General features: G+C 43.2%; 94 protein-coding genes (2 of these 94 cut by a window edge). 34 read left to right on the plus strand and 60 right to left on the minus strand.

Annotation, left to right across the window (positions count from 1 at the left end):
• The 3 genes in view from ilvN to ilvA are tightly spaced (at most 43 nt apart) and all read left to right on the plus strand, a layout consistent with a single transcriptional unit that may run on beyond the window.
• Positions 1 to 246: the end of an acetolactate synthase small subunit gene (gene ilvN / locus M3P07_RS04805; RefSeq protein WP_249968755.1), read on the plus strand. Its footprint begins 282 nt before the window's first position; the window shows 246 of its 528 coding nt (coding positions 283–528); its start codon lies beyond the left edge, outside the window; its stop codon occupies positions 244 to 246.
• Between the two features lie 25 nt (positions 247 to 271).
• Positions 272 to 1,747 carry a ketol-acid reductoisomerase gene (gene ilvC, locus M3P07_RS04810; protein ID WP_249968756.1) on the plus strand — a complete coding sequence of 492 codons (1,476 nt, stop codon included), beginning with the start codon at positions 272 to 274 and terminating at the stop codon, positions 1,745 to 1,747.
• Positions 1,748 to 1,790: 43 nt separating this feature from the next.
• Complete coding sequence (gene ilvA / locus M3P07_RS04815; protein WP_249968757.1) at positions 1,791 to 3,089, plus strand: threonine ammonia-lyase; 1,299 nt, start codon at positions 1,791 to 1,793, stop codon at positions 3,087 to 3,089.
• Between the two features lie 9 nt (positions 3,090 to 3,098).
• Here ilvA and fucP read toward each other — a convergent pair whose 3' ends face one another.
• The gene (gene fucP / locus M3P07_RS04820; protein ID WP_249968758.1) at positions 3,099 to 4,397 is read right to left on the minus strand and encodes an L-fucose:H+ symporter permease; all 1,299 of its coding nucleotides are present in this window, start codon (positions 4,395 to 4,397) and stop codon (positions 3,099 to 3,101) included.
• Between the two features lie 349 nt (positions 4,398 to 4,746).
• On the opposite strand from fucP, the gene M3P07_RS04825 reads away from it, so the two are divergent.
• Positions 4,747 to 6,336, plus strand: coding sequence for an NADP-dependent glyceraldehyde-3-phosphate dehydrogenase (locus M3P07_RS04825; RefSeq protein ID WP_249968759.1), 1,590 nt, complete (start codon positions 4,747 to 4,749; stop codon positions 6,334 to 6,336).
• Positions 6,337 to 6,473: 137 nt separating this feature from the next.
• Here M3P07_RS04825 and M3P07_RS04830 read toward each other — a convergent pair whose 3' ends face one another.
• The 5 genes from M3P07_RS04830 to leuC all read right to left on the minus strand — a co-directional run bounded on the left by M3P07_RS04830 (position 6,474) and on the right by leuC (position 12,469).
• Complete coding sequence (locus M3P07_RS04830) at positions 6,474 to 7,268, minus strand: methyltransferase (protein WP_249968760.1); 795 nt, start codon at positions 7,266 to 7,268, stop codon at positions 6,474 to 6,476.
• A 409-nt stretch (positions 7,269 to 7,677) separates the two neighbouring features.
• Positions 7,678 to 8,733: a 3-isopropylmalate dehydrogenase gene (gene leuB / locus M3P07_RS04835; RefSeq protein ID WP_249968761.1), complete on the minus strand. Its 1,056-nt coding sequence runs from the start codon at positions 8,731 to 8,733 to the stop codon at positions 7,678 to 7,680.
• A 99-nt stretch (positions 8,734 to 8,832) separates the two neighbouring features.
• On the minus strand, positions 8,833 to 10,350 hold the full coding sequence (locus M3P07_RS04840; protein WP_249968762.1) for an alpha-isopropylmalate synthase regulatory domain-containing protein: 1,518 nt from the start codon (positions 10,348 to 10,350) through the stop codon (positions 8,833 to 8,835).
• 69 nt (positions 10,351 to 10,419) lie between these two features.
• A complete protein-coding gene (gene leuD, locus M3P07_RS04845) occupies positions 10,420 to 11,016 on the minus strand; it encodes a 3-isopropylmalate dehydratase small subunit (RefSeq protein WP_249968763.1) in 597 nt (198 codons plus the stop codon).
• 43 nt (positions 11,017 to 11,059) lie between these two features.
• A complete protein-coding gene (gene leuC / locus M3P07_RS04850) occupies positions 11,060 to 12,469 on the minus strand; it encodes a 3-isopropylmalate dehydratase large subunit (RefSeq protein WP_249968764.1) in 1,410 nt (469 codons plus the stop codon).
• 412 nt (positions 12,470 to 12,881) lie between these two features.
• On the opposite strand from leuC, the gene M3P07_RS04855 reads away from it, so the two are divergent.
• Positions 12,882 to 13,994: a DUF2911 domain-containing protein gene (locus tag M3P07_RS04855; protein WP_249968765.1), complete on the plus strand. Its 1,113-nt coding sequence runs from the start codon at positions 12,882 to 12,884 to the stop codon at positions 13,992 to 13,994.
• Positions 13,995 to 14,046: 52 nt separating this feature from the next.
• Here M3P07_RS04855 and recG read toward each other — a convergent pair whose 3' ends face one another.
• A complete protein-coding gene (gene recG, locus M3P07_RS04860) occupies positions 14,047 to 16,152 on the minus strand; it encodes an ATP-dependent DNA helicase RecG (protein WP_249968766.1) in 2,106 nt (701 codons plus the stop codon).
• Here recG and M3P07_RS04865 point away from each other — a divergent pair.
• Positions 16,064 to 18,286, plus strand: a complete 2,223-nt coding sequence (locus tag M3P07_RS04865) for a M1 family metallopeptidase (protein WP_249968767.1) — start codon at positions 16,064 to 16,066, stop codon at positions 18,284 to 18,286. The two genes, recG and M3P07_RS04865, sit on opposite strands and share 89 nt — an antisense overlap.
• The gene (locus M3P07_RS04870; protein ID WP_249968768.1) at positions 18,283 to 19,197 is read left to right on the plus strand and encodes a patatin-like phospholipase family protein; all 915 of its coding nucleotides are present in this window, start codon (positions 18,283 to 18,285) and stop codon (positions 19,195 to 19,197) included. Before M3P07_RS04865 ends, M3P07_RS04870 begins: the two co-directional genes overlap by 4 nt.
• A 1-nt stretch (position 19,198) precedes the next feature.
• On the opposite strand, the gene M3P07_RS04875 is transcribed toward M3P07_RS04870, so the two are convergent.
• The 8 genes from M3P07_RS04875 to M3P07_RS04910 all read right to left on the minus strand — a co-directional run bounded on the left by M3P07_RS04875 (position 19,199) and on the right by M3P07_RS04910 (position 27,513).
• A complete protein-coding gene (locus M3P07_RS04875) occupies positions 19,199 to 19,717 on the minus strand; it encodes a DUF7935 family protein (protein ID WP_249968769.1) in 519 nt (172 codons plus the stop codon).
• A 77-nt stretch (positions 19,718 to 19,794) separates the two neighbouring features.
• Positions 19,795 to 22,056 (minus strand): GH92 family glycosyl hydrolase, encoded by a 2,262-nt coding sequence (locus M3P07_RS04880; RefSeq protein ID WP_249968770.1) that lies wholly within the window; start codon positions 22,054 to 22,056, stop codon positions 19,795 to 19,797.
• A gap of 185 nt (positions 22,057 to 22,241) precedes the next feature.
• Positions 22,242 to 22,892, minus strand: a complete 651-nt coding sequence (locus M3P07_RS04885; RefSeq protein WP_249968771.1) for a peroxiredoxin family protein — start codon at positions 22,890 to 22,892, stop codon at positions 22,242 to 22,244.
• Between the two features lie 74 nt (positions 22,893 to 22,966).
• Positions 22,967 to 23,740 (minus strand): hypothetical protein, encoded by a 774-nt coding sequence (locus M3P07_RS04890; protein ID WP_249968772.1) that lies wholly within the window; start codon positions 23,738 to 23,740, stop codon positions 22,967 to 22,969.
• 37 nt (positions 23,741 to 23,777) lie between these two features.
• The gene (locus M3P07_RS04895; protein ID WP_249968773.1) at positions 23,778 to 25,352 is read right to left on the minus strand and encodes an FMN-binding glutamate synthase family protein; all 1,575 of its coding nucleotides are present in this window, start codon (positions 25,350 to 25,352) and stop codon (positions 23,778 to 23,780) included.
• A gap of 5 nt (positions 25,353 to 25,357) precedes the next feature.
• Complete coding sequence (locus M3P07_RS04900) at positions 25,358 to 25,687, minus strand: hypothetical protein (protein ID WP_249968774.1); 330 nt, start codon at positions 25,685 to 25,687, stop codon at positions 25,358 to 25,360.
• A 1-nt stretch (position 25,688) separates the two neighbouring features.
• Entirely contained in the window at positions 25,689 to 26,963 is a 1,275-nt protein-coding gene (locus tag M3P07_RS04905; protein WP_249968775.1) for an amidohydrolase, read from the minus strand.
• A gap of 10 nt (positions 26,964 to 26,973) precedes the next feature.
• Positions 26,974 to 27,513, minus strand: a complete 540-nt coding sequence (locus M3P07_RS04910) for a DsrE family protein (protein ID WP_249968776.1) — start codon at positions 27,511 to 27,513, stop codon at positions 26,974 to 26,976.
• Positions 27,514 to 27,648: 135 nt separating this feature from the next.
• Here M3P07_RS04910 and M3P07_RS04915 point away from each other — a divergent pair, with 135 nt between their 5' ends.
• Positions 27,649 to 29,973 (plus strand): ATP-dependent helicase, encoded by a 2,325-nt coding sequence (locus M3P07_RS04915; RefSeq protein ID WP_249968777.1) that lies wholly within the window; start codon positions 27,649 to 27,651, stop codon positions 29,971 to 29,973.
• Positions 29,974 to 29,995: 22 nt separating this feature from the next.
• Here M3P07_RS04915 and M3P07_RS04920 read toward each other — a convergent pair whose 3' ends face one another.
• Positions 29,996 to 31,315 (minus strand): hypothetical protein, encoded by a 1,320-nt coding sequence (locus M3P07_RS04920; RefSeq protein WP_249968778.1) that lies wholly within the window; start codon positions 31,313 to 31,315, stop codon positions 29,996 to 29,998.
• A gap of 153 nt (positions 31,316 to 31,468) precedes the next feature.
• Here M3P07_RS04920 and M3P07_RS04925 point away from each other — a divergent pair, with 153 nt between their 5' ends.
• On the plus strand, positions 31,469 to 32,089 hold the full coding sequence (locus M3P07_RS04925; protein WP_249968779.1) for an L-threonylcarbamoyladenylate synthase: 621 nt from the start codon (positions 31,469 to 31,471) through the stop codon (positions 32,087 to 32,089).
• 54 nt (positions 32,090 to 32,143) lie between these two features.
• On the opposite strand, the gene M3P07_RS04930 is transcribed toward M3P07_RS04925, so the two are convergent.
• The 3 genes from M3P07_RS04930 to M3P07_RS04940 all read right to left on the minus strand — a co-directional run bounded on the left by M3P07_RS04930 (position 32,144) and on the right by M3P07_RS04940 (position 34,572).
• Positions 32,144 to 33,016 carry an OmpA/MotB family protein gene (locus M3P07_RS04930; RefSeq protein ID WP_249968780.1) on the minus strand — a complete coding sequence of 291 codons (873 nt, stop codon included), beginning with the start codon at positions 33,014 to 33,016 and terminating at the stop codon, positions 32,144 to 32,146.
• Between the two features lie 95 nt (positions 33,017 to 33,111).
• Positions 33,112 to 34,113 carry a glycosyltransferase family 2 protein gene (locus M3P07_RS04935; RefSeq protein WP_249968781.1) on the minus strand — a complete coding sequence of 334 codons (1,002 nt, stop codon included), beginning with the start codon at positions 34,111 to 34,113 and terminating at the stop codon, positions 33,112 to 33,114.
• Between the two features lie 12 nt (positions 34,114 to 34,125).
• Positions 34,126 to 34,572, minus strand: coding sequence for a type I restriction enzyme HsdR N-terminal domain-containing protein (locus M3P07_RS04940; protein ID WP_249968782.1), 447 nt, complete (start codon positions 34,570 to 34,572; stop codon positions 34,126 to 34,128).
• A 26-nt stretch (positions 34,573 to 34,598) separates the two neighbouring features.
• Here M3P07_RS04940 and holA point away from each other — a divergent pair, with 26 nt between their 5' ends.
• Entirely contained in the window at positions 34,599 to 35,600 is a 1,002-nt protein-coding gene (gene holA, locus M3P07_RS04945) for a DNA polymerase III subunit delta (RefSeq protein WP_249968783.1), read from the plus strand.
• Position 35,601: 1 nt separating this feature from the next.
• Here the strand turns inward: holA and M3P07_RS04950 are convergent, their stop codons facing one another.
• Entirely contained in the window at positions 35,602 to 35,979 is a 378-nt protein-coding gene (locus M3P07_RS04950) for a DoxX family protein (protein ID WP_249968784.1), read from the minus strand.
• A gap of 187 nt (positions 35,980 to 36,166) precedes the next feature.
• Between M3P07_RS04950 and M3P07_RS04955 the strand changes: the two genes are divergently transcribed.
• The gene (locus M3P07_RS04955; protein ID WP_249968785.1) at positions 36,167 to 38,947 is read left to right on the plus strand and encodes a M16 family metallopeptidase; all 2,781 of its coding nucleotides are present in this window, start codon (positions 36,167 to 36,169) and stop codon (positions 38,945 to 38,947) included.
• A gap of 30 nt (positions 38,948 to 38,977) precedes the next feature.
• Here M3P07_RS04955 and M3P07_RS04960 read toward each other — a convergent pair whose 3' ends face one another.
• From M3P07_RS04960 to uvrA, 4 genes are all read right to left on the minus strand, one after another.
• Positions 38,978 to 41,389, minus strand: coding sequence for an alpha-ketoacid dehydrogenase subunit alpha/beta (locus M3P07_RS04960; protein WP_249968786.1), 2,412 nt, complete (start codon positions 41,387 to 41,389; stop codon positions 38,978 to 38,980).
• Between the two features lie 158 nt (positions 41,390 to 41,547).
• Positions 41,548 to 44,343, minus strand: coding sequence for a gluzincin family metallopeptidase (locus M3P07_RS04965; protein ID WP_319946562.1), 2,796 nt, complete (start codon positions 44,341 to 44,343; stop codon positions 41,548 to 41,550).
• 50 nt (positions 44,344 to 44,393) lie between these two features.
• Entirely contained in the window at positions 44,394 to 45,080 is a 687-nt protein-coding gene (locus M3P07_RS04970; protein ID WP_249968787.1) for an LOG family protein, read from the minus strand.
• Between the two features lie 15 nt (positions 45,081 to 45,095).
• A complete protein-coding gene (gene uvrA / locus M3P07_RS04975; protein WP_249968788.1) occupies positions 45,096 to 47,957 on the minus strand; it encodes an excinuclease ABC subunit UvrA in 2,862 nt (953 codons plus the stop codon).
• A 104-nt stretch (positions 47,958 to 48,061) separates the two neighbouring features.
• Here uvrA and M3P07_RS04980 point away from each other — a divergent pair, with 104 nt between their 5' ends.
• The gene (locus M3P07_RS04980; RefSeq protein WP_249968789.1) at positions 48,062 to 48,586 is read left to right on the plus strand and encodes a hypothetical protein; all 525 of its coding nucleotides are present in this window, start codon (positions 48,062 to 48,064) and stop codon (positions 48,584 to 48,586) included.
• A gap of 2 nt (positions 48,587 to 48,588) precedes the next feature.
• On the opposite strand, the gene M3P07_RS04985 is transcribed toward M3P07_RS04980, so the two are convergent.
• On the minus strand, positions 48,589 to 49,371 hold the full coding sequence (locus M3P07_RS04985) for a DNA alkylation repair protein (protein WP_249968790.1): 783 nt from the start codon (positions 49,369 to 49,371) through the stop codon (positions 48,589 to 48,591).
• Positions 49,372 to 49,396: 25 nt separating this feature from the next.
• Positions 49,397 to 49,999, minus strand: coding sequence for a DUF4130 domain-containing protein (locus M3P07_RS04990; protein WP_249968791.1), 603 nt, complete (start codon positions 49,997 to 49,999; stop codon positions 49,397 to 49,399).
• Positions 50,000 to 50,102: 103 nt separating this feature from the next.
• On the opposite strand from M3P07_RS04990, the gene M3P07_RS04995 reads away from it, so the two are divergent.
• Positions 50,103 to 50,867, plus strand: coding sequence for an XRE family transcriptional regulator (locus M3P07_RS04995; RefSeq protein ID WP_249968792.1), 765 nt, complete (start codon positions 50,103 to 50,105; stop codon positions 50,865 to 50,867).
• Here the strand turns inward: M3P07_RS04995 and M3P07_RS05000 are convergent.
• Positions 50,864 to 51,772 (minus strand): DUF1338 domain-containing protein, encoded by a 909-nt coding sequence (locus M3P07_RS05000; RefSeq protein WP_249968793.1) that lies wholly within the window; start codon positions 51,770 to 51,772, stop codon positions 50,864 to 50,866. The genes M3P07_RS04995 and M3P07_RS05000 overlap by 4 nt on opposite strands.
• 85 nt (positions 51,773 to 51,857) lie before the next feature.
• Here M3P07_RS05000 and M3P07_RS05005 point away from each other — a divergent pair, with 85 nt between their 5' ends.
• Entirely contained in the window at positions 51,858 to 52,742 is an 885-nt protein-coding gene (locus M3P07_RS05005; protein ID WP_249968794.1) for a LysR family transcriptional regulator, read from the plus strand.
• Positions 52,743 to 52,749: 7 nt separating this feature from the next.
• On the opposite strand, the gene M3P07_RS05010 is transcribed toward M3P07_RS05005, so the two are convergent.
• From M3P07_RS05010 to M3P07_RS05020, 3 genes are read right to left on the minus strand one after another with little or no spacing between them, the layout of a single operon-like run.
• Complete coding sequence (locus M3P07_RS05010) at positions 52,750 to 53,664, minus strand: ATP-grasp domain-containing protein (protein ID WP_249968795.1); 915 nt, start codon at positions 53,662 to 53,664, stop codon at positions 52,750 to 52,752.
• A 7-nt stretch (positions 53,665 to 53,671) separates the two neighbouring features.
• Entirely contained in the window at positions 53,672 to 55,354 is a 1,683-nt protein-coding gene (ggt, locus tag M3P07_RS05015) for a gamma-glutamyltransferase (protein WP_249968796.1), read from the minus strand.
• On the minus strand, positions 55,342 to 55,935 hold the full coding sequence (locus M3P07_RS05020; RefSeq protein ID WP_249968797.1) for an acyl carrier protein phosphodiesterase: 594 nt from the start codon (positions 55,933 to 55,935) through the stop codon (positions 55,342 to 55,344). Before M3P07_RS05020 ends, ggt begins: the two co-directional genes overlap by 13 nt.
• Positions 55,936 to 56,007: 72 nt before the next feature.
• Between M3P07_RS05020 and glmM the strand changes: the two genes are divergently transcribed.
• Positions 56,008 to 57,399, plus strand: a complete 1,392-nt coding sequence (gene glmM / locus M3P07_RS05025; protein ID WP_249968798.1) for a phosphoglucosamine mutase — start codon at positions 56,008 to 56,010, stop codon at positions 57,397 to 57,399.
• On the opposite strand, the gene M3P07_RS05030 is transcribed toward glmM, so the two are convergent.
• The 3 genes from M3P07_RS05030 to M3P07_RS05040 form a co-directional block, all read right to left on the minus strand.
• The gene (locus M3P07_RS05030; protein ID WP_249968799.1) at positions 57,396 to 57,935 is read right to left on the minus strand and encodes a YybH family protein; all 540 of its coding nucleotides are present in this window, start codon (positions 57,933 to 57,935) and stop codon (positions 57,396 to 57,398) included. The genes glmM and M3P07_RS05030 overlap by 4 nt on opposite strands.
• Before the next feature lie 74 nt (positions 57,936 to 58,009).
• A complete protein-coding gene (locus M3P07_RS05035) occupies positions 58,010 to 58,993 on the minus strand; it encodes a sterol desaturase family protein (RefSeq protein WP_249968800.1) in 984 nt (327 codons plus the stop codon).
• Between the two features lie 105 nt (positions 58,994 to 59,098).
• Positions 59,099 to 59,995: a lysophospholipid acyltransferase family protein gene (locus tag M3P07_RS05040; RefSeq protein WP_249968801.1), complete on the minus strand. Its 897-nt coding sequence runs from the start codon at positions 59,993 to 59,995 to the stop codon at positions 59,099 to 59,101.
• Positions 59,996 to 60,049: 54 nt separating this feature from the next.
• On the opposite strand from M3P07_RS05040, the gene M3P07_RS05045 reads away from it, so the two are divergent.
• Positions 60,050 to 60,700 (plus strand): rhomboid family intramembrane serine protease, encoded by a 651-nt coding sequence (locus M3P07_RS05045; protein WP_249968802.1) that lies wholly within the window; start codon positions 60,050 to 60,052, stop codon positions 60,698 to 60,700.
• Between the two features lie 64 nt (positions 60,701 to 60,764).
• Here M3P07_RS05045 and M3P07_RS05050 read toward each other — a convergent pair whose 3' ends face one another.
• Together M3P07_RS05050 and M3P07_RS05055 are read right to left on the minus strand one after the other, a co-directional pair.
• A complete protein-coding gene (locus M3P07_RS05050; protein WP_249968803.1) occupies positions 60,765 to 61,874 on the minus strand; it encodes a TlpA disulfide reductase family protein in 1,110 nt (369 codons plus the stop codon).
• 99 nt (positions 61,875 to 61,973) lie between these two features.
• Positions 61,974 to 62,468, minus strand: coding sequence for a hypothetical protein (locus M3P07_RS05055; protein ID WP_249968804.1), 495 nt, complete (start codon positions 62,466 to 62,468; stop codon positions 61,974 to 61,976).
• An 87-nt stretch (positions 62,469 to 62,555) separates the two neighbouring features.
• Here M3P07_RS05055 and M3P07_RS05060 point away from each other — a divergent pair, with 87 nt between their 5' ends.
• The 7 genes from M3P07_RS05060 to M3P07_RS05090 all read left to right on the plus strand — a co-directional run bounded on the left by M3P07_RS05060 (position 62,556) and on the right by M3P07_RS05090 (position 73,307).
• Positions 62,556 to 65,468: an FAD-binding and (Fe-S)-binding domain-containing protein gene (locus M3P07_RS05060; RefSeq protein ID WP_249968805.1), complete on the plus strand. Its 2,913-nt coding sequence runs from the start codon at positions 62,556 to 62,558 to the stop codon at positions 65,466 to 65,468.
• Between the two features lie 410 nt (positions 65,469 to 65,878).
• Positions 65,879 to 66,943, plus strand: a complete 1,065-nt coding sequence (gene aroC, locus M3P07_RS05065) for a chorismate synthase (protein WP_249968806.1) — start codon at positions 65,879 to 65,881, stop codon at positions 66,941 to 66,943.
• Between the two features lie 57 nt (positions 66,944 to 67,000).
• Positions 67,001 to 68,329: a dicarboxylate/amino acid:cation symporter gene (locus M3P07_RS05070; RefSeq protein ID WP_249968807.1), complete on the plus strand. Its 1,329-nt coding sequence runs from the start codon at positions 67,001 to 67,003 to the stop codon at positions 68,327 to 68,329.
• A 19-nt stretch (positions 68,330 to 68,348) separates the two neighbouring features.
• Positions 68,349 to 69,380, plus strand: a complete 1,032-nt coding sequence (gene gshB, locus M3P07_RS05075) for a glutathione synthase (protein WP_249968808.1) — start codon at positions 68,349 to 68,351, stop codon at positions 69,378 to 69,380.
• Complete coding sequence (locus tag M3P07_RS05080; RefSeq protein WP_249968809.1) at positions 69,373 to 70,200, plus strand: N-formylglutamate amidohydrolase; 828 nt, start codon at positions 69,373 to 69,375, stop codon at positions 70,198 to 70,200. Before gshB ends, M3P07_RS05080 begins: the two co-directional genes overlap by 8 nt.
• Positions 70,197 to 71,369, plus strand: a complete 1,173-nt coding sequence (locus M3P07_RS05085; RefSeq protein ID WP_249968810.1) for a flavohemoglobin expression-modulating QEGLA motif protein — start codon at positions 70,197 to 70,199, stop codon at positions 71,367 to 71,369. The genes M3P07_RS05080 and M3P07_RS05085 overlap by 4 nt, the downstream gene beginning before the upstream one ends.
• A 96-nt stretch (positions 71,370 to 71,465) precedes the next feature.
• On the plus strand, positions 71,466 to 73,307 hold the full coding sequence (locus M3P07_RS05090; RefSeq protein ID WP_249968811.1) for a type II CAAX endopeptidase family protein: 1,842 nt from the start codon (positions 71,466 to 71,468) through the stop codon (positions 73,305 to 73,307).
• Here the strand turns inward: M3P07_RS05090 and M3P07_RS05095 are convergent.
• Entirely contained in the window at positions 73,288 to 73,713 is a 426-nt protein-coding gene (locus M3P07_RS05095; protein WP_249968812.1) for a hypothetical protein, read from the minus strand. The genes M3P07_RS05090 and M3P07_RS05095 overlap by 20 nt on opposite strands.
• 394 nt (positions 73,714 to 74,107) lie before the next feature.
• Between M3P07_RS05095 and M3P07_RS05100 the strand changes: the two genes are divergently transcribed.
• Positions 74,108 to 77,566, plus strand: coding sequence for a DUF1592 domain-containing protein (locus M3P07_RS05100; protein ID WP_249968813.1), 3,459 nt, complete (start codon positions 74,108 to 74,110; stop codon positions 77,564 to 77,566).
• A 10-nt stretch (positions 77,567 to 77,576) separates the two neighbouring features.
• The gene (locus M3P07_RS05105; protein ID WP_249968814.1) at positions 77,577 to 78,929 is read left to right on the plus strand and encodes a DUF1552 domain-containing protein; all 1,353 of its coding nucleotides are present in this window, start codon (positions 77,577 to 77,579) and stop codon (positions 78,927 to 78,929) included.
• Positions 78,930 to 78,979: 50 nt separating this feature from the next.
• On the opposite strand, the gene M3P07_RS05110 is transcribed toward M3P07_RS05105, so the two are convergent.
• The 10 genes from M3P07_RS05110 to M3P07_RS05155 all read right to left on the minus strand — a co-directional run bounded on the left by M3P07_RS05110 (position 78,980) and on the right by M3P07_RS05155 (position 88,691).
• Positions 78,980 to 79,387, minus strand: a complete 408-nt coding sequence (locus tag M3P07_RS05110; protein ID WP_249968815.1) for a thiol-disulfide oxidoreductase DCC family protein — start codon at positions 79,385 to 79,387, stop codon at positions 78,980 to 78,982.
• 32 nt (positions 79,388 to 79,419) lie between these two features.
• A complete protein-coding gene (locus tag M3P07_RS05115) occupies positions 79,420 to 80,448 on the minus strand; it encodes a TolB family protein (RefSeq protein WP_249968816.1) in 1,029 nt (342 codons plus the stop codon).
• A 259-nt stretch (positions 80,449 to 80,707) separates the two neighbouring features.
• The gene (locus M3P07_RS05120; protein WP_249968817.1) at positions 80,708 to 82,297 is read right to left on the minus strand and encodes a sulfatase; all 1,590 of its coding nucleotides are present in this window, start codon (positions 82,295 to 82,297) and stop codon (positions 80,708 to 80,710) included.
• A 255-nt stretch (positions 82,298 to 82,552) separates the two neighbouring features.
• Positions 82,553 to 83,338 carry an alpha/beta hydrolase gene (locus tag M3P07_RS05125; protein ID WP_249968818.1) on the minus strand — a complete coding sequence of 262 codons (786 nt, stop codon included), beginning with the start codon at positions 83,336 to 83,338 and terminating at the stop codon, positions 82,553 to 82,555.
• An 87-nt stretch (positions 83,339 to 83,425) separates the two neighbouring features.
• Complete coding sequence (locus M3P07_RS05130; protein ID WP_249968819.1) at positions 83,426 to 83,806, minus strand: DUF1428 domain-containing protein; 381 nt, start codon at positions 83,804 to 83,806, stop codon at positions 83,426 to 83,428.
• Between the two features lie 187 nt (positions 83,807 to 83,993).
• The gene (locus M3P07_RS05135; protein WP_249968820.1) at positions 83,994 to 84,854 is read right to left on the minus strand and encodes an alpha/beta fold hydrolase; all 861 of its coding nucleotides are present in this window, start codon (positions 84,852 to 84,854) and stop codon (positions 83,994 to 83,996) included.
• A gap of 170 nt (positions 84,855 to 85,024) precedes the next feature.
• Complete coding sequence (locus M3P07_RS05140; protein ID WP_249968821.1) at positions 85,025 to 85,888, minus strand: Nif3-like dinuclear metal center hexameric protein; 864 nt, start codon at positions 85,886 to 85,888, stop codon at positions 85,025 to 85,027.
• 273 nt (positions 85,889 to 86,161) lie between these two features.
• The gene (locus M3P07_RS05145) at positions 86,162 to 87,253 is read right to left on the minus strand and encodes a putative porin (protein ID WP_249968822.1); all 1,092 of its coding nucleotides are present in this window, start codon (positions 87,251 to 87,253) and stop codon (positions 86,162 to 86,164) included.
• Positions 87,254 to 87,400: 147 nt separating this feature from the next.
• Positions 87,401 to 87,907: a hypothetical protein gene (locus M3P07_RS05150; RefSeq protein WP_249968823.1), complete on the minus strand. Its 507-nt coding sequence runs from the start codon at positions 87,905 to 87,907 to the stop codon at positions 87,401 to 87,403.
• Between the two features lie 85 nt (positions 87,908 to 87,992).
• Positions 87,993 to 88,691: a hypothetical protein gene (locus M3P07_RS05155; RefSeq protein WP_249968824.1), complete on the minus strand. Its 699-nt coding sequence runs from the start codon at positions 88,689 to 88,691 to the stop codon at positions 87,993 to 87,995.
• A 220-nt stretch (positions 88,692 to 88,911) separates the two neighbouring features.
• On the opposite strand from M3P07_RS05155, the gene M3P07_RS05160 reads away from it, so the two are divergent.
• Both M3P07_RS05160 and M3P07_RS05165 read left to right on the plus strand, forming a co-directional pair.
• Positions 88,912 to 89,085, plus strand: a complete 174-nt coding sequence (locus M3P07_RS05160) for a hypothetical protein (protein ID WP_249968825.1) — start codon at positions 88,912 to 88,914, stop codon at positions 89,083 to 89,085.
• 135 nt (positions 89,086 to 89,220) lie between these two features.
• Positions 89,221 to 90,228: a glycosyl hydrolase family 18 protein gene (locus M3P07_RS05165; protein WP_249968826.1), complete on the plus strand. Its 1,008-nt coding sequence runs from the start codon at positions 89,221 to 89,223 to the stop codon at positions 90,226 to 90,228.
• Between the two features lie 261 nt (positions 90,229 to 90,489).
• Here M3P07_RS05165 and M3P07_RS05170 read toward each other — a convergent pair whose 3' ends face one another.
• From M3P07_RS05170 to M3P07_RS05190, 5 genes are all read right to left on the minus strand, one after another.
• Positions 90,490 to 91,989 (minus strand): S10 family peptidase, encoded by a 1,500-nt coding sequence (locus M3P07_RS05170; RefSeq protein WP_249968827.1) that lies wholly within the window; start codon positions 91,987 to 91,989, stop codon positions 90,490 to 90,492.
• A gap of 157 nt (positions 91,990 to 92,146) precedes the next feature.
• Positions 92,147 to 93,226 carry a serine hydrolase domain-containing protein gene (locus M3P07_RS05175; protein ID WP_249968828.1) on the minus strand — a complete coding sequence of 360 codons (1,080 nt, stop codon included), beginning with the start codon at positions 93,224 to 93,226 and terminating at the stop codon, positions 92,147 to 92,149.
• Between the two features lie 72 nt (positions 93,227 to 93,298).
• The gene (locus tag M3P07_RS05180; protein ID WP_249968829.1) at positions 93,299 to 94,102 is read right to left on the minus strand and encodes an AraC family transcriptional regulator; all 804 of its coding nucleotides are present in this window, start codon (positions 94,100 to 94,102) and stop codon (positions 93,299 to 93,301) included.
• 143 nt (positions 94,103 to 94,245) lie between these two features.
• Positions 94,246 to 96,153, minus strand: coding sequence for a tetratricopeptide repeat protein (locus M3P07_RS05185; protein ID WP_249968830.1), 1,908 nt, complete (start codon positions 96,151 to 96,153; stop codon positions 94,246 to 94,248).
• Positions 96,150 to 98,036: a tetratricopeptide repeat protein gene (locus tag M3P07_RS05190; protein WP_249968831.1), complete on the minus strand. Its 1,887-nt coding sequence runs from the start codon at positions 98,034 to 98,036 to the stop codon at positions 96,150 to 96,152. The genes M3P07_RS05185 and M3P07_RS05190 overlap by 4 nt, the downstream gene beginning before the upstream one ends.
• 309 nt (positions 98,037 to 98,345) lie before the next feature.
• On the opposite strand from M3P07_RS05190, the gene M3P07_RS05195 reads away from it, so the two are divergent.
• Entirely contained in the window at positions 98,346 to 99,968 is a 1,623-nt protein-coding gene (locus M3P07_RS05195; protein ID WP_249968832.1) for a thiol-activated cytolysin family protein, read from the plus strand.
• Between the two features lie 116 nt (positions 99,969 to 100,084).
• Here the strand turns inward: M3P07_RS05195 and M3P07_RS05200 are convergent, their stop codons facing one another.
• The 4 genes from M3P07_RS05200 to M3P07_RS05215 form a co-directional block, all read right to left on the minus strand.
• Positions 100,085 to 102,259, minus strand: coding sequence for an endonuclease MutS2 (locus tag M3P07_RS05200; RefSeq protein WP_249968833.1), 2,175 nt, complete (start codon positions 102,257 to 102,259; stop codon positions 100,085 to 100,087).
• Between the two features lie 61 nt (positions 102,260 to 102,320).
• Positions 102,321 to 103,520: a cytochrome-c peroxidase gene (locus M3P07_RS05205; protein ID WP_249968834.1), complete on the minus strand. Its 1,200-nt coding sequence runs from the start codon at positions 103,518 to 103,520 to the stop codon at positions 102,321 to 102,323.
• Positions 103,521 to 103,582: 62 nt separating this feature from the next.
• Positions 103,583 to 104,224: a short chain dehydrogenase gene (locus M3P07_RS05210; protein WP_319946563.1), complete on the minus strand. Its 642-nt coding sequence runs from the start codon at positions 104,222 to 104,224 to the stop codon at positions 103,583 to 103,585.
• On the minus strand, positions 104,211 to 105,716 hold the full coding sequence (locus M3P07_RS05215) for a YfcC family protein (RefSeq protein WP_249968835.1): 1,506 nt from the start codon (positions 105,714 to 105,716) through the stop codon (positions 104,211 to 104,213). Before M3P07_RS05215 ends, M3P07_RS05210 begins: the two co-directional genes overlap by 14 nt.
• 69 nt (positions 105,717 to 105,785) lie before the next feature.
• On the opposite strand from M3P07_RS05215, the gene M3P07_RS05220 reads away from it, so the two are divergent.
• The gene (locus tag M3P07_RS05220) at positions 105,786 to 106,451 is read left to right on the plus strand and encodes a uracil-DNA glycosylase (protein WP_249968836.1); all 666 of its coding nucleotides are present in this window, start codon (positions 105,786 to 105,788) and stop codon (positions 106,449 to 106,451) included.
• Positions 106,452 to 106,536: 85 nt separating this feature from the next.
• Entirely contained in the window at positions 106,537 to 106,941 is a 405-nt protein-coding gene (locus M3P07_RS05225) for a response regulator (protein WP_249968837.1), read from the plus strand.
• On the opposite strand, the gene M3P07_RS05230 is transcribed toward M3P07_RS05225, so the two are convergent.
• The 5 genes from M3P07_RS05230 to M3P07_RS05250 all read right to left on the minus strand — a co-directional run bounded on the left by M3P07_RS05230 (position 106,942) and on the right by M3P07_RS05250 (position 111,089).
• Positions 106,942 to 107,790 carry a substrate-binding domain-containing protein gene (locus M3P07_RS05230; protein WP_249968838.1) on the minus strand — a complete coding sequence of 283 codons (849 nt, stop codon included), beginning with the start codon at positions 107,788 to 107,790 and terminating at the stop codon, positions 106,942 to 106,944.
• A 63-nt stretch (positions 107,791 to 107,853) separates the two neighbouring features.
• Positions 107,854 to 108,723 carry a nucleoside phosphorylase gene (locus tag M3P07_RS05235; RefSeq protein WP_249968839.1) on the minus strand — a complete coding sequence of 290 codons (870 nt, stop codon included), beginning with the start codon at positions 108,721 to 108,723 and terminating at the stop codon, positions 107,854 to 107,856.
• Positions 108,724 to 108,726: 3 nt separating this feature from the next.
• Complete coding sequence (locus tag M3P07_RS05240; RefSeq protein ID WP_249968840.1) at positions 108,727 to 109,659, minus strand: DUF1835 domain-containing protein; 933 nt, start codon at positions 109,657 to 109,659, stop codon at positions 108,727 to 108,729.
• Positions 109,660 to 109,806: 147 nt separating this feature from the next.
• Positions 109,807 to 110,136, minus strand: a complete 330-nt coding sequence (locus M3P07_RS05245; protein ID WP_249968841.1) for a translation initiation factor — start codon at positions 110,134 to 110,136, stop codon at positions 109,807 to 109,809.
• 2 nt (positions 110,137 to 110,138) lie between these two features.
• Positions 110,139 to 111,089: an isopenicillin N synthase family dioxygenase gene (locus M3P07_RS05250; RefSeq protein WP_249968842.1), complete on the minus strand. Its 951-nt coding sequence runs from the start codon at positions 111,087 to 111,089 to the stop codon at positions 110,139 to 110,141.
• A 113-nt stretch (positions 111,090 to 111,202) separates the two neighbouring features.
• On the opposite strand from M3P07_RS05250, the gene M3P07_RS05255 reads away from it, so the two are divergent.
• From M3P07_RS05255 to M3P07_RS05270, 4 genes are all read left to right on the plus strand, one after another.
• Positions 111,203 to 113,179, plus strand: coding sequence for an alpha-ketoacid dehydrogenase subunit alpha/beta (locus tag M3P07_RS05255; RefSeq protein WP_249968843.1), 1,977 nt, complete (start codon positions 111,203 to 111,205; stop codon positions 113,177 to 113,179).
• An 89-nt stretch (positions 113,180 to 113,268) separates the two neighbouring features.
• Complete coding sequence (locus M3P07_RS05260) at positions 113,269 to 113,754, plus strand: lipocalin family protein (RefSeq protein ID WP_249968844.1); 486 nt, start codon at positions 113,269 to 113,271, stop codon at positions 113,752 to 113,754.
• Between the two features lie 4 nt (positions 113,755 to 113,758).
• Positions 113,759 to 114,454: a YiaD family glycine zipper/OmpA-like lipoprotein gene (locus M3P07_RS05265; protein ID WP_249968845.1), complete on the plus strand. Its 696-nt coding sequence runs from the start codon at positions 113,759 to 113,761 to the stop codon at positions 114,452 to 114,454.
• Between the two features lie 72 nt (positions 114,455 to 114,526).
• Positions 114,527 to 115,343: the 5' portion of an NAD(P)/FAD-dependent oxidoreductase gene (locus tag M3P07_RS05270; protein WP_249968846.1), read on the plus strand. The gene runs 311 nt beyond the window's last position; only the first 817 of its 1,128 coding nucleotides appear in the window; its start codon is at positions 114,527 to 114,529; its stop codon lies off the right edge, out of view.

The raw sequence follows: 115,343 nt of genomic DNA on the forward strand, positions 1-115,343 counted from the left end.
GCTTCCCATTTGTTGTTCGATGAAAGGCAGATCCAAAATATCATCAAAGAGAGTAATTCACAGATCGTAACGGTGGCACGTGACTTTTTTGTCTTGGCAAAAACTGGAAGGAGACATGAAATAGATGAAATGCACGATGCTCTGGAGCCCTATGGCATAATGCAATTTGTCCGTACTGGTAGAATTGCCGTGACCAAGGCAACCATGCCCATTACCGAAATCTTGGAAGAATTTCATAATCAATAAAATAGCACTAAATAAAAAACCAAAAATGACAAATTATTTTAATACACTGTCGCTACGGGATCAGTTAACACAATTAGGAAAATGTAGGTTTATGGAAGCCGGTGAATTTGCCGATGGAGTAACCGCATTGAAAGGTAAGAAGATTGTGATTGTGGGCTGTGGAGCGCAAGGACTTAACCAAGGTCTCAATATGAGGGATTCCGGATTGGACATCTCCTATGCATTGCGGGAAGCGGCCATCAAAGAACAAAGACAGTCTTTCAAAAATGCCAAGGAAAACAATTTTACTGTAGGCACCTATGAGGAACTGATTCCATCCGCCGACTTGGTGATCAACCTTACCCCGGACAAACAGCACACCAACGTGGTTAGTGCCGTTATGCCTCTGATGAAACAAGGTGCCACGCTTTCTTATTCCCACGGGTTCAATATTGTAGAAGAAGGTATGCAGGTTAGGGAGGATTTGACTGTGATCATGGTGGCTCCTAAAAGTCCAGGTTCGGAAGTACGTGAGGAATACAAAAGAGGTTTCGGGGTACCGACCTTGATTGCCGTTCACCCAGAAAACGACCCTGAGGGTAAAGGATTGGAGCAGGCCAAGGCGTATGCAGCGGGAACAGGTGGACACAGAGCGGGAGTTTTGGAATCTTCTTTTGTTGCCGAAGTAAAATCGGATTTGATGGGAGAGCAAACCATTCTGTGCGGTTTGTTGCAAACTGGTTCCATCCTGTCTTTCAATAAAATGTTGGAAAAAGGAGTGGACGCCGGTTACGCGTCCAAATTGATTCAATTTGGTTGGGAAACCATTACCGAAGGATTGAAACATGGTGGCGTTACCAACATGATGGATCGTTTGTCCAATCCTGCCAAGATTAAGGCGTACGATTTGGCCGAGGAGCTTAAGGATATTATGCGTCCCTTGTTCCAAAAACACCAAGATGATATTATGAGCGGACATTTCTCCAAAACCATGATGGAAGATTGGGCCAATGGGGATAAAAACCTATTGACTTGGAGAGCCGCTACTGGAGAAACCGCATTTGAAAAGACTCCTGCCGGAGATTTTGAGATTTCCGAGCAAGAATACTATGACAATGGTGTGTTGATGGTCGCTTTTGTAAAATCAGGGGTAGAGTTGGCCTATGAAACCATGACTGAATCTGGAATTATTGGAGAGTCTGCTTATTACGAATCCTTGCATGAGACGCCATTGATTGCGAACACCATTGCCAGAAAGAAATTGTTTGAAATGAACCGAGTGATTTCTGATACGGCCGAATACGGATGTTATCTGTTTGATCATGCCTGTAAGCCTCTTTTGGAGGATTTCATGAAGGGCATCGACACCGATGTTATTGGAACCCATTATGGAAAAGGGAAGGACAATGGTGTTGACAATGTGAAGCTGATTGCCGTGAACAAGGCTTTGCGCGAGCACCCTGTAGAGATTGTAGGGACAAGATTGCGTGAATCCATGACCGCCATGAAGCCAATCGTTTAATGGAATACTCCACTATGGAGTAATGTAATAAGGGTGTTTTTCTATGAAAAGCAGCACAAGGACAAATAGAACAAAGGGGGCGCAGGATGTGCCCCCTTACTTTCCTCAGCTAGAAGATATTCAGCGGGCTGCCAAGGTTATTGAGCCGGTTGCCGGAGAAACCCCATTGCAACCAAGTATCCGACTATCCAAACAACTTGGGGCCAACATCCTGCTAAAACGGGAGGATTTGCAACGGGTGCGCAGCTATAAAATTAGGGGTGCCTTTAATAAAATCAGTGCGCTGACCAAACAAGAGTTGGACAATGGTGTGGTTTGTGCCAGCGCGGGAAACCATGCCCAAGGCGTGGCCTTTGCATGTCATCATTTGGGAGTACGGGGCACTATTTTTATGCCAGTAGTGACCCCAAAACAGAAGATTGACCAAACCAAAATGTTTGGAGGGGATTGGGTCGAAGTTGTTTTGGAAGGAGATACCTTTGATGACTCCTACAAGGCCTCCAGGGAATTTTGCGAGATGGAAAAGAAGGTTTTTGTCCACCCGTTTGATGACCCCAAAACCATTGAGGGGCAGGCTACCATTGGTTTGGAACTCCTTAAACAAACCCAAGAACCCATAGATTATGTTTTTGTGGCCGTGGGCGGAGGAGGATTGGCTTCTGGTTTGTGTGCCGTGTTTAAGCAGCTTTCCTCGCAGACCAAGATTATTGGGATTGAGCCCGAAGGCGCACCCTCCATGCGAAAATCCATAGAAAAAGGAGCGCTTGTTGAACTCTCTAACATTGACAAGTTTATAGACGGAGCCGCTGTGCAGAAGGTTGGTGCATATACCTTTCCAATTTGCCGAGATCATTTATACAAAATGGAAACTGTCCCTGAGGGCAAGGTCTGCCAGTCCATTCTGGAACTGTACAACCGCGACGCCATTGTGGTGGAGCCTGCCGGGGCCTTGACCATAGCTGCCTTGGAAAATTTCAGGGATGAAATAACAGGTAAAAATGTGGTCTGTGTGATCAGTGGCAGTAACAACGACATAACCCGTACTGCAGAAATAAAAGAAAGGGCATTGCTCTATGGAAACCTAAAGCATTATTTCATTGTTCGGTTCCCGCAACGCCCAGGCGCACTAAAGGAATTTGTGGCGGATATTTTAGGACCAACGGACGACATCACACATTTTGAGTATTCCAAAAAATCCAGCCGCGAAAATGCACCTGCAGTGGTGGGGATTGAGCTGAAATCCCCAGAAGACCTTGATCCATTGATAGCACGAATGAAGGCCAATAACTTCTTTGGGGACTATCTAAACGATAAACCTGACCTTTTCCAATATTTGGTATAGCTTACCAAATTATGCTTCCGCTTTGTTGAAGTGCTTGTTGATAACCGCTCCGTAACCGACGAGCAGGGCAAAGGCGACCGCCACGCAGATATAAGATATGTTCACGCTAGCCAAATCCACGATAAGGCCTTGAATAGGATTCATTATGCCAATGGCAATAATGGCCATGATCAGTCCAGAAGCTCCCACCTTGGCTTCTTCCTCCGAAAGTCCTTCGAGACCAAGACCGTAAATCGTTGGAAAAAGGAGTCCGGCACACCCACACATTACCACAAGCATATACCCCCCAAAATTACCGGGGAACACAACGGCAATTGTCGTGGCAATCGTCGCTATGAACGCCAAAATGGCCAATAGATTGGCAGGTTTGATGACCTTCATAAGCCCGGTGCAAACAAATCGCATTATGGCAAAAACGATGACCCCGTAAAACAAAATGTCACCCGCATCACCAGTACCGATTAAACTTCCATCATCCAACTTGTAATTTTCCTTTAGATAGGGAATAGTAAAGGCAAAGGTTCCGAATTGGGCGCACATGGCGGCGAAAAGGGCGGCAACCGATAGTATGTACCTCTTCTTTTTAAGGATTCGTCTATAAATGGCAAAAAAGTCCTCCTGGGATTCATTTTCACTTGCTTGAAAACGCGGCATTTTGTTCAGCATGAAAACAACAAAAAAGATGGCGGCGATAATGGCAATATATATGTAGGGTTTTGCTAGAATGGCCAGCTCCTGGGTTTGCAAATTAGCCAATTCCTGTGTGCCCATGCTAGCCTTTTCTGCATCATCCGCTAGGTTTTTCAGAATGAAGTTGGTCGCAATAAAAGTTCCTGTCAATTGGCCAATAGGGTTGAAGGACTGTGCCAAATTAAGACGTCGAACTGAGGTTGCTTCGTCCCCCATAGCGATGATATAGGGATTGGCCGCTGTCTCCAAAAATGAAAGCCCGGCGGCCAACGTGAACAATGCGGTTAAAAAGAACCAATATTGCTGCTTGATACTTGCCGGGAAAAAGAGGAACGACCCTGCTGCAAACAGAAAAATGCCCACCAATAAGGTGGTTTTATAGCTTGTTTTTTTGACCAGCAAGGCCGCCGGTATGGCCCATACGAAGTAGGACCCATAGAATGCGGACTGTACCAACGAAGCCTGAAAAGTGGACATATCCGTAAAAATGTCCTTAAAAGCAGCAATTAGGGGTTCGGTCATGTTATTGGGAACTCCCCAGGCAAAAAATAATACGGTGACTAAGATAAAGGGCAGGATGGGGGTGTTGGACAAAATGCCCGATGCTTGTTTTTGCATAAGAGGTTTTTTTGGTTGGTTGGTTTGATTGATTTGGATGAAAAAATAATAAAAATAAACGATGGGGCGAAGCTTCCGGAAAAAGAAAAACAGTTTAGGAGTGTGGCATTAAATTTCCATATCGGAAATAAAATGCAAAAGTGTCATTATTGGGAATTCATTGTAAGCTTTGAGATGCAATATTTATGTTTTTTGGAACCTTTCTTACAACAATATGTGCTTTGTTTTTGATAATTGTGTCTACGTAAACGTTTTCGTTGTTATCCCTTTGTAAACTAGGCGTTTTCCTAGCAATTTTGTTATAGATTTGTTGTTTGTTTCGCTAACGAAACTAACTTAAATCGAAGTCATGGCATCAAAAAAAGCAATACCAGAAGCACTACAGATAACATCGGAAATACATCAAAAAACATATTTGGTAAATGGGGAACTCCGCGAATGGAAGGGTGAAAACTCCCAGGTGATTTCCACCATCTCGTCTACCGATGAATACGCCCACACAATTTTGGGGAGCATCCCGGATATGGGGGAGAAAGAAGCCATAGAAGCATTGGATGCTGCCTTGGGTGCTTACAATCAAGGTCAGGGCATTTGGCCAACCATGAAGGTAAAGGACCGGATTGAATGTATGGAAACCTTCGTGAAAAAAATGGAGGAAAAACGAGAGGAAGTGGTAAAGCTGTTGATGTGGGAAATTGGCAAGTCCATGCCGGACTCCTACAAGGAATTTGACCGGACGGTGGAGTATATTTATGACACTATAGAGGATTACAAACAGCTGGATAGGAACTCGGCCAAGTTTTCCAAACACGATGGGGTCTACGCGCATATTCGCCGAGGGCCTTTGGGCGTGGTGTTGTGTTTGGGACCCTACAACTATCCGTTGAATGAAACTTTCGCGCTATTGATTCCCGCCATTATTATGGGGAATACCACCATATTTAAACCGGCCAAGCATGGGGTGCTACTGATAACCCCGTTGTTGGAGGCATTTCAGAGCAGTTTTCCGAAAGGGGTGGTGAACATTCTTTTTGGAAGGGGCAGGGCAGTAGCGGCACCTATCATGAAAACAGGCAAGGTCGATGTCCTGGCTTTGATCGGCAATAGTAAATCGGCCAATGCACTCCAGGATCAACACCCAAAAAGTAACCGATTGCGATTGGTATTGGGTCTGGAAGCCAAAAACCCTGCGATTATCCTACCGGATGCCGATTTGGATTTAACCATAAACGAATGCATTGCCGGGACACTTTCCTTTAACGGACAGCGTTGTACCGCCTTGAAAGTGGTGTATGTACATGAGGATGTAAAGGACCAATTTTTAAAACGATTCTCGGAGAAAGTGGACGCTTTAAAATTTGGTAACCCATGGGATGAGGGGGCTAAGTTGACCCCGCTTCCGGAACCAGGTAAACCGGATTACATTCAAGAGTTGTTGGATGATGCCAAAGCCAAAGGAGCCAAAGTAAAGAACAAAAAGGGAGGGAAGCGTTCCGATAATTATATCTGGCCCGCGGTACTTTATCCAGTGACCAAGGATATGCGGGTGTATGAAGAAGAACAGTTTGGCCCAATAATTCCGGTGGTATCCTTTATGGATATTGAAGAGCCCTTGAACGATATGGCAGAGTCCAACTACGGGCAGCAGGTAAGTTTATTTGGGAAAGATGTATATACGCTCTCTCCGCTTATTGACACTTTAGCCAATTTGGTATGTCGCGTAAACTTGAATAGTTCCTGCCAACGAGGCCCGGATGTGTATCCCTTTACCGGAAGAAAAGATTCGGCCCAATCGACCTTAAGCGTTCATGATGCCCTAAGATCTTTCTCTGTGCGGACTTTCGTGGCCTTTAAGGACAATGAGTTGAACAACGAGACTATTGAGCAATTGTTGGAAGCGAAGGTCAGCAATTTCTTGAGTACGGATTATATTCTTTAGACATTAGACATTAGACATTAGATGTGAGATGCCTGATGTCAGATGTTGGATGTTGGATGTTTGGATTGGACTTGATGGGTAAAAGGTAAATGGTATGCGGGGTTGATTTTGATTTTTGAGTTTGAACTCGAGTTTAATCACCTGTTTTCTTCATCCAAAACCGTGGTGTTTCTTTTTAGATAGGTCAGAACCAAGAAACATAGGCCTGATACCACAAACGTAAAAAGAAAGAAGTAGTTAAAAACATATTTTTGGTTCGTCAATTCTCCGATAATATCAAAAAGAGAAAATATGAGGAACAAGGCGAAAAAGCCATTTTTCTCTTGTTTCAATACTTTTTTCCAACTAAATGGCATCACAGGTTTTTGATATGCCCTGAAATCTGGAACAAAGGCCGGTACTTTTCTTGCCCAATACAGATAGGCAGTTCCAAACTTCTTTCTTAAAAATTGCTCTTCTGCAAACATGATGCGTTCGTAGTACACCCAAAAAAAGAAGCAAAATGCCACCACAAACCAAAAGTTTCCTGTAAGAAGGGCTGGACCCAACCACATAAAAAAGTTTCCTAGGTATAAGGGGTGCCGGATCAAGGAGTAAAGCCCGGAGGTATTCAACCTATCGGCAATTTGACCCTTAACGTTTCTGCCGGACGTGTTCTTGGCGGAGTAACCGATGGTGTATACTCGTATGAAAAGACCAAAGAGTCCGACCAAAAGGCAACAAATCTCGTAGTAAAACTCATAAACTGTGCCCCTAAGGAAGAATGTTTCGGGGTAGATTTCAGAATACAAATAGAGGGTCATCCCTACCAACAAAATTAGTAGCGGTAAAAAACCCCTGCGCTGAAACAACCAAATCCCCTGTTTTTCAAATTCCTCTTGTAATGCCATTTTTTTCTTTTGACCCAAGTTGGTGTGGATGTAAACTTTCACCCATTTATGTTTGTCAAAGTAAGGTGGCCCTTGATTAAGAAGTACTGTCAATTGACAGATGCCCCTTTTGAATTGACGGATAGGTTGTTAGACTTGAGATATGAGATTTAAGATTTAAGATGTCAGATTTAGGATGCAAGATGAGGGATATTAGATGCCGCGTCGTCGATGTTTAGATTTTTTGGATTGTTAGATGCTAGATGTTGGATGCCGCGTACTAGATGGTTGGATTATTGGATTGTTTGATAATTAGTCTTGAATCTTGATTCTTGTTTCATTGTTCTTGGCGTCTATTATAACACTTGAACTTGAACTTGAACTTGAGTTTTAAGTTTGAGCTTCTCGTCTATTTTCAAAATAAAAAAGCCCCAGGGAATCCCCAGGGCTTAAAATAGTAGAAGAATTTTATCTAAATATTGGCAGCCAACCAATCTCCAACTTCACTGGTTTTGTAGGCTTTTCCCCCATCGGCCAAGTCTTCGGTGACCACACCTTCGGCCAACGATTTGTTCACAACATCCCGAATGGCCTGAGCCTCCTCTGCAAGATTCATGTCCTCAAACATCATGGCTGCAGAAAGTACGGTGGCCAATGGATTGGCAATGTCTTTACCTGCTGCTTGCGGATATGATCCATGGATAGGCTCGTAAAGGGATACTTCACTTCCTACGGATGAAGAAGGCATTAATCCCATTGAACCTGATATAACTGAAGCTTCGTCGGTTAGAATATCTCCAAATAGGTTGGCGGTAATGATTACGTCGTAGCCTTTGGGCCATTGAATTAATCGCATGGCAACAGCGTCCACAAATTCATAGGAAACTTCGACATCCGGATATTCCTTTTCCAATGCCTGAACGGTTTCCCTCCAAAGTCTTGAGGCCTCCAGGACGTTGGCCTTATCCACACAGCAAAGTTTCTTGCCTCGTTTTAACGCCATTTCAAATCCTTTGCGCGCCAATCGCTCCACTTCAAAGCGCTGGTAGGTCATGGTGTCAAAAGCAGTATCGCCATTGTCTTTTCTTCCGCGTTCGCCAAAATAGACACCTCCGGTCAATTCCCTGAGGATAATGAGGTCAGTCCCCTCAATACGGTCTCTTTTTAATGGAGATTTATCAATAAGGGATGGGAAGGTAAAAGTCGGCCTCACGTTGGCAAACAGTCCCAATTTTTGACGCATTTTTAGCAATCCTTGCTCTGGGCGAACCTTGGCCGATGGGTCATTGTCGAATCTCGGATGACCGATGGCACCAAAAAGTACAGCATCAGCGTTGGCGCAGACATCGTGGGTTTTATCGGGATAGGGTTCACCTACGGCGTCAATCGCCGCTGCTCCGGTCAATGCTGGGGTCCAGCTAATTTCATGGTTGAATTTTTTCGCAATTGCATCGGATACTTTTACAGCTTGGTCAATCACTTCGGGACCTATTCCATCTCCGGCTAAAAGGGCAATATTCAGTTTCATATATTGATTCTTGGTTTTCAGCTAACAGCTAAAAGCTAGCAGTTATTGGTTACTCAAATATTTTTGTCTTGATTCCTGCATCTCTTGGTCTTGACTCTATTAAAAGAGATTTAGCATTTTTTCCGTGGCCTTGATGGCGGATACTGTTTGGTCCGAATCCAAACCACGGGTGGTAAAATCCTTTTCCTCCGTTTGCCAGGTGATTATGGTCTCGCAAAGCGCATCGGAATTACTTCCCGGAGGTATACGAACCATATAATCCACTAATTTGGGAAGTTCTACCTTTTCTTTTTGATAAACTTTTTTCAAAGCATTGATAAAAGCGTCAAATTGCCCATCCCCTTGTGCGTTTTCTTCATAGGTCTTGCCGTCAATCTCAATGGCTAGGGTAGTGGAGGGTTTTAAACCTTTGGAGTGGGTCAGTACGTACGACTTAACAAACACACGTTGTTGGAGATGTCCTGAGTCCAAAACATCGGAAATGATGTAGGGAAGATCATCCTTGGTCACCCTTTCTTTTTTATCCCCCAGTTCAATGATGCGTTCAGTGACCTTTTTCAACTCTTCGTCATTCAAGGTCAGTCCCAATTCTTGCAGGTTCTTCTGAATATTGGCTTTACCGGAGGTTTTGCCAAGGGCATATTTGCGTTTTCTTCCAAATCGCTCTGGCAATAAATCATTAAAGTATAAGTTCTTTTTACTATCTCCATCTGCATGTATACCAGCAGTTTGAGTAAATACATTGTCACCAACGATTGGTTTGTTATCTGGAATGCCAAAACCGGTAAATGTACTCACCAACTTGCTCACTTGGTATAAGGAGGATTCTTTGACACCGATAGAAATCTCCGGCATAAAATCGTTGATTACGGCCACTACGCTGGCCAAGGGGGCATTGCCTGCTCGTTCTCCCATTCCATTTACGGTAAGATGAAGTCCGTGGCAACCTGCTTTTAAGGCCTCCATAACGTTGGCGACGCTAAGGTCATAATCATTATGTCCATGAAAATCGAAGTGGGAATCCGGGTATTTATTGACGATTTGACTTAAAAAATCAAAGGCTTCCTGGTGCGTTAACACCCCTAAGGTGTCCGGAAGCAAGATTCTCTTTACGGGTTGTGTCACCAAAAAATCCAAATACTGGAACACATATTCTGGAGAATTGCGCATGCCATTGCTCCAATCTTCTAGATAAACATTGGTGGTAATACCTAGGGATTCGGCTTTGGCAATAACCTCCTCAATATCCTTAAAATGCTGTTCGGGTGTTTTCTTAAGTTGATGGGTGAGGTGGTTTAAAGAACCTTTGGTAAGCAAGTTCTGTACTTTGGCACCCGTTTGCACCATCCAATCGAGCGAAACGCCTTTATCTACGAAAGTCAGGACTTCAACGCGCGACAAATGCCCTTCAGATTCGGCCCATTCGGTGATGTTTTTAACGGCATCGAATTCCCCGTCCGAAACCCTAGCGGAAGCAACCTCAATGCGGTCCACTTGCAATTCTTCCAATAAAAGCTTGGCAAGCGTCAGCTTCTCCGAAGAGGAAAAGGATACCCCGGAGGTCTGCTCACCATCCCGAAGGGTGGTGTCCATAATTTCAACGGTCCTTTGGGCCATAGGTACCTTTCTTATTATAGTTTGAAACAAATTTCACAGAAGGACGCCAATTTCACGAATTAAAAGAATTTAAAGTGGTGTATTTTGAGCGAATTTCTCAATGTTGCTTTTGATGTTCAACAAATAGTCAATATCATCAAACCCGTTCGAAAGGTTTCCTTTTTTGTAGTCGTTGATGGCAAAGTTCTCCTGTTCCCCAGATTCCACTAGCGTAATGGTCTGCTTCGGTAAATTTACCTCCAATTGGGTATTGGGGTCAGCCTCAATGGCCTTGAAGATTTTGTCCAAAAACTCTGGGCTCACCTGCACGGGAAGCACCCCAATATTAAGGCAGTTGTTTCGGAAAATATCCGCGAAGAAACTGGAGACCACACAGCGGAAACCATAGTCGTAGACCGCCCAGGCCGCATGTTCCCGCGAAGAACCGGAACCGAAGTTTTTACCGCCCACCAAGATTTTTCCACTGTAGATGGGGTTGTTCAGGACAAATTGTTCTTTTGGGGTATTGTCCGGGTTGTACCTCCAATCCCTAAAAAGATTGTCTCCAAACCCTTTTCGTTCCGTGGCTTTTAGGAACCTTGCTGGTATAATTTGGTCCGTGTCCACATTCTCTATGGGAAGCGGGACGGCTGAACTTGTTAGTATGTCGAATTTATCGTATGCCATTATTTTTCAATTTTCGATGACCAATAATCAATGGTCGAATGGGTTATGCTTCTTGTAGTTCCAATAATTCCCTAGGGTCGGTTACCTTACCCGTAACTGCAGCTGCGGCCGCAACCAATGGACTTGCCAATAGGGTGCGAGCACCAGGACCTTGTCTTCCTTCAAAGTTCCGGTTGGAGGTACTCACAGCATATTTCCCTGCTGGAATCTTATCGTCGTTCATCGCCAAACAGGCTGAACATCCGGGTTCGCGCAACTCGAATCCGGCATCTTGCAAAATTTCCAAAATACCTTCTTCCTTAATGGCTTCTTCCACCTTGTGGGAACCAGGAACCAACCAAGCCGTTACATTGTCGGCTTTTCTTCTTCCTTTTATGATGGAGGCAAATGCCCTAAAATCCTCAATTCTTCCGTTGGTACAGCTACCAAGGAAAACAAAATCGATGGGTTTTCCAATCATGGAGTCACCTTCATTGAATTCCATATAGGCCAAGGATTTTTTATAGGTGGCGGCACCGCCTTCCACGGCTTCCGCCAAAGGAATATCGTTTTGGATTCCCATGCCCATCCCTGGATTGGTACCATAGGTAATCATGGGCTCTATTTCTGCAGCACTAAAGGTAAGTTCCTTGTCAAAGCTTGCATCATCATCCGTATACAGTGTTTCCCAATACGTCATTGCCTTGTTCCAATCGGCACCTTTCGGAGCAAATTCCCTTCCTTGTACATAGTCAAAAGTCTGCTGGTCTGGAGCTATCATACCTCCACGGGCACCCATTTCTATACTCAGGTTACACACAGTCATCCTTCCTTCCATGGACATATTTTGGAACACATCCCCGGCATACTCCACAAAATAACCCGTTGCGCCGGAGGTGGTCAACTTGGAAATGATGAACAAAGCCACATCTTTTGGGGTAACGGCCTTGCTCAATTCCCCATTAATGTTGATCCGCATGCTCTTTGGCTTGGGCTGCATAATACATTGGGTGGAAAGTACCATTTCTACCTCGCTGGTTCCAATACCAAAAGCAATGGCTCCAAAAGCACCGTGAGTAGAAGTGTGGGAATCCCCGCAAACAATGGTAGCTCCAGGAACTGTGATTCCGTTCTCCGGCCCGATTACGTGTACAATCCCATTTTTCTCATGCCCAAGGCCCCAATAAGGAATATTATGTGCCTTGGAATTCTCTTCCAACGCTTTTAATTGGTTGGCCGATAATTCATCCTTTACCGGTAAATGTTGGTTAATGGTTGGCGTGTTATGGTCCGCTGTGGCAAATGTGCGTTCTGGATAAAGCACGTTTATACCTCGGTTCTTTAATCCTAGAAAGGCTACTGGACTGGTTACTTCATGCACCAAATGCCTATCAATGAACAATACATCGGGACCATTTTCAATGCGTTGTACGACATGCGAGTCCCATACTTTGTCAAATAGTGTTTTACCCATCGTAAACTTCAATAATTTTAAGCTTGTAAATTTAAAATATGAAATACAAAAGCTTGATTTTTACTTCGGAAAATTACGATGTTCAAGCTTAGTTTTGGGCAAACAATCCAAAGGATTAAGGATGAGTTTTGTTTTGAAACAAAAACCAGTTCGAATGTTGATCTAGGCCTAATAAAAATCCGAATATTCCTGCAAAACACAAAAGGTAAAGGGGGTTCCCGACCTTGCGTTACCTTTAATTGCCCATGTAAAAACTGCTATGGATTGGCAATGAGTGAATTAGGGTAAACATCTGAAATTTAACACGTTTGCACGTATTTTAACAAAGCTGTAACGCTATAGGAGCGATGAGCTTTCTACTTTAGGGACTCAACCTAAAAAGTTTATTCATTAACACATCAAAGACGAACAAATGAAAAAAAGTTACACGGCCATTTCGGCCTTATTTCTCGTTGCTGCATTTTGTATTTCCACGAGTAGCTATGCACAGCTTACCTTTCTTCCACGTGGTAGCCAGATGGCCAAGGTGTCACAGCGAATCGGGACTACAGATGTTTCCGTTGTTTATTCCAGACCCAGTGTCAACGACCGGGAAATTTGGGGTGCCTTGGTACCCTACGGTATGAACAATTTGGGTTTTGGCACTGCTTCCGAGTCACCTTGGAGGGCCGGAGCCAATGAAAATACCATATTCAAGACTACCCACGATCTCACCATTGGCGGCAAAACCTTGGCTGCTGGTAAATATGGTCTGCACATGATTGTCAATGAGGACAACACCTCCACCATTATCTTTTCCAAAAACCATGGAGCATGGGGAAGTTATTTTTACGAGCCTTCGGAAGATGCCCTTCGCGTGGACGTGGAAACCAAAGAAGTTGCACACGTGGAACAGCTTACCTTCAACTTTAACGAGGTGGATGCGACATCTGCCGTTGTAGCATTGAGTTGGGCAAAAAAGCAGATTCCGTTTAAAGTAGAGGTCAAGGTCACCGACAATGTACTGGCTAGAATCCGACAAGAATTACAGACTTCACCTGGATTTACAAGGCAATCCTGGGAGCAAGCTGCGAATTATGCCCAAAATAATGGAGGAGATCTTGACGAAGCCCTAGGTTGGGTGGATGCCGCCATTGCAGGACAGTTCTTTAGCCAAAAGACCTTTAACAATCTGAGCATCAAATCACAGATTTTAACCAAGCAAGGCAAAACAGGCGAGGCCAAAGCTTTGATGGATGAAGCGCTGCCTTTGGGCACCGTGTTCCAAGTTCATGGCTATGGAAGACAGCTTATCGGGCAAGGTAAGACCGCCGAAGCACTTGAGGTATTCAAATGGAATGCTAAAAATCACAAAGGCACATGGCCAGTGCACTACGGACTGGCAAGAGGTTATTCTGCTTTAGGAGATAATAAATCCACAGTGAAGCATTTGAAAATGGCTTTGGAAAATGCACCCGCCCAAGTAAACAGGGATAGGGTACAGGCCAATTTGGACAAAGCAGAAAAAGGAGAGGGAATCAACTAGACCTGTTTTATATATTGGAGTTAAATTGGAATGCCCGGCGAAAGTCGGGCATTTAACTTATATATTCCCACAGGTCGTTTCCTTTTGACATAACGGAATAAGCTGTCCGGATGGGCAGATTTTCCGGTTTTTCAAGACCTGGGTCATTTTTTAAGAGTTGGATAGCGTGGAACCTTGCCGTCTGAAGCACCTGATTGTCTTTTACAATATCCGCGATCTTTAAATTCAGAAGTCCACTTTGTTGGGTACCCATCAAATCTCCTGGCCCTCGAAGTTTTAGGTCGACCTCCGCGATTTCAAACCCATCATTGGTTCTGGTCATGGTATGCAATCTGGTTTTTGCATCTTCGGAAAGCTTATTGCCGGTCATAAGAATACAGTAACTCTGCTCCGCACCCCTACCTACGCGACCACGCAATTGATGCAACTGGGAAAGCCCAAATCGTTCAGCACTTTCAATGATCATTACTGAGGCATTGGGAACGTTGACCCCCACCTCGATTACCGTAGTGGCCACCATTATGTGGGTCTCTCCGCGAACAAAGCGGTCCATTTCATAATCCTTATCTGCAGGTTTCATTTTTCCGTGGACGATGGAAATTTGATATTCAGGAAGGGGAAAATCCCGGGCGATGCTTTCATATCCATCCATTAGATCCTTATAATCCAATGCCTCGGATTCCTTTATCAGCGGATAAACAATATATACCTGCCTCCCTTTTTTGATTTCATCTTTGATGAACTGAAATACTTTGAGCCGATTGCCATCGAACCGATGGACCGTTTTAACGGGCTTTCTGCCCGGAGGTAACTCGTCTATCACCGACACATCCAAATCTCCATAAAGACTCATGGCCAAGGTACGCGGAATTGGGGTAGCGGTCATGACCAATACATGGGGTGGAATTTCATTTTTATGCCAAAGCTTGGAGCGTTGGGCCACTCCAAATCTATGCTGTTCATCTATTATGGCCAGACCCAGGTTCTTGAACTGAACTTTGTCCTCCAAAACGGCATGGGTACCTACCAAAATTTTAAGATTCCCATTTTCTAGCTGATTATGCAATAAAGTACGTTCCGATTTTTTGGTGGAGCCGGTCAGTAACGCAATGCGTATATCCATTTTCCCCAGCAATTCCTTAAGTCCATTATAATGTTGATTGGCCAAGATTTCGGTTGGGGCCATCAAACAGGCTTGATAGCCATTGTCAATGGCCAAAAGTGCAGTCATTAAGGCAACTATGGTTTTACCAGAACCGACATCACCCTGGAGCAAACGGTTCATTTGGGCTTTACTGCCCAAATCGTTGCGAATTTCCTTAATGACCTTTTTTTGGGCGTTGGTCAATTCAAATGGAAGATGATTGCTAAAAAACGAATTGAAGTTATCCCCGACCTGATCAAAGGGCAATCCTTTTATTTTATGCTTCCTGATTATCTTTTTGGAAATCAATCTGAGCTGAACGAAAAACAACTCTTCAAACTTGAGTCGAAATTGGGCCTTGGCCAACAAATCTTGACTTTTTGGAAAATGAATGTTCAGTAGAGCATCACTTTTAGAAATCAGCCGTAAATCATCTAGCAGCGTAGGGGAGAGTGATTCTTGAAACATGCCTTTGGAATCCAACAATAGTTGCTGCACCATTTTACTGACCACGCGATTGGTTATCCCTTTTGCACTGAGTTTTTCGGTGGATGGATAAATAGGTTGCATGGCAATTTTAAGACCGCGCTGGTGCTCGGTCAACAATTCCATTTCGGGGTGTGGCATGGAAAAAGTACTGCCATACCGATTGGTACGCCCAAAAACCACGTAGGTCTCATTGAGTTTTAGATTTTCCCGAATCCACTTATGGCCCCGGAACCACACCAGCTCCATTTCGCCAGTATCATCCATAAAACGGGCCACTAACCGCTTACCCCTTTTTTGCTCCACGGTTTTTATATGGACGATCTTCCCTATTACCTGAACATCGGCACCGCTGGATTGTAATTGGGCGATTTTGTAGTACTGGGTTCTGTCCAGGTACCGGTTGGGAAACAAATGCAGTAAATCCTTATAAGTTTCAATGCCTAGCTCCGTTCTCAATGTTTCAGCCCTGTTGGGGCCAACACCTTTGAGATATGGTATTGGAGTTTGGAGAAAATTGGGATTCATCAAACTAAAATATGTATTTTGGAAAGACTTTTGTGATACCCTTGCTATGAAGTCCACAGTTGTCCTTGTTTTTTTCTTTTTAGCTTTTTCCTGCCTGGGGGTAATGGGGCAATCCGGGATTGATTTCACAAGCTTGAGTGTGGAGATAATCCCCGTTCCTGAACGCAATGAAATCCATGGCCAAGGGGTTTACACTTTTGACGTTCAGAAAAATGTGGATTCTGTTATTTTGGATGCCAAAAAAATGACCTTTTCCAAATTTACTTTGAATGGAAAAGGAATACCCTATAATAATTCCGGGAGCAAGGTGTCTTTTAAGGCACCCAAGAAGATGGGCGAATATAATCTAAGCTTTCATTATGTGGCCAATCCAGGTCAGACGGTCTACTTTTTGGGCTGGAAGGACAGTTTGGACGGAAACGAACAAATTTGGACACAAGGGCAAGGGAAATACACCAGTCATTGGCTACCCAGTTTCGATGACATGACTGAAAAGGTGGAGTTTGACCTCAATTTTGTTTTTGATAAGGATTATGAGGTCATAGCCAACGGCAAATTGGTTCAGAAATCAATTTTGTCCAATGGTCAAGCACATTGGTCCTTTGATATGCAAAATCCCATGAGCAGTTATTTGATTGGTTTTGCCATAGGAAAGTTCAAGAAAGACGGATTTTATTCGAATTCCAATGTCCTAAACGAAAACTACTATCACTACAAAGACAGTCTCAAAGCAGAACCCACATATCGCTATTCAAAACAGATTTTCGACTTCTTGGAAGAGGAAATTGGAGTACCCTATCCCTGGCAAAATTACAAACAGATTCCGGTGCAGGACTTTCTGTATGCAGGCATGGAAAATACGGGAGCCACCATCTTTTCCAACACTTTTGTGGTAGATTCCATTGCTTTTGTAGACAGGAATTATGTAAATGTCAATGCCCATGAAATGGCTCATCAGTGGTTTGGGAATTTGGTTACCGAGCAAAGTGGGAAACACCATTGGTTGCACGAGGGCTTCGCCACCTACTACGCCTATCTGGCGGAAAAAGAAATTTTTGGAGAAGATTATTTTTATTGGCGCCTACTGGAAACGGCTAAAGCACTGGATAATTTTTCTGGGGATGGCAATGGTGAGGCGTTGACCAACGCAAGTGCAGGCAGCCTTACCTTTTATGAAAAGGGGGCATGGGCCTTGGTCATGTTACGGAATAGAGTGGGGGATGAAGCTTTTAAGGATGGAATCAAAAACTACCTGAACAAATTTGCATACCAAAATGTGACCATACCCGATTTTATGTGGGAAATGGAGAAGGTTTCGGGGATGAAGCTTTCAGGTTTTGAGGAGCAATGGTTGCAGGAATCCGAATTCCCGTTTGAAGTGGTTAAAGGCTATTTAAGAGCAAAGAGTCCAAGCATCAAAACGTATTTTGAAATTAAGGATTTGATTGCAAAAGAGACTGTAGGAGTCCAGCAAGCTATTGAAAGTAAATGGGATACCTTATTATCCGAACGCTTGAAGCAGCAATTAATTCTTGATTATGGGGATAAATTATCCGCTGCTTTTTTGGGGAAATTGTTAAATGAAGAAAAGCTAAAAGTGCGACAAGCGGCGGCGCTTTCCATGAAGAGAATACCCGAAGAAATACAAAGCGATTTTGAATCCTTGTTAGCGGACAAGAGTTACAAGACCATTGAAGCCGCATTATTTAGATTATGGACCGATTTCCCAGAAAATCAGAAAAAATATCTGGACCAAACCCGTACCATAATCGGCTTTCCCAATAAAAATGTGCGGATTCTTTGGTTGACCTTGGCCTTGGTAACCCCTGATTACGAAGCCGGGTCTAAGCGAGGGTTTTTCGAGGAGTTGAGTGGATACACGGGCACGGAGTATCATTTTGAAACTAGGATGCTAGCTTTCCAATTTCTAAAGAGCATTGGGGCATTCAACGATGCAACGCTCAAGAACCTGATTCAGGCCTGTAACCATCATGTCTGGCACTTTAAAAAATCATCTCGAAAAATGCTCAAGGAATTTTTAAAAGGAGAGGGAAACAACGCCCGGGTCAGGGCTTTATACCCGACCTTGAATGTGGAACAACAGCAATATTTGGATAAAACATTGGGCAAATGAGAGCATTGGTGATTTCAGGTGGCGGTAGTAAGGGAGCCTTTGCAGGTGGGGTGGCCCAGTTTCTCATTGAGGAGGCCAATCATCGATACGACCTGTTTGTGGGGACTTCTACCGGGAGCCTGTTGATTTCCCATCTGGCCTTGAACAAATTGGATAAAATCAAGACCATTTATTCCTCCGTGAACCAAGACAGTATCTTCAACAACTGTCCCTTCATTATAAAAAAAAAGCATGGGGTAGAGCTTATATCCATTAACCACTGGAACGTTCTCAAGAATTTTATCCGTGGAAAAAAAACCTTTGGGGAAAGTGAAAACTTACGGGAACTTATTCGGGAGTCCATTACCCTAGAGGAGTTCGAGGAGTTAAAGCAAGGCAATACCGATGTAGTGGTAACCGTTTCCAACCTTTCGCTCAATCAAGTGGAGTACAAATCCATTAACGATTGCACCTACGAGGAATTCTGCGATTGGATTTGGATTTCATCCAACTACGCTCCCTTCATGAGCATTGCCCGGCGAAATGGATGTGAATATGCTGATGGAGGTTTGGGCTCCTTGGTCCCTATAGAGGCTGCCTTGAAACGGGGCGCCACTGAAGTAGACGTTGTGGTATTACATACCGAGGTCAACTATTTGAACCGTATGCCGGCCCGGAATCCCTTTGAACTGATTACCACCATCTTCAGTTTTATGTTGGACAGGATTGAAAACCAAAACATCCGAATTGGAAAGCTCGTGGCCAATCAAAAGGATGCCATCATCAATTTTTATTACACACCAACTGTGCTCACTACAAACTCCTTGATTTTTAATAAGGAGCGAATGACCCTTTGGTGGAAAAGAGGCTATTTATATGCCAAAAACAAAAACGAGGAAACCAGCCCTATAGATCCAGACCGCCAAGAGTAGGCTACCAAAGATCGCTCACTTCATTTTTTATAAAGGCGAGTGCCGTTGCAGAAGGGGATTGTTTGTCCATGGTCTGGTTTAAAATGTCTTCCCGCAGCTTGTCAGGAGAATCCGTTTCGCTCATTCCTGCAGATCTAATAATCTGGATGGTAGCGTTTTTAGCTGCTTTAATAATGTTCCAACATTCATCCGACATATAAATTTGCTGGGACAGATTGTGCTCAAATTCGGTCTCTATCTGCTTAATGAGTAGATTTTCGTAGTCACTCTTGTTTTTGCCCTTGGGTGCCACACGGACCACTAAGCTATTGATGGAAATGCGCTCCAAAAACAGCACCATGCGCTCATAAGCTTGAAGTCTAATGGGCAAGGTGTCCTTTTGGGAATCTTTATGAAGCAAAAAGCGCCTGCGTCCATCTTCATTGCGGGTATGCAAACGGAAAAAGTAGAAAGCCACGGCTCCTGTTACTACAGCAGGAAGCAAAAAGCCGAAAAGTTGAAAAATGTCGTCTCCAGTCATGAGATAGTTTGGTTTTGGATATTATGCTTTGGAAGATAACGCATTTAATTTCCAAAAAGTATGTTCGTCCAAACCACTTATTTTTTTGGTTCAGGTCCCATCACAATCGACAATGTGCCCCCATTTTTGATATCGGAATGAGAGAAGAACAAGCTTGTGAGTTCCACATCGTTTAAGGTGGCAGATTGTACATACTTGTTTTTAGGGCTATTGTTTTGGGTCACAATCGTGAAGATATTTCCATTTTCCAATGGAATTTTCACCTTGTCGAAAAGAGGCCTGCTTATCACATATTTCGGATTTCCTGGGGCAACTTGATAAAAACCCATGGCATTGAGGACATACCAAGCAGACATTTGACCACAATCTTCGTTACCAATTATACCATCGGGTTGGGTGGTATAGAACTCCTTCAAAATTTTGTCCACCAATTCTTGTGTTTTCCAAGCTTGGTCCGCGTAGGTATACATGTGGGCGATGTGGTGACTTGGCTCGTTTCCGTGGGCATATTGGCCAATCAATCCAGTGATGTCGCCGCTAACGTTTTCCCCTTCAATTACAGAGGATGTTGTGAATAAACTATCCAGCTTTATCGCGAACTGTTTCTTCCCCCCGTAGAGTTGTGCAAAGCCATCGATATCGTGTGGCACAAACCAAGTCCACTGCCATGCATTGCCCTCCACATAATCGGAATGATCATGATCTGAATGTCTTGGGCTAAAGGGTTCACGCCAGGTTCCATCGGCATTTTTTCCGCGCATAAAACCGGTTTGTGGGTCAAAATAGTGTTGATAGTTTAGCCCCCGTTGCTGGAATTCCCCTGCTACGGAATCCTTGCCGACTGCTTGGGCAATTTGAGCGACACACCAGTCGTAATAGGCATTTTCAAGCCCATAGGAAACAGAATTGGCAATTTCATCAGAAGGAATATGCCGCCCTTCATTGATGTATTTGTTGTGTAATGACATGACTCGTTCTTTTCGAGGCTCATCCGTACTCTTGACCAGGTCGGGGCGGTACGATGCACTGGTGATGGCCGCTTGCAAAGCCAATTCTTGATCAATACCAGGAAGATTTTTTGATAGGGCATCGGCAATGTTGGCAACAGCTGGATATCCTACCATGGTGCCGGTGTAATTCGAGGCCAATGGCCATTTGGGCAGCAATCCGCCTTCCTCATACTTCAGTAATAAATTGTTGACATAGTCAATGGATTTGGGTTCATCAATGATGGTCATTAATGGATGTAATGCCCTAAATGTATCCCATAAAGAGTAGACGGTATAGTTGGTCTCGCCATTTTTGGCTTGATGGATTTCCTTGTCCATGCCCCTATATCTTCCATCCACATCTTGATGTATGGCGGGAGCGATCATGCTGTGGTACAGGGAAGTATAAAAAGTGGTGAGTACATTTTTATCGGCCGTTTGTACTTGGATTCGTTCCAACTCCCTTTTCCATCGATCCTTGGTTTTGGAAACCACGGCATCGAAATCCCAATCAGACAATTCAGTTTCCAAATTGGTCTGGCCCCCGTGTGCATCAACCGCTGATATTCCCACCTTGATCATTAGCGGTTCATCATTGGCAAGTGCGGGAAACTCCAATATGGAATATATATTCTTTCCGTTGTAGCTCGTTGCGCTGTTCTCTGTGGTTTCTCCATCAATGATGACCTCATCAAGTGAAAAAGGACTGGAGAATTTAGCGTAGAAATATACCTTGTGGTCGAAAGCCCAACCCTGGGAATGCTTTAGCCCTCGAATGGTGCTGTCGTTAACAATTTCCATGGTGTTGACAACATTGCTATGTCCCCAGGTTTCTTGGAGAATATGCCCAATATCAAGCAAAAGCCTCTTTTTTTGGTTTGCACCATAATGGTATTTGTGCAAGCCCGCGCGGTCCGTTACCGCTAAATGGGCCTCCACATCATAGTTGCTAAATTTGACGGAATAGGTACCAACCTCTGCCTGTTCATCCGACTTGTTGAAATAAGCCACGGGTTTTGCTGCTGTTTCCCCGGTAAAGGGAAGCATCAATACATCGCCCATATCACCAATGCCCGTACCGCTTAGGTGGGTGTGGGAGAATCCGTAAATGGTACTGTCCCCAAAGTGGTATCCACTGGAGGCATCCCATCCATTCAATTTTGTGTCTGGGCCTAGTTGCATCATTCCATGGGGGTTGACCGGACCTGGAAAGGTATGCCCGTGAAATCCAGTGCCGATAAATGGATCTACATAGCTCAAAACATTGATTGCATTTTCGTCTTTCTGTTTTTGAACCGAATTGCAGCCATAAAGAATTGAAAACAGAATAAATAAAGAAATACGCTTCATGAAAGTGTAGTTTGACGGATAGGTAAAGTGATTAGGTCAAGATAATCTTGATTTCCCGGAGTTTTCCATTTAAATCGACCAATGACGTATTAGAGCTAACCAGTACAGAGGTTGGATAGGTTTAAAAATGGGGTTCGAAAGCGATTATTGCGGTTTCCAACCCTTTTATCAATATGGAATTCGGGCTAATTTTTACTGTTTTGCAACAAGTCTAGGTCAATATCCTCGGAATAATTAAAGTATCCCATTAATGTTCCATCTGGACCTATAACCAGCGTTTTCGGGTACCTTAAAATTTTAAATTTACTGCCAAATCGATGGGCATTTGCGACAACCTTAAAATTGGAATTGGGAACTGAGAATACTCGTTGGGCCCTGTCTTTATCCCAATAAAAAAGGGCAACAGCCTCTACCGCTTCTCCCTTGCTTTTAAAGGCATTGATTTTTTCATCCAATTCCAGGAGTTCATGCTTTTTGAACATAAAATCCTCCGGGTATCCCTCAAAACGCAGGATTATCCATTTTCCTCTTAATTTTTCGGAAGCGATTTCCGTTCCTGTTGTCGTTTTGAAAACGAATTCTGGGAATATACCTCCTGTTGGGGTGCGTCCCATGGTGGTCGCTGGCCCCATATTTTTATTTGGATTGAACCAAAAACTCTCAAGCTTCCCATATTTGTCATATACGTGTTCTACATGTACATTGGGATTTGAGCGAATCAATTGGTTCAACTCTTCTTGACTCATCGGTTCCCCTGTCAAGATGTTAAATGAATTTTCTGAAGTCACCGGGTAATTTTCCCCATCTACCTTGATAAATCGAGTCTTGGAAAGCATTTTTTGCCCCAACATCGGGACAACGGTCAAGCTAAAAACAACCAAGCAAATGACTAAGATAGTCGGTCCTCGATTCATTGCATACTTTTCAGATCGGACTTTGCCTTGTCGTAAAACCCTTTGTAGTCAGGTTGAAGACTAAGGGAGATACCTTCCTTAAAATTGCCATCCTTGACAGAAATTGCCACCTTCTCCAGCGGGATACCATGGGTAGTGACCATGTCTTTGGCAATAACTGTGGCTTGATCGTAGGTGATACCGAACTCCCCGGTAATATTCAGTCCTTCCACTTGGGCCGTTAGCCCGGGACTGGCTAAAAGTACCTTGGAAACCTGGGCGACCCAAGTTTTGCCTTCATCAGTCAATTCCAAACCAGTATCAGAGCCGAACAATTTGGACAAACTCATGGAAAGGATAACAGCACCCTCCGATACATTGGCATTGGCATTTTCTCCCATGGTTTGCTTAATACGGGTCAGCAAAACAATGGAGGTAGAATCACTGGAGGCTATCATATCAGATATGTTGCTCAATTGCTTCTCCTTTCGCTCAAGGGCAGCCAGGGTTTTGTTTACGTTCTCGCTATTCTTTTTGGAAAGCTCGGAGAAACTGCTCAAGTTTTTGAGAAGGGTGGCATTGGCATCCCTAAGGCCAACGTTTTCAGTTTCCAAGGCTTCCGCTTTGGCATTCGTGGATGAAATATTCCTTTTGGCTTCCAGCAGTTGTTGCTGTACATCACCAAGTTGGGTCTCCAAATCGTCAATTTGTTCAAATAGCTCGCTCTTTTTTTGGGAAAACCCAGTGGCGGTAACAATCAAACATAACAAAAGAAGTAATTGTTTCTTCATAAGTAAGAGGTGTTGGTTAAATCTAATGGGGCCAAAATTAGGATGTTTTTTCCAAAACTCCCTTACCTCCCAGATAAACACAGTCATAAAGTTCCTGCATATTGTTAAATGGAACCTCGGTTTTCTGATAGGAATATACGGCTTCAAGGTCGCTGCTGAGGTAGTCGTCGTCCACGTTTACTTGGATGTCGTTCATGGAAAATTGGCAAGGATGTTCGTAACCGGCGGCATGGGTAATTTCCAAAAACTCCTTACGGAAGGTTTTGAAATACTGCGCCAATCTATCAGATTTCAAGGGGATATTGATACCGTTCTGCAGCCATTTGCTCTGTGTGGCCACCCCGGAGGGACAGCGATTGGTGTGGCAGATTTGGGCCTGAATACAACCGATGCTCATCATTGCCTCACGGGCCACATTTATGCAATCTACCCCCATGGCAAAGGCCATTGCGGCTTTTGCAGGAAACCCTAATTTTCCACTACCGATGAAAACCACCCGTTCGGTGAGTCCGTGGTTTTTAAAAATCCTGTATACCGAAGAAAACCCATAAACCCAAGGCAGGGAAACATGATCGGCAAAGCTGGGTGGGGCCGCTCCTGTTCCGCCCTCACCACCATCAATGGTTATAAAATCGGGTCCATTGCCCGTGTTTTTCATGAGTTTCGCCAGTTCTTCCCATTGGTCCAACTTGCCAATGGCCCCTTTTATGCCCACAGGAAGCCCGGTTTCTTCCGCGATGTTTTCAATAAGCTCAACCAGTTCCGAGATGTTGCTGAATGCTTTGTGTGTGGCAGGGGATAAGACATCTTTCCCTACTTCAACGCCTCTTATGTTTGCAATCTCCGGTGAGATTTTGGCCCCGGGAAGCACACCTCCTTTCCCTGGTTTCGCGCCTTGTGATAATTTTATTTCGATGGCTTTGATGCAAGGATTTTCATCGACTAAAATTTTCATTTTCTCCATGGAAAAGTTCCCTTCTCGGGAACGTACACCAAAATAACCGGTACCAAAATGAAACATTACATCCCCACCTGTCTTGTGATATGGGGATAAGCCACCTTCGCCAGTATTGTGATAAGCCTGGGATTTTCCAACCCCATGATTAAGGGATTCCACCGCCCTTGCCGACAAGGAGCCAAAACTCATGGCCGAAACATTGATCACCGAAGCTGGGCGGTAGGGTTTCTTTCGTTTGTTGTAGGCTCCAATGACCTTGGCACAGGGCAAAAAGTTGGGGTTTTCGGCATTCGGATGCCCCTTTGGAGCTTGATAACCGATCATTGCGTTCTTCACAAATATGTGCTGATGGGCATAAATATCCCGGTCGGTTCCAAACCCCTCATAATTGTTTTCCTTTTTGGCCGACGCATAAATCCAACCCCGTTCTATTCGATTAAAAGGAAGTTCTTCGCGGTTGTTGGCCACAAAATACTGCCGCATTTCGGGGCCAATACTCTCCAACCAGTACCTTAGATGGCCTATCACGGGAAAGTTATGGCTTATGGTATGTGCCTTTTGGAAAAAGATATCCCTAAGGGCAACCAAGACTATAAAAAAGAGCACCCAGGCCCACCAGGGGATGCCTCCCAAAACGTTCAATACGGATTCCATAGCATTCAAAAATTTAAATCATTTATCAAGCCAATCGCCTTATAAATTACATAAACAAGGATTAGGGTCAAGGAGATATAAGCCAGTATTTTCCGAATAGGATGCAGATGCTTTAGCTCCGTTTGGACATTTTGCTTATCGATTTTCTCCTTGATTTCAAAAGCTCTTTTATAATCTGAATTTTGGATAAAAAAAACGTGCCATTGTACCCCTGCTTCGACAGCGGTCCTAGGAAATTGCTTAAACCGGATTCCTTCGGAGGTCAATTCTTGTTCAAAAAGTTTTGATGGAAAAGGATATTCAAATTCTGCAATTTGCACGTTGAACCCATCCATGCTACATATTCAGATAATCCAAGGCCAATTGGGTCATACTCTTTACTCCGAGAAGCAATCCACTGTCATCAATTTTAAAATCAGGGGTATGGTGCGGAAAGGACTCCGTAGTTCCTGGTGTCATTCCCCCTAGAAAGAAATAGAACCCAGGTACTTTTTCCTGAAAATAACTAAAGTCTTCGGCACCCGTAATTGCCTTATGAATGCTGACGTTCTCTTTGCCGGCAACTTTTTCCAAGGTCGGGGCCATTTTGGCTGTTAAATCAAGATCATTGAAGGTAATGGACGTAGTGGTCTCAATGGTGCAGGTGGCTTCCCCTCCATACGCTTTGGCGATGGCCGGAACCATTTCCTCCATCCGCTTGTTAATGAACTTTTGCATGTCATAATCGAGAGTCCTGATAGTTCCTATCATTTCTGCACTTTCCGGGATGATATTGAAACGAACCCCACTGGTTATTTTCCCCACTGAGATGACTGCCGCCTCGTTGGTGAGTTCCGATTCCCGACTAATGATCGTCTGGAGCCCATCAACAATTTTCGCACTGATCAAAATGGGGTCGATTCCCCCCCATGGTTGGGAACCGTGGGTTTGTTTTCCCTTTACATTGATCACAAATCGCTGTGCCGCAGCCATGGCGCCACCAGGCTTGTATTTAACTGTCCCTGTTGGAGTTTGGGAATTTATGTGCAAGCCAAAAATGGCATCCACTTTGGGATTCTCCAAAACCCCTTCCTTCACCATTAAAAGGGCTCCCCCTTCTTCCCCAGGAGGTGCACCTTCCTCTGCAGGCTGAAAAATAAACTTGACAGTGCCTTTAATTTTATCCTTGTTTTTGGCCAGCACTTCGGCAACACCCATTAAAATGGCCGTATGCGTATCGTGACCACAAGCATGCATCACTCCGACCTTTTTTCCTAAAAATTCTGACGTGACCGTGGATTTAAAAGGGAGGTCGTTTCGTTCCGTAACGGGCAAGGCATCAATATCAGCTCGTAAAGCCACTACCTTTCCAGGTTGGTCACCCTTTAAAATTCCCACGACTCCAGATATGGCTACTCCGGTTTGCACTTCAATCCCAAGGGATTTTAGATGTTTTGCAATTTTTTCGGCGGTTTTAAACTCGCGATTGCTTAGCTCTGGATTTTGATGGATGTCCCTTCGCCATTCGATTACTTTGTCTTCAACATCCGCAAAGTCTTTTTCCAGATTTGGACCTTGTGCCCAAAGGGAAACAGTGGCCAATAGCAATAGTAGTGTGTTCAATTTTCGCATATAGTCAGTTTTAGAATTTTATGAGATGATATCCTTGATTTTGTAATTGAAGCAATGCCGTCATTGCCGAAAGTGCGATTTGCGCATCGGGTATAAGGTCTTCCTTGGGAATGTTCCTGGAATAGGAGGATTGTCCGCAGAGAATTACTTGTGCCCCGGAATCCAATAGGGACTTGACCAGGTCGAAATTTGGATTTTTTACACCATATCTTTTTAAATAGGCCTGTTGGTCAATAATATCTTTCGAAGCCTTATGGTGCACCACAAGTGCAACATGCAACTGGGAAACAGGAACCCCGCTCTGGGCGTGCATATTGTAAAATCGCGCTGCTGTCTCAATGGTTTTGTTCAATGTTGTATGGGACTCCGGCGTATCAGCAATCTCAAAGACCACCTTGAACTCGGCTTTTGTATCCGTCTCAAAACCAGGATTTTCAACAGCCCATACCGGGCCAAATTCTTCAATGACCGGGCCGGCTTTTTTTTCTTGGGAATTCATGTAGATACAGGTAAAACAGAATATCAGGACAGCAAGGGGGTTGTACTTCATTAGAAGGAGCTATTAATCCCTAAATATATCAAATTAGAACCAAAAAAAATGCTGTTTATAAGTATTGACAGGATGATTTTAGCATGAGGGCATTATTGGCTATTTTCACCTTTACTTTTAAAACTGCTTTTGGGTTTGGAGAATTTTTTGGAGGAATTGAATGATGCGCAACGTGCACCCGTATTACACAAGGATGGCCCGTTAATGGTGATTGCCGGTGCCGGTTCCGGAAAAACCAGGGTGTTGACGTATAGGATCGCCCATTTGATGGAGCAGGGGGTGGACTCGTTCAATATTCTTGCCTTGACCTTTACCAACAAAGCGGCCCGTGAGATGAAAAAACGGATTGCGACGATTGTTGGAAATTCCGAGGCCAAAAACCTCTGGATGGGAACCTTCCACTCGGTTTTTGCCAAACTTCTCCGCTTTGATGGCGACAAATTGGGCTACCCTAGCAACTTTACCATTTACGATACCCAAGATTCCCAAAGATTGATTGCCTCCATTATCAAGGAAATGGGGCTGGACAAGGATATCTACAAATACAAACAGATCCAGAACCGGATATCATCTTATAAGAACAGTTTAATTACGGTCAAGGCCTATTTTCAAAACCCTGAGTTGGTTGAAGCTGATGCTATGGCGAAAAGACCAAGATTGGGGGAGATCTACCAAAACTATGTGGACCGTTGCTTTAAGGCAGGGGCCATGGATTTTGATGACCTTTTGCTCAGGACCAATGAATTGCTGACCCGCTTTCCGGAAGTATTGATGAAATACCAGGACCGCTTCCGGTATATTTTGGTGGATGAGTACCAAGATACCAACCACTCCCAGTACTTGATCGTGAAGGCCTTGTCGGATCGTTATCAAAATATCTGTGTCGTGGGCGACGATGCCCAGAGTATCTACTCCTTTAGGGGGGCGAATATCAGTAATATCCTGAACTTTCAAAAAGATTACGACGATGTGGCGGTATACCGACTGGAGCAGAACTACCGTTCGACCAAGAACATTGTCAATGCGGCCAATTCCATCATAGCCAAGAACAAAAACCAATTGGAAAAGGTGGTTTGGACTTCCAATGATGAGGGGAACAAGATAAAAGTGCACCGAAGTGTAACCGATGCGGAAGAAGGCCGGTATGTAGCAGGTTCCATTTTTGAGAACAAGATGCAAAACCAGCTTCAAAATGGCGAGTTTGCTGTCCTGTATCGCACCAACTCCCAATCTAGGGCCATTGAGGATGCGCTTAGAAAACGGGATATTCCATATCGGATTTATGGCGGACTTTCGTTTTACCAGCGCAAAGAAATCAAGGATGTTCTGGCCTATTTGAGGCTCATAATCAATCCTAAGGATGAAGAAGCGCTGAAAAGGGTCATTAATTTTCCGGCCAGGGGTATCGGGCAGACCACGGTGGACAAGCTTACCGTTGCGGCCAACCACTATGGGCGCTCCATTTTTGAAGTGATGGACAATTTGTCCAAACTGGAGTTGAAAATCAATGCGGGAACGCAGCGAAAGCTCGAGGATTTTGTGACCATGATCAAGAGTTTTCAAATCATGAATGCAGGTTCTGATGCGTTTACCTTGGCCGAACATGTATCTAAGAAAACTGGATTGCTTCTGGAGTTCAAAAAGGATGGAACACCGGAAGGGATTGCCCGCATGGAGAATATCGAAGAGTTGTTGAATGGAATCAAGGATTTTGTTGAGGGTCAAAAGGAACTTGCGGATTCCACAGGTAGCCTAACTGAATTTTTGGAGGATGTGGCCCTTGCGACGGACATGGACAAGGATACAGGCGATGATGACCGGGTGGCCCTAATGACCATCCACCTGGCCAAGGGTCTCGAGTTCCCATATGTGTACATTGTAGGGATGGAGGAGGACCTGTTCCCTTCCGCGATGAGCATGAATACTCGAAGCGAATTGGAAGAGGAACGAAGACTTTTCTATGTGGCCCTAACACGAGCAGAGAAGCAGGCCTATCTGACCTATACCCAAAACAGGTACCGCTGGGGAAAACTCATTGATGCCGAACCGAGTCGATTTTTGGAGGAAATAGAGGAGGAGTACGTGGAAAACCTAACCCCTGTGAACGACGGGTATCGGTACAAATCCATGATCAATGCCGATATTTTTGGAGAAGTGGACAAGAGCAAATTACGTCAAGTAAAACCTAAAAATGGGAATCCGCCAAGTGTTCAGCGTCCCAATGAAAACCAACTCAGAAAATTACGAAAGCTCAAGCCACAGTTGTCCACACCCGATGCCAGTCCAATGGATCCCAACCTTATTGAAGGTTGTACGGTTAACCATACCCGGTTTGGAAGGGGCAAAGTGCTAAAAATTGAAGGTGTTGGCAACGACAAAAAGGCAGAAATCCGGTTTGAACGCGGAGATATTAAAAAGCTACTACTTCGATTTGCTAAATTGGAAGTATTGGACAAATGACCTGCTGCACAAGATTGAAAAATTACAGTTTGGCTAAGCGGCTATATTTGGTACTTCCACAAAAAATCTGATTGGTATATTCCACAATAGGAGTTGGCTCCCTATACTTTACGGCATACACTTTATAATACGTTTTGTTTATTCCTAACCCAGAATCACATTCAATTTTACGGTTGTGGGGTAGATAATAAGGTTCAATACTTTCTGTAAAGACCACCGAGTCTTCCGTGAGAAATGCTTGGGGCATTGGGTATGTCCAGCGTATTTCCCTTTTGTCGATATCGTAAAGGTGCAAATTGTCCTGTTTGCCATCTTTTGCATTGGAAAAAAACAGGTAATTACCCATTTTACCGACTAGGGATGCTTCTCCCCTGAAGGGAAGTTGAATCTTATCATTTTGTGGCGTACTTAGCATGGCCAATGAACTGTCCTTTGTAGCATCATAAGTGAGATTTACTATTAGTTGGTCGTCAAACACAAAGGTATTTTTTGAGAAATTTTGATGATTCGTTGGTAGTTCCGAGCCATTGAGAAAATTCCAAGAATTGGTAATTTTAAACTGCTGAGGGCCAATCATGTTGTCCAATTTGGTTAATGCTTCAACGAAGTCACTCTTTTCATGATTTGTGGAAAGTTCCAAAGGGCGATATGCTGTATGTGAACCCCATTTTTCCGCCTTTAGGATAAAGGAAGCGTCCATCTCTACATCAAAATCCAGAGCAGATGTAAGAGAGCTATTTCGATTTGGAAATACAGCCAACTGTTCCAATCCATTGTTATTGATGGTATAAGCATCTATTCTAAAACTTTGCTTTTGATTTGATTCAGTGCTTCCGTGGAATAGATACAATGGCTTATTATCAATTTCAACTGTATGAATTTGATAAAGGTTTAGGGGATTCCCATATAAGGAGGTCGGCACAACCTTATTATCTTCTGAGGCATACAGGGCAATGTTTCTTATCCTCAGGGTCGACTCCTCCATTCTTGAATGCCATGTAAAGGCTGCAACTTTACCATCCTCTGAGAGTGTGAATAGATATTCATGTTTAGCAAGGGAATAGGATTTATTCACTTCCTTAAGGAGCTCTAAGGAATTTATGCCTTCTATAGTCTTTCGGATTCGAACGTTGATATCGGTTACGGTTTTTATATAATCAGCCGTATTTTTTTCTAGGTTATCCAACATCGAAAAACAATGGTCTAAATAGGTGATTACTTCCTGACCTTTTTTAAATTTTTGGGGAATAGGAATTTTATTCGAATAATTGTGATTGCCACAACGGGTCAATGCGAACAAAACAGTACAAAGCAGCGGAATTGCAATTCTTTTTATCTCCATGATTTCCAAAGTGTATGGGTTGAACAACCCTAAATTTGAGAGTTTCACGGGTGATTTGGACACCTTAATTGATGAATGCCCCGTATGAATTGACGGATGAGGCATTTGGAGCTATCTTTGTTGTTCTGAAAGACGAATTGCTAGGATATTATCATGGCCGAACTTATTAAACTTTTTGAAGAAAACCCTAACCCAAGGCAAGTGGAAAAAATTGGGAATGTGCTACGCAAGGGTGGGTTGGTCATTTATCCAACGGATACCGTCTACGGTCTTGGCTGTGACATCACCAATTCCAAAGCATTGCAGCGTATAGCCCGTATTAAAGGCATAAAATTGGAGAAGGCCAACTGGTCCTTTGTCTGTGCAGACCTCAGCAATCTATCCGATTTTGTTCGGCAGATAGACACCTCCACTTTTAAACTGCTGAAAAGGGCGTTGCCTGGTCCCTATACCTTTATTCTACCTGGAAACAATAATCTTCCCAAGGACTTTAAAAAGAAGAAAACTGTGGGAATCCGGGTGCCGGACAATGAGATTGCCAAAGCACTTGTTCGGGAATTGGGGAACCCCATCGTCTCAACTTCCATTTACGATGAAGATGATATATTGGAATATACCACAGACCCAGAGTTGATTCATGAGAAATGGTTTGACCTCGTGGATATTGTAATCGATGGGGGCTATGGAGGGAACGTGGCCTCTACCGTGGTAGACCTTTCCACAGGATACCCCGAAGTAGTTCGGGAGGGAAAAGGAGATTTGGATATTCTATAAATAAAAAAAAGCGACCCGTTAGGGTCGCCTTTTCTGGTTTTTTTATCGTAAGGCTTAGTTGCCAGAACCTCCAATGGCAGGATCTTTCATTCCTTCTTCGATCATGCTATAGAACTGATCAATTTTTGGAAGTACAACAATTCGAGTCCTTCTATTTTTGGCGCGATCTCCAGCTGAATCATTGGAAGCCACTGGTACGTAGTAGCTTCTTCCAGCAGCGGTCATACGCTTGGGATCTACACTAAAGTCGTTTTGTAGGGTTCTAACGATGGTAGTTGCACGCTTGGCACTCAAATCCCAGTTGTCAACTAGAACTCCGCTAGAGTAGGATCTGTTGTCGGTATGTCCTTCAACCATAAATTCGAAATCTGGTTTGTTGTTCACCACTTTGGCTACTTTCCCCAAAACCTCTCTGGCCGCATTGGTAATGTTGTAGCTACCGCTTCTGAACAACAATTTGTCAGAAATAGAAACGAATACTACACCTTTTTCAACGCTAACCTCAATATCTTCATCGTCAAGGTTCCCCAAAACACCTTTAAGGCTCTGAACCAAGGCAAGGTTTACAGAATCCCTACGAGTAACGGCATCTTGTAATTTTCTAATGGTCAAATCTTTTTCGCGTAGACTTTCCAAAGACTTTTCAAGGTTCTCGGCACCTTTGGTTGTAAGGGTAGTAAGATTACCCATGTTGTTGATCAACTCTTGGTTGTTGGCCTTTAGGAAGGCATTTTGATCTTCAAGAGTCTTCAATCGTGAGGAAGTGGTGGCACTTTCTTCGAGGCAATCGTTAAGTTTTACGGTTGCTGAGTTCAATAGATCTTGGGTCTCTTTGTGCTTGGCCTCAAGATCGGCATACTTTTTTTGTGATACACAAGATGACAATAGAATTGCCATGGACAAGGTTCCTAGGAAAACTTTTTTCATAGTACTGGGTATAAATTAAGAATTGTTAGATATTTCACTGCTTAAACTGTCCGCCAAAATTAGAGAAAATGCATAGTTGCCCCTTTTTGGCATCGTTAATCTTTTACTAAAATGTTAAATCTTTTCACTTGATGTACGAAATGAGACCAAACTATGGATGTTGCTGAATAATATTTTAATAAAAAATTGGCTTTTTCCCTCTTTTTGTAAAGTTTTCTAAAGTTACTATAAAAACTGAGATGGGCACGGATTATGGCTAGACAATGGCCAAATTTAAATAGGAGTATAAATCGTGCTCCTGCAATTCCATCCAACAGTAATCTGAAAAAGATAATGGTAAAAGCAACTTTACCTGGCAGGTTTTTAGTAATCGAATACAGGGAATTCCTAAAATTGAGGAAGGTTTTTTTGGGGTTCATGTTTTTTAGGGTGGACCCTCCAAGGTGGAATACATGGCTGTGACCCACGTACAAAACACCATACCCTTTGTTCTTCGCACGCCAACAAAGATCTATTTCTTCTTGATGGGCAAAGTAGTCCTCATCAAATCCGCCCAATTCCTGATACACCCCACTTTTGATGAACATACAGGCCCCGGTGGCCCAGAATACTTCCTTAATATCGTTGTATTGTCCGATGTCTTTTTCCAATGCCTGGAAAATTCTTCCCCTACAAAATGGATAACCGAGACGATCTATAAAACCTCCCGCGGCACCGGCATACTCAAAGTATTCCCTTCGCTTTATATCCAAAATTTTTGGTTGAATAATGGCGGCCTCTGGGTGATTTTCAAATGCATCCAACACTGGTCCCAACCAATTGGGAGTGACTTCCACATCTGAATTCAACAGACAAAAAATATCGGCGTCTATTTGCTTAAGCCCATCGTTATAGCCTTTGGCAAAACCACCATTGGAAGCATTAACGATAACATTGACATGGGGATAGGTATTTTTTAGGAATTCGACCGAGTCGTCCTCGCTGGCATTATCAACCACATGAATACTTGCGCCTTCGGAATGGGCAACAACAGCGGGGAGAAACTTCTCGAGCAAGGTTTTTCCATTCCAATTCAGTATGACGACCGCGACTTTCAAAACGGCAGCAAATTAACGGCTAAAATCAGGAATTTCCTTCAAAAACTTATATTTTTCGTTCGCGGGGTCCATTTCGCAATAGTAATGGTGGAGTCCGTTGGTAACCATCAGGTAGTCCGATTTCAGCAGTAGGTTGTATCGGGCAATTTGGTCAAAGGTCTCTTGGCTTATCTGTATTTCAGGGGCTTTGCATTCCACCAATAATGCAATGGTGCCGTCAGATTTGTACACCACCACGTCATATCTTTTTTTCAGATTGTTTACCACCAATTGCTTCTCCACATTGATTAGGCTTTTTGGGTATTTTTTTGAGTTTATTAAAAAATGGACCACATGCTGGCGGACCCATTCCTCGGGTTGGAGCAACACAAATTTTTTGCGAATGATATCGAAGATTTGGAGTCCTTTTTCGCTACTTTTGAGACGGAACGGGTATGGTGGAAAGTCCAAGGCCTGCATGGAACAAAATTGATGATTTTTTCTTAATGGAAAGGGTAAAGGAAATAGTTTCTGACATAAAACAAGGGAATCCCAAGCCCATTTATTTTTTGATGGGGGAGGAGCCCTACTACATCGACCGGATTTCACAATACATCGCGGACAATGTACTTACCGAGGATGAAAAAGGATTCAATCAGATGGTGTTGTATGGCAGGGATACCAGCGTGGAGGATGTTGTTGCCAATGCCAAACGCTTTCCCATGATGGCACAGCACCAGGTGGTGATCGTAAAAGAGGCCCAGCATCTCTCCAGGAACATAGAAAAATTCACGGCCTACGCCGAAAACCCCCAGCCCACCACCATTTTGGTGATTTGTTACAAGTACAAAAAGTTGGACAAGCGAAAAAAGTTGTACAAATCCATCAAGCAAATTGGGGAACTTTTTGAGAGCAAAAAGCTATATGAAAACCAAGTAGCGGAATGGGTACGGCGAACTTTGGCGGGTAAGAAATACAAAATTTCCCCGAAAGCTTGTATTATGTTGGTGGAATTCTTGGGAACGGACTTGAGTAAAATCAGCAACGAACTGGATAAACTCATGTTGATTGTTCCTGCCGATGTGGAGATTATTCCCGAATTGGTGGAACAGCATATTGGAATCAGTAAGGACTTCAACAATTTTGAGCTAAAGAAAGCGATTGGGGAACGCAATGTGCGCAAGGCAGCGCGAATCGTGGATTACTTTGCCCAAAACCCCAAAGACAATCCTTTTGTGGTCACCATAACACTCCTGAATACATTTTTTACCCAGCTGCTGCAATACCATGGCTTAAAGGACCATTCGCCAGGAAATGTGGCCAAGGTATTGGGGGTTAATCCCTATTTTGTGAACGAGTTTGCCATTGCTGCAAAAAACTATCCTATGAAACGTGTGAGCTCCATTATTTCCAAACTGCGCCAACTCGATTTAAAAGGAAAAGGAGTAGGAGCAAGCAACATGGCCCAAGGCGATCTTCTGAAGGAAATGCTTGCGGCGGTCGTTTAGGCTATTTTTTGTCCAAACTATATTTCCCAGGCCCTAAAAGAAATACCACGATAAATATTACGGCGAAGAGCAATGCCTTTTCTTTGGTTCCAAAGGGGTCGGCTGCATGAACACGAATTGCCGCTACCAACATTACAATGGTTGTTGGAATGGCCGCCCAGCGGGTTTTAAGACCAATAATCATCAATATGGGGCAAATAAATTCCCCAAGCACGGCCAAAAACAAGGAGGGGCCTTGACCAATTCCAATGGGATTGGCAAACTCCATATTACCGCTGATCAATTTCTGAAACTTGGGATACCCGTGGGTAAGCATGAAAGCAGATGGAACTACCCTTAATATAGCCAGTCCCAAATGGATCAATAGATTATTTTTCATTGGTGGGGGATTTAGTTTTGGTGAAAGTATAAATTATGTTTCAACAAAAGAAGCATAGCTGGTCAAATTTCAGGTTGCAGTCGAACGAAACGGGAAAAACAGCAGGGATGCCGTAGTAAGGGGTGCCAAAAATTTAGTACCTTGTGCAGTACAGTTAACATCAATCACATAACGAAATTTTATTGTCATGAAGAGACTATTTAGCTTGCTTGTCATGGTTCTGTTTTGTGTGCAATCACAAATGGGACAAAACTTCCAGTTTAAGGCGGATCAAATTGAAATACCCCACCATCGGTACGAATTACCGAATGGACTTACGCTTTTGGTCCATGAAGATCATAAGGCTCCCATAGTAGCCGTAAACGTCTGGTACCACGTGGGTTCCAAAAATGAAAAACCCGGTAAAAGTGGGTTCGCACATTTATTTGAACATTTAATGTTCAACGGGAGTGAGAACTACAACAAGGACTATTTCCAAGCCCTGGAAAGTATCGGGGCCACGGACCTCAATGGAACCACCAATACCGATAGGACCAATTATTTCCAAAATGTTCCTGTATCAGCTTTGGATCAAGTACTTTTTCTCGAGTCCGATAGAATGGGCCATCTATTGGGTGCTATTGATCAGGAAAGATTGGATGAACAACGAGGCGTTGTTCAAAATGAAAAGAGACAGGGTGAAAATCAACCCTATGGGAAGCAATGGAATTATTTGACGAAGTCGATGTATCCCAAAGGCCATCCGTACTCTTGGACCGTTATTGGGGAAATGGAGGATTTGAACGCCGCTTCTCTTGAAGATGTACAGGAGTGGTTCAAATCGTACTATGGTGCTGCAAATGCCGTGGTAGCCGTGGCTGGGGATATAGACCCCGATGATGTCCACAAACGTGTTTTGAAATATTTCGGGGATATTCCTGCAGGCCCCACCATTGAACGACAGGAAGTGAACATCCCTGAGCGTAATTACGATACCTATCAAGTATATGAAGACCGGGTTCCCGAAACCAGGGTGCTATTTGCTTGGCATTCTCCCCAATTTGGAGCCAAAGAGGACCTTCATTTCGATTTAATTTCAGCTATCCTTACTAGTGGCAAGAATTCAAGGCTGTTCAAAAAATTTGTGTATGAGGACCAAACGGCTAGCCAGGCAGTTTCCTTTCAAGCCTCCAGCGAATTGTCGAGCAGATTCATCACCTGGCTCAATGTAAAACCGGGTCAGGATGGGGACAAACTCAAAATGCAATTGGAGGATGAAATTCAAAAGTTTCTGACGGAAGGACCTACTGAGGCAGAACTGCAGCGGGTGAAAGCAGCGTATTTTGCCAACTTCATCAAAGGTTTGGAAAGAATCGGTGGTTTCGGAGGGGTTTCTGATATTTTGGCCTCCAATGAAACTTATTTTGGTGATGCCTCTTATTACAAAGCCATGCTAAAATTTGTTGAGGATGCGACAGTTGAAGACATCAAGAAAACAGCAAACAAATGGTTGAGCAAAGGAAAGCATGTTCTTGTTTGCAATCCTTTTCCAGAGTACAGTGTGGAACAATCCACGGTGGACCGTTCCAAACTTCCAGCGCTGACTGCGCAAAAAAGTTCGAAGTTTCCAAATATGGAAAAAACCACCCTTTCCAATGGGCTAAATGTTGTTCTTGCGAAAAGAACTGGGGTGCCTACCGTTGTCGTCAATCTTGTTATGGACGCGGGCTACAAAACGGATTATTTGTCAAGTCCTGGCACTGCACAATTGGCCATGAATCTTATGGATGAGGGAACCAAGAACATGAACGCCTTGGAGATCAATGAAAAATCTCAATTATTGGGAGCTAGTCTCAATACTTTTTCCAATCAGGATCAATCCAATGTTTACATGACGACCCTTAAGCAAAGTTTTGATGCCAGTATGGATCTATTCTCGGATGTTGTACTGAATCCGATGTTCCCACAAGCCGAGTTCGACCGTCTTAAGAATGAGCAGATAAACAACATCAAAAATGAGAAATCCCAGCCCATAACCATGGCGCTAAGGGTAATGAACAAGTATATGTACGGAGAAGGACATCCGTATAGCAATCCATATACTGGAACGGGATATGAGGACACCGTTGGGAAACTTACCCGGGACGATGTGGTCAAGTTTTACGACACTTGGGTAAAACCCAACAATGCCACCATCATCGTTACTGGCGACATCGAAATGTCTGATTTAAAGTCCAAGTTGGAAAAATCATTGGGAAAATGGAAAAAAGGGGAGGTGCCCACCGTGGTCTTTAACGAACCCCAGGTTAATTCCAAGAATACCCTGTATTTGATGAACAGGCCGGAATCGCAACAATCTGTTATTATAGCCGGGCATTTGACCGAAAAGTATGGAGACCTTCCTGAAATCGCCTTGGAGCAAATGGTAAGTATTTTGGGTGGCGACTTCACTTCCAGAATCAATATGAACCTTAGGGAAGACAAACACTGGTCCTATGGTGCCGGAGGATTTGTCTTAGGCTCCAAGGAAAAACGCCCTTTCATTGTTTATGCCCCGGTCCAAACGGACAAGACGTCGGAATCCGTGACCGAATTGCGCAAGGAAATTTCAGAATTCGTTTCGACCCGACCCGCGACCCAAGAGGAATTGGATAAGGTGAAAACCAACCAGGTTTTGAAACTACCCGGACAATGGGAGACCAATGCCTCGGTAAATGCATCCATCCGAAATTTAATCCGATATGATTTGCCGGACAACTATTACCAAACGTACGATCAGAATGTACGCAACTTGGCTTTGGACGATTTGCATGCGGTAAGCAAGCAGGTGGTAAAACCTGAAGCTGTCAACTGGTTTATGGTAGGGGACAGGGCAAAAATTGCCAGCAAACTGGACGAATTGGGCTTCGATAACATCATTGAAATAGATGCCGATGGTAATCCTTTGGTGCCGGCCTTACAGCAACCGGAAACAGAATTGAAGAATTAAAAAAAAAGCCCCTGAAATCAGGGGCTTTTTTTATCGAAGTTTTGGAAAGGACACTGGGTCCGTTTCGTGCATGATACTGTAGACTTTTTCGAAAATGTCTTCGGCATTGGGTTTGGAAAAATAATCCCCATCCGAAGCATAGGCCGGTCTGTGCGCCTTGGCCGTTAGGGTTTGTGGTGCGCTGTCCAAATATTTGTAACCCTCTTGGTTTTCTAGGATTTCCTGCAACAAGTAGGCAGAACATCCACCGGGAACATCTTCATCGATGACCAAGAGTCGGTTGGTCTTCTGTAAACTTTTCACCACGTCGTGCTCCAAATCGAATGGAAGCAAGGATTGCGCATCTATTACTTCGGCATCAATACCCACTTCCAGCAACTCCGTGGCCACTTGTTGTACGATTCTCAAAGTGGAGCCGTAAGAGAGTAAGGTAATGTCCTCACCCTTCTTTAAAGTCTCCACTTTGCCTATAGGAGTGCAGAACTCCCCCAAGTTCGCAGGTTTCTTTTCTTTAAGCCTGTAACCGTTCAAACTTTCAATAACAATGGCGGGCTCATCACTCTTCATCAACGTATTGTAAAAACCGGCTGCTTGGGTCATGTTTCTAGGAACAAGGATGTACATCCCCCTAAGCAAATGGATCAACCCACCCATGGGAGAGCCCGAATGCCATATTCCTTCAAGTCTATGCCCCCGGGTTCTAACAATTAGCGGAGCCTTTTGTTTTCCAACAGTACGATACATTAGACTGGCAAGGTCATCGCTAAGAGTTTGGATACCATACAGGATATAGTCCAGATATTGGATCTCCGCGATGGGTCGCAACCCGCGTAGTGCCAGGCCAATTCCTTGACCAATTATGGTAGTTTCCCTAATCCCGGTATCCGCAATGCGTAAAGGGCCATATTTTTTCTGAAGGCCTTCCAGTCCCTGGTTAACGTCACCGATATTACCTGTGTCCTCACCGAAGACCAAAGCTTCAGGGTATTTGGAGAAAAGCGCATCAAAATTGTCACGGATGATTATTCTTCCGTCCACTTCTTCTGAATTCTTGTCGTACTCAGGATCCAGTGAAGAAATGTCTGTGGCCTTGTTGTCCAGTTCGTTGTACAAGTGCGAACTGTATTTGGGTTGGCTAGTGGCAAGGAAGTTTTCAATCCACTGTTGAAGCGCCGACCGCTCTGGGTTGTTTTCGCCAAGAAGATAGCGCAGGGCCCTTCGTGCCTTGGATGCCAAATCTTTTTTGATGGGCTCCTCTATGGCGATCAGGTCGTTCTTTACTTTATTGATAAAACTGCGGTTAGGACTTTTGGCCGCCGCATTTTCCAGAAGCTGTACCAGTTGTTTTTTCGCTTGGAGATGGGGCTGGAGGAACTCGGCCCATGCCTCTTTTTTAGCCGCACGCACTTTGAGTTTTATTTCCCTCTCCAGAAGTTTCAGTTCCTCTTCGGTTTTGATGCCGTTTTCCAAGATCCACTCACGAAATCTCTTATTGCAGTCGTTTTTACGCTCCCATTCCAATCGTTCCGTGGATTTGTAGCGCTCATGTGAACCAGAGGTGGAATGTCCTTGGGGTTGTGTCAATTCGGTTACATGGATCATCACTGGGACATGGTTGTCCCTTGCGATATCCGATGCATTTTCAAAGGCGTGTATCAAAGCGGTGTAGTCCCAACCTTTAACCTTTAGAATTTCGTATCCAGCATGCTCCTCATCCCTTTGTAGACCAGATAGTGCCTCAGAAATATCTCCTTTTGTGGTATGGAATTCGGCAGGCACGGAGATGCCGTAGTGGTCATCCCAAATACAAATAACCATAGGTACTTGCATTACACCCGCTGCATTGATGGTCTCAAAGAAATGTCCTTCACTGGTACTAGCATTTCCAATGGTTCCCCATGCCACTTCATTTCCGTTATTGGAAAAGTTGCTTTGATTAATATCATTGAGGTTCCTATACAATTTGGAAGCTTGGGCCAGACCCAATAGACGCGGCATCTGTCCTGCAGTGCACGAAATATCCGCACTGCTGTTCTTTTGTTTGGTCAAATCTTTCCAGGTACCATCCTCGTTAAGGCTGTGGGTAACAAAATGCCCTCCCATTTGCCTTCCGGCACTCATGGGTTCCTTTACAATATCGGTAGTGGCGTATAATCCGTGAAAGAATTCCTTGGGATTTAGATAGTTTAAAGCCATCATAAAGGTCTGGTCCCTATAATATCCGCTTCTAAAATCCCCATCTTGAAAAGCGCGGGCCATGGCGAGCTGTGGAAGCTCCTTTCCATCCCCGAAAATTCCAAATTTGGCTTTTCCGGAAAGCACCTCCCTTCTTCCCAACAAGCTACATTCCCGACTTGTGACCGCAACTTCATAATCCTTAAGGATTTGGCTTTGGAAGTCATCAAAAGAAATGTCGTTACTTGTCTTGGAATGGGGTTTCATTGGCTAAGCAGAATTTCCGCAAAAATACTAAATAACAGGGAATTTGACAACCGATATTCTTGTTAAAAAAGTGATAATCTGTTATGAAAATATCAATTTACAAGAAAAAAATTCAATTAATGAAGAAATAGGAGCGCCTTTTTTGAGAATAAAGCAATTTAAAACCACTTGCGTGTAAAGAGCCCAATCAGTGTTTTAGGGCTTATGGTCACCACAAAACGAATACGTTCATTATAGTTCCTTTCGGCAATTTCCCAGCCTCGGTTGGAATAAACAGGGAAGTACAGCTCAAAATAATCCGTGACCAAATTCAGTCGAATTCCGGAGTCATATACAAAGCGCGCATTTTCGCCCTTACTGCGGATATATCCCAAATCTCCGTAGGCTTCAATCCATCTCCAGATATTGGTACTTGCATTGGTGGTTACGATCCAATCGTTGGCAAAGGGGTTTTCGAGTTTAGACTTAAAACCTCCCTCTGCGATTATGATTTGCTGACTGTAGATACCGGAATCTTCAGAACGTCCCAAATAATTAAGGTCAAACATATAGTCCGTGGGTCTATCCAATGCAAAGCTGAAGAAATCGGAATCCGTATTGTTTCGCAAAAACTTACCAGCATACAGCCTAAAATTTAACTGTCTGTTGCTTTCAAACAATTTTCGATATTCCAGTTCAAAGGCCAGTTTGGTGAAATCACTGGAATGTTGGGCATCCAGGAACCAAGAAGTATAATTGAGAATATTATTGTCCACATCCAAAAAACGAAGGTTGAGCACCCCGTAATCTGGTTCTGTGTCCAGTTCGTCAACCAAACTCTCGTCGATTTTTCTAAAGACGCTTCTATATCGCAGCAACAGGGATTGTCTCCGGTTTGAAATAAGGTTGTCCGGCCTCCACCCAAACGAAACCGCTGGGGTAAGGGTTGTATACCGCGAGTTCTCTTGAAAGTGGGATGTGGAACCGGAGAAGGCGTAGTTGGACACAAAAAGTCCGCTTTTGCCGTGGTATTTTCGATACCTAAAACTTGCTTTTCCAACAACGGTCCGCTCCAAGAAAGAATAGGTCGGTGCAATATCGTATTGAAATGGACGCTCCAAGAACGTCTTGTTATAAATGCGCAGCCCAGGGGTTATTCCATCATAAACGTTGAAGTTGGCAATCGGGACATAAAATACCTGATGGTAATAAGGGTCCTCGGTATCCTTAAAAAATTGAAACTTAAGTTTTTTGTTACTGGCAAAAAAGCCGTTCAAGGTCTTCCAGTTATCCCGTTGATTGAATTCCGGAATCTTTTTATCATAGTTGAGTACCAAGCGGTCCTCCCCATTTCTTGGAATGGTATAGGTTCTTGAAGTGTCAATACCATGAAACCAATACTGTGATACCACAGAATCTTTTTGAAGCCCAAAGAGCGAAATTGGAACTTTGGTGCCACGTTTATTTTTGATCACAAAAGTGAGGGAGTCGTCAGATTTCTCAACCTTTTTGATTTTGAAATCAATTTTCTTTCTGGTGGATATGTATTCCTTAAAAAACCAATCGATGTCCTTATCGGCATACTGCTCCACGGTTTTTTGGAAATCCAAAGCCTTTGCTGATGGATTTAGGCTATGCGTCTTGTAAAATGCCAAGATACTGCTGTCCACCTTTTGCCCTCCAAGATATTCGGAAAGGTAGGACATGCCCAACCCGGCTTTGTAACCATTGGCAATTTTCTGGTTAAACTTGATTAGGGAATCATTTGGGGTGTCCAGAGCTTGATCAATATTTTTTCGGGCAGATAGCATGCTCAGTAGGGCGTATTGCTCGTTAAAGTCCATTTTTGCCAAACGGAATCCTCGAAATCCCCAGATTCTGGATAGTTTTCCTGCCAATTTTTGATTGGGGTAATGCTTCTCCACATATTTGATCATCAAATAGTTCCCTAAAACGTCGAGAACCCATCGTTCCGAACGCGGATCTAGATATATGGTTTCCTTTAGGTACTCATGAATAGCCGTTTTGAGAAATTTCATCTCAAACTGGAATTGCTCTTCATAGGGCCTGATAAAGGAAGGAAGCTGATTGATACCGTACAGCGGATTTTTATTGTAAGCCAGCTCGCTAACCAAGAGGTTGGGGTGGGGGTACTGCCCTAGATTTTCGTTAAGGAATTGGGCCACCTTACTAATAGAGATTCCCTGGGAAGCTTTATCGTATCGGTTGGATTCCAAATCGGTGGTAACCGTCAACGAACGCGTAACATGCTTGGTAAACTTTCTGATTCTATCCAGCACAATCTGACAGTTCTTCCTATTGTTTCCCTGAAGATGGATATGTTGTCCTCCAGGAAAACTTGTGCTCCCGGAATCACTAAAATTGGTGGATAAAAATAGATTTTCTGGATATGTGAAATTGATGGACGTATTGGCTGGATCCGTAAAATTATCGTCCAGATCCATGTTGTCGTACAATTTCCAATCCTGATCATACACTGCAGGGGTTAGGTACCAGTCTTTAAGGTAATACCTCCCATTGGAGCCAAAACCATAGGTGGTAAACTTGGCATTTGGGAGTTTGATCGTATAGGTGAAAAACAATTGGACCGAAGCACCTGGCTCCAAAACTTGATTCAGTTGCACCCGAATGATGTCCCTATTCCCAACCCGGTCCCAATCAAGTCCAGAATAGTCGTCCCCAACTATACTGACCATGTTTGTGTATCCACGTTCCCTATCTTTGGCCAAATGCAGACTACGTTTAAATTCTTCTGCAAATCGCTTGGCCAAAGCTGTGTTTTTATTGGAATAAGCATGGTTCCAGTCATTAAAATATAATGCAGAAAGTCCATCCTCGGAGGTATTTACATATGTAAATTTTTGACGAATTTCTATTTCCTTGGTCTCATCGTCCAGGGTAGCGGTAATCTCATTGGTATGCTGCCCCAGCATCTTGAATCCAAGAAGAAGCAAAAGTATGGGTAGGTATTTCTGGGGGCATTGGATCACCGGCTGCAAAGGGTTTAAAAGTTGGGGCTAAGGTTGCGGCCTTTGTAAAATGCATCAATGATGTCGACTACTTCTTCGGGGGAATCCACAATTTGAATCAAATCCAAATCCTTGGGACTTATTTTGCCTGTTCCCAACATGGTCTCCCTAACCCAATGCATAAGTCCCTCCCAGAACTCTGTTCCCACCAGCACTATCGGGAAGGTATGTATTTTATTTGTCTGTATCAGGGTAATGGCCTCGAATAACTCATCCAATGTTCCAAAACCTCCGGGCATGACCACAAAGCCTTGTGAATACTTAACAAACATGACCTTTCTTACAAAAAAGTAATCAAAATCTAGATTCTTGTCCGCATCTATAAATGGATTATCATGCTGTTCAAACGGTAGGTCAATATTAAGTCCTACCGAGGTGCCCCCCGCAAGATTGGCCCCTTTGTTTCCGGCTTCCATAATTCCTGGGCCACCTCCTGTAATGATTCCGTAACCTGCCTCAGCAACCTGTTTCGATACTTTCACCGCCAACTCGTAATAGGGGTCACCGGGTTTATTTCTTGCAGACCCGAATATCGAGACACAGGGTCCTATTTCGCTCATTTTCTCAAAACCGTTGACAAATTCGCCCATAATTTTAAATATGGCCCAAGAGTCGTTGGTCTTTATTTCATTCCATCCTTTATGGTGCTGTTCTTTTCGCATGTGTATAATTGTGTGTTAGACAGCTGGGGCAATCTTTCGTTTGGATTGCTCTAGCTCCTTCTTTAAAAACCGGGCTGTGTAGCTTTTATTGTCTTTGGCGACTTCTTCCGGGGTGCCTTGGGCTACAATCATGCCCCCACCACGGCCGCCCTCGTAGCCGATATCAATGATATGGTCCATCATTTTTATGACGTCCATATTGTGCTCTATCACTAAAATGGTATTTCCTTTGTCCACCAATTTGTTCAAAACTTCCATAAGCACTCTTATATCTTCAAAATGAAGGCCTGTGGTAGGTTCGTCAAGAATATAGAAGGTATTTCCTGTATCCCGTTTGGAAAGTTCGGTGGCCAATTTTACCCGTTGCGCCTCTCCTCCTGAAAGTGTTGTGGATTGTTGCCCCAAAGAAATATAACCAAGCCCCACATCTTGTATAGTCTTTAACTTTCTATGGATTTTGGGGATGTTTTCAAAAAACTCCACGGCCTCATTAATGGTCATCTCCAAAACATCGGCAATGGATTTACCTTTGTAGCGGATTTCCAAAGTCTCACGATTAAAGCGTTTACCATTGCAGGTTTCGCATTCCACGTAAACATCGGGCAAAAAGTTCATTTCAATCACCTTAAGCCCGCCTCCTTGACAAGTCTCGCAGCGACCACCCGCAACATTAAAGCTGAACCGACCGGGTTTATATCCACGAATGGTGGCCTCCGTGGTTTTCGAGAATAGGGTTCTAATTTCGCTAAAAGTCCCTGTATAGGTTGCAGGATTAGACCTAGGGGTTCTTCCAATAGGGGATTGGTTGATGTCAATGACTTTGTCCACATACTCCAAACCTGTTATTTTCTTGTAGGGCATGGGCTTTTTTACGCCATTAAAATAATGGGCGTTCATGATGGGATAAAGCGTTTCGTTGACCAAGCTGGATTTGCCACTTCCGGAAACTCCTGTAACCCCGATAAGCTTGCCCAAAGGAAAAGTCGCGGTCACATTTTTGAGATTGTTGCCCGTACATCCCGAAAGAACAATCTTTTTGCCCGTCCCTTTTCGCCGATTGGAAGGAACCGGAATTTCCCTTTCCCCGGTGATGTATTCCGCGGTGAGGGTTTGATGTTGTTTAAGCTCCTCCGGTTTCCCTTCGGAAATGATTTCACCGCCATGTCTTCCTGCTTTTGGGCCAATGTCGATGACATGGTCTGCATGTTCGATCATATCCCTATCGTGCTCAACCACGATTACAGAATTTCCAATATCCCGAAGGGATTCCAAGGAATTGATCAAGCGTTCATTGTCCCTTTGGTGCAAACCAATGCTAGGTTCATCCAGAATATAGAGTACCCCTACCAATTGTGACCCAATCTGGGTAGCCAACCGAATCCGTTGGGCTTCCCCGCCAGAAAGCGATTTGGAACTTCGGTTCAACGATAGGTAATCCAACCCAACATCCAGCAAAAATTGGACACGCGTTTTAATTTCCTTAATGATTTCCTCGGCGATTTTTTTCTGGTTGCCTTCCAAGTTGCCTTCCAGTTGCTCAAAGAAAATTGCGAGTTCCGCAATATCCAACCGAGCTAGTTCTGCAATGTTCTTTTCTCCTACTTTAAAGTAAAGGGACTCTTTTCGCAAACGTGCCCCTACACAATTAGGGCATTGGACTTTGTCCATATAATCTTTCGCCCATCTGCGGATTGAAGTGGAATTGGCCTCGTCGAATTGTGTTTTGATAAAATTGGCAATTCCTTCATAATCAATTTTATACTGCCTTTTTACTCCTAGCGTTTTGGAGTCCACCTCAAAACTATCGTTGCCTCCATTTAGAATAACATCCATGGCTTCGATGGGGATTTTCTCCAAAGCGTCGGTCAATTCAAAGTTGTATCGTTGGGCGATGGTCTCCAACTGTTTAAAGGCCCAGGATTTTTTGTATTCACCCAAGGGGGCAATACCGCCCGCCTTTATAGAGAGCTTCTTATTCGGAAATATCTTTTGTTCGTTTACTTCGTATACATGTCCCAGACCATTACAATCGGGACACATGCCTTTGGGGGAATTGAAAGAAAACGTATTGGGCTCTGGAGTGGGGTAGGAGATGCCCGTACTTGGACACATGAGGTCACGGCTAAAATAGCGCGGCACCGAATCTCCCTCTTCCAAGACCATTAACACATTGTTACCACTATACATGGCGGTATTGATGCTTTCTCCCAGGCGTTTATGAAAATCCTCGCTTTCGACAACCTTTAGGCGATCTATTACAATTTCAATGTCATGGGTTTTGTAGCGGTCCACCTTCATGCCCTTTACAATGTCCAATATTTCGCCATCTACCCGCACTTTGACAAAACCTTGTTTGGCGATTTGCTCAAAAAGTTCACGATAATGACCCTTTCTGGACTTAACAACCGGCGCAAGGACATTGATTTTCTTATCCTGATAGGATGCTATGATCAGGTTTTTGATTTGCTCATCACTATAACTGACCATTTTCTCGCCGGTATTGTAGCTATAGGCATCCCCGGCCCTAGCGAAAAGTAATCGAAGAAAATCGTACACCTCAGTAATGGTGCCAACGGTAGATCGCGGAGATTTTGAGGTTGTTTTTTGCTCAATGGCAATAACAGGTGATAGTCCATCGATTTTATCGACATCAGGTCGTTCCAAGCCACCCAAAAATTGGCGGGCATAGGCAGAAAATGTTTCTATATAACGGCGTTGGCCTTCAGCATATATGGTGTCGAATGCCAAGGATGATTTTCCACTTCCGGAGAGGCCGGTGATGACCACCAGTTTTTCGCGGGGAATGGTCACATCAATGTTTTTAAGGTTGTGGACCCTGGCGCCGCGAACTTCAATATTTTCTTCGTAGTTAATCATAGCACAAGATGCTAAAGTACGGTTTTGATACTTAAAAAGGAAGTCTGTTACAGTTTCGTTTTTTTAATCGATAGTGTATTTTTGGGTTGATTAAAACAACGCAAATGAAACTACTGGGCATAGGCTCTCGTATTAACCATCCTGAATATGGCAAAGGGGTGGTCACCAACGTATCTTCCCAATATTATTGGGTCACTTTTTTGGAAAACGGTTTGGAAACCATCGATTTGGATTCGGATTTTGAAGTTATCGAAGGAGTCACCGACGATGTGGACACCGTTAGTTATTTTGACGTGGAACGCTCCATGGTCTCTATTTTGAAACGATGGAGCGACGCTACGGAAAAGGTTGCCATCGCGGATAAATGGAAGGGTGGAAAACTGATTCTTGAACCTGGCGAGGATTTGGCCCCCAAGGAAATTCCAATCGACACCTTTTTTCATAAGATTGTTATGGTCCGGGACCGAATTCGTGTAATGGAGCAGAAAATCAACAGCAGCAAAAACTTGGATGACCTGGAAAAAGTGGACCTTCAACAATACATTACCCGGATTTATGGTAGCTTGACCACTTTTAATGTGCTTTTTAAAAACAAGAGCGACCATTTTGTGGGAGAGCGTAGCAAATAACATCAGCTAAAGTTTGCAAGCGTATCCAATGCCCAAGGGTCATTGGCTTTAAGAAGGTTTCGAAGCGCATGTTTCACAATCCATTTACGCTCTTTGGATATTTTACCGGTTGTCCACGAGGACAGCCAGGCTTTTCCAATTTCAGGATTGTCTTTCAAGACATCATTGATGCAATTGGCCACTGACTTTTGAACATATTTACTGGGGTCATCCTTTAAGCTGTCCAAAATGGGAAAAAGGGGAGTGGGGTCCCCAATAAAACTATCCAACTTGGTGGCCCAAGGCAATCTGGGACGAACTCCTTCACTGCTCAAACGACGTACATGCTTGTTCTTGTCTTTGGACCAAGCAAGCATGACCTGCAATGTCTTCTCGGGAAACTCCTCCAAATAGGGGCGTATGGTGTATTCACCTGTATTTCTTTGGGTGATTTCAAGGATGGCATCCATAGAAGAATCAAAGTGGTCCAAACCGTATTTTTCCACATATTTGGCGATGGGCATCACCCAGAAGAATTCCTTGAACATTCCTGTTTCTTTTTCATTTTTCGGACCAAGAATACCCACCAGTTGGGAGAGGGCGGTACAATAATCATCCGATAAATGGGTGTGGAGTGCATCTGCCATCAGTTCCACCCGATCCTTAAGTTCCAAATAGTACAATTTCTCCCCTACAGCATGGACAAAGGAGTTTTTATCGAATGTGACACCTGTTGCAAGCAGCTTATCCGCCAAAAGCTCGGCCAAATCGGCATCGAACCATAGTTTGAGTTGTTTATAGGCCATGAGGTCCAAAGATAAAAGGTAAGGCCTATACGGCGGCTAGAACTTCGGTTTTGTTGGACGTCAGTTCCAAGCCCACAGCACTATACCGGACCCCATATTTGCGCTTGTCATCAAAAATTTCCCATTCCTTTCCTTTATTGGATTGCCTTAGGTATTTGGAAAGAAGCGGCAAGACATTGTATTTGGGTTTTATATGGGCCACTTCCCCGCTAGCCTTGGTCAACTGAAACTGGGCAAAGGCTTCCATTCTTCTTTTTTCTTTTTCAACTTTTTGGGCAATGGGATTTAAAAAATCCATGACCTCGATAATATTCACTTCAGGGTCGACTTTTCCCATTAAGTAACATATATAATGGTAAAGGTTTAACTCCACATGTTCACGTTCGCTCAAAAATGCATAGTAGATTCGCTTGATGGCCGTATGGTTTCTCTGATTGATGCCGTGCCAGACCTTTTTGGCCAGGGCAACATCAGTCTTTATATAAGCGATGTTGGTAAAAAGCTCATTGCTCCCATAACCTTGCTTTTGAATATCGGTTATGAACCACCTATGGTCAAATGCTTTAAAAATTAAGGTCAAAAACCCGTTGAAACTGCCGTCGTAAATAATTGTTTTGCTGGAACCCATGTCACTGTTCTTGTAATTTGTCCAAAAATATGGAATAAATCCTAATTATGGAAATATTCCAAATATTTTTTTGGAAATAATCCAAATTCAATATATTTGGGATATGGAAAACGAGTTGACACTAAAGCGATTTATTGAAATTAGAAGGGATTTGGGGCATACCCAGGCCGAATTTGCCAAACTGTTGGGAGTTTCCAACACTACGGCAGACATCGAACGGGGGAGAACCAAGTTGTCCGGGAAGGTGGTCGCTGAACTTTTACGTCAATTCAACATTAATCCTTTGTGGCTGTTTGGGGAAAGTGAGGAAAAACACTTGGAGACTTCCCGAACCAGTGTGATTCCTAAAGTGGTCACCGTAGATAGTGCGGATCAGGAAAACATGGTGCTGGTAAACGCCAAAGCAGCAGCAGGCTATCCACAAAATATTGCCGATACAAGTTGGTACCGACAATTACCGGCTTTTGATTTACCCATTCCTGAATTTCGAAATGCCACATACCGCGGTTTTCAGGTGGAAGGAGACAGTATGTTGCCGAATTTAAGACCAGACGATTGGGTGTTGGCCAGGGCCATAGAGCACATTGATCATGTTAGTGCCAACAAAATTTATGTCGTGGTGCTCCAAGATGCGGTGTTGGTCAAAAAGATTGAAAAACGCCCTAATTCCAACAACATTACTTTAGTTTCCCTTAACGAAACGTATCCTCCTTACGAAATCAAGCCGTTCCAAATACAGGAAATTTGGGAGGTAAGTAGCAAGCTTACCTTTAATTTGGAGGCCTCTACAGAAACTGGACTACTACGCCAGTTGCAACAATCCATGGAGGAATTGAAGCAACAAGTAGGGCAATCCAAGCCGAACTAGTTCTTTTGGGTCTGTTCGGTATAGGTACTTTCAAAGATTTTGTCCGCGTTGGCCGCTTCAAAGCCATCCCTTCGATGTTTCCGGGAAAGCTGTTCCTTTGGAATGTTGTGGAATTCAGGCAAAGTAAGACGTTCTGCGAACTCCACATAGCTTCCGGCAATATTCGTTTTTTCCCCTTTCGCAAATTCCGCTTGCACCATTTGGGCCACCGAACTACTTTGTTTTAATAGCCCATCCTGACTTACCTTTACTTTACCTCCAGCAGAATTCAGTACTACCCCGATGGATTCCAAGAAGACATTGAAATTTTCCAAGGAGGAATAATCTCCGGGTAGTTCATGGACACTGATGGTGTAATGGTTTAGGTAATACCTATTGTAAATCACCCAGGCTGCATATTCGCTTTCTTCCAAAAGGAGATTGTAATCCTGCAAGCTTGGAAGAGACCACAATGGCTTGTGGAAAAATTTGCCTACAGCTTCAAGGTTGGCAAGGTCCAGTTCATCCACAGGGTCTACAAGTACTTGATCCGTGTATTTCTTTATGATATCCTGGGCTTGGGTGGACAAGTCCTGAACCCGAAGTTCACTGATAAATATTCTAGGGAGTCTTTCAACTGGAGGTGCGTACCAGTAGGCATTTAATTTCTTTTCCGGAAAATGGTAGGGTGCCATCCTTTTGTATCCATAATGGAGAAAGATTTTTTCAAACGAGGCAATGCCCAAATTGGGTACGCCCAAGGTTCTAAATGCAATATGGTCGTTAACGATACTGTCCTCGTTGGCTATAAGCTTGTTTTGGATCATTGCTGAAACAATCCTGTCCACATCGGCCACCCGATTTTTGTAGGGTGTAAAAAGCGCATCCATTATTGTGTCCAAGGGCGTTTGCTCGGTAGTAGTCATAAAATGTGGTATTAAACGATTTTCAAGGCAAAATTAATTGTACATTTAATCGTTTACAATAATAATTTTATCATAAATAATAAGATTGACTAATCAAATTGAATTTCGTCATTTGGAATATTTCTTGGCCTTGTCCGAGGAACTCCACTTTGGAAGAGCTGCTGAACGACTGTACATCTCCCAATCTGCCCTGAGTCAACAGATACAGCGATTGGAACATCTGGTGGGACGTCCGCTATTTGACCGAACGAATAGAAGGGTGGAACTGAATAGGGCGGGGGAGTTGTTTAAAAAAGCGGCCCAACAGGTGACACATCAATTGAGTGATTCCCTAGAAAACTGGAAACTGGCCTTGGAAGAAATCGAGGGGGTTATCCGAATAGGTTTTGTGGGTTCTGCCATGCGGGAATTTCTACCCCCCTTGATCAAAGAGTTTAGCGAAAAGCACCCACAAACTCAATTTTCCTTGGATGAAATGAACAATCAATCCCAATTGCAAGCCTTGGAAGCCGAGCAGTTGGATGTTGGTTTTGTACGTTCCAATCAAGCCCCTCAAGGAATGAACTGTAAACCAGTGTATACTGAAAACCTTTGTATGGTGCTCCCTGAAAATCACACAATTTCTGCACAGAATTTTAAGGATATTGGTCAATTTTCGGAAGAAAAGTTTATTCTTTTCCCCAACCAACAAAGTCAGATGTACTACCAGCAGATTATCAAGTTGTGTCAACATTTTGGCTTTACACCCAGCATTTCCCATCGTTCCATTCATGGCCCTACCATTTTTAAATTGGTGGAAAGTGGTATGGGAATTTCCATTGTGCCCAAATCCTTGATGGATGATAAAAACTATAAAATCCGCTTTATTGAATTGGATAATGTCCCTTTTACAACTTCCCTTTTTGCTGTTTGGAATCCGGAGAATGCCAAAAGTGGCCTAAAGCACTTCTTGGATTTACTTTTTGGTTAAAGCGATTTCAAAAAAGAGTGTCCTTGATATTTTTAGCGAGTACAGCAGCGGCCTCAGGATGACGTCGAAACCAAAGCTCGGGTTCAAAAATTTCGAGCTCTGCCAAGGCCAGTTGATTTTCGTTGTCCCTGAAAATATCCACACGGGCATACATGGGAAGTTCTGGAGCAGCTTGGACGGTCTTTAGCGCAAATTGGATTTCTTCCTCACTGGGTTCATAAGCCTTAACACTTCCCCCAAAATCATCCTGAACCCTAAAATCCCCTGGTTTGGCCACTTTCAAAACAGCATGGGTGTAATGACCGTTGAACACCATTAGCGAAACTTCACCTTTTTGAACAATGTTCTCCTGAAACTCTTGGAGCATTAGGGCTTCGTTCTGAATCAAGGATGCAAAAATTTCTTCATAATCCTCCATTTGATTCGATGCGATTTTATAGGTATGTCTAGCTCCACCGGAAATGCAGGGCTTTAGGACGAGGTTTGAGGAGTGGAATCCAAAAGACTCCTTTGCCAATTTGCAAACCTCCGCCAAAGAAGAGCTCGAACCCTTTTCTATAAATCGAGTCTTTGGAATATGGACCCCGGCCTTGTTCAAATCCTGAAGGTAGTGTTTGTCCATGTTCCAGTCTATCAATTTTTTGGAGTTGATAAACTGGGTTTGCAATGCAGTTCTTTCCATCCAAGAAGTAAATTCATTTACCCGGTGAATGTAGTCCCAGGTAGATCGGAACATGGCGAATTGAGTGGAGGACCAGTCAAAATTGGGATCATCCCAAGATATTCGTGTGACTCTTAACCCCTGTTGGACAAGAGCCTCAACTACCAGTTGGTCTTCCCATACTACATTGTCCAATAATTGGGATTCCCCGTTGGAAACAAAATATCCGGGCGCAGAAATAATTACAACATCAAACTCCATAGTTTACTTAGAATCCCACTGCAGTATCATCACCTCGTCTATCGGCACCACCTTCCAATTTTCCATCGGGAAGCACCCGGATGGCATCTACTTTTCCCATAATGGGAGTTCTTTCTTCGTTGATTTTGTACCCTTTGGATTTAAGTTCCTCAATGAGTTCTTTTGAAAATCCGTCCGGCTCAAAAACCACATAATCTGGAAGCCATTGATGATGGAATCGCGGAGCGTTAACTGCCTCTTGCATACTTAAATTAAACTCATGGACATTTAAAATGGTTTGGGCGACGGCTGTAATTATGGTAGATCCTCCTGGTGTGCCCACAACGAGGTATAAATGGCCATCCTTTTCCACAATTGTCGGGGTCATGCTGCTCAACATTCGTTTTTCAGGGGCGATGCTATTAGCCTCGGCACCAATCAATCCAAACATATTGGGAACCCCTGGTTTGGAGCTAAAATCGTCCATTTCATTGTTAAGAAAGAAGCCCAATTCCTCTGAATAGAGCTTAGAACCGAATCCCCCATTTAAGGTGGTCGTTGCCGAAATGGCATTGCCTTGTGCATCCACGATGGAGTAATGGGTGGTTTCCGAACTCTCAACGATTTCAACCTCCCCATGGCCAACGGCTGAGGAGAGCGTAGCATTATCAAAAGAAAAATCCTTCATCCGGTTTTGTAGATAGGTATCGTCCAAAAGCACACCCAACGGAATGTCAACGAAGTCGGGATCACCTAAAAAGTAATTTCGGTCGGCATACGCCCTTCGGGCGGCTTCGGTAAACAGCTGTATGGGTCTTGCGGTGTTATGATCATATTTTCCGATGTTATGGGGTTCGATCATCTTAAATATCTGATTGATGGTCACCCCGCCACTACTAGGAGGGCTCATGGAAATCATGCGCAAGTCCTTGTAGTTGAACACCACGGGATCTCTCCATTTGGCTTCATAGCGTTCAAGGTCTTCCACAGTAACAAAGCCACCCTGTTCCTGGATGAAACTTGCCAACTTTTCAGCGACCTCTCCTTTATAAAAACCATCTTTCCCTTTTTCCTTAATTGCGGTCAAGGTCTTGGCCAACATCGGGTATTTTATGGTATCCCCAGCTTTAAAGGCTTGGGCAAACTTGGTACTGTCCCCGTTCACTTCAACAAAACGATCATGGTAACTTTCAATGCGTTTCGCCTGCTTTTCCGTAACCACGACTCCCCGCTCTGCTAGAGCAATTACAGGCTCTATCAATTCAGAAAAGGGCAGTGATCCAAACTTTTCATGTACCTCAAAAACACCGGCTACGGTTCCTGGAACACCTACTGCTGTTGCACCTACAGTGCTCATGTTTGGGATTACGTTACCAAGGGAATCCAAGTACATATCCTTATGTGCGGCCAAAGGCGCTTTTTCACGATAGTCCAAGCCGCCAATTTCTCCATTGTTTTTTCGATAGACGATAAATCCGCCTCCCCCAATGTTTCCGGCAAACGGATATGCTACGGCCAATGCGAGTTCTGTGGCCACCATGGCATCGAAGGCGTTACCACCTTTTCGCATAACCTCGGAACCAATTTTGGAAGCTTCTTCCCGAGCGGAGACCACCATGGCTTTTTCGGTTACCAATCCGGTTGGAGCAGCAGGTTGTTGTTTGCATTGAATAAAAAGTAAGAGCGGGATAGCAAGTATCAGTCTTCGCATAGGGTTTTAAATTTATGTCGGGAAAAGGTAATCAATTCTTCAAAAAACTGAGTAAACTCATTTTCAAAGGCCCCGTAATGTACCTCCAGGTCCAAAATGGCAAAATTCATCCGCGATTTGTTATTGGTCCTGCGGTTCATCCCGTCCAAAACTTGGGAAATACCCTTCAGGTCAGCATAGCTGAGCAGCCAATTGTTTGTGACCATATACGGCATCATTCGTTGTGTTGCCAAGGGAAGTAGTGCATAGTTTTCCTCCAATAGGTCATAGAAGTTATCCACATAGTCTTCCAAGGGCACATCCGAATAGGTAGCCCAATTTTTAGCCAAAAAATGATCGTAGAAGATATCCACGATCACCCTGCTGTAATGGCTGTAGTTTTTATGCAGTCTTTTACTGCTTTGCTTTGCAATGGGATGGGCATCCGTAAAGGTGTCTATTTCTCGGTGCAATACAATTCCTTTTTGAATGCGCTCCGGGAAATGCTTGAACTTATTCCCACGAATGTGATCGGCAAAGAAGTTTCCCAAGGTTATCTGGGGATCATCGAACGATAGATATATATGGGCCAAAAAGTTCACGAACGAAATTTACAAATTCGAAACACGGAATCTGGGATAGCCGTTTATATTTGCAAAAACTTTTTTAACAATATGACGCTCATCAAATCAATTTCAGGAATACGAGGAACCATAGGAGGATCTACGAACGATAATTTAACCCCAATCGATGCGGTCAAGTTCGCAGCAGCATACGGGACCTGGTTAAAGTCCTATTCTGGAAAGGAGCAGTTAACGGTCGTGATAGGTAGGGACGCACGTTTATCTGGGGATATGATCCAGAATTTAGTGGTTTCCACCCTTGTGGGACTTGGAATTGATGTCACCGATTTAGGTTTATCCACGACACCTACAGTGGAAATCGCGGTACCTCTTGAAAAGGCCGATGGTGGAATTATCCTTACCGCAAGTCACAACCCGAAACAGTGGAATGCCTTGAAGCTGTTGAACGAAAGGGGCGAATTCTTGGATGCCAAGCAAGGTGCCATAATTTTGGAATTGGCGGAAAAAGAAGATTTTGATTTTGCACAAGTGGATGATTTGGGAACCGTTACCAAAAATGATTCGTACATCGATATTCATATCGATGAGGTCCTAAACCTGTCCTTGGTGGATAAAGAGGTCATAAAAAAAGGTGGCTTTAAAGTAGTTGTAGACGGGGTGAACTCCACAGGTGGTATTGCCATTCCAATATTACTTGAAGAGTTGGGCGTTGAAGTCATAAAATTATACTGTGATCCCACGGGCCATTTTCCACATAACCCCGAGCCTTTAAAAGAGCATTTGGGAGATATCTGCGACCTCGTGGTCAAGGAGAAAGCCGATTTTGGTATCGTGGTGGACCCAGATGTGGACCGCTTGGCCTTTATTAGCAATGATGGGGAGATGTTTGGGGAGGAATATACCTTGGTAGCCTGTGCCGATTATGTACTTGGAAAGACCAAAGGCAACACAGTTTCCAACTTATCCTCTACGAGAGCACTTCGAGACATTACCGAAAAACATGGTGGCACTTATGAAGCTGCAGCAGTGGGGGAGGTAAACGTGGTTACCAAAATGAAGGCCAACAATGCCATTATTGGCGGAGAAGGCAACGGGGGAATTATTTATCCTGAAAGTCATTTTGGCAGGGATGCCCTTGTGGGTACAGCCTTGTTCTTGATGCTAATGTCCGAGCGAGGTGGTACGGTAGCAGAATTGCGAGCTAGCTATCCCAGCTATTTCATGAGCAAAAAGAAGATCCAATTGACACCAGAACTTGATGTTGATGCCTTATTAACCGCCATGCACGACAAGTACAAAGACGAGGAAGTCTCCACTGTGGATGGTGTTAAAATCGACTTTGCAGAGAATTGGGTACACCTGCGAAAGTCCAATACGGAACCTATTATCCGAATCTATACGGAGGCCAAGTCCCAAGCCGATGCCGATGGCCTGGCGGATAGGATTATTGCGGAAATTAAAGAAGTTGCTGGGTTGGCCTAAGAAGGCCCATCCAGCTCGTACAAGACTTTATGTTTGCTGAAATCGGAGTCGGAGATGTCGGCCTTTTTGTCGGAGTCCAACCAAATTCTCCAACCATCGTTCTCTAATTTCAAGCCAACGTTGAAGTATCCATATCCGCGCACTACCATTTCCTCACCATCCTTACCAAGGGAGCTAAAACGATAATATCCGGTTTGGTAGGCCATTTCCTCGCTTTCATCAATTGCGGTGGATTCAATGGCAAAGGCGATGGCTACTTTACCGCCGCGGTCTTTTACAATTTCCAGGAATTGGCCAAAATACTCCAGATAGCTTTCTCCCGATTTAATTTCATTTTCATCAATCGTGACCCGAACAATTTCTTGGGAATGAACAGATTTTAGCTTGTTGGGATTTAGTTCAATATATGATTCCATAAAAGGAACCCAGACATCTTTCTTTATGGCGGCGATGACTTCATCGGAAACCGCGATCTTTTTTTGCCCAAATGAAAAGGTAACACAGAGCAATAATAGGGTAGGGATTAACTGTTTCATTTTTTGGTTTTTGAATTAGGTTCAATTTAGCAAACAAAACAGGGACCTTCCAAACTTTAGGAAAATTTTAAACCCTAGGTTTTTTCGAGATAGGCATTCCGAACTACCTTGGCGGTTTTGTGTTCTCCTGTATGGCTCCAACCAGGTGGCATGACCAAGTACAGGAATTTGTTGGCCAAGCCAGGTGCCTTAGCGACATCTTTTGCAAGGGCAACGATTTCACCAAAATATACATCTATAAAACTGCCCGAATCCATTTCGCGGGTGATTCCATACTCTATCGCGACACTTTTTTGCTCCTCTTGATAGGTGCCAAAGACCCTATCCCAAATATTGAGAAGGTTACAAAAATTGGTGTCCATATACAGCGGATTTCGGGCATGATGTACTCTATGGTGGGAAGGAGTGAGCATCAATTTGTTCAGAAAACCGAATCGGGCGTCCTTGATTATGTTTTCCCCAATATGGATAAATGCACCGTAAGTGCCATCAATAAACATCACGGTAAACAACATTTCGGGCTGCACCCCGAGAAGGATACACACAGTGGTTCGTATGGTATCTGCATAAGGTGCTTCCAGGAAAAAATGGGCATGGGTTACACTTAGGTTCATTTCCTCCGGAGCATGATGGGTAGAGTGCAAACACCAAAAGAGCCGTACTTTATGTCCAAGGTAATGATAGATAAAATGACCAAATTCCCACACGATATAGGCGTACACAAACCAATACCAAGTGTTTCCGGCCTTAAATGGGGCATATTGGCTGAATAGACCAATGCAAAAGGCAACCATGGCAATCGAAATAAATCTCCCTACGAACCGATTAAAGATATAAATGAGGAAATTTACTTTATACACCTTGATCTGCGGCTTTTTATAGATTAAGCCCACGACCAATTCCAACAATAACAGCAATGGAATTATGGGGTAAATCAAGGATGCAATGCCGTCATAGGTCCTAAATGCACTATAATCCCCGGTTTTCAGAATTTCCAGAACCTGGGTAATTCCCAGAAAACCAAGAACCTCTTCGAATAGTATTGATAAAATTTCCATATCCGAAGTATATGGATTTAGAGTCGTATCCCCATGAAATTTAGACCAATAACTTTTGGGGACTTATCAATGAATGGTTTACTCCATTCGACCCTAGACGGGTTCCTATGTATTTTGGAATACAGCTGGGACCTTATTCCTGTGCTTCCACCTTTTGTGGGTCCAGAAATAATATTCTGGGGCTTCATGGATGGAGGCCTCCACTTCAGCGAGGAAGGCTTTTGTTAAGCTAAACTCTTCCAGCGCTCCTGGATGCTCTGAAAGCAGCTTAAAAGAGCCTTGGTAATGCCCTCTTTTTAGCTTTTTAACCTGGAGATAAACAGCAGGGAGTTCCAATTTTTTACAAAGGAGCTCGGCTCCTGTATGCGCGGGTACGGTGATTCCCATAAAAGGTGTCCAGAGATGTGTTTTTTTAACCATTGGGGACTGGTCACTAAGGATTCCGTACATACTCAACTGGCCCATTTTCTTGTTTTTGGCCACAATTTCCTTGGTAGCCTTGGTGGAAATGAGGGTGGTACCGAATTTTTGTCGAATGTCCCGAATTAACTTGTCGAAATACTTGTTTCCAATTTTTTGATAGATGGCATACCCCTTGGAGGCAATATGTTTGTCCAGGGCAATCACCCATTCCCAGCTGGCGTAATGGGGGAACATGAGCATTACGCTTTTGTTTTTTTCCTCCAGTTGGTGTAGTACCTCAATATTGGTAAATACAAACCGTTTCTGAAGTTCCGCATTGGAAATGCCCATGGTTTTGATCATCTCCAAAAACATATCGCAAAGGTGCCGATAGAATTTCTTTTCAATCTGTTTTCGCTCTTGTACTGACTTATCTGGAAATACCAGTTCCAGGTTGCTTCGCACCACTTTTTTTCGATATCCAATGAGACGGTACAATACTAGGTACACCCCGTCGGAAATGAGATAAAGCAATGTAAAGGGAAGTCTGGAAACCAGCCAGAGCAGGGGGTAAACAAGTATAAAAACAACCAGCTGCATACGTAATTCTTGTGGGCAAATTTATAACTATATTTGAATCCAAACCTTTTGTCCATGCACAATTTACATGCTGTGACCATTGCTATAATGGCAGCAAATGTTTTGGTATCCCTGAAGGGGTTTAACGACAACGCCTTTTTTGACCGTTATAAGTTTAGCATAGGTAGTATTAAAGCCGGTCAAAAAGATAGGGCCATTACCTCCGGATTTCTTCATGTGGACATGACCCATTTGTTTTTTAACATGTTCACGCTCTATTTTTTTGCCAATGTGGTCATCAATTGGTTCGGTCCTGGAAAATTCTTGATCATTTATTTTATAAGCTTGTTGGGAGGAAGCCTACTGGCACTTTTTTTTCACAAAGACGAACCTTTTTATAGTGCCGTGGGTGCAAGTGGAGCGGTTACCGGAATCTTGTATGCAGCTATTCTGTTGAATCCAGATATGCCACTTCAATTTGTATTTATTCCTGTTTCATTTCCAGCCTATGCATTAGGAATCGGTTATATGGTGTATTCCATTTATGGGATGAAAAGCAGATTGGGCAATATTGGACATTCTGCCCACTTTGGAGGAGCAATCGGAGGTTATACAACCACCTTGCTCTTTAAACCGGACCTCTTGGTTACGGAGACCTTTATCGTGGTCTTATTGGCTATTCCCATTGTTATTCTGTTTGCATTGGAAAAAATGGGCAAGATTTAGAGAGTCTTTGGATACAAAAAAAACCGAAGCGCTAACTTCGGTTTTCCAATATTGTTGAGGTCGTTTAATTTAAAAGCTCGGCCACCTTTTTCTCCAAGGCCTCTCCTCGTAAATTCTTGGCAACGATCACGCCATTTTCGTCTAAAAGAAAAGCCGCTGGTATAGCATTGATGTTATACAACCTTGCCACTGGATCTTGAAAGCGCTTTAAGTTGGAAATATGGTTCCAAGCCAGACCGTCTGCCTCTATGGCTTTGGTCCAATCTTCGGCACGGGCGTCCAAAGAAACCCCGATAATGTTCAATCCTTTTTCGTGGTATTTGTTATATACATTTACGATGTTGGGATTTTCGGCCCTACAAGGTCTACACCAAGCAGCCCAAAAATCTATAAGGGTAAGTTTCCCCTTTACATCACTTAAAGCCAATAAATCACCATCTGGGGTCGGTGCCGAAAAATCGGGGGCTATACCACCAATTTCGGTGCTTTTGGCATTATCCAACTGCTCCTTGAGTTTTAGACCTTGATCGGAAGCTTTCATCTCTGGGCTCAATCCCTCGAAAAGCGCTTCCACCTCATTCTGGGGGATTACTTTTCCCATCATAAGGTTGTTGATGATCAAAACAGAAATCAGCGCATTTGGATTTTGCTTGGCAAAATCGATATTGAAGTTTTTTACATCGTCCTGAAACTCTATGTACTCCTCGCGTAGGGCGGTAACAGTGGCAGTATCCCGTTGTTGGGCCGCATTGCGCATATCGTTCTGCATAGATCGGGCACGATCTGATAGTTTCCGGGATTCCCCCATAAACTTCATGAACAAATCATTTTGAGGTGTTCCCTTGACCCTAGCATGGCTTAGGCTGTCCTTCTGGAACTTTAGATCAATGTCCCCATTTTCCAATATCAAAGGAATATTGCCCATGGCAGATTCCACCATAACATAGTGCAGTTTAGGATTATTCTGAACCCCAACAAACTCGAATGCTCCATTTTCTACAACGGCGGTATCAACAGCAATTAATTGGTTTAGGGAATCGGTTGTTCTCAAGAAGATTCTTGTACCGTTATCCAATTCACCGGTTATAGTACCGCTCAGGGTATAACCGTCCTTCTTGGAATTACATGAAACCATGAGTGCAAGACCTAAACCGATGGTCAATATTTTTTTCATTCTAAATAATTTAAGCCGCTAAGGTATTCAATCCTTGTGGTATATAAAAGGCCCTTAACTTTTAATAAAAGTAAAGGGCCCAATACGATTGGCTCAAGATTAGAACTGATACCTAATACCCAAGGCGATGTCGAAATCGAATCCGTTGTCAAAACCGTCATAGCCCAAGATGCCCAATTCCGGTCTAAAATCCAGCGAAAGCAGTAGTGGGATATCAAAATTGTATTCTATTCCAATATCACCGGCAGCAAATACGAACAGTCCATCATTGTCGGCGCCATTGGGTATGGGTTCAAAATCCACACTTCCAAGTCCGCCCCCAACACCGTAGTACCAATTGAAGTTTCCGTCCAATTGATGCACCCACTGGTAAAGCCCGGAGAGTTTAAAGGCATCGAAGGCGCGGCTGTCCCTCCAACCTAGGTTGAACTCGGCGCGGTTATATCTTCCGATGGACTTTTGATACGAAATTTCAGCTCCGAAACCGTCGCTGTCGCCCAAACGCAATCCCAAGGCATGCTCAGAAATTTCCTGTGCACTTACCATAGTGGTTGCAAAAACAAAAAGTCCGATAAATAATGTGGTAATCCTCATAAGTTTCTCGTTTAGTTAAAAATTAAAGATAGCTTTGTACTTCTTTTTGACATTAAAACTGAGTAGGAGACCAAAAATTGTTCCAGATTGGAAAAATCTTTATTCAAAACCCTAGCCCAACAATTGGAGGGAGAATTGAAAACAGATGGGCTAAGTAAGGCCCTATATGCCACCGATGCCTCTGTTTACCGAAAGTTACCTCTAGCTGTGGCCTATCCTAAAACCACAGGGGATATCCAGATTTTGATAACTTTTGCCAATACCCATAAACTTGGATTGATTCCAAGAACCGCGGGAACTTCCCTTGCGGGACAATGTGTGGGAGAAGGAATTGTTGTGGATGTGTCCAAACATTTCACCAAGATTTTGGCTTTGGATGAACAAAAAAAGCAGGTTCGGGTACAGCCCGGTGTGGTAAGGGACGAGCTCAATCTGCATTTGAAACCATTTGGTTTGTTTTTTGGCCCGAACACCTCCACCTCCAACCGATGTATGATAGGGGGAATGGTAGGGAACAACTCCTCGGGAACCACTTCCATACAATATGGAGTGACCCGGGATAAGGTAGTGGACATGCAGTGTGTTTTGTCCGATGCATCCCTTGTGGAGATATCAGCATTGGGCAAGTTTGAATTTCAGCAAAAGAAGCAGGAACAAACCAAAGAAGGCGAGATTTATAGCTTTTTGGATTCGGAATTAGGCAATCCCGAAAATCAACAAAATATAAAAGACGAGTTTCCCCATCCCAGCATACATAGAAGGAATACTGGTTATGCAGTGGATGAACTCTTGAACAACACTATTTTTGGGTCAGGTTCGGAGGATTTCAATTTGGCCAAACTACTCTCCGGCAGCGAAGGAACCTTGGCGATTACCACCGAAGTGACCTTGCAACTGGACGATCTTCCGCCACCATTGTCGGCCATGGTGGCCACACATTACCACACCTTGGAAGATTGTTTGTCCGATGTGACACCTGTTATGCAACATAGTCTGCATTTATGCGAGATGATGGACAAGGTAATCTTGGATTGTACCAAGAACAACCGCGCCCAATTGGCCAATCGTTTTTTCGTGGATGGCGACCCTGCAGGAATTTTAATGTTGGAAGTCAAGGCCGATACCGAAGCGGAGCTGCAAACCCAGCTAGATAATCTATTGAAGACAATTGAAAAGTCCGGATTGAGCTATGCCAACCCGATTTTGCGAGGTGATGACATCGCAAAGGCCATCGAGCTTAGAAAAGCCGGATTGGGACTTTTGGGCAATATGGTGGGCGACCGAAAGGCTGTGGCCTGTATTGAAGATACTGCGGTGGCATTGGACGACCTCAAGGATTTTATCGGAGAGTTTACTGAAATTATGAAGGGGTATGGGCAGGAAGCTGTTTACTATGCACATGCCGGTGCCGGGGAACTGCACCTTCGTCCGATATTGAACTTAAAAAAATCGGAGGACGTGGAGTTGTTTCGCTCCATTACCACCGATGTGGCCAAGCTTACCAAAAAATACAAAGGTAGTTTTAGTGGAGAGCATGGCGATGGCATCGTTAGGGCGGAGTTTATCCCCTTAATGATTGGAGAAGCCAACTACGAACTTTTAAAACGACTGAAAAGGGTTTTTGATCCCAACAATATCTTCAATCCTGGGAAGATAGTGGATGCGTTCCCCATGGACGAATCTCTCCGTTACGAAGTGGACCGTGATGAACCCGAAGTAAAGACCCTTATGGATTTCTCCGATAGCGAAGGAATCCTAAAAGCTGCCGAAAAATGCAACGGGAGTGGTGACTGTCGTAAAAGTCATCAGATGAAGGGAGGCATGTGTCCCAGTTACCATGCCACCAAAAATGAGAAGGACACAACACGCGGTAGGGCCAATACCCTCCGGGAGTTTTTGACCAATTCCGAAAAACCCAACAAGTTCAATCATTCGGAACTTAAGGAAGTCTTTGACCTTTGCTTGAGCTGCAAGGCCTGTGCCAGTGAATGCCCAAGTAATGTGGATGTGGCGGCATTGAAAGCTGAGTTTTTATATCAATATCAAGAAAACAATGGTTATCCGCTAAGAAGCAAACTATTTGCCCATAATACCAGATTGAACGCCTTGGGAAGTAAAATCCCAGGGTTGACAAACGCTGTGTATAAATCAAAAGTTTTTGGGGGACTAATAAAGTCCGTTAGTGGGGTAGCTCCAGAGCGAAACTTACCTTCAGTACATCGATTTAACTTTGCTGCCCATTTAAAGAAATTCGAAAATGGCGATTTGTCCAACGGAAAAAAAGTGGTTCTATATATTGACGAATTCACGCAATATCTTGACGTTGGAATCGGGAAGGATGCCATAGAACTATTGGGGAGACTGGGTTACGATGTGGAGTTGATCTTTGGTGAAAGCGGAAGAACATACCTTTCCAAAGGATTCCTGAAGCAGGCTAAAAAAATTGCACAGGTAAACATGGCCCGATTGGAGACCATCTTGGAACAAAACACCCCCATAGTTGGTTTGGAACCCTCTGCTGTTCTTTCCTTTCGCGACGAATACAAACGGCTTTGCCCAGATAATGATTATGTGAAGAACTTGGCTTCCAATGCGTATTTGATTGAAGAGTTTTTGGCTCTGGAAATTGAAAAGGGAATCATTGCCGAAGAACACTTTACGCAGGAAGAAAAGCAAATCAAGATTCATAACCACTGTCATCAAAAAGCGCTGTCCAATCAAAAAGTCACCTTTGATATCCTTAACCTTCCCAAAAATTTTAAGGTGACCATCATAGCTTCAGGTTGTTGTGGTATGGCGGGCTCCTTTGGGTACGAAAGGGAGCATTACAAAACCAGTATGCAAATTGGAGAGCTAAAGTTGTTTCCTGCCGTCAGGAAGAGCGGGGTGGGTACCTTGATATCGGCTAATGGCACAAGCTGTAGGCACCAGATTAAAGATGGTACCGGAAAAGATGCCGAACACCCGGTTTCAATCTTGCGGAAGGCTTTGGTTGTATAGAATGTAGGTGTTTTCAGTATAAAAGATCTCTTAAAGGTCTCCAAAAGATTCAATATAGCTTCTTACATGGATTTGCGGATGGGCCATTATTAAAGTTTTACTAAATTTTTAAATTGTTTTATACTGACTATCAATTATTTATATAATATTTTTGGTTTGATTTCCTCGATGTCTATTGGTCCGAAATACAAAATTGGTGATCTCAAAGAACTGTAAGTCAACGTCAACTTTGCTGATTGGATTTATTATTTGGGAAAGGCAACCGATGACGTATACAATCAGTTCTTCGGATTCTCGTTAAAAAATCATGAATTGTACAACAATCCGTAACATACAAGTGCAACTCCTTAGGTTGTTTTTTAATGACCGGAATAACAGCTACCTTTGGAGCTTTTAGAATTTTCGAGTAGATGGCGGGAAATACGTTTGGACAACTTTTTAGGCTTACAACATTTGGTGAATCACATGGAAAAGCGCTTGGCGGGGTAATTGATGGTTGTCCGGCAGGAATATCCTTGGATTTGGAGCAGATCCAACAGGAGCTAGACCGAAGAAAACCAGGACAATCCGCCATAGTCACCCAGCGCAAGGAGCCGGATACCGTCGAGATTTATTCTGGTGTTTTTGAAGGAAAGACCACGGGAACACCCATTGGATTTGCCATCCACAACACCAATCAGAAGTCCAAGGACTACTCACATATCAAAGATTCTTACCGACCATCGCACGCGGACTATGTTTATGATAAAAAATATGGATTTCGTGATTATCGTGGTGGGGGACGAAGTTCTGCCCGCGAAACAGCCAGTAGGGTTGTGGCCGGGGCAATTGCCAAACAATTCTTGGAGGGCATAAGCATTAACGCCTACGTATCCCAAGTTGGTGAGATGAAGCTGGACAAAAGCCATCAGGAACTGGATTTCACGAAAATTGAATCCAACCCGGTCCGTTGTCCGGATATGGAAATGGCCCAAAAAATGGAGGACTACATCAAGGCCATTAAAAAAGAAGGGGATACCATTGGCGGAGTTGTTACCTGCGTGGTCCAAAATGTACCTATCGGTTTGGGAGAGCCCGTTTTTGACAAATTGCACGCCACCTTTGGCGCTGCTATGCTCTCCATTAATGCAGTAAAAGGTTTTGAATACGGAAGCGGATTTGAAGGCGTGAAAATGAAGGGAAGTCAACACAACGACGCCTTTAATACGGATGGTACAACCGTAACCAATAGAAGTGGAGGTATTCAAGGGGGCATTAGCAACGGAATGGATATTTACTTTAACGTGGCCTTTAAACCGGTTGCCACAGTGCTCCAAGCCTATGAGACCATCAATAAAGAAGGGGAAAAGGTGACCGCTCAAGGTAAAGGTAGGCACGACCCTTGTGTTGTGCCCAGGGCAGTGCCTATAGTTGAAGCCATGGCTGCCCTTGTTTTGGCGGATTACACCCTTTTGGCGCGCACCAACAAAATCTAATTTTGGGGTTAGGGGGTTTCCCACCAAAATAGTATCTTACTTTCCTAAAACTTATGTATGCGTAAACTAGAACTGCATTGGCAGATCCTAATTGGAATGCTATTGGGTATCGTTTTTGGATTTGCCATGACCGGGTTGGACTGGGGCAAAGATTTTGTAACCGACTGGATTCAACCCTTCGGAACCATTTTCGTTAAATTTCTAAAATTGATTGCGATTCCGTTGATCTTGGCCTCCTTGATCAAGGGAATTTCCGATTTAAAGGATATTTCCAAATTCAAGAATATTGGTTTGCGTACCATTGCGATTTACATTGGAACCACCATTGTGGCGATTAGCATTGGGTTGATATTGGTGAACATATTACAACCTGGGGATGGCATATCTGAAGAAACTGTTGCCAAATTGGAGCGTACCTATGCCACCGATCAGGGCGTCACCTCTAAATTGGCCCAAGCCACCCAGCAAAAAGAAAGTGGACCTTTAAAATTTTTGGAAGATATGGTGCCGGATAACGCCTTTAGCGCACTTTCAGATAATGGTAAAATGCTTCAGGTTATTGTCTTCACCATCATGTTCGCAATTTCCATGCTATTGATAGGCGAAGAGAGGGCCAAACCCTTAAAGAACTTTTTTGATGCCCTAAACGATGTGGTGCTTAAGATGGTGGACCTAATTATGTTGATCGCTCCCTACGCAGTTTTCGCTCTTTTGGCAAGTGTGGTGGTTAGTTCAAATGACCCCGACTTATTATTGGCCCTATTAAAGTACGCCGGCGTAGTGGTTTTGGGGCTCCTGTTGATGATAGCATTTTACGTTGTTATAGTGTCCATCTATACCAAGAAAAATCCCATATGGTTTTTGAAGGAAATAAGCCCAGCCCAATTATTGGCTTTTTCCACCAGTTCCAGTGCTGCTACCCTTCCAGTTACCATGGAAAGGGTGGAGGAACATATTGGTGTTGACAAGGAGGTATCCAGTTTTGTATTACCCGTTGGAGCGACCATCAATATGGATGGAACCAGCTTGTATCAAGGCGTGGCAGCAGTATTTATAATGCAAGTCCTGTGGCCGGAAGGACTGGTTTTCTCCAACCAGTTGGCCATAATTCTAACAGCCTTGTTGGCATCCATCGGTTCGGCGGCCGTGCCAGGCGCAGGCATGGTAATGTTGGTCATCGTTTTGGAGTCGATTGGATTTCCTGCGGATTTATATCCGGTGGCCCTCGCCCTCATTTTTGCAGTAGATAGGCCCTTGGATATGTGCAGGACCACGGTAAACGTTACCGGGGATGCAACGGTGTCCATGGTAGTGGCCAAATCAGTTGGAAAATTGGGTAAACCGGACGTCAAGGAATGGGATGACCATTTGGATGAAGTAAAATAAACCATCAAAATACAGCCCTATGAATATCTGTTTTTTAATGTATCCCTGGGATGAGATAGATCCTGAGAACGATACCAGTTTGGCTTTGATTCATGAATGTGTAAAACGTAAACATGGGGTGGCGCTGTGCACCCCCGCAAATCTCACTATTAGGAATAGCGTTACCAGTGCTTTTTGCACGGTAATCAACCGGATGGATAAAGTGTCCAGTAATCTAAAAACATTTTATAAGCAGGCCTCAATCCGGGAAGAAATGCTTCCCCTGGCTGGTTTTGATGTCATATTTATGCGGGCCAATCCGCCTTTGGACCCCCTAATGTTGAACTTTTTGGATTCGGTGAAGGACGACGTCTTTATTGTCAATTCCCTTCAAGGTCTTCGCGAGGCCAACAACAAATTGTACACTGCGGCCTTTGGAGATAGCCACAGCAATATTATTCCCGCTACCCACGTGTCCAAAAACAAGAGATACTTGGTACAACAGATAAAAGAGTCTCCCGCGGACAAGATGATTTTAAAACCACTGAACGGATTTGGTGGTTCGGGGGTAATCCTCATTGAGAAATCGGCAATGTCCAATATAAAATCCCTGTTGGATTTTTATGTGACCAATTCCGATGGCACTTCCAACTATGTAATCCTTCAGGAATACATCGAAGGTGCAGATCAGGGCGATGTCCGGATTTTGATCCTGAACGGGGAACCTATTGGCGCCATGCGGCGAATCCCTGGATCGGACGACCACCGATCTAATGTTTCCGCTGGCGGATCCGTCTCCAAACATACCTTGAGCAAAGAAGAAAAGGCCCTTTGCAAACAAATTGGACCCAAGCTTGTAAACGATGGACTTTACTTTGTAGGCATTGATGTGATTGGTGGAAAATTGGTGGAGGTCAATGTGATGTCCCCAGGTGGTATAACCTATATGAACAAGGTGTACAAAACCAAGATCCAATGCAAGGTCATAGATTTTGTGGAAAGCAAGGTAGTGGACAAACTCAAGGCTTTTGACAGAAGGTCGAGATTGAGAAGTGAGGTCGAGAATGCATAAGAGGTCCCTTGATGATATTATAGATTTGATTGGTAGCGGAAAACGATTTGAGGCCGTTTCCGATGACTATTCCTTTACCCTAAAGATTGATAAATATGTACCCTTTGTATGTGGGGCCGTACACGATGGGCATCAATTCCGTAAGGAACTTTGGAACAATTGCCTGCACACGGAATACGAAAGATGGTACGAGGAAGACCCTTGCACCAAACAGATGGTACAAAGCTTTCCCATTGTGCTAGCGGGCTGTGATAGCCGATTTGAATACGATCTGAATCGGGACCCCGAAACCGCCATTTTTGATACGGCCTGGGGAAAGCAGCTCTGGAAAAAGCCTTTAAGCGAAACGGAAAAAAGCCTCAGTCTTTCCAAACATTCCAATTTCTACAAAGTGGTTCATGCCCTAATTGCCAAATTGGAGGCTGACTTCACGGATGTAGTGGTCTTTGATATGCACAGTTATAACTGGAAACGTTGGGATAGGGAAGTTCCGGTTTGGAATCTGGGTACGAGCAATCTCGATATGGACCGCTATGGTAACCTTGTGGAAAGTTGGAGGGCAAAACTGGAATCCATTCAATTGCCCAATGGAATACAGACAACTTCCAAAATCAACGATACTTTCTATGGTAAAGGATATTTTTTAAAGTATATCACGGAAAACTTTGGAAATACCTTAGTTTTGGCGACCGAAATCTCCAAAATCTACTGTGATGAGCTTACGGGGATAATTTTTCCCGAAGTGGTGAAGTCGGTAGAGGATCAACTTAAACTGTTGATTCCAGCTATGGTTAAGGAATTTGAAAATGCATCTGTATGATTGGGACGAAAGAGATAACGAAGTTGGAAAAGGAGTACAGCAACCTTTTTGAAATCGATGCCAACTTGGATAGATTGGTCCGGCGTATTGAACTACTGAGTTATATCAATCCACTGAACATAGAAAAGGAAAAACACCGCTTTTTTGCCTCTAAGTTTACTGCTGAGCCCAATTTGAAATATCCCAAACTTAAGTTTGACCCCTATAAGCTGCACCGCTTGTTTTTTTCCCAACGTTTGGAACGCATTAAGGACGAACGGATCAGGCAGTTGTACCAGGAGGTAATCTATCATTATTCCAACATGATCCAGTGTATTGAGACCATTGGAAAAAGTAGAAAGTTCTATTACAATTCCCTGAGGGTCTATGGCACCCCGACCGAGCGTGATGTGCAAAACGCTCGGTATATTCTTCATTTTGAGGATGAACCGTCATCTTCGGATATGGATAAAGTGTATTCCGCTGAAGAAGCGCGGGCGTATTTTGAGGAGTTTTCCAAGCGGTACGATTTTCCGTTGAATATCAAGTATTCTACCCATATAGCGGCAGAAGCGATGGTCAGCAATAGCTCCCAGTCGCTATTGATTCGCAAGAATATAAAATTTAGCAAAAACCAACTACTCACCTTATCCAATCACGAAATTGGGGTGCATTTGGTGACGACTTTTAATGGGCTCCTGCAACCCTTGAAGATTTTTTCGAACGGGCTACCCAAAAATGTGGAAACCCAGGAAGGATTGGCCGTATTCAGCGAATACATGGGCGGCGCCCTTACCTTAAAACGTTTAAAGGAACTTGCCTATAGAGTGTTGGCAGCCGATAGTTTGATCAAAGGATATTCCTTTGCCGACACTTTTGACCTGATCCACGGACAATACAAACTCAACCGTGATGAAGCTTTTGGAATCACGCTAAGAGCGCATAGGGGAGGAGGGTTCACCAAGGATCGCTTATATCTTAGTGGACTGCGTAAAATCTACAAACGCTACCAAAAGGAGGAAAGCTTGGATGTGCTGCTTTCGGGCAAAGTGGCCCTGGAAGATGAGAACATGATCCGATACCTTGGGAATTTGGGACTTGCACAGCCAATTTCACATAAATGTTTGTCCTTTCAACAAAAGTTGAATACCAATCCCATTTTGGATTTTATCCTGAATAATTTGAAGTAACAAAATCGGAGCTCAAACAGAATGGTTTGAAAATTATGGTTTTTGGTTTGGTCGAGTTTGTGTTACTTTGGCAAACCGATCTAAACTGACCATAACATGCCACCAAAAATCACCCTTCTTTTTTTCTTCTTCTTTTGCTATTTATCAAATTCCCAAAATGCTCCAAATTTTGGGGACTTGGAAAGTCACAAATACTATGTGGGTCAACTGGAAAATTCCAAAGACCAAGACTTTCAGAGAATCATAGGACTATACGACAACCATATTAGAAACCATCCTAGTGAAGTAACCGCTATGGTAGAGCGTTGTAGGTTTATTGGTAATTCATACTACGACGAGTACGAGGGATACAATTTAAAGTTTGAGGAAACCCAAGATTGCATCGAGCAATTGTATGGGAAGTTTCCAATGCACCCCCAGGTTTTAATCTATAGGGCAGAGAACCTATATGGAGAAGAAAAACTGGATGCCCTTCAAGAATCTTTGCGGTCAATGTCCAATGGCAAATGGAACTGGGTGAACATTGAAAAGGGTCTGATTTATGAAATGCTTGGGGATTACTTTCGGTATACGGACCAAAAAGAATCCTTGAGATATTACCTCCAAGCACAAGATTTGAATAAAGATTTGGATGTATCCATTCCGTTGGCCGAATCCTATATGGAAACGGGCAACGATGAGCTGGCGAAAAATACAATTTTATCCCATTTAAATGGGGACACGATCACTTGGAGTTTAAATACTAAAGCAGAAATGCTGTTGGAGCTTGGAGAAACAAGTAAGGCTCTTAAACTTTTTGACGAAGTCCGCCAGAAGGATTCAACCTTTATTGATAATTCTGAAATGGCCAAAGCTATGGTCAAACTTGAAAAGTATGGTTTGGCACGAGAATTTTTGGTTAAGGATACATCTGTAACATGGAACCGCTTGGTAAAATTGCAGGCATTGTTCAACCATGACCTGAAATACTCGGATTCTGGGATTACAATCCATACCTATAGGAACTTGCAAGAGGAAAATAGTTATGACGATTTTTTTGCCATCAAACGATTACGGATTTTCTTAAAAGACCCATTTCTATCGTGGAATTTTACTGAATTGTTGCATCTATTCTTTTTGGCTGTATGTATTGCCATACTTTTTATTTTACCATATATCTGGATTTTACCCGTCTATAACGTCGGGCTTTATCTTAAAAAGAAATCAAGAATTGTTGTTCCCAAATTGAACTTTAATTGGGGTTTAAAACACTTCTGGATTTTAAGTTTCATTTACCTTCTTGCCCAATTCCTGCTTATGGTCTTCTTCTACTATGAGGAAAACATCAATGCGTTTTTTGAAGTAACCATGTCCTTTGAGGAGCTGGAAGAAGATGATGCTTCCTTGGCAAAGAGCATGCTCGCTTTCGTGTTTCTGATGACCTTGGGCACCTTGGCGGTCATCAAAAAAAATGTATTAGGTCATCTTTACAAGACTAAAATAGGTCTCTGGGAATCCATAAAGTTAGGTGTCGCCTTTGTGATTTTTAATGTCATTTTTTTGAAGGTGTTACGAAGTTTTATTCCCTTGGATCCTACTGAGATTTCCCAGTTATTGTTTAACGCTACTCCGGAGATAATGGCGATACTCAAAACCTATGGATTCGGAATTGCCGTTTTTGCAGTTGCGGTATTGGGCCCTATTTACGAAGAAGTGATTTTTAGAGGAGTCATCCTAGGTTCTGTTGAAAAGCATTTAGGCTTTATCACGGCGAATATTCTGCAGGCTTCCATGTTCGCCATAATTCATTTTAACCTTAGCCTTTTCCTGTACTATTTGGTTTTTGGGTTGATAACAGGATATTACGTAAAGCGAACTGGTGGGCTAATAACCGGTATCGTTTTGCACGCCATTAATAATTTCTTTGTGTTGGTGCTGCTCAGTTTTCTAGTGAGATAAAACGTAAAACAAACCCATCAGCTCCAGAACCGGAGGTCGTCTGATTCTGGTCAAGTACCAATGCCACATTGGTACGATTGATTCCGGCAAATTCTTGTCCATCGATTTCCAAAAATTGTTTTCCTTCATTGATAAGGAGGGAATAGGGGTAAGAGCCCGAAGATAATCCATCATAAAGAATGCCATCTTGGGTGTTATTGTTGGTAACCAGAACTTGTGAAGTTGTCGCGTTAAAACTCCAGACAATAGTACTGGGTTCATAATCATCATTGATGCCGGCAAACCCTCCACTAATGTTGGTTATTTGCCAAGCCCCACTAAGTATATCGGTTTTTTCACCTGTTTGGGAGTTTGAACATCCGAAGAGCACTATCCCAAACAAAACAACGAAAAGCAAATGTTTCATTTTACCGCTTTTTATCTAGATTGATTTGGGACTGTTAGGTTGCTTGTCATTAGATATACCAGATATGCACCAACTGAATAATAAATCCGCATAATTCGTATTTTTTTGTTAAAATATTAACTTCCTAATAGAAGGTGGGCAATTTAAGTATCGAAAAGTGCAAATTTTTAGGTAAAATCCTGATGAATGATGAACTAATTTTGTGAATATGCGTTTCCACAATAGGGAACAGCGGTTAAAATATTGCACAAACCTCTAAGCTAGCGAATACATGAAAGGCAATAATTTGGTCTTTAAGGCTGTATTATTATCTATAATTCTTATTTCAATTCCAATATTACCGATTAATGGTGGGGCACATTGGGTGCTGGACTTTTTTGGAAAATTTCACCCTTTGGTAGTACATCTACCCATAGGTGCATTGTTATGCCTGTTTATACTGGAAATAATAGTTTCCAAGACGCACATGGTCCACATTCGGGGTGCAGTGCTCAAGTTTATTGTGGTAACGGCCATCCCTGCTGTATTGGCAGGTACATTGTTGGCTAGCTCCGGAAGTTACGGAAGTGATGTTTTCAACCTTCACAAATGGTTCGGAGTGGCAACGGCATTGTTGAGTATTTGGTTGTACGTAATCCATAAGAAAGACCTTTCAAAAAAACTTGGACGATTTTCTACCTATCAATGGACACTCTTTGTGAATGTGATATTACTCAGTATTGCCGGGCATTACGGAGGTTCCTTGACACATGGCTCAGATTATCTTACCAAAAACCTTCCGCAAGAGGTGCGTTCCTTTTTTGGGGATGACCCTTATGCCTTAAAGGGCTTGGTGGCGATGAATAGTTCCAAGGTGGATAAAACCCTTGAGGCTTACAACTTTGAACAAGATATTCGACCCGTGGTAGATAACTATTGCGTGCAATGCCATGGTCCAGAGGAGCAGAAGGCCGGATTGCGCTTGGATAGCATTAACGCCGATTTGGTGAAAGGACCAGATGCCGCTACCTGGAGGGGAATGCTGGATATGATCAATAGTGGAGAGATGCCACCGGAAGAGGAGGAGCAATTAACGGATGAGGAACGTCGCATGCTAGTGGACTGGATAACTGCATCCGTGCAGCATGCCATCAAAATAAAAAAGTCTAGCCAAGCAGCAGTTATTCGAAGACTTACCAAAAAACAGTATACCAATTCCCTAAACAATTTGTTGGGTGTTTCCGTAGACTTTGGTGATGTATTGCCCGACGATGAAAAATCGGAAATGGGATTCAGCAACAATGGGCACGAGTTGCAGACGTCGCCCTTGCACATCGAGTATTATAAACAAATTGCCAGAGAGGCTTTGGATAAGGCCATTGTTGCAGAGGATAAACCAAAATCGACCCATTACAAAATCAGGTTTGGTAAGGGCATAGGAGAGGAGCTACCCGCAGCTATGATAGGTGGGTATCAAAGTGCTCCCATAAACTCCGATGATTTCATTGTGGACATTTTGGATGAAAATGGAATGCCGATACAGCCCAAGGACAGTGTTGAGGAGGCTTATTATACCGAGGTCAAAAAGAATGTTGGGGTTGGAATGCGGGGTTCCCATGCCGATCGCTACGAAGTAGTGGAAGATGGTGTTATCCTGTATTCAGCATTACCACATAAGGAAGTTAGTCCAAAGTCTTGGCAGGGTCCATCCCCTAATCTTAAACTCTTGGTCAAGGATTATTTTCCGATGGATGGAGATTTTGAATTTCGGGTGAAGGCTTCCAAAGGATATCAGGAGCACGTGAAAAAAGAAGGATTGATCAGCCTTCGTAGACCCATCCCGGCAGAAGCCATGGAATCTACTATTGCCTTGGCGGGCCGTAGGTTTGAAAACAAGAAAAACCTGGTACAGAAAGGCATGTACCTTATCTCCGAGGATTTGACGAACTACAGCTATGCCAAAACCAGCTTTGTGGCACCTAAAACGGGATACTATCAATTGGATTTCACCCACCCATATGCCGCTCAAGATGGAATGCCCTCCATAAATATCCGTTTGGACCAGTTCCGCTTGCAAGAGCGCCTACATTTAGAAAAACCTGAGGATGGAGGCTTGGATATGGTTACACCCCTTACCTTGGCTTATTTGGAAGAAGGCAAACACAACCTTGAAATTGGCGGACGCTTTTTTGTAGGTTTCGGGGAGGTTATTGTCACTCCATTCCCGGACGACCATCCGGTAGCGATTCAGTTGGACAGCGAGGAGGAAGAAAGCAAACGCAAATATGATTTGGCATCACCCATTATGCGGGTATTTGCTGGAACCCGTACGGATGACGGCATTGATTACAAGAATTTTGATGATTTCCGCAACGTTATTAATTCAGACCAACCCAGACAATATATTTTTTCCGGCAGACTTGAGGATTTGCCAATTCCTGTGATCGATACCTTGGAAACCGAGATTTTGGCCAACATAATGGGAATGGGGGTTTGGAACGATTATCTGGTCAAGGATAATAGGGATTCCGGGCCGCCGCTATTGGTTCACGAAATTGAGTTTGAGGCACCCTATCATCCCGTATGGCCACCCCAAAGTCACACTGAAATCTTTTTTGATTCCCCAGATATAGCAGATAAGGAAAAGTATACCTCCCAGGTGCTGGCCAACTTTATGGAAAAAGCCTTCCGGAGACCTTTGGAAAAGGAAGAAGTGGAAACCTATATGTCATTTTGGAGAGCAATTAAGGACGATTACGGCCGCTATGAAGATGGAGTTAAGGAGGTGCTGGTTGCCATACTTTGTTCCCCCAACTTCATCTATTTGGCGGAACCCGAAAAAGGCACATCGGACGATGAGAGGGAATTCTTCCTGGCCTCCCGCTTGTCCTATTTTCTATGGGATTCCCCACCAGACCAGGAACTATTGGCCTTGGCGGACAGGGGTAAATTGCATCGAAAGAAAGAATTGAAAAAGCAGGTGCAGCGCATGCTTCAAGATGATAAGATTTGGGAAATGGTCCGCAATTTTTCAAAGGAATGGCTACGGTTGGACCGTCATGAAAGCATGAGCACCAATGTTAACGAATATGAAGATTACAGCCGATTCGTAAAACGTGATATGGCAGAAGAAACCTATCATTTTGTCCATCATGTGCTTAATTGCAATATGTATCTCGGGAATCTGATAGAATCCGATTTTGCCATGTTGAACCAGAATTTGGCTGAATTTTATGGGATTGATGGAGTGAAGGGCAACCATTTTAGACCCGTTGCCTTAGGTCCCGATTCCAAGAGGGGCGGATTACTGTCCCAAGGCTCTTTTTTAAGTGGTCATTCAGATGGGACCCAGGCACACGCCATCAAACGAGCGGTTTGGCTTCGTTCCCGTATTTTGGGGGACAGACCACCAGACCCGCCACCAAACGTTCCGGAATTGGACCCAGAGACTCCGGGTTTCGAAAAGTTGACGCTGAAAGAACAGTTGTTCTTACATAGAAACAAAGTGTCCTGTATGGACTGTCATGCAAAAATTGACCCGTATGGTATCGTGTTTGAAAACTATAATGCGGTGGGACTTTTTCAGACCGTGGCAAACAATGGAAATCCTATTGATGTAAAGGCGGAACTTCCTGATGGTAAGGTAGTTGATGGAATTGACGAAATAAAAGCGTATATTTTAAATGAAAAAATAGACGACTTTACCCGATCCTTGGTTAAACATCTGTTTTCTTATGCAGTTGGTCGGGATGTAACCTTTGTGGATGAACCAGAAATTGAATCTATTGTGAGCAATATCCGTGAAGATGGATATCGTTTTCAATCGGTGTTTGAACATATTATTACAAGTAAATCGTTTATTGGTGATTTTTAAAGACTAGATTATGGCTCGAAAATCTTGGCATTTAGATCGAAGAACATTTCTTAAAGGATTGGGTGTGACTTGTGCAATTCCCTACATGGAAGCCATGGGAATGGGAAGCATGATGAAAACCACAAATACCACCAGCGAAGCAATGAAAAGGCTTTGTTTTGTGTATTTCCCTAACGGAGTGGGATTACCACCTGTGGAAAGCTCCTTTCATAAAAAATGGAGTTGGTTCCCTATGGGGGAGGGTAAGGACTATCAATTTACAAATTCCTTAAGTCCATTGTCCCCGCATCGAGAGGACATGTCCATTATCGGCGGTTTGAGCCATCCGCGAAGTAGGGCATTGTTGGGGCACTTGGCAGGTGATACCTGGTTGACCGGGGGAGATGTTCGTGGGAGCGAATACATGAACAGTATTTCCATAGATCAAGTGGTGGCCCAACGATTCAGTAAGCACACCCGCTATCCATATTTAGCTTTATCCACCGATGGTGGAATTGGCTATAAGTCAAGAGTTTCCACCCTGTCATTTGATTTGTCGGGTAAACCTATCCCATCGGAGCATAGGCACCGTGAAATCTTTGAGCGCTATTTCGCACCTGGTGGGGGGGCAACTACCCAAGCTCGCAGAAAAAGTATCCAGCAGGATAAGAAGATTGTGGATTTGATTCTGGAGGACAGTAAACGATTGCACAGACGTTTGGGCAAGCACGACCAAACTAAGATGGATGAATACATGCATTCCTTGAATTCCGTGGAAGAGCAAGTAAAACGAAACGAGCAGTGGTTGGATATTCCGATGAAGGACTTTGACCCCAGCCATCTTAATTTTAATGCCGATGTAAAGGTTGACCCGGAAGCCTATATCAAAACCACTTTCGACCTTATGGTTTTGGGTATGGAGGTTGATTTGACCAGGGTAATGACCTATATGATGGCCCGCGAAGACGGACTTGGCCTAGGAGAAAACTTTCCAAAACTCGCACTTGGATTGACCAAGGGGCACCACACCATTAGTCACGACTTAACTACAGGACATTGGGAAGAGTGGGGTAGATACGACCAATGGTTGTCCAAGCAATTTGCGTACTTCCTGGATCGTATGAAAAATACTTACGACGAACATGGTTCCCTATTGGATAATACGATGGTTCTTTACGGTAGTGCCTGTAGTACCACGCACAATGCGGTTAACTATCCACTGGTGTTGGCTGGAGGAGCCAATATGGGCTTAAAACACGGTACTTACCAAAAGTTTGAAGAAGAACCAATGTCCAATCTCTTTGTTAGCATGCTGAACACCTTAGGGATGGAAACCGAAAGTTTCTCTGATAGCACCGGGGAATTACATTCCAGTATTTGGTAATTCGTCACTTCGAGTGATTCCGGCAAAGTCGGAATGGATTGAGAAGTCGGCTAGCCCAAAAATTTCGCTTGTAATTCGGGAGTTGGTATCATGCAGGCATCCTTTCTGCCAAACCATCGATACCGGTTTTTGGCAATAAGGTCATATACCGCATCCCTGATGACCCTAGGTACCCAGGTAAACAGCGCCAGGCCTTTCCAAAGGCCGCCAAAGTCCTGTCCAATTCGAAGTGCAGCATCCGATTTTACAAAATAGGCAACCCCAGGTTCAATAAGAATGATGGAGTCCACTTTGGAGGTGTCAATACCGCGTTCGGAAATTAAGTTTTGTCCAATTTCACTTTGAAGGGCAGCATACCGAAACAGGTCTTTTTTATCTCGTTTTAAGATATACTGCACGGCACCATTGCAGAGATTACAGACGCCATCGAAAAGGATAAGTTTTTTGTTCTCTTCCACCCTGCAAAGATAAAGTACAAAAAATACATAGACTACCCATTATTACCTAGGAAGGTCCTTCTATAATTATTCAAGTCCAATTTCATGATGTAAAAGTTCAATGAGCCATTATCGCTCGATGTCGCAATCGACTTAAACTCCCCATAATTTTTGACGGCTTTCTCCTTGACCCCCTCAGTTAATCTACCCGTGGTAAAAATAAGGTAGTTGCCATCTGGTGTCACGTAAGGGCTTCCATCAATCAGGTCACTGTTGACTTCTGCGCCCATGTTTATAGGGTCGGACCAAATATTTTCCCCTTTCCTAAAACTGATGTATAGATCGCTGTTGCCAAATCCATCCGACTCATCAATGCGAACGAAAATAATATATGACTCATCTGGAGAGACAAAGGCATCGGCTTCTGTACGTACTGAATTTAAATTATCTGGAAGCCGAACCGGTTCTTGATAAGTGCCATTGGCATATCTGGAAAAATAGATATCGGAATTACCGCTCTTATCTGAATTAAAATAGATGGTCCGGTTGTTGGTCATCACCGGATAAAATTCATTTCCAGAAGAGGCAATTGGTGTTCCCATTGGTACCGGCTCTTGCCAAATGCCATTTTTTAGTTCTGAGGACCAAATATTGAAATTAAAACCCTCAGCTTTTCCTTCGAATTCTTTACTCGAGGAGAACAACATTAGATTCCCATCTGGAGAAATTTGGACATCCGCTATAGGATCCTGTGCCGATACAAACGGAACAAAGCTTGGCGGGCTAAAATGACCATTTTCAAAATGCTGATATGCGATACCTGTTACCCCCAGTTTTTGAGATGTTGCGGTGTAATAAATGATTTTTCCATCTGGACTTAGGCTGGTATTGAATTTATCAATTTGGGTGGACACAACTTCAGGCTGAAATTTTACCGGCATATTTCCAATAGAATCGGATATATATGGATGATTTTGGATAGTGGTAGGTTGTTCCATGGACGTTTCTTTTTGATGCTTACATCCAAGGAATAGGGTTGCGGCAAAACAAAGTTGCCAGAAATAAGGATTGATTCTGTACATTTTTTGATTGATTGAATTGATGATTCAACCAAATTCCATGAAATTATGCACAAAATCAAGAAGTTTAACGTATTGCTGGGAAACATACATTGCCAAGCATATTTTATCGTGCAAGTAGGGATAAATACATCATTCCATGGCAAAACCTAGTTTTATGCTTTGCCTCATGGATTGAGCAATAAATTCAATATCATTCAATAGATTTTATCCAATATGAAAAAACCTAGCTTGACAGCCATTTCTTAAATTAGCTATTGTTCTATGGCACATTGGTTCCACTTCCCCACCAATCATCGTTGGGTTGCCAATCCTTCTGTAGCATTTGTGCACGGCCCTCCTCAAGATTTGGCATTAGGGTGTTTCGGTAATAATCCAATTTCATTTGAAGGGAATCGGCATCAAATAGAGGATCCGCAGTCGGTATTTTGGCGTTGGTATCCTCTAACCACTGCATTAATTTCGAGTTTAGTGAAGCCGTGATATCGGTACGAGCATCGGCTACATTATTTTGCTCTTTTAGGTCGATTTCCAAGTCGTAGAGTTCGTTGTGTCCATCTTCCCAATAATGGATCAGTTTCCAATTACCTTCCCGGACAATGGAGCTGGGTTCCCCGCCTTGGTTTCCATAATGGGGGTAATGCCAAAACAACGGTCTAGCTACTATTTCCTGACTGGAAAGTAAGGGGACAAGACTAGTGCCATCAACCTGCTCGGAGGATTCCACCCCTGCCAATTCAAGAATTGTGGGATAAAAGTCGTTACCATTCACAGGGGTGCTGTTCTTCACACCTTTAAGGTCACTCCAGGGGATGCTGATGAAAAAGGGAACCCTGGTTCCACCTTCCCATTGGTACCCCTTACCACCGCTTAGGGAAAGGCTATTGGTTGAGTAATTATCCCCAGAGGCCACACCACCATTGTCCGAGGTAAATATGATTACGGTATTGTCCTTTAAATCCAGTTCATCCAAGGTTTGCATAACAGAACCGACCGCTTCATCCACTTGCTCAATTAAACCCGCATAAACAGGATTGTCCTGATACTTTCTGATGGGCAGGATACGCTCCATTTCAAATCCTTTTTCCTGAATTCCCATGGATTCGGCCTTATCCCTATACTTTGCCCATTTTTCTTGTGAGGTCTGAATGGGTCCATGAACGGCATAAAATGAAAGGTAGGCCAAGAAGGGAACGCCCTTGTTCTGTTTGATGAATTTTGAGGTTTCCTTCGCTAGTTTCATGGAAAGACTCATTCCCTTTTCGTCTTCATGATCGGTTAGATAGGGATTGTTGAACGGAGAGAAATATCCACCTGAATAAGGCCCTCCTGCGTGATACCCTCCTTGATTAATATCAAAACCATGGTCGGTGGGCAAAGAATTGTTGGATGCTGAGCCTAAATGCCATTTTCCAGCAAAAAAAGTATTGTAATCACGTTCCTTCAAAGCTTCCGGCAGGGTAATATAGTCGTATGGCAAATGGGGGGTGTATGCTGGCGGTAGGAGTTTTGTGAAACGATTGGCTTCCCGCCAATCCGTACCAGTTTTGGCGCCAATCCAATCAGTAATGCCATGGACCGTGGTGTATTTGCCTGTGAGCAGACTGGCCCTTGAGGGACTGCATACGGCACAGGTAGCATAGCCATTTGTGAAGTTCACCCCTTGGTTGGCAATATTGTCAATGTGCGGGGTTTCGTAGTACTGACTTCCGTTTGCACTTAAATCGGAATAACCTAGGTCATCCACCAAAATGAACAAAAAGTTGGGTCTTTCGGGCGCTTTTTCTTTTGAAGAGCATCCAACCAAGATCATACCAAGGGATGCCAACAGAATTTTATGCAAATGCTTCATAATGTTTGGTTGTTTAGGAAAAGAGAGCGACACCAAGTTCCTTGAATTTTCATTCGAAATCAAGAGAAGGGAGGTTCGGGTTGTAAGAAGTTATTAACAGGGATGGAATCAGATATCAGATATCAGAAATCGGACATCAGAAATTAGAAATGGTATGTTGGATGCGCGATGTCTTGACTCTTGGTTCTTGGTTCTTGGCTCTTGGCTCCTGACTCTTGATTTTTGGAATTTGGAGCTTGGAACTTGGAGTTCCATCTAAATCTTCTCAAGAAAGGACAGTACCACTTTCCAGGTTTCTTCAACTTCGGTGCCGACACGTTCTGCCACTAACATAGAAGAACCGTGAATTCCATTTTGTGGAACAAAGGTCTGATGTCCAAAAGAAGCAGCCTTCTCAAATCGTAATTGTGAGTCTTCGTCTTCCATTTCGTTCGGGGGACTTAGAAGCAGCAAGGGAATTTTTACCGTTTCAAAATAGGGGTCGGGCAGGCAATTTTTCAAAGACCCGCCGGTGGCTGGCGAGAAGGACAATGCACCCTGAATATCCTGCTGTCTCTTGCTAGCCAATTGCACGACCAAGGTGGCACTATAGCTGCTTCCCCAGATAATTTTTTCACCGGTAAATCCAGCGTCAATCACATAATCCAAGGCGCTCTCCAGATTGTTGAATGCGTCGCAATAGCCATAGCCATCCCCATAAATGTGGGTGGGAATATTGGCCAAGGTACGGTTGAATTGCCCGTAATACTGTCCGCCCACCCGTTGGTCTATAGCCAGAATATTATAGCCTTTCTCAAGCAGTCGGGGGATAATGGGGGTGTACTCGGCCCTGGCATTGGAGCCCCCTTGGTGAAAGAGCAAAATGGTTTTGCCCTTTTTGTCCAATTCAAAGAGGTCTCCGATGATTTGGATACTATCCGGAGTATAAAAACTGATTTCCCTCCGCAGTTGAGGTTCGGTTTCCGGTTCTTGTTGCGTTTCTTTTTTGCAGGAGCCCATGAGTAGCAACGCTCCCACAAGGGCAAAGGATAGAGTTTTCATGCAAATTCGTTTGTTTGATGTTCCTTAAGATACATCAAATTGGGCAAAACAAGGAGATATTGGTGGAGCAGGAGGAGGTGTTCTCATCTACCCTTTGGAGGTAACCAAGGGTTTAAATCCTCCATAAACCATTCTGCTGGCGTCAAAAATCAATTTTTCAGGATGGGTCAAAGGTGCGACCAATTCTACCATTCTTGGGTCTTGGGGTACTTTTTTGTTGGCCATGTCACGTACCTCTTTTGAAGGAAAAACTACCCAACCAAACACGATTTTCTCATCTTCCCTAGCACTTACGGTTTCCATAAACGATTTAGTGCCTTCCAAGACCATATCGTCTCCAACGTATTCGAAGTAGGCGATGGCACCATATTCTTTCCAAATCCCTGCCACTTTTTCTGCCACTTTCTTATAGTCGTCCAAATACAATTTGGATATTGGTAAAACAAAGCCATCTATATAGTTTGCCATAGTACCTTTTGATTGTTGCTTGTTTATCGGTTTGTATTCTGTGCTAAAACGGTTGACGATGGTCCCAAACTCCTAATTAATTGTCCTACAAGCTACAATTGCACCAAGGTAAGTGCAGCAATATTCTAGTACCTGTAAAATCTGAAACAATGGACCATAATCTTGTCTTGTCAACTTGCCCTTTGATTTATTTAGGAATATCTGACACGAAATCCCTTAAATGGTTTGCTAAGATTTCAGGATGGGTCATCCACATTTCATGTGACGCATCTGGAAGATGAACATGTTTTGCTCCAGGCATTTTTTTGACAAGGGCATCATTCGTGCAATTCAACATGGGCATTGTATTCCCCGTGGTTAACAACATCACCGGAACTTGAAAATCAGTGCTAAGATTCGGAAAAGGATCCTCTGAGTTAACCAAAGCTTTTATTTCTGTAAGGTTAGCTTTCAGCGATTGTAGAACCTCTGGCGGAATTTGTTCTTGAATATCCGCGCCAACAAAGAATTCAAAGAGAGCTTTCATCACTTGGGTGGTGTCTCTAGTTTCAAAGGCAGATGCAACATTGTCAATAAGTCCTTCTTGCGCTGCTCTATACCATTGCTCGCAACCGGGGAGACGTAACAATGGCGGTTCTGAGAGAGAAATGCTTCGTATTTTCATTGGGTTTTTGTGTGCATATTCCATTGCAACAAGCCCGCCATAGGAATGACCAACGAGATGAACTGATTGTACCTTAAGTACCTTGATTAACGCTGCAAGGTCCTTTGCTTCCGATTCAACACTGAATGAAGTTCCTTCATGATACTCACTTGTATTAGGGTAGTTGAATCTTCTACTATATGTAATAACGTTGTAATCTTCTTTGAGCAATTCTAGTTGAGGCATGAAAACCCGATAATCCTCTTGGCTTCCATGAACAAAAAGAATTGTTTCGCCTGTACCCGCTTGTTCAAAATAGAACTGATTTTTGCCATCAGAAACGCAATTTATCAGCATTAATAGTGAAAATATGGCTATGAATTTGGAAAAAAATATAGATTTCATAGTGTTCATTTTAAAGGAGTTACAGCTTGTTATTATCTACAAGGTACCCTTTTTTAACTGGATTTCCTTTCCAATTGAAGTGATTAGCCATAAGATCACAACCAACAATTTTGAAACCAAAACGAAGTTTACTTAAGGAAGCAGGAAACTACAGTATGCTCGGTCTATTTCTAATAAGACCAATACGAAGAACCACATTCAATAAAATGGATGGGAATACCCTTAACGAATTTGCCCAACCAATCAGCGCAAAACTTCATACCATATTCCTCCGAATTGATATGCCCGATAAAAACCACCGCTTTTTTCCTACCCTGTAAAACGGCATCCCTAGCATATTCGTAGGTTTCCCACTGGGGCACTTCACCAGCGACCACAACATCGACACTAGGGTCCTGAAGTTGGCTAATGTGGACTTGGCTTCCTGACGAACCAGGGATATACATCACATTGGATAGCTCCATTTCGGGGTCGCCAATAACATGAAAGTTGTTTTCGGGAAACGTTTCCTTCAAATTTTTTAGCAGACCCGTCAAAGTGATTTTGGGAAAGCTAAACTTGTACGGATTATCCTTTACCCTGTTGTTTTCCCAACCCAATTTTTCAACCATTCCAGAGATGATTCCATCGGAAGGTATGCGGTGTATATAGTCATGGAACCGCCATACCACAAGATTATGGTCCTCGATAAATTTCTTTTTTTCCAGAAATACCGCATCTTGTTGAAATTGTTCGGTTTTATCCAAATGATTGTAATACAAGGGCTCGTGAACAATGATAAGGTTACAGTTTTTTTCCACCGCCTTTCGCAACACATCCATGGTGGCAAACATACAGGTCGCGATACCTGTAACCCTTGTTTCCGGATTTCCTTGTTTAATAACATCTACCGTGTTGGGTACAATAGCTGCGCCCGTCTCCTTAATTATGGATGCAATCATTTGTTCTGAAGTAAGGGCAGAATCGGTTGTCGTGTTTTGACCCCAAAGGACTAGGGGCAATGCGAACAGAATAAGGTTGAATGCGTGTTTCATTATGATGGTTTTGAGGTTATGACACTTAATGTTTTAGTTTCCATTCATTTTGTGCAGATACACCAGATTGAATGGTAAGACATATCAATAGAAAAATTACTGCTTTGTACATAGATTTTTCAAGTTTGCCACCAATTAGTTTGAAGCAACAAGTTAGCTTATTTCCCACTTTGTTGCCAATAGCTTTCAAGCTATCCACCTTAAGATTAAATAAGGTTAATGGTCCGGATAGTTATTGTTCACCTTTCCAATTTTCAATCTCCGACATGCTAATTATATTTTAATATCAATATCAAATCGGATACGTTGTCCATTTTCCACAAAGGCTCCAAGTGGCACAAGCTGATCAACCCAATAATATTTCATTTTCAGGGCAATTTTATCTTCGATTTTCGTGCCCAGGGTAAATTCGACCCCCTCCAAATTCGTCAACCTTCCATCAGGAGATCCAAAAGAGGAATAATCCCATCGGGCCCAATCGTTCTGTGCCAAAAAATCCAATGCCGAATAGCGTTCTAAATGAGTATAGGTGAGTTTCACCAACCAATCTCCTTTTTTGTTCAAGTGCCCATAACTGGTTGCCAAGGTCATCCCAGTTTTCTGATCCCGAAGATTTTGTGGGATGAATGCATTGTCACCATAGTCCTCAAGATTCAGGTACCAATCCATTTCCATTTTTACCAAGGGGGAGCGGCTCAACTTGACATAACCCCCAATACTAATAATGGAATAGTCCAAAAAGAAGGTTTCCGCCCCATCGGGTATATCTTGGATGTTTCTAAAAAGATAAAGGGAGGGCCAAACGGCGAACCTATCGTCAAGATGTTCTGAAACCACCTGTACGCCCTGAAAATAACTATCATCCGTAAACGAGCCTCCCCTTGAGTTCAAAATAAAATGGCCAGCATTGATGTTCAGGTGATCTACCCAATCCAACTTGGGGTTAAATGTTTTTTGAAGGTGAATACCCTCAGGATAAACATTGTCGCTCCAAAACAGTTCGTTCTGTTTTTTGAACGTAAATGTATTTTTCCCCAACCATAGCTTGAATGCGCCCAAATCTACCTGAAAAAAGGCTTTTTCCAAGGCAATGGGCAAGGTCCCAAACTCGTTGAAGGCATCTCCAAGGGTGAGTTGTGGGTCCTGTTGTTTTTTGGGCTCTCCTGTCCTTATTCTTGCCCCGACCAGTATTTTTGGATTTAGCTGGTATTCCGCACCGGCCCGCAATCTATATCGCAATCTGGAACGGTCCTCCCTATAGGTGCCATCCGATTTGCGGGAGTCCCAATCCTGTTCCACCCGAAACCTGAAATCGCCATTAAACCTAAATTTTGATTTCGTGGAATCGTTTTGGGCAATAGCCAAGGTTGAAGATATAAGGAGAAAGACGAAAAGATAACGCTTAGGTAACGGTAGTTGGTATGCTTTGGTCAAAAGGGTAAGGGGTTATTCTTAAACGCTTACAAGATACGCCAAAACTTGGCAAGAAGAAGAATTCACTTGTGGGCGCAGCTATTTCTTTTTCTTTCCGTTTACATATTCAAATTCCAGTTTTTCCCTATCATCGGTAAAACAATATTCTTTTCCATGTTTCTTTTTACCATGATACTCTCCATAATAGTTCAACTCCCCATTTTCGAAACGCTTCACCAATTTTTTCACTCCATTTTCATCATAATCAATTGTTTCGATGATTTCACCTTTCAGGTTATAACTAAATTCTTTAGCGATTACCCAAGGTTTGTATCTCTGGTAAATGGTTTTGTCACAGACTATTTTTTGTTTTCCATTAAAATATAGGTTACTGGATAAAACAACCCCATCATTATAGATTTCCTCGTATACCAAATGCCCATTTTTTCGTTTGTGCTGTGCAACTCCGGTAAGTCTTTCCCCATTCATTTTGTATACCAAATCATTATCGATATACACTTCTTTCATTCCCAAAGTATCTTGGGAGAAGGTGTGGCACGAGACCAAAATTGAGATTATGAGAAGAGCGTTTTTTACTTGAATCATATTTGCAATTGCAATCCCTTTTCTGGTGGATCATTATGCTTTACAAGATACAATCTTACGGCATCGGGCCATATTAATTAACCGCTTAATTTTTGAAAGCAAGCTGCCCAATGGGAATTGTTCCAGAACCGTGTGGTGCTATGCTCATACGGTAAAAAAGGTCTTGTTCATTCAAGATAAGCGCTGCTCTTGGAGTGCCTCCTGCGTTATACGAGAGTGCTACGATATAGAAAATATGCTCCTCATTGGGACGGATCGTTTTTTGCAATTGGGTAGCCTTATTAAAATTGGTATCCAAATAGGATTTTATTTCTGTGAGTCCATAATTGAAAGAGGGTAGTTTATCATATGTTAATGTATCTGTTGGCAAAAAGAGTTTTAAGTAAGAGTCAGGTGGAGTAAAAATTGCCAATGAATCAGCGGGAAAATTAATAGTAAGCTCCAATGGGGTGGTAGTTTCATTAATTATCAGAGTCCAAAACACGGAAAATCCATAGGTTCTTCCAGAAGCGTCTGAATATTGCGTTCCATCCGGTTTGATCATGCCTCCTTTTGGAAAGCCGTTCTTTATGGTTATCCCTTTTCCTGTGGAAGATGCATAAGTAGTGTCTTTAAAAATAAATCCCTTTAAATAATGGTTTGGTGATCGTTGTTCGCTGCCATTTTTTGTTGAGTCTTTTTGCTCTGATTCAACGACAGCCTTTCCAGTTTTTGAACTGTCTCTTTGTCCACAAGAATAGAGCCCCGTAAGTAGCATAATCGATATTACTAAGTGCTTTTTCATTAGTTGAAATCTTTCTAATAAAGATATGATTAGGTACTTTCTTTGGACTTAAATCAATTGTAAAAAGATTTGAAAAAAATGTAAATATGGTTGAATATGCTATTATTCTCCTTCAAGGTGAATGACGAAGTGATCTAGCGGGAGCGGAGGGTTGTGAATGGACAGATTATTAAATATTTGGATTCTTGGAAATTGGAGCATGGAGAGTTGAAAATGGAAAATGGATAGTTGGATGCTCGATGCTCGATGCCAGAAGTTGATTGTCTTGAGTCTTGTTTTTGAGTTTGAACTTGAACTTGAACTTGAGCTTGAGCTTGAACTTGAGCTTAAGGTGAAGGATAAAAAGGTGAAAGCTGGATTGTTGGATTCTTGGAAATTGGAGCTTGGTATTTGATATTTTGAACTTGTGTTTGAACTTGAATTTAAGGCAAGGGGTAATAGGAAATGGTGGACAGAGGGGCGGTTCTGCATGTGGTTTACCCCGATATTGCCATAATGGTTATTTTCGCAAGAACCGAATCCAATAGGAATGCGAAAAGGAATTTTACTGTGCCTTATACTTGTCTCCGTGTTGTCCTGTAGTAAGGATGTTACAGTTTTACCACCCGAAGATGAAGGCAACGAACCACCAAAGAAGATTACGGAAGCCCGGATCGTGGGTTATTTGCCAACGTATCGGTTTTCGCTCAGCAGTGAAATTGCTTACGAAAAACTGACCCATCTAAACTTGGCCTTTGCCAATCCAGACGCTGATGGAAATCTAATTATGCCCGATATAAGCGACGTGGTCGGGGATGCTCGGGCTGCCAATCCGAATATTGTAATCTGCCTTTCCCTTGCTGGTGGGGCCTTGACAGACGAACAGGCTACCCATTGGTCTAACTTGATAGATGACGGCGCCAACATTCCTGGATTTGTCACCAAAATTGTGGACTATGTGTTGGACAACGACTTGGATGGAATAGATGTGGACCTGGAATGGAGTCATGTTACTCCTGGTTATAGTCCCTTTGTATTGGCGTTGGATACTGCCTTGGACGCCCAAAACAAATTATTGACGGTTGCCTTCCCTCAAACCCGTTTCGCCAACATTACCGATGCGGCTTTGGCAGCCTTTGATTTTATCAACATCATGTCTTACGATGCCACAGGGCCATGGAACCCTGCAAACCCTGGGCAGCATAGTTCCTTGCAATTCTCCACGGATGGAATCAATTTTTGGAAAACGAACCAAAGCATTTCAGCAGAACGGCTCAATTTGGGTGTACCATTTTATGGGTATGAGTTTGTGAGCGATACCGAGGCGACCTCATTTACTTTTGGGCAAATGGTGCAACAAGATGTCAGCTATGCCAACCTGAACCAAGTGGGCAATGCGTACTACAACGGAATTCCGACCATTAAGGCGAAAGTAAATTTAGCACATACCGAAGGACTAGGTGGTATCATGATCTGGGAATTGGGGCAGGATTCATTTGATGAGCATTCGTTGCTCACTGCGATTCATAGCGAGTATTCATCCCTCGGAGTTTTTTGAATAATGGAAAATGGATAGTTGGATGCCCGAAGTTGATTGTCTTGAGTCTTGTTTTTGAGTTTGAACTTGAACTTGCTCATTTGACAGGTGAAGGATAAAAGGTGAAAGCTGGATTGTTGGATTGTTGGATTGTTGGATTGTTGGAATTTGGCGCTTAGAATTTGGAGTTTACTCACCTAACACCTAACACCTAACACCTAACTCCCAACGTCTTGTCTCTTGTCTCTTGGTTCTTGAGTTTGAGCTTGAACTTGAACTTCTTTAATTCGAAGTTTGATCAATAAACTCGTCCACGTCCTTTTTAAACTTTGCCATGGATGGGATATGGGTGTACATCATATGCCCGGCTTCGTAATATTTCATAATGATGTTTTTCTTGAGATCGGCATCCAATCCCATATGGTTGATGGAATGCTCCACCCCATAAAAAACTGTCGCCAAATCGTAATAACCATTGAGAATAAGAATCTTCAGGTCCGGATTTCGCTTCATGGCGGAGGTCATATCCGGTAATGTGGTAACGGCCACTTGCATGTTCCAAATAATGTTGCCATTGTGTTTCCAATCCCACTTAAAGTTCTTTCTAGAGCTGGCAGTGGTGGTATAACTCCAATCCTTTCGCACCTTTAGGTCGTTGTATAGATAGTCTTTAAAAGCAGCGATATAAGGTGGGGAAATGGCATCACTTTGTGGGTCGGTCAAGGCATTTTGGGACAATAAATCCTCATTGATTCCGGTAAACCTTGAGTCTAACCGACCTACCGTAAGTCCTTTGTCCTTAAGTAGTTCCTGAAAGTATTCTCCGTTGGTAACTCGCAAATCAGCCTTAAGGTAAAAGTCTCGGCTCAACCCTGAATAATCTGCCAGCTTTTGGGCCACGGCATTTCGTTCGGCGGTGCCCAATTGGTCTCCTTTAAGGAGGGCCGGGGCGTATTCGTTTTGGGTAAACGCACGTACTTCATCCAGAAACGACTCCAGGCTTTCCCCTTTGTTCTTTACTTTGTTATGGTACCGGGCCGTTGCGGCATAGGTAGGATAATGAATGAGATATGCTGTGTCATCCCCAGGTCCGAACAACAAGTGCTGTAAATCGAATACCGCAGACACCATAATCACGCCGTTCATGGCAATTCCCTTGTCCTGCAGATGCTTTACAAGCCCCGCATTACGGAAGGTACCATAGCTTTCTCCCAATAAATACTTGGGTGCGTTCATTTTACCACTTCGGATAATAAATTGTTCTATAAAAAGCCCAATACTCCTGATATCTTGGTCCACGCCCCAGAAATCTTCCCATTTGGCATCTCCAATGGGCTTGCTGAATCCGACCCCCACCGGGTCTATCATCACTAAATCGGCCTTGTCCAAAATGGAAAATTCATTATTGACCACCTTGTAGGGCGCAGGTTTGGTATAGTTGGGATCGTTTATCTCGATACGTTTGGGTCCCAAAACCCCAAAATGCAACCAAAATGAAGCAGAAAGAGGTCCTCCGTTGAAAGCAAATACGATAGGTCGATTGTTGGTCCCTGCTTTTTTGTAGTGGGTAAACCCAAATAGTGCGATGGGTTTGTCGTTTTCGTCCCGCAATTGAAACGTCCCTGTTTCTGTGGCCAAGGAAATGGTGCGACCTTTGATGGTCACGGATTGGGTTGAGGTAAATATTTCCCCATCAGGAATCTCTTTAATCTCTTTCTTTTCTTGGGCAATTGATGGAATCGCAAGGAAAGTAAGGACAAGAAGAAAAGCCAATTTTTTCATGTGGTCGGAATGTTTTGATTTGACCTCAAAATAGGGCTAAAATTTGATTTTGGTCCAGTTTTTCTAAAGGCTATTCAGAAAACGGGGCAAATCCATACCCTTGTCCAAATCCAATTTCTTTTTTAGCCGGTATTTCCTTGGGCGATACAGTGGGTCTTTATTGTCGCCCGGTCAAAACGGGTACGATGTACTCGTTTACCAACGCATCCGTGTAGTTATGCGCATTTCTGTTGCCGTAGTTGGTGGTTGTAATGACCATCACCGCGTTCAATTCAGGGATGGCCAACAATTTCTGACCTCCATTACCAGACATATAGTAGGAGTAATACTGTTGCTTTTCCCCAAAACTTTTTAGCCAAAACAAATAGCCGTATTCAACCCCATCCCTAACCCTAACTTTTGGGGTGGTTGCCTTTTGCAACCAGGAAGCCGACATGATTTCTTGACCATTCCAAACTCCTTTGTTTAAGCAGAGTTGAATAAGTTTCAATAGATCCCTGCTTTTGTATTCGCTGCCCCCTGCGGTGTTTAACACCCCTTCGGGGTTGTAATGCAGGACATAATCTTCAATACCCATGGGATTAAAAAGGTTTTCCTTCGCAAATTGGTCTGCTGGCATGCCCACCGCACGCTGCACTATTTCAGCCATGGCAGCCGCACCTGCCGAACAATAACTAAAGGCCCTGCCATAAGGTTGGTCCTCAGGTTTTGGCTCAAAAGGGTATGATCTAATAGGCAAGTCCACTAAAAAGCCGGTCCAGTCCTCGATAACATACATGCGCTCTTCATTGCCCCGGGAGTAACTATTAAAATCATTGCATTCCAATATGGAACTCATACTGAGCAAATCTTCTAGGGTAATCCCTGACTTGCGTTCATCCGGGTTTTTCACTGGAGTCTTGTGTCCAAGATATTTGAATATTTTATCCTTTTCGGATTGGATGTACCCCTGTTTTATGGCAATCCCAGTAAGCAGGGTAGCCATGGTCTTGGTAGCAGAGCGCGTATTGTGTTTCGAATTTGAATCTGCGCCGTTGTAATAATTTTCAAAAAGGAGTTCGCCATTTTGGGCAACCAAAACACTGGTTATACGCTCGTATTTTCCAGATTTAATGGTGCTGTCCATTTTGGACCAAAGCGGGTGGGCAGTTCCGGTAGGGGCAGTTAAATCCAACTGCGAACATGCGTTTTGGATTGAGAATAGGTAAACAAAAATGACTACAATTAATTTATTCATGATTTGAATGTTTTTTGAGCCAACAATGTACCGAGGAATTTGGCATCAAAATAGAACAGAATTAACATTGGGCTACATCATCTGTTTCCGGAATGCGCTGGGAGTTTTGTTCATATAGGCCTTAAAGGTTCGGGTAAAATGACTTTGGTCCGAAAAACCCAATTGATAGGTAATTGCTGTTAATGTATTGGAAGGATCCAGCAAAAGTGGAATAGCTTTTTTGATTTTCTGCTGTCTTATATATTCACCAAGACTCATGGACAGATATTTTGAGACCGCTCTAGAAATATGTACCGGATGGATATTTAGCTCAGAAGATAAATAATCAAGGCTAAGCGAGGAACTGTCATAATGAAGTAATTCTTTTAAGCCATCTACCCATATGGGATTGTCTAGGGTGTTTATTTCTTTTTGGTTACCTAAAGCTTCACAGATTTGAAGCAATAAAACCTCCACAGACACTTCACTATAGTCATCTGAAAGTAAGAATTCGCGATATAATCTGGCGAACAGAACATGTAAATGAGGGTTTTCAATGAGTTGGCTACCCTCCAATAAATGCAAAGGGATTCCGTTTTTTTTGAGCCATTCTACCTCAAATTCCAAATGGAACCCACTGGCTTTGTCAGAATGTTTTAATCCGTAGTGGGGCTCTTCCCAATTGTTGAACATTAAACTTCCGGAGGGGCAAAGTGTTTGTACTCTGGAATTACAATCCTTCATATGCCCCTGTAGCACATACATAAAGTATGGGTTTTCATGGTAATGCCAGTCCGTTTTATCCCCGGTATAGGTATACTGCGACAACAAAACCCCGTTAAAGGACACTTCTGAATTTGGACTTCCGTAATATTTTCCCTTGGTTAGAATTTTCATTTACTAGAGCATGCAACTAACGAAAACTAACTTGTCCCGTTTTCGAGCTATATCCGCCGCGAACGAATTTCGACTAATTTTCCTTCAAAATCAAGAGGTGGCTCCAAGACTAGAATAGAAGCTATCACAATCGCAACGAATACTTATAAAGTGTTCAAAAAAGTGGTCAAATCCATATCCTTGTCCAAAGCCAATTTCTTTTTTAATCGGTATTTGGACTTAAGGATACTGTCTGGTAGTACATTTAAAGTGGCTGCAATTTCCTTGGTGGTCAAGTTCATCCGTAAAAACGCCGCCAAACGAATTTCCTTTTCGGAGATATCAGGATAGAGCGTCTTGAGTTTTTGGTCAAAATCGTTATGGACTTCTGAGAAATAGGATTTAAATACTTCCCAGTCCTTGTCGGAGGCATTCTGTTTTTTAAGTAGCATCACGATTCGCCGAAACTCTACTTTGAACTTTTCCGGAGAGTTTTTTAGGCTTTCTAGATTTTCTTTGAGTTCTTGGATAAAGGTGTTTTTTTGAACCAGATGCAAGGTCTGGCTGGCCAGTTCCTTTTTCTTATGCGCAATTTCCTGTCTATATATTTCCTCCTGTTTTTCCCGGGCAATGCGGTTCTTTTTTATTCGTTGTCGGTACCCAAAAACAGATAAACCAAATAAGCCTAAGGCAGAGGCCATACCTCCGGCATAGAGCCCTTTTCGGAGATTGCTGATTTCAACTTCTTGGTTGAGGGTCTTTATTTCCTTTTGCTGTAAAGTGATTTCGGCTTCCCTTTTTTCCAATTCAAAAAGGGTTCGCATTTCTTCAATCTGCTGGGATTTTCTTATCGAATAGATGCTATCTTTTAAAAGATTGTGTATTTCTAAATGCCGAATTGATTCAGGATAGTAATTCAAGGCGCTTAAAGATTTTGATTTTTGTAGGTAGGCGTTTGCCGATTCCGGAATTGCACCAATGCTATCGGAAATAACAATAGCTTTGTCAAAATAGGGGATTGCCTTTTCGTATTCGTAGGCCTCATGATAATATGTTCCCAAATTGATATAAACTTCATTAAGATCCGTAGGAGTCTCCATTGCGGAATAAACCTTGATTGCTTCATTAAAACTTGATAAAGCTTCATCACTGCGATTCAATTTGCTATAGGCCTTACCCAAGATGTTATGGGCGCTGGCCTCGGTTTGTTGGAACTGATTTGTGTTGGCGATTTGGGTACATCGAATCAAATAGGGCAACGCATCTTTCGCCTTATCCTGTAGAACAAGGTTCTCCCCGATTAATTTTAAGACATCACTTTCCCAGAGTAAATCCTTGAAATCTTGGTATACATGCAAAGCTTGTTTAAGGTAGTTTAAACTTTGCGTATAGTTTTCCAATTTCATTTCTGTTTGGCCCAAGGCGTTGTAGGCATCCGCAATGAAAAGCGAATCTTTGGCCCGGGCTTTGTATAATTCTAGGGCGGTTAGCTGATTTTTTAGGGCAAGATTAAATTGACCTTCCCGAACATTAATATCGCCTAGCGCATGATAAGTGGAACCAATATATTTGAAATCATTCTCCTTTGCGTTTTTAATAGTATCCTTGTTTTGGAAGACATTGATGTTGGTATAAAGAAATTCTTTGGCCTTGGTAAAATCATTTTTTTTGTTGTACAAGACTGCCAACCCCATATTTACGGTAAGAATACCTCTTACATTCCTCAAACTTTCAGCTATGTCCAAGGCCGCTTGCTTATAGTATAATGCTGAGTCTAACTGGTCCTTGTTCAAAAAATAAAAGCTTAGATTGTTATACGCTTGACCAAGACCAAATCCGTTTTGCAATTCTTTGGAGATACGAACGGACTCTTGGGCATATTTATAGGCTTCATCAGGATTCGTGAAACTTAAATTCTGAAAGATGAGTGACCCAAGGTAAATCTTGGTGGTATCAATAGCTTGTTTATTGTACTCTCTTATTAAGCTATCAATATTTTTGTATTCTTGAGCGTGCAGTGAGTTGCTAATACAAAATCCACCTAATAAAAGTATCTTGAATAGGGTTCTCATAATGCGTTCAAAAATTGGTTCAAGTCGATTTCTTTGTCAAGCAGTAATTTCTTTTTTAATCGGTATTTGGATTTAAGAATACTATCAGGAAGCACATTTAAGGTTGCAGCAATCTCCTTGGTGGTCAAGTTCATCCGTAAAAAGGCCGCTAATCGGATCTCCTTTTCTGAAATATCAGGATAAAGCGTTTTTAGTTTTTGGTCAAAGTCGTTATGCACTTCAGAGAAATAGGATTTAAAGACTTCCCAATCTTTATCGGAGGCATTCTGTTTTTTTAGCAGCATTACAATTCGGCGGAACTCCACTTTGAATTTTTCCGGAGAGTTTTTAAGGCTTTCCAGATTTTCCTTAAGTTCTTGGATGAAGGTGTTTTTTTGAACCAAGTGCAAGGTCTGGCTGGCCAGTTCCTTTTGTTTGTGTTCGATTTCTTTCCGATAGATTTCCTCTTGTTTTTCCCGGGCTATCCGATTCTTTTTTATACGCTGGCGGAACCCAAACACCATTAATCCGGAAAGGGTAAGGGCCGAGGCAAGACCTCCGGCGTAGAGCCCTTTGGTGAGCCTGTCCACTTTGGCTTTTTCATTTAGGGTTTTGATTTCTTCTTCTTGCAGGGCAATTTCAGCTTCTCTCTTTTCGGTTTCGTAAATGATTTTTAGCTCTGACAATTTTTGACCGTTTTCAACATTAAAAACACTATCGTTGATACGCTTGTATTTCTTATGCCATTTTAATGCCTCTTCCGGTTCGTTTTTGGTTTCAAATACCTTGGAGAGCAATTGGAAAGATTTTTGCTCCAACTCTAAATCCGTTGTACCCTGCTTCAAGTCTAAGGAACGGTTAATAGCATTGATACTCTTGTCCAGTTGCCCGTTGACGGAAAAAAGTTCTGCTTTCCAGTACAGTACCCAAGCTTTTTCACGGGAGTTCAGGGTGGAATCGGAAACTTTTTGGGCAAGATTCAGGTATTCATTTGCATTGTCATATTGTTTGGCCTTGAGATGAAGAATACCTTTATTTAAATAGGAAAAGAACAAATAGTTGGGTGAATTAACTTCTTTGGCCAATTCTATGCTTTTGATTAGTTGTTTTTCAGCTTTTTGATGATTATTAGGATTTTGAATATTTATGGCAGCCAAATCGATTAAAGTTGAACTGTGATAATGCTTGTCGTTTAATTTCTCATATAGTTCTTTTGCATTTTCAAAATAGTCTATCGCAGAGAGCGTGTCGCCCATTTTTAGATAACATCGTGCTATGGCCGAGTTGGTATCGCTCAATAGAAGGGAATCGCCCAAGTGCTCAAATATTTTAGCTGCGGTTATGGCATTTTCCAAAGCAAGCTTGTAGTAGCCTTGGGAGCTCCTGGTATTGGCAGCCCGCTGATAGGTACTTCCAATACCAGAGGTGTCTTTGACTAGCTCGAAATTGGCCCTGGCATTTTCATTGTAATAAAAGGCACTATCATGTTGTCCAAGTCTACTGAAATTCGAGGCAATATTGAGTTGCATTCCAGCCGATGTTGCCGTTTCTCCAGCCGCCTCGCTAAGTTCAAGCGTCTTTCGATAATATTGGTTGGACTTTTCCATATCATCAAAATAATAATAGGCGATACCTTTTCTTTGGTAACCTGTCGCTAGAATTGCCACATTTTCCAAATCGCTACCCAAGGCGATCAAAGAATCAGAATAGCCTATAGCCCTGGATACGTCATTGTTTATATGAGCCCTCCAAAGATTGACTAAAATGGGAGTGCGGGATGAATCTCTAGGAGATTGTTGTAATGCAGTCAAAAGACTATCTATTCTGTCCTGTCCCTGAAGCTGGGAAAAAACCAATATTGGGAAGGTAAGCACTGAAAATAAAAGTGAAATGCGATTTTTCATAGGAGGTTGATTGCATTTCTAAGATACCGATTAAATCTCTTGTTAACACAATAGCATCCATAGACAAAAATGGTCCTGTCCATATAAAGTCCATGTATGAAATGCTGATTTTTAAATTTTTAATATCTGGAATTCATTGAATCCATTGAGGTTTACGGGATTTAGTTCCATTTTCATTTTTTGTGCTGTCCATACCTGTTTTGGTGAAAATCCATAGGTACTGTCCATACTTTGTCCATGCCTAAAATTAGGCTTGACTCCAATTCACAGATAATTTCGAAGCGTTGAATCCATAAAAACCAAGAAATTATGAAAACAAATCACCCCCTTTTAAAAGTAGGAATGCTAATCATCCTTTTAGGCATGTCCTTTTCAATCTTTGTTGCGTGCAGTAAAGACAGTACAGATTCACCCATTACAGATGATGAAGTGGTGACGGATGACGATGACGTTAATCCTGTTGACATCAATTCGGAACTGGCGACCTTACAAGCCTTTTCCCAACCAGCAGAAATTTCCAACCCAGAACTTTTGGACGAAGAAGACCCTACTCGTGATCTGGATTACGAATGTGTTGTAAAACATTATAAAGCTGCTCCGGGTTTTGATGAAATGCTTTCTTTGGATCCATCAACCGATGTAATCTACCCAGGAGCCATGCTTAAGGGCGAATCCATTCCCACTGGTGAATACATCGGAATCAATGGAGGCCGAGCGCCAATTACCCTCTCTGTTTCTCTTGAGAATATCGATGGTTCACCATCCATAGAAATACAAGACCCTGATTTGGACGGCGTACGCGATGGGATAAACGAATTACTGGGACAAGGAGTAACAGGAGCTACCCCGGCCGAGTTGAACTTTACCATTGAGGAGGTCTATTCCGAGGAGCATTTGGATATTGCCTTGGGTGCCAATTATCGAAGCAAGAACAAGGATGTATCTGCTTCTTTTGATTTTGAAAGCTCGGAGTATAAATATAAATACGTGGTCAAGTTCTTTCAAGAATACTACACCATTGATATGACCTTGCCACCCAATGATGATCCAGGCTCCCTATTTACAGAATTACCCGATTTAAACAGCACAAGCCCCGTTATTGTTACTTCGGCCATGTACGGTAGAATGGTGTTGTATACCGTAGAATCCAGTTACTCTTATTTGGAGGTGAAATCAGCATTTGCACTTTCTTTTAGCCAAGGGCAATCTAGTGGTGACGGTGGGATTGATGTAGATCATGAAGAAATCATCAGCAAATCTAAAGTAGACGCCTTGGTAATTGGTGGTTCGGCAGAAGATGCAGTGGGAGTTATTTCTGGACCTTCGGGGGTATACAGTTATATCATCAACGGGGGTAACTACTCCAAGGATTCCCCTGGTAAGCTATTGGCCTATAAGTTACGATACATTAAGAAAGATATGCCTGTTGCAAGGGTTGTTCTAGCATCGGAATATCCTGTTCGTAATTGCGAACAAGCATGGTTTAAATATGAGGTGAAAATTGAGGAAATCGCCAGGGTAGATGGATTTGCCCAAAAAGAGATTTATGGGAATATCACTGCCGGTGTTCGGAAAAGCGGAAGCAGTAGCTATACGGGAAGTTCAGCGTCGTGGTCGGAAAGTTGGGGAGATGCTAAAGATGTATCGCCAAGTGACCCCTATACGGTTAACGAAAAGGCGACCATTGAATTGTACAAGCCCAATTTGACACAGGATGAGGTCTATTTGTATGCACACTTAAAGGACATGAACACCATTGGGTTTGATGACCTGGGAGACGATAGTTTATCCATAGATTTACAGGATATCGGCTTTACAACGGTGAACTTGGGTACGGATGAAACGCAAACCAAAAAATCGTATTCGCATTATCTCGATTCTTTTGAGGACGATATGAAGGTAACCTTTACGCTCAAGCGAATAGCGTACTAATGGCATCCATATGCAGCTGGCCGCTCAGGTTGGGTTCAACAACTTGATGCCGGCTGTTTTTCAATGAACAATAAACAATGAACAATGAACAACGAACAATTGATAATTGCACATTGTTAATTTTTAATTGACTCGACCAACTCCAACTGGTCCACACTCACCTGGGTGGTGAACATCCCATAATTGACAACGGCCTTGCCTTTTTCCAAGGTATCGATGCTGCCCACTGCCTTTCCATCCTGCATTCTAACGCGATCTCCCACTTTAAACACCGGTCTAGGTTTGTTCTTTTCCTTTTGGATGGCTTTTTTCTTCTCGATTTTCCTTTCTTGCCGGACTTTTACGATTTTCTTTTCCAGCTCTTGGGCCACCTGTTTCTTTTGGGCCTGTTTGGCTTTGGCTTGCTTAGCGGTGGTCTTTTTGCGCTTGCTGTTCTCGGTTTCCACAATCCGGAGGAGTTCCGAGATCAAGGGACGTTTTTTATTGTCGATAAAGTAGCGCTCTGCCACTGTGTTCACCTTATCTCCCAATTGGATCATGCGTTGGTTGTGGTCGTATAGTTCTTGGTAGTTCTCCAATTTGGATTTGATTTTGGCATTCAACTTTTCAAGTCGTTCTGCCTCGTCTCTCGCCTTGGTCTCCTCTTCTTGTAGTCGTGAGCCGGTTTGGGCCATCTTGCTGCGTTCCTTTTGAAGCTTGGCGATAGTGGCATCAAATCTCACCTTACCGCGTTCAATCTTCTTTTTGGCCTTGTTGATCAAACTGTATGGGATTCCATTTTTTTGAGCCACCTCAAAGGTGAACGAGCTTCCCGCTTCCCCCAATATCAATTGAAATGTGGGCTCCAGGGTCTTGGAGTTGAACATCATGTTCGCATTGGTGGCATGCGGCAGTTCATTGGCCAAGGCTTTTAGGTTGGCGTAGTGTGTGGTGATCACACCATAAGCTTCCCGTTCGTAAAACACCTCTAAAAAGGCTTCAGCGAGTGCGCCTCCCAATTCAGGATCACTTCCGGTTCCGAACTCATCAATCAAGAACAAAGTTTTGGCATTGCACTTCTTTAAGAACTGATTCATGTTCTTCAATCGGTAGCTGTAGGTGCTGAGATGATTTTCTATCGACTGGTTGTCACCAATATCGGTCAATATCTTATCGAACAGACAGACCGAACTACGTTCATGAACAGGAATTAGAAGCCCAGATTGAAGCATCACTTGGAGTAATCCAATTGTTTTTAAGGTGATACTTTTTCCCCCTGCATTGGGGCCAGAAATTACAATGATTCGGTTTTCGCCATGCAATTGAATGGTCTGCGGCCAAGTTTTTTCCTTCTTGAGCTTGTTGGTCATATACAACAAAGGGTGGTACGCATCGCGGAGAAACAAATTCCTTTCGGGATTGATCTCCGGCAAAAGGGCATTCATTTCGGAGGCGTATTTGGCCTTTGCGGAGGTAAGATCTATATGGCTGAGGTGGGATTGGTATTCTGCCAATAGTTCCCGGTAGGGTCGTATATCGTCTGTAAGCTGATTGAGAATGCGTTGGATTTCCTCCTTTTCCTCAAATTCCAAATTGTTGAGCTCCCTGGTATATGAAAGCGTAGCTTCCGGAATGATATAGACAATACTCCCTGTTTTGGAAGTGCCCATGACCGTGCCCTTTACCTTCTTTCGATACATGGCCTTTACGGCTAAAACGCGTCGATTTTCCACAACGGACTCCCGAATTTCATCGAGATAATCCTGACCTTGGTATCTACCAAGGGCTGCTCCAAAACTTTGGTTGATCTTCCCGCGTACTTCATTGATTTGCCCTCTGATGGAACGCAATAGCTCTGATGCTGAATCCCGGATTTCCCCGAATTTGTCAATTACACCATCAACTGTGGACGGGATTCCTGCATGGCCTTCAAGTCGTGAGGTCTCTTCAAAAAGTAAAGGGTAGTATTCCTTAAATTTCTTAAAAAACTTTTGGTGGAGCTCAATGGTAGTGCAGATTGACGATATTCTTCGGAATCCTGAAATTTCCAAAGTGGTGTTCTCAATCCCCAATAGTTTTAATTCTCCATGGATTTGGTCAAAACCATGATTGGGAATCCGATTGTCGTTGTCATATGAGGCCAGATACTCCGAGGTTTGCCCCAGGGTTTTCATCAGTAGCTCGCTATCCGTGAAGGGACCAATCTCCAAGGCCTCCAGTTTGCCCAAGTCTGTGGTACAGCGTGCAGATACCTGTTCCCGGACCGTGGGGAACTCTAAATCTTGTAGTGTTTTGGGGTGAATGTTCTGCATTTTCGTTTCCTAGCGGGGCAAATATAGCCAAACCTAAACCCAATCTGGGCAAATACCCTTCTCAATGAATGTTCCCACCTACAGGAAGACCACTAGGTACACTTTCTGGAATGGTCTTATCGAAATTTGTGTCGTTTAAGGTGTTCAGGAAGGAGATGATCTGACCCATTTCCTTAACGGTAAGGTTAAGTTCAGAAACCAAGGGGTCGAATTTGGATTTTGGAATGTTTGGATTCCGCGTTTTGCCATTGGCAATATCTTCATAAAACTCCAGTACCCGTTTTAAATCCATAAAGCTTCCATTGTGCATATACGGAGCGGTAAACCTTAAATTTCTTAGGGATGGGGTGCGGAAAGCAAAACTGTCCTTGTTCCCTTGGTCGGCGCTTCCCAAATCCATCTGCGGAAGTTTTTTGTTTTCAGGAACTCCAAGAACATGCATCTTGAAATCCGAAAACATAGGCCCGTTATGGCAATTGACACATCCAACTTTTTTGAATTGTTCGAAACCGTCTTTTTCAAGTAACGAAATCGCATTTTTGTCCCCCCTCATGAATTTGTCAAACCGGGAATTGTTCGTCACCAAGGTACGTTCAAAAGCTGCAATGGCTTTTCCTAAATTAATTTCTGTAATTGGCTCTTCTTCGTCGAAAGCGACGCTAAAAAGCTCTTTATACTCCGGAATCTCGCGCAATCGGTCCACTACAACATGTAGAATTTCCGTTTCAGAAAAGTGGAGCCCTCGCATTTCTTCCAGGGCTTTTATAGGTTCCAGTGCTTGGTTCTCGAGACTTTGGACCCTGTCGTCCCAGAACATGGGGGCATTTTCCGCGGAAAGGGTTTGGTTTCGCTGAATACCATTAAAAGCTGTGTTAAGGATGGTCTGCGCATTCCGCTTTACAAAGGGAATTTCGTTTGGTGTATTGAATTTACGGTCGCTGCCCAAGCCTGAGGCATTGGTTCCTATGGAAATATCCAGGAACTCTGCATATCCCATATCCGGATGGTGGCATGTGGCACAGCTAATGTCTTTGTCCCCGGATAAAATGGGATCGTAGAATAAGAGTTTACCCAGTTTTTCTTTTGCCGAATTGGATGGGTTGTCCCTGGGCTCAACAATTTCAAGGGGTAGGGCAGTAAAAATGGTATCCACCTGAATAGCATCCTCAATGGCAACCTCCTTGGGTTTTGGGCCGCCACAACCAACGACCACAAATAGGCCAATCAATAAAAGGTATCGCAAATGGGTAGAGGGCAACATCAGCCAGAATAAATTAGTCGCAAGGTAAAGATAAGTTGAAGTCGTATTGGGAATGCATGATTTTAATCATAAACCCGGATTATTTGGCCATTCCCTTTGCCCTTCACGCTCTTTACATAGGCATTTACTGCCTTTCCCATAGAAATAGGGGTGTGGCCGGGAAAGTAATCCTTGTATTTTTCATACGCATCGATGACCAGTCCCAAAGAAACCACGTTCAATCGAATCGCATCTTTGAGTTCCAGAGCGGCCGCCTGCACAAAACTGTGTATTCCACCGTTTACCATGGCGGCACTGGCGGTCATAACCACCGGGTCATCGGCCAATATTCCTGTGGATAGTGTAATGTAGCCTCCGGGATTCAAAAAGTGTTGCCCAATCCGTACCAAGTTCACTTGGCCCATCAATTTGCTTTTTATGCCGATGTAAAAGTCTTCTTCGGACAAATTCTCAAAATGGTCCCATTTGGCCTCTCCTGCAATGCATACAATGGCATCTACCTTGCCCAATTTTCGAAACATCTTTTCAATGGAATCGCTGTCCGCTATATCCATAGTAAAATCGCCAGAGTTTCGCCCTGCAATGGATACAATTTCCGTCTTTGATAGGTGCTCACTTACTTTTTTCCTATAGTTCCTTGCCCGCCGATTATTAAAATTTTCATTGCGATAGTTTGGTGTCCCGAAGGTATTAAAAATAGACACCAATGGTTAGCATTACCATGCATAAGATTCCCAATAACAATACCAGGGGCAAGGCAAATTTCAACCACTTGTCATAACCGACATTAACAATGGCCAAGGAGGCTAAAATAATCCCCGTGGGGTTAATGATCTTAAACAGGCCTACACCAAATTGATATGCATTCACCATGATTTCGCGTCCAATTCCAGCGCTGTCCGCCAAGGGCGCCATTATAGGCATGGTCAAAACTGCCATTCCTGACGAGGAGGAAATAAAGAAGGTGAGCCCTGTATACATTAAAAAAACCACATTAATGAATAAGCCTTTTGGCATGGTCGCAGTGATTTCCGTAGCATAAAAAAGCAGGGTGTCGCTCACTTGGCCATCTGTCATAAGCACGGTGACACCTCGGGCAATACCAATGATAAATGCCACACTAAGAAGATCCTTTGCTCCAGTCATGAACTCTTTTACGAACAGCTTTTCATTCATTCTGGCGATAATTCCAATCAGCAATGCCCCCGCAAGAAAAACAGAGGTCATTTCCAAAAACCACCATCCCAATTGGGATACACCATAGACCATGATTAAAAAAGTGCTGGCAAAAATCAGGAGGACAAGCTTAAGCTCGCCGGTAAGCTTCACCAAATTGTTGGAATCTGAAATAGGGAACAGTTGCTGTATTTCCTCATATTGATCATGGATGTAGGACTTGGAAGGGTCTTTTTTTACGCGCTGCGCATAACGGATAATAAATGCAATGCAAAGCACTAGGCCCAACAAAAGCATGAGCAACCTTCCATTCAATCCGACCGTCCAATCTATACCTGCAGCGTCGGATGCGATAATTGTGGAAAAGGGATTTACGGTTGAGGCCAAGGTGCCGATGGAGGATCCAATGTAAATGCTTGCAATCCCAACTAAGGCGTCGTATTTGGCGGCTAAAAAAATGGGAATCAATATGGGATAAAAAGCGATGGTTTCCTCCTCAAGTCCAAAAGTAGTTCCCCCTAGGGCAACCAGTGTAGTCACAAATATGATCAATACAAATTCTTTGCCTTTCAATTTTTTGGAGAGCCAGCCAATGCCGGCTTCAAAAGCCCGGGTCGCATTAACAATGCTGATTAGCCCACCAATAATCAACACCAACAGAATGATATCCGCAGACTGCATTATCCCTTTAAGGGGCGCTTGAATAAAACCTACAAATCCTTGGGGATTGCCCTCTAGTTTTTTATAGGTGTTGGGAATGCTTATGGGCTTGGAAATCGCCCCAGCCTTAAATTTTTCTATGGCGATTTTTATGGATAAATCGTCCAAGGTTTCCTGTGTGGCTGGCAAACTGGTTTGAAGATCTTGGCTGATGCGTATGAAACTATCTGAATCGCTATCATAGCTCAATCGGTCGTATTGCCCAGCCGGAACCAACCAGGTCAATAGGGCCACAAAGGCTGCGATTATGAATAATACGGTGTGGGCAGTTGGGAACTTTACTTTTTTAAGCTTGGCCATAGGTTGATGGTTATTTTGTGTATAGAAAGATATTATTTTTAGATTTAGCGACGGAAATTCGAGTATTTGATGAAGGTAGACATAGAACCTAGTTGGGAGACCAAATTGCAGCAGGAGTTTGAACAAGCTTATTTTCAGAAACTGGTCCAATTTGTTAAGCAAGAATATACCCAGCATACGTGCTATCCTAAGGGTAAGGATATTTTTTCAGCCTTTGATTACTGTCCGTTTTACGAAACCAAGGTGGTCATCATTGGACAAGATCCTTATCATGGCCCAGGACAGGCCAATGGTCTATGCTTTTCCGTAAAGGATGGCATTCCACATCCACCTTCCTTGGTGAATATTTTTAAGGAGATAAAAACCGATGTTGAAAAGCCTTATCCAAATAGCGGAAATCTAGAGCGTTGGGCGGAACAAGGGGTACTTTTGCTAAATGCCACGTTGACCGTAAGGGCGCATCAGGCCGGAAGTCACCAAAAAAAAGGATGGGAAAAATTCACGGATGCTGTGATCAGCACCATTTCTAGAGAGCAAGAGGGGGTGGTATTTTTGCTATGGGGCGGATTCGCAAAGAAGAAAGCATCACTTATTGAAAAGGGCAAACACCATATCCTTACCTCGGGTCATCCGTCTCCCTTAAGCGCCAATAGAGGGCTTTGGTTTGGAAACCAGCATTTTAGTAAAACAAATACCTTGTTGTCCCAGATGGGCAAGCCGTTAATAAGTTGGTGAATTACTTTTGAAAGTAATTTCTTAGATGTTTACGGAAATTCTTACGTTTGTTTTTGTAGTAACCCCTATACGAAATTTCTGATACGTGCGTAGACTGAAATCGGTTTTGCTTGTTGATGATGACGAGACGACCAACTTCTTAAACAGGTTTTTTTTAAGACAGATAGATAGCAATCTTCCTGTGTTTACGGCCAGTAACGGGATGGAGGCCATAGAGTTTTTGGCTTCTGATTTGGATGATGAACATCTTCCATGCCTTCTTATCCTGGATACCAATATGCCGGTAATGAATGGATGGGAGTTTTTAAATGGTTATGGAGAGCAATTTGGAGAGGAATTTAAGGAGCGAATCGTTATTGTGATGCTTACCGCCCTTGATTTAGAAGAAACCACCTCCCTGGCTTTGGCCAATCCTGAAGTAACCGATACCGCACAAAAGCCACTCTCGGACGTGTCATTCAAGGCCTTGATCAAAAAACACTTCTCTTAATCATAGATGAAGGAAAAGCTCTTCCGGCTTAATTTCCTCAACTAGGCCTAAATCCAACAGGCGCTGTTGCACAGTGGTCAGTGTTTCCGGTCTCAACTGCGATTGCCCCCATCTAGTTTTGGACAACCAATCTTGAATATCCTCCAATTTTTGCTCATATCTGTTGGCCAAGGTCCGGTCTATACTTGGAATTCGTTTAAACTCGGTAGTATAAAGGTTGATTACCTCCATTATATGATTTAGAGCCCCGGGATTGGACTCTAAAAAGGTGTTAGTGGCGGCCACCACAAAACAGGGCCATGGGGTAGGGCAGTCGCCCAATCGCTTAAATACTCCCTGGTCCACTAAGGGTTTGGTGGTAAAATGCTCCCACATAAAATAAGCTCCAGAACCTTGGGTCAGGTTTTCCACAGCACCTTCCAAATTGTTAATGATTTCAAATTGCAGTTTTTGTGTATCCCAGCCTTGGTCTTGCGCATGTACGTAGGCCATTAAGTGACTACCACTTCCCATTCTGCTAATGGCTATAGGGTCGGTTGCCAGTTCTTCGATGGCGTTACGTTCACTTGAAGCGTCCACATGAATTCCCCATAAAAGGGGAGAGGAAACATATTCTTGGACAATTTTAGTAGGATTACCCTTTGCGATACTTCGAATTATCCCCTCCGTTAGAATAATTGCCAAATCGGTTTCTCCATTTTTCAATAATTGCGCCATTTTACCAGTGCCCTCTGGGACATCCATCCACTCTAGTTCTATGCCTCTATCTTTAAAGGCATTTTCTTCTATGGCCAGGTGCCAAGGAAGGTTAAAATGTTCAGGAACCCCCACGATTTTAACGTGCTTCATAAACTGCGAATTTGTGTTGTAGAGATGGTTGGGACAAAATTAGGAAAATCACCAAACCAATCGTTATGTGGTAAGTTTTTCCAAGGTGAATTTTATAAGGTTGTCCACGGTTCGGAAAGCACTTTTAGAAAACTCCCCAGATGACCGGTTAGCAAGAATGGCATTGAGCGAAACTGCCCTATGTCCATGTAATTTGGCCAGGCCGTAGATTCCGGCAGTCTCCATTTCGAGGTTGGTTACCCTCCGGTCTTGGTGTGAAAACGAAGCCAATCGCTCGTTGAAGCCTTGTAGCTTGGGAGTTAGCCGGATGCTTCGTCCCTGTGGGCCGTAAAACCCTGAATTTGTAGCGGTTATGCCAAATCGTATATGATTTCCCTTAAATTTTTCGGATAACGCGGCATCAGCGTCGAACGCATACGCCTGTATGTGGTGGGGGTTCCATCCCAGAAATTCATTCAAACTGTGTTCCAAGCCTTTGTTGGCGTGCTGTCCAGTGGCATAGAAGTGCATCAATCCATCGAATCCCACTGCAGATTCACTAAGTAGAAAGGAGTCTACTGGGATGTCATGCTGTATGGCTCCTGATGTACCAATCCGTATAAAATTGAGTATTGTTAGCTGGTCCTTGATTTGTCTAGTGCTAAAATCCACGTTGACCAAGGCATCCAATTCGTTAAATACAATGTCGATATTGTCCGTTCCAATGCCTGTTGAAATCACGGTAATCCTTTTGCCATTGATTGCACCGGTATGGGTTAGGAATTCCCTTCTACTTTTTTCAATTTCTATGGAATCAAAATACTTGCTGACTGAGCGAACCCGATCAGGGTCACCTACGGTGATTATGGTATCCGAGATATCTTCTGGGTGAAGATTTAGATGGTAAATACTGCCATCAGGATTCAGAATAAGCTCTGAGTGGCCCAATGCCATATATTACAGTTTTAGGATGCGGTCTGTGGTAGAATTATACAGGAAGTTATACTTTAAAGAACCTCCCAGATATAATTGATTATCACGTATTTCCGAATAATAATTAGCTTGATTTTTTAAGACCTCCCTGCCTTTTTTGTTCAACCGTACAGGGTTGAATGAACTGAAAAGTGGTTTTAAGGAAGTTATGATACGGTTGTGCTGGGTATCCCCAAATCCGTAGTACCCTTGATTGGTGATCATACTGCCCAAAAGTTCCCTTCTGGTTTTGGGCTTCTGTTCTATTGCGGTTTCCAGTACCCTGTTCTCTAACTGGTTTAGTCCGTTCTTGATGGTAGGAAAGCGCTTTAAATGGGCTTTTAGGGCTTCGGAAAGGTATTCAAACTGAAAGTTGTTGTGCGCTATCAGGTTCTCCAACCGGATAGGGTTGTCGCTACAGTACAACTGCCATACATAATCCGCAAATTCAATATCATCCTGTGATAAAATGGTTCGGTTTTTATAAAGTTCAAGTAACTTTTCGTCACTTAATTCATTTAGGCCGTACATTTTATCTGATTCATCTTCCTTTCCACTGCACACCAGAGAGATTTCGGCATGCCTTCTATGGGTTTTTAACCAGCTCAGGACCGCCAACATATTAATTTGGCAGAAAAGGTCGTATTCAAACCAAAGAACAATCTGATCTTGTTGCTTGTGGTTGCAAAGGGAGCGATACTCCTTGAGGGTCTTTTCCACAAACCAAGATTTGGTAACCTTGTAATTTTTGTTCAAAAATTCAAATCGGGTCTTCCAGAAAGATTCGCTACCTACATTACAAAGGGTTTTGCCCTCGCAAAGCATTTCCCTCCATGTAATAACATCTCCTTTAAGCTGTAGTGTTTGAAGTTTTGACGTGAAAGAGTCCCCGTTGGTAATATGCAACAGTGATTTCATTTTCAACTTAGTTTTCGTCGGTTAGGAACATTAAATGTAAGATTTAAACCAAGAACTCAAAAACTTTTTTCGTAAAACATTGGTTGTCAAAGCTTAAATTTAACAAGAAGCGGAGTCTCCCCGAATCCGATTTTTGGGTTTTGGGGATTATCCGCCCACCCTTTTTACCGAAAAACCATGATCCACCAAAAAGGCCATGATCTTATCGCGATAATCTCCTTGGATGATGATAGTCTCATTCTTAAAACTCCCGCCAACACCCAGTAAAGACTTTAAATCCTTGGTAAGTTGCTTAAAATCGGAAGTGGCGCCGTTATACCCTTCCAGTAGGGTGATGGGTTTCCCTTTTCGCTTTTCATATTTGCAGATGATCGGGTCATCTTGAAGCCAGTATTTGGGTTGTGCCGGTTTTTCTCCTGCGGGCTCCGAGGGAACGTGGTCTGGAAACAGGTTTTTGAGTTGATCTTTTAGGTCCATGGTTACTTTTTCACCAATCCAAGCTCAATTAGCCTTTCGTTCAAATACTCGCCCGCTGTGGTATCCTCAAATCCCTTTGGGTGGTCTTCATCAATACAATGTTCAAGGCAGTTAAGCGGCATTTCGCTCACTGGGTGCATAAAAAAGGGAATGGAATATCTAGATGAACCCCAAAGTTCCCTTGGAGGGTTCACCACTTGATGGATTGTGGACTTCAATTTGTTGTTGGTCAATCTGGACAACATATCTCCTACATTGATCATCAGCTGATCGGGACGGGCAATGGCATCCACCCATTCGCCTTGATGGTTTTGCACCTGTAAACCTTTGCCGTGGGCGCCCATAAGAAGGGTGATCAGGTTGATGTCCCCGTGGGCTGCGGCCCTTACTGCATTTTTGGGTTCTGATGTGATGGGTGGGTAATGAATGGGGCGCAAGATGGAATTTCCATTCTTGATCCATTGGTCAAAATAGGTTTCTTCCAGTCCTAAGTGAAGAGCCAGCGCCCTAAGTACATATCTCGCCGTTTTTTCCAACATCTTGTATGTTTCCTTACCTGTATCGTTAAATTCTGGAAGCTCCTTTACGGTGACATTGTCCGGATATTCCGATTCCAATTTTGGATTGTTCTCCACATATTGGCCAAAATGCCAGAATTCCTTTAGGTCCCCTTCTTTTTTGCCTTTGGCGTGCTCTTTCCCGAAGGAGGTGTATCCTCGTTGCCCCCCAATACCTTCAATCTCATAGCTATCCTTGACTTCCTGTGGCAGTTTGAAGAAATCCTTTATCTGGGCGTACAATTGCTCCACAAGCTCATCGGACAGAAAATGACCACTGAGGGCCACAAACCCGATGTCTTCAAAAGCAGCACCTATCTCTTTGATAAATTTTTGTTTTCTGATTGGGTCCCCTGAAATGAAATCAGAAAGGTCTACACTTGGAATTGCACTCATAACATGAAATTTTGCCTAATTCAAAAGTAAGGAATATTAAGAAACGTTTGGAATATTTTCATAGTGCATCGAGGGCATTTTCACTACATTTATCCAGACTGAATTTGAACTTTATGAGATACCATATTGGCGATTTGACCCAGGAGAAATTGCTGGAACTTTACAAGGAAATGTTGAAACCCAGGATGATAGAAGAGAAGATGCTGGTGTTATTGCGGCAAGGGAAAATTTCCAAATGGTTTAGTGGGATAGGTCAGGAGGCCATTTCCGTAGGGGTTACCCAGGCCCTAAAGCCCGAAGAATACATTTTGCCCATGCATCGGAACTTGGGGGTTTTTACGTCGAGGAAAGTGCCTCTGAACAGACTTTTTTCGCAATGGCAGGGCAAGAAGAGTGGGTTTACCAATGGGCGGGACCGTAGTTTTCACTTTGGTACCCAAGAATATAAAATTGTTGGGATGATTTCACACTTGGGTCCGCAGCTTGGAGTAGCGGATGGCATAGCCTTGGCGGATATGTTACGCAGAAAAAGACGCGTAACCGCTGTTTTTACGGGTGAAGGCGCAACCAGTGAAGGGGATTTTCACGAAGCGTTGAACGTGGCCTCGGTTTGGAACCTTCCAGTTTTGTTTTGCATTGAGAACAATGGCTATGGGCTTTCCACTCCCACAAAGGAGCAATACAATTGCAAGGATTTGGTTGATAGGGCCAAGGGCTATGGCATGGAATCCCGCATTATTGACGGGAACAACATTTTGGAGGTCTACTCCAAGGTCAATGAGCTTTGCAAGGCTATCAGGAAAAGACCCCGTCCCATTTTATTGGAATTCAAAACTTTTAGAATGCGGGGGCACGAAGAGGCCAGTGGAACCAAATATGTGCCCGAAAAGCTCATGAAGAAGTGGGCCAAAAAGGATCCGATTTCCAACTTTGAGACCTTTCTTTTGGAACAAGGTGTTCTAGGTGGTGCACAAATTGAAGCTGAAAAAGAGAAAATTAGTGATGAAATTAATGACAATTTAAAATTAGCCTTTGATGAACCACAGATGGAATCCACTGAAATTAAAGAATTAGGTAATGTATATCAAGAATTTGATTATAAGCATTTTGAAAAAAATGTAGACACTAAGAATATTCGTTTCGTGGATGCGGTTTCCGAGGGTCTCGAACAATCCATGGATAGGTACAATGAGTTGATCATCATGGGGCAGGATATTGCTGATTACGGTGGGGTTTTTAAAATTACGGAAGGATTTACCGAGAAATTTGGAAAAAAGAGGGTTAGAAACACTCCTATTTGTGAATCTGCTATAGTTTCGGCGGCCATGGGACTTTCCATTAACGGAATGAAAGCGATTCTGGAGATGCAGTTTGCCGATTTTGTGAGTTCTGGCTTCAACCCTATTGTAAATTATTTGGCCAAGGTACATTATCGTTGGGGCCAAAATGCCGATGTTGTTGTTCGTATGCCTTGTGGTGCCGGTGTTGGTGCCGGTCCATTCCATTCCCAGACCAATGAGGCCTGGTTTACAAAAACACCAGGACTTAAGGTTGCTTATCCTGCCTTCCCAAGTGATGCCAAGGGACTTCTAAACACGGCCATTAACGACCCTAATCCAGTATTGTTCTTTGAACACAAAGGCTTGTATCGAAGTGTGTATGAAGACGTGCCCACCAATTACTACACTTTACCATTTGGTAAGGCCAATGTCCTTAGAAAAGGAAATGCACTAACGGTGGCTTCCTATGGCGCAGGTGTCCATTGGGCTATAGAAATTTTGGAAAAACACCCAGAAATTGATGCAGATGTCATAGATTTGCGTACACTTCAACCTCTGGATGTCGATACCGTGTTCGCATCGGTACGTAAGACATCAAAACTGATTATTTTACAGGAAGACACTTTGTTTGGTGGTATCGCCAGCGATATTTCCGCCATGGTAATGGAACAATGTTTTGAACACTTGGATGCCCCGGTCAAACGAGTTGGCAGTTTGGAAACTCCTGTTCCCTTTGCAAAAAAATTGGAGGAGAATTACCTGCCCAAACAAAGGTTTGAAGCTGCATTATTGGAATTATATGCCTACTAGACCTATATGGTTTTAACAAATTTTTAACAACCCAAAAAAGTCGATATGGTGTCTCAACCGTATATACTCAAAATTAAACTCCTAATCTTATGGTAAGAAAATCACTAATTTTTGTTGCATTGGCGGGACTTTTGTTTTCGTCATGCTCCGTTTCCAAGTCCGCAAGGACCCAGCGCAATCTTTTCAGCGGCTCCTGGAGCTTGGACAACATTTCGTACGAAAACAACACAGGAAATTTTAAATCTGTTATTTTTAACGATGCTGAGGACATCTGTTTTGAAGGCAGTGATTGGTTCTTTAGGGACAATAACAGTACAGGGAGGTATACCATTTCCCAAAGTACACTTTGTCAAGGCGGGGACCGATTCTTTAGATGGTCCGTAGTTGAGCCATCGCAAAACTACAGCAGTCAACTACAGTTTAAGTTTATTGACGACAAACGAAAGGATATTTCCGGAGGTGTTGGCTATCGTTTGAATATTGCCAGCTTAACGGAGCAATCCATGGTTCTTAAATCCAACGTTTCCGTGGATGGCGAACTGGTTACTATTGTTTATGAATTCTCAAAAAAATAATCAGATGAAAAATATAATTATAAAAAGTACTGCTATTGTTTTGACGTTGGGCTTGGTTGTTGGTTGCAACGCAGTTAAAAACGCCAATAACACCCAAAAAGGAGCGGCCATTGGAGCCGCCGGTGGCGCTGTAATTGGAGGTGTTATCGGAAACAATGTTGGCAAAAAAGGCAATACCGCCCTAGGAGCCATTATTGGTGCAGTTGTTGGTGGCGCTGCCGGAGGATACATCGGTAACCGCATGGATAGGCAAGCTGAACGTATTGAGGAAGAGATTCCAGGTGCCGAGGTAAAAAGGGTTGGTGAAGGGATCAACGTGATCTTTAATGAGGATGCAGGAGTTTATTTTGATACAAACAAATCCGATGTTAAGGGAACTTCTGCTACAACGCTGAACAAATTGGCTGGGATTTTTAAGGAATACCCAAAATCCATTATCCTAGTTGAAGGCCATACGGACAGTGCTGGAAGTGAGGAATACAACTGGAACCTATCCCAACAAAGGGCGGAATCGGTTACCAACTATTTGGTAAGCCAGGGAATTTCTGCTGGACGGTTTACCACGAAGTGGTACGGGGAGACCCAACCACGGGAGAGCAATGAAACTGCTGAAGGTAAAGCTAAAAACCGACGGGTTGAGCTGGCAATTATAGCGAGTGACGAACTTAAGGAGGAGGCTGCGAAAAGCACCAAGAACTAAGATTTACCATTCAGAAATTTGAATCCCGGCAATTAGCCGGGTTTTTTTTTGCAAATAACCTATCTTCATAAGGTGAAGAACACTGAGGTGCTGATTATTGGAGGAGGTTTGGCGGGATTGACCGCAGCTTTGGATTTGGTTTCCAACGCCAAACAGGTGGTCGTCGTCGAAAAAAAACCTTACCCTAGACACAAGGTATGCGGGGAGTATATCTCCAACGAGGTAAAACCCTATTTGGAGCATTTGGGCATGGACTTCGAGCCATGGTCGCTTCCCCAGATAAATAACTTGCAGCTTAGCACCCAAATCGGAAAATCAATATCGGTTTCCTTGCCTTTGGGAGGATTTGGTATGAGTAGATATGCCTTGGAGGAACAATTGTACCGATTGGCGATGGAAAAAGGAGTGGAATTTATATTCACTTCGGTGGTGGATGTGGATTTCCAAGAGAATCAGTTTGAAGTTTCCTTATTGCCTGAAGACAAAATCCTAGCTAAAATGGTGTTAGGGGCTTTTGGCAAACGGTCCAACTTGGAAACAAAATTTTCTTCAAAGAATAAAGACCAAAAATCCCCATGGTTGGCAGTTAAATCCCATTTCATCTACGATGGACACCCTGAAAATCTAGTGGCCCTCCACAATTTTTCAGGAGGATACGCAGGGATTTCCCAAGTAGAAGATGGCCTGGTAAACCTGTGTTATTTAGCACGATACGACAGTTTCAAACCGGTTGGTGATATTGATGAATTCAACCATCGAACCCTATGCAAAAACCCGTATTTAAATGAATTTTTCAACAAAGCCAAACCTAGATTTGAGAAACCCTTGAGCATTGCCCAAATTTCATTTGGAAAAAAAACCTTGGTCAGCAAGCATATGCTTAGGTGTG

Origin of the sequence: Flagellimonas myxillae, assembly GCF_023502235.1 — a bacterium.
Lineage (GTDB): Bacteria > Bacteroidota > Bacteroidia > Flavobacteriales > Flavobacteriaceae > Flagellimonas > Flagellimonas myxillae.

Excerpts from the sequence above, each read along its gene's own strand:
- ilvC (WP_249968756.1), top strand. The coding sequence starts at position 272 with ATGACAAATTATTTTAATACACTGTCGCTACGGGATCAGTTAACACAA.
- ilvA (WP_249968757.1), top strand. The coding sequence starts at position 1,791 with ATGAAAAGCAGCACAAGGACAAATAGAACAAAGGGGGCGCAGGATGTG.
- fucP (WP_249968758.1), bottom strand. The coding sequence starts at position 4,397 with ATGCAAAAACAAGCATCGGGCATTTTGTCCAACACCCCCATCCTGCCC.
- M3P07_RS04825 (WP_249968759.1), top strand. The coding sequence starts at position 4,747 with ATGGCATCAAAAAAAGCAATACCAGAAGCACTACAGATAACATCGGAA.
- leuB (WP_249968761.1), bottom strand. The coding sequence starts at position 8,733 with ATGAAACTGAATATTGCCCTTTTAGCCGGAGATGGAATAGGTCCCGAA.
- M3P07_RS04840 (WP_249968762.1), bottom strand. The coding sequence starts at position 10,350 with ATGGCCCAAAGGACCGTTGAAATTATGGACACCACCCTTCGGGATGGT.
- leuD (WP_249968763.1), bottom strand. The coding sequence starts at position 11,016 with ATGGCATACGATAAATTCGACATACTAACAAGTTCAGCCGTCCCGCTT.
- leuC (WP_249968764.1), bottom strand. The coding sequence starts at position 12,469 with ATGGGTAAAACACTATTTGACAAAGTATGGGACTCGCATGTCGTACAA.
- M3P07_RS04855 (WP_249968765.1), top strand. The coding sequence starts at position 12,882 with ATGAAAAAAAGTTACACGGCCATTTCGGCCTTATTTCTCGTTGCTGCA.
- M3P07_RS04865 (WP_249968767.1), top strand. The coding sequence starts at position 16,064 with ATGCCTAGCTCCGTTCTCAATGTTTCAGCCCTGTTGGGGCCAACACCT.
- recG (WP_249968766.1), bottom strand. The coding sequence starts at position 16,152 with ATGAATCCCAATTTTCTCCAAACTCCAATACCATATCTCAAAGGTGTT.
- M3P07_RS04870 (WP_249968768.1), top strand. The coding sequence starts at position 18,283 with ATGAGAGCATTGGTGATTTCAGGTGGCGGTAGTAAGGGAGCCTTTGCA.
- M3P07_RS04875 (WP_249968769.1), bottom strand. The coding sequence starts at position 19,717 with ATGACTGGAGACGACATTTTTCAACTTTTCGGCTTTTTGCTTCCTGCT.
- M3P07_RS04880 (WP_249968770.1), bottom strand. The coding sequence starts at position 22,056 with ATGAAGCGTATTTCTTTATTTATTCTGTTTTCAATTCTTTATGGCTGC.
- M3P07_RS04885 (WP_249968771.1), bottom strand. The coding sequence starts at position 22,892 with ATGCTTTCCAAGACTCGATTTATCAAGGTAGATGGGGAAAATTACCCG.
- M3P07_RS04890 (WP_249968772.1), bottom strand. The coding sequence starts at position 23,740 with ATGAAGAAACAATTACTTCTTTTGTTATGTTTGATTGTTACCGCCACT.
- M3P07_RS04895 (WP_249968773.1), bottom strand. The coding sequence starts at position 25,352 with ATGGAATCCGTATTGAACGTTTTGGGAGGCATCCCCTGGTGGGCCTGG.
- M3P07_RS04900 (WP_249968774.1), bottom strand. The coding sequence starts at position 25,687 with ATGGATGGGTTCAACGTGCAAATTGCAGAATTTGAATATCCTTTTCCA.
- M3P07_RS04905 (WP_249968775.1), bottom strand. The coding sequence starts at position 26,963 with ATGCGAAAATTGAACACACTACTATTGCTATTGGCCACTGTTTCCCTT.
- M3P07_RS04910 (WP_249968776.1), bottom strand. The coding sequence starts at position 27,513 with ATGAAGTACAACCCCCTTGCTGTCCTGATATTCTGTTTTACCTGTATC.
- M3P07_RS04920 (WP_249968778.1), bottom strand. The coding sequence starts at position 31,315 with ATGGAGATAAAAAGAATTGCAATTCCGCTGCTTTGTACTGTTTTGTTC.
- M3P07_RS04925 (WP_249968779.1), top strand. The coding sequence starts at position 31,469 with ATGGCCGAACTTATTAAACTTTTTGAAGAAAACCCTAACCCAAGGCAA.
- M3P07_RS04930 (WP_249968780.1), bottom strand. The coding sequence starts at position 33,016 with ATGAAAAAAGTTTTCCTAGGAACCTTGTCCATGGCAATTCTATTGTCA.
- M3P07_RS04940 (WP_249968782.1), bottom strand. The coding sequence starts at position 34,572 with ATGCAGGCCTTGGACTTTCCACCATACCCGTTCCGTCTCAAAAGTAGC.
- holA (WP_249968783.1), top strand. The coding sequence starts at position 34,599 with ATGGAAAGGGTAAAGGAAATAGTTTCTGACATAAAACAAGGGAATCCC.
- M3P07_RS04950 (WP_249968784.1), bottom strand. The coding sequence starts at position 35,979 with ATGAAAAATAATCTATTGATCCATTTGGGACTGGCTATATTAAGGGTA.
- M3P07_RS04955 (WP_249968785.1), top strand. The coding sequence starts at position 36,167 with ATGAAGAGACTATTTAGCTTGCTTGTCATGGTTCTGTTTTGTGTGCAA.
- M3P07_RS04960 (WP_249968786.1), bottom strand. The coding sequence starts at position 41,389 with ATGAAACCCCATTCCAAGACAAGTAACGACATTTCTTTTGATGACTTC.
- M3P07_RS04970 (WP_249968787.1), bottom strand. The coding sequence starts at position 45,080 with ATGCGAAAAGAACAGCACCATAAAGGATGGAATGAAATAAAGACCAAC.
- uvrA (WP_249968788.1), bottom strand. The coding sequence starts at position 47,957 with ATGATTAACTACGAAGAAAATATTGAAGTTCGCGGCGCCAGGGTCCAC.
- M3P07_RS04980 (WP_249968789.1), top strand. The coding sequence starts at position 48,062 with ATGAAACTACTGGGCATAGGCTCTCGTATTAACCATCCTGAATATGGC.
- M3P07_RS04985 (WP_249968790.1), bottom strand. The coding sequence starts at position 49,371 with ATGGCCTATAAACAACTCAAACTATGGTTCGATGCCGATTTGGCCGAG.
- M3P07_RS04990 (WP_249968791.1), bottom strand. The coding sequence starts at position 49,999 with ATGGGTTCCAGCAAAACAATTATTTACGACGGCAGTTTCAACGGGTTT.
- M3P07_RS04995 (WP_249968792.1), top strand. The coding sequence starts at position 50,103 with ATGGAAAACGAGTTGACACTAAAGCGATTTATTGAAATTAGAAGGGAT.
- M3P07_RS05000 (WP_249968793.1), bottom strand. The coding sequence starts at position 51,772 with ATGACTACTACCGAGCAAACGCCCTTGGACACAATAATGGATGCGCTT.
- M3P07_RS05010 (WP_249968795.1), bottom strand. The coding sequence starts at position 53,664 with ATGGAGTTTGATGTTGTAATTATTTCTGCGCCCGGATATTTTGTTTCC.
- ggt (WP_249968796.1), bottom strand. The coding sequence starts at position 55,354 with ATGCGAAGACTGATACTTGCTATCCCGCTCTTACTTTTTATTCAATGC.
- glmM (WP_249968798.1), top strand. The coding sequence starts at position 56,008 with ATGACGCTCATCAAATCAATTTCAGGAATACGAGGAACCATAGGAGGA.
- M3P07_RS05030 (WP_249968799.1), bottom strand. The coding sequence starts at position 57,935 with ATGAAACAGTTAATCCCTACCCTATTATTGCTCTGTGTTACCTTTTCA.
- M3P07_RS05035 (WP_249968800.1), bottom strand. The coding sequence starts at position 58,993 with ATGGAAATTTTATCAATACTATTCGAAGAGGTTCTTGGTTTTCTGGGA.
- M3P07_RS05040 (WP_249968801.1), bottom strand. The coding sequence starts at position 59,995 with ATGCAGCTGGTTGTTTTTATACTTGTTTACCCCCTGCTCTGGCTGGTT.
- M3P07_RS05045 (WP_249968802.1), top strand. The coding sequence starts at position 60,050 with ATGCACAATTTACATGCTGTGACCATTGCTATAATGGCAGCAAATGTT.
- M3P07_RS05050 (WP_249968803.1), bottom strand. The coding sequence starts at position 61,874 with ATGAAAAAAATATTGACCATCGGTTTAGGTCTTGCACTCATGGTTTCA.
- M3P07_RS05055 (WP_249968804.1), bottom strand. The coding sequence starts at position 62,468 with ATGAGGATTACCACATTATTTATCGGACTTTTTGTTTTTGCAACCACT.
- aroC (WP_249968806.1), top strand. The coding sequence starts at position 65,879 with ATGGCGGGAAATACGTTTGGACAACTTTTTAGGCTTACAACATTTGGT.
- M3P07_RS05070 (WP_249968807.1), top strand. The coding sequence starts at position 67,001 with ATGCGTAAACTAGAACTGCATTGGCAGATCCTAATTGGAATGCTATTG.
- gshB (WP_249968808.1), top strand. The coding sequence starts at position 68,349 with ATGAATATCTGTTTTTTAATGTATCCCTGGGATGAGATAGATCCTGAG.
- M3P07_RS05080 (WP_249968809.1), top strand. The coding sequence starts at position 69,373 with ATGCATAAGAGGTCCCTTGATGATATTATAGATTTGATTGGTAGCGGA.
- M3P07_RS05085 (WP_249968810.1), top strand. The coding sequence starts at position 70,197 with ATGATTGGGACGAAAGAGATAACGAAGTTGGAAAAGGAGTACAGCAAC.
- M3P07_RS05090 (WP_249968811.1), top strand. The coding sequence starts at position 71,466 with ATGCCACCAAAAATCACCCTTCTTTTTTTCTTCTTCTTTTGCTATTTA.
- M3P07_RS05095 (WP_249968812.1), bottom strand. The coding sequence starts at position 73,713 with ATGAAACATTTGCTTTTCGTTGTTTTGTTTGGGATAGTGCTCTTCGGA.
- M3P07_RS05105 (WP_249968814.1), top strand. The coding sequence starts at position 77,577 with ATGGCTCGAAAATCTTGGCATTTAGATCGAAGAACATTTCTTAAAGGA.
- M3P07_RS05115 (WP_249968816.1), bottom strand. The coding sequence starts at position 80,448 with ATGTACAGAATCAATCCTTATTTCTGGCAACTTTGTTTTGCCGCAACC.
- M3P07_RS05120 (WP_249968817.1), bottom strand. The coding sequence starts at position 82,297 with ATGAAGCATTTGCATAAAATTCTGTTGGCATCCCTTGGTATGATCTTG.
- M3P07_RS05125 (WP_249968818.1), bottom strand. The coding sequence starts at position 83,338 with ATGAAAACTCTATCCTTTGCCCTTGTGGGAGCGTTGCTACTCATGGGC.
- M3P07_RS05130 (WP_249968819.1), bottom strand. The coding sequence starts at position 83,806 with ATGGCAAACTATATAGATGGCTTTGTTTTACCAATATCCAAATTGTAT.
- M3P07_RS05135 (WP_249968820.1), bottom strand. The coding sequence starts at position 84,854 with ATGAAATCTATATTTTTTTCCAAATTCATAGCCATATTTTCACTATTA.
- M3P07_RS05140 (WP_249968821.1), bottom strand. The coding sequence starts at position 85,888 with ATGAAACACGCATTCAACCTTATTCTGTTCGCATTGCCCCTAGTCCTT.
- M3P07_RS05150 (WP_249968823.1), bottom strand. The coding sequence starts at position 87,907 with ATGATTCAAGTAAAAAACGCTCTTCTCATAATCTCAATTTTGGTCTCG.
- M3P07_RS05155 (WP_249968824.1), bottom strand. The coding sequence starts at position 88,691 with ATGAAAAAGCACTTAGTAATATCGATTATGCTACTTACGGGGCTCTAT.
- M3P07_RS05160 (WP_249968825.1), top strand. The coding sequence starts at position 88,912 with ATGGATAGTTGGATGCTCGATGCTCGATGCCAGAAGTTGATTGTCTTG.
- M3P07_RS05165 (WP_249968826.1), top strand. The coding sequence starts at position 89,221 with ATGCGAAAAGGAATTTTACTGTGCCTTATACTTGTCTCCGTGTTGTCC.
- M3P07_RS05170 (WP_249968827.1), bottom strand. The coding sequence starts at position 91,989 with ATGAAAAAATTGGCTTTTCTTCTTGTCCTTACTTTCCTTGCGATTCCA.
- M3P07_RS05175 (WP_249968828.1), bottom strand. The coding sequence starts at position 93,226 with ATGAATAAATTAATTGTAGTCATTTTTGTTTACCTATTCTCAATCCAA.
- M3P07_RS05180 (WP_249968829.1), bottom strand. The coding sequence starts at position 94,102 with ATGAAAATTCTAACCAAGGGAAAATATTACGGAAGTCCAAATTCAGAA.
- M3P07_RS05185 (WP_249968830.1), bottom strand. The coding sequence starts at position 96,153 with ATGAGAACCCTATTCAAGATACTTTTATTAGGTGGATTTTGTATTAGC.
- M3P07_RS05190 (WP_249968831.1), bottom strand. The coding sequence starts at position 98,036 with ATGAAAAATCGCATTTCACTTTTATTTTCAGTGCTTACCTTCCCAATA.
- M3P07_RS05195 (WP_249968832.1), top strand. The coding sequence starts at position 98,346 with ATGAAAACAAATCACCCCCTTTTAAAAGTAGGAATGCTAATCATCCTT.
- M3P07_RS05200 (WP_249968833.1), bottom strand. The coding sequence starts at position 102,259 with ATGCAGAACATTCACCCCAAAACACTACAAGATTTAGAGTTCCCCACG.
- M3P07_RS05205 (WP_249968834.1), bottom strand. The coding sequence starts at position 103,520 with ATGTTGCCCTCTACCCATTTGCGATACCTTTTATTGATTGGCCTATTT.
- M3P07_RS05215 (WP_249968835.1), bottom strand. The coding sequence starts at position 105,716 with ATGGCCAAGCTTAAAAAAGTAAAGTTCCCAACTGCCCACACCGTATTA.
- M3P07_RS05220 (WP_249968836.1), top strand. The coding sequence starts at position 105,786 with ATGAAGGTAGACATAGAACCTAGTTGGGAGACCAAATTGCAGCAGGAG.
- M3P07_RS05230 (WP_249968838.1), bottom strand. The coding sequence starts at position 107,790 with ATGAAGCACGTTAAAATCGTGGGGGTTCCTGAACATTTTAACCTTCCT.
- M3P07_RS05235 (WP_249968839.1), bottom strand. The coding sequence starts at position 108,723 with ATGGCATTGGGCCACTCAGAGCTTATTCTGAATCCTGATGGCAGTATT.
- M3P07_RS05240 (WP_249968840.1), bottom strand. The coding sequence starts at position 109,659 with ATGAAATCACTGTTGCATATTACCAACGGGGACTCTTTCACGTCAAAA.
- M3P07_RS05245 (WP_249968841.1), bottom strand. The coding sequence starts at position 110,136 with ATGGACCTAAAAGATCAACTCAAAAACCTGTTTCCAGACCACGTTCCC.
- M3P07_RS05250 (WP_249968842.1), bottom strand. The coding sequence starts at position 111,089 with ATGAGTGCAATTCCAAGTGTAGACCTTTCTGATTTCATTTCAGGGGAC.
- M3P07_RS05255 (WP_249968843.1), top strand. The coding sequence starts at position 111,203 with ATGAGATACCATATTGGCGATTTGACCCAGGAGAAATTGCTGGAACTT.
- M3P07_RS05260 (WP_249968844.1), top strand. The coding sequence starts at position 113,269 with ATGGTAAGAAAATCACTAATTTTTGTTGCATTGGCGGGACTTTTGTTT.
- M3P07_RS05265 (WP_249968845.1), top strand. The coding sequence starts at position 113,759 with ATGAAAAATATAATTATAAAAAGTACTGCTATTGTTTTGACGTTGGGC.